At 37.5% G+C, this 115,343-nt stretch carries 109 protein-coding genes, 1 other RNA gene and 4 other annotated features (2 of these 114 cut by a window edge); of the genes, 13 read left to right on the forward strand and 97 right to left on the reverse strand.

Annotated elements, in window-relative coordinates:
* Window positions 1–1,011: the 5' portion of a M3 family oligoendopeptidase gene (locus CKK03_RS07475; RefSeq protein ID WP_099361991.1), read on the reverse strand. Its footprint begins 783 nt before the window's first position; the window shows 1,011 of its 1,794 coding nt (coding positions 1–1,011); its start codon is at window positions 1,009–1,011; its stop codon lies off the left edge, out of view.
* 179 nt (window positions 1,012–1,190) lie between these two features.
* Between CKK03_RS07475 and CKK03_RS07480 the strand changes: the two genes are divergently transcribed.
* The 5 genes from CKK03_RS07480 (at window position 1,191) to sigK (ending at window position 6,146) form a co-directional block, all read left to right on the forward strand.
* On the forward strand, window positions 1,191–2,744 hold the full coding sequence (locus CKK03_RS07480; RefSeq protein ID WP_099361992.1) for a spore germination protein: 1,554 nt from the start codon (window positions 1,191–1,193) through the stop codon (window positions 2,742–2,744).
* Window positions 2,745–2,747: 3 nt separating this feature from the next.
* Window positions 2,748–3,857, forward strand: a complete 1,110-nt coding sequence (locus tag CKK03_RS07485; RefSeq protein WP_099361993.1) for a GerAB/ArcD/ProY family transporter — start codon at window positions 2,748–2,750, stop codon at window positions 3,855–3,857.
* Complete coding sequence (locus CKK03_RS07490) at window positions 3,832–5,088, forward strand: Ger(x)C family spore germination protein (RefSeq protein ID WP_099361994.1); 1,257 nt, start codon at window positions 3,832–3,834, stop codon at window positions 5,086–5,088. Before CKK03_RS07485 ends, CKK03_RS07490 begins: the two co-directional genes overlap by 26 nt.
* Before the next feature lie 3 nt (window positions 5,089–5,091).
* Window positions 5,092–5,250, forward strand: a complete 159-nt coding sequence (locus CKK03_RS23650; protein WP_180271193.1) for a hypothetical protein — start codon at window positions 5,092–5,094, stop codon at window positions 5,248–5,250.
* A gap of 182 nt (window positions 5,251–5,432) precedes the next feature.
* Entirely contained in the window at window positions 5,433–6,146 is a 714-nt protein-coding gene (gene sigK / locus CKK03_RS07495) for an RNA polymerase sporulation sigma factor SigK (protein ID WP_099352185.1), read from the forward strand.
* Window positions 6,147–6,800: 654 nt separating this feature from the next.
* Here the strand turns inward: sigK and CKK03_RS07505 are convergent.
* From CKK03_RS07505 to CKK03_RS07595, 19 genes are all read right to left on the reverse strand, one after another.
* Window positions 6,801–6,941: a YrzI family small protein gene (locus tag CKK03_RS07505; RefSeq protein ID WP_099352184.1), complete on the reverse strand. Its 141-nt coding sequence runs from the start codon at window positions 6,939–6,941 to the stop codon at window positions 6,801–6,803.
* Between the two features lie 368 nt (window positions 6,942–7,309).
* A complete protein-coding gene (locus tag CKK03_RS07510) occupies window positions 7,310–7,540 on the reverse strand; it encodes a YrhC family protein (RefSeq protein WP_245864058.1) in 231 nt (76 codons plus the stop codon).
* A gap of 136 nt (window positions 7,541–7,676) precedes the next feature.
* A complete protein-coding gene (locus CKK03_RS07515) occupies window positions 7,677–8,810 on the reverse strand; it encodes a bifunctional cystathionine gamma-lyase/homocysteine desulfhydrase (protein WP_099361996.1) in 1,134 nt (377 codons plus the stop codon).
* Window positions 8,811–8,812: 2 nt separating this feature from the next.
* Window positions 8,813–9,736: a PLP-dependent cysteine synthase family protein gene (locus CKK03_RS07520; RefSeq protein WP_099361997.1), complete on the reverse strand. Its 924-nt coding sequence runs from the start codon at window positions 9,734–9,736 to the stop codon at window positions 8,813–8,815.
* Between the two features lie 200 nt (window positions 9,737–9,936).
* Entirely contained in the window at window positions 9,937–10,641 is a 705-nt protein-coding gene (gene mtnN, locus CKK03_RS07525; RefSeq protein ID WP_099361998.1) for a 5'-methylthioadenosine/S-adenosylhomocysteine nucleosidase, read from the reverse strand.
* A gap of 22 nt (window positions 10,642–10,663) precedes the next feature.
* Window positions 10,664–11,308, reverse strand: coding sequence for a class I SAM-dependent methyltransferase (locus tag CKK03_RS07530; RefSeq protein ID WP_099361999.1), 645 nt, complete (start codon window positions 11,306–11,308; stop codon window positions 10,664–10,666).
* Between the two features lie 148 nt (window positions 11,309–11,456).
* Window positions 11,457–12,206 carry a YrrS family protein gene (locus CKK03_RS07535; RefSeq protein ID WP_245864060.1) on the reverse strand — a complete coding sequence of 250 codons (750 nt, stop codon included), beginning with the start codon at window positions 12,204–12,206 and terminating at the stop codon, window positions 11,457–11,459.
* 89 nt (window positions 12,207–12,295) lie between these two features.
* Window positions 12,296–14,071, reverse strand: a complete 1,776-nt coding sequence (locus CKK03_RS07540; RefSeq protein WP_099362000.1) for a peptidoglycan D,D-transpeptidase FtsI family protein — start codon at window positions 14,069–14,071, stop codon at window positions 12,296–12,298.
* Window positions 14,072–14,159: 88 nt separating this feature from the next.
* On the reverse strand, window positions 14,160–14,636 hold the full coding sequence (gene greA / locus CKK03_RS07545) for a transcription elongation factor GreA (protein ID WP_099352177.1): 477 nt from the start codon (window positions 14,634–14,636) through the stop codon (window positions 14,160–14,162).
* Between the two features lie 169 nt (window positions 14,637–14,805).
* A complete protein-coding gene (gene udk, locus CKK03_RS07550; RefSeq protein WP_099362001.1) occupies window positions 14,806–15,441 on the reverse strand; it encodes a uridine kinase in 636 nt (211 codons plus the stop codon).
* Between the two features lies 1 nt (window position 15,442).
* Window positions 15,443–16,717, reverse strand: a complete 1,275-nt coding sequence (locus CKK03_RS07555; RefSeq protein WP_099362002.1) for a peptidase U32 family protein — start codon at window positions 16,715–16,717, stop codon at window positions 15,443–15,445.
* A 22-nt stretch (window positions 16,718–16,739) separates the two neighbouring features.
* Window positions 16,740–17,669, reverse strand: a complete 930-nt coding sequence (locus CKK03_RS07560) for a peptidase U32 family protein (RefSeq protein ID WP_099362003.1) — start codon at window positions 17,667–17,669, stop codon at window positions 16,740–16,742.
* Complete coding sequence (locus tag CKK03_RS07565; RefSeq protein WP_099362004.1) at window positions 17,666–18,316, reverse strand: O-methyltransferase; 651 nt, start codon at window positions 18,314–18,316, stop codon at window positions 17,666–17,668. The genes CKK03_RS07560 and CKK03_RS07565 overlap by 4 nt, the downstream gene beginning before the upstream one ends.
* Window positions 18,317–18,452: 136 nt before the next feature.
* Window positions 18,453–19,589, reverse strand: a complete 1,137-nt coding sequence (gene mltG / locus CKK03_RS07570) for an endolytic transglycosylase MltG (protein ID WP_099362005.1) — start codon at window positions 19,587–19,589, stop codon at window positions 18,453–18,455.
* Between the two features lie 184 nt (window positions 19,590–19,773).
* Window positions 19,774–20,061 carry a DUF1292 domain-containing protein gene (locus tag CKK03_RS07575; protein WP_099362006.1) on the reverse strand — a complete coding sequence of 96 codons (288 nt, stop codon included), beginning with the start codon at window positions 20,059–20,061 and terminating at the stop codon, window positions 19,774–19,776.
* Between the two features lie 14 nt (window positions 20,062–20,075).
* Window positions 20,076–20,492, reverse strand: a complete 417-nt coding sequence (gene ruvX / locus CKK03_RS07580; RefSeq protein WP_099362007.1) for a Holliday junction resolvase RuvX — start codon at window positions 20,490–20,492, stop codon at window positions 20,076–20,078.
* A 5-nt stretch (window positions 20,493–20,497) separates the two neighbouring features.
* Window positions 20,498–20,764, reverse strand: coding sequence for an IreB family regulatory phosphoprotein (locus CKK03_RS07585; protein ID WP_010678229.1), 267 nt, complete (start codon window positions 20,762–20,764; stop codon window positions 20,498–20,500).
* 146 nt (window positions 20,765–20,910) lie between these two features.
* Entirely contained in the window at window positions 20,911–23,544 is a 2,634-nt protein-coding gene (gene alaS / locus CKK03_RS07590; protein ID WP_099362008.1) for an alanine--tRNA ligase, read from the reverse strand.
* A gap of 54 nt (window positions 23,545–23,598) precedes the next feature.
* Window positions 23,599–23,814: a binding site (T-box leader), on the reverse strand.
* A 93-nt stretch (window positions 23,815–23,907) separates the two neighbouring features.
* Entirely contained in the window at window positions 23,908–24,981 is a 1,074-nt protein-coding gene (locus CKK03_RS07595) for an AI-2E family transporter (RefSeq protein ID WP_099362009.1), read from the reverse strand.
* Between the two features lie 124 nt (window positions 24,982–25,105).
* Here CKK03_RS07595 and CKK03_RS07600 point away from each other — a divergent pair, with 124 nt between their 5' ends.
* Window positions 25,106–26,032 (forward strand): nuclease-related domain-containing protein, encoded by a 927-nt coding sequence (locus tag CKK03_RS07600; RefSeq protein WP_245864062.1) that lies wholly within the window; start codon window positions 25,106–25,108, stop codon window positions 26,030–26,032.
* 226 nt (window positions 26,033–26,258) lie between these two features.
* Here CKK03_RS07600 and CKK03_RS07605 read toward each other — a convergent pair whose 3' ends face one another.
* The 9 genes from CKK03_RS07605 to CKK03_RS07645 form a co-directional block, all read right to left on the reverse strand.
* A complete protein-coding gene (locus tag CKK03_RS07605) occupies window positions 26,259–26,390 on the reverse strand; it encodes a YrzQ family protein (RefSeq protein WP_099362010.1) in 132 nt (43 codons plus the stop codon).
* A 24-nt stretch (window positions 26,391–26,414) separates the two neighbouring features.
* Window positions 26,415–26,603 (reverse strand): YrzR-like zinc ribbon domain, encoded by a 189-nt coding sequence (locus tag CKK03_RS07610; RefSeq protein WP_099362011.1) that lies wholly within the window; start codon window positions 26,601–26,603, stop codon window positions 26,415–26,417.
* Between the two features lie 26 nt (window positions 26,604–26,629).
* A complete protein-coding gene (locus CKK03_RS07615) occupies window positions 26,630–27,109 on the reverse strand; it encodes a PRC-barrel domain-containing protein (protein ID WP_099362012.1) in 480 nt (159 codons plus the stop codon).
* A 102-nt stretch (window positions 27,110–27,211) separates the two neighbouring features.
* The gene (gene recD2 / locus CKK03_RS07620; protein WP_099362013.1) at window positions 27,212–29,620 is read right to left on the reverse strand and encodes an SF1B family DNA helicase RecD2; all 2,409 of its coding nucleotides are present in this window, start codon (window positions 29,618–29,620) and stop codon (window positions 27,212–27,214) included.
* A gap of 20 nt (window positions 29,621–29,640) precedes the next feature.
* A complete protein-coding gene (locus CKK03_RS07625) occupies window positions 29,641–30,303 on the reverse strand; it encodes a tetratricopeptide repeat protein (RefSeq protein WP_099362014.1) in 663 nt (220 codons plus the stop codon).
* An 85-nt stretch (window positions 30,304–30,388) separates the two neighbouring features.
* On the reverse strand, window positions 30,389–31,501 hold the full coding sequence (gene mnmA, locus CKK03_RS07630; RefSeq protein WP_099362015.1) for a tRNA 2-thiouridine(34) synthase MnmA: 1,113 nt from the start codon (window positions 31,499–31,501) through the stop codon (window positions 30,389–30,391).
* A gap of 11 nt (window positions 31,502–31,512) precedes the next feature.
* Window positions 31,513–32,655 (reverse strand): cysteine desulfurase family protein, encoded by a 1,143-nt coding sequence (locus CKK03_RS07635; RefSeq protein ID WP_099362016.1) that lies wholly within the window; start codon window positions 32,653–32,655, stop codon window positions 31,513–31,515.
* A gap of 51 nt (window positions 32,656–32,706) precedes the next feature.
* Window positions 32,707–33,120, reverse strand: a complete 414-nt coding sequence (cymR, locus tag CKK03_RS07640; protein WP_099362017.1) for a cysteine metabolism transcriptional regulator CymR — start codon at window positions 33,118–33,120, stop codon at window positions 32,707–32,709.
* A 12-nt stretch (window positions 33,121–33,132) separates the two neighbouring features.
* Window positions 33,133–33,804: a YczE/YyaS/YitT family protein gene (locus CKK03_RS07645; protein ID WP_099362018.1), complete on the reverse strand. Its 672-nt coding sequence runs from the start codon at window positions 33,802–33,804 to the stop codon at window positions 33,133–33,135.
* Between the two features lie 192 nt (window positions 33,805–33,996).
* Between CKK03_RS07645 and CKK03_RS07650 the strand changes: the two genes are divergently transcribed.
* Window positions 33,997–35,298, forward strand: coding sequence for a replication-associated recombination protein A (locus CKK03_RS07650; RefSeq protein ID WP_425432848.1), 1,302 nt, complete (start codon window positions 33,997–33,999; stop codon window positions 35,296–35,298).
* A gap of 26 nt (window positions 35,299–35,324) precedes the next feature.
* On the opposite strand, the gene CKK03_RS07655 is transcribed toward CKK03_RS07650, so the two are convergent.
* Both CKK03_RS07655 and CKK03_RS07660 read right to left on the reverse strand, forming a co-directional pair.
* The gene (locus CKK03_RS07655; RefSeq protein ID WP_099362020.1) at window positions 35,325–36,275 is read right to left on the reverse strand and encodes an ABC transporter permease; all 951 of its coding nucleotides are present in this window, start codon (window positions 36,273–36,275) and stop codon (window positions 35,325–35,327) included.
* Complete coding sequence (locus tag CKK03_RS07660; RefSeq protein WP_099362021.1) at window positions 36,268–37,188, reverse strand: ABC transporter ATP-binding protein; 921 nt, start codon at window positions 37,186–37,188, stop codon at window positions 36,268–36,270. The genes CKK03_RS07655 and CKK03_RS07660 overlap by 8 nt, the downstream gene beginning before the upstream one ends.
* Before the next feature lie 284 nt (window positions 37,189–37,472).
* Between CKK03_RS07660 and CKK03_RS07665 the strand changes: the two genes are divergently transcribed.
* Entirely contained in the window at window positions 37,473–38,156 is a 684-nt protein-coding gene (locus CKK03_RS07665) for an RsfA family transcriptional regulator (RefSeq protein WP_099362022.1), read from the forward strand.
* 30 nt (window positions 38,157–38,186) lie between these two features.
* On the opposite strand, the gene CKK03_RS07670 is transcribed toward CKK03_RS07665, so the two are convergent.
* The 5 genes from CKK03_RS07670 to CKK03_RS23655 form a co-directional block, all read right to left on the reverse strand.
* A complete protein-coding gene (locus tag CKK03_RS07670; protein WP_099362023.1) occupies window positions 38,187–38,951 on the reverse strand; it encodes a tRNA threonylcarbamoyladenosine dehydratase in 765 nt (254 codons plus the stop codon).
* A gap of 186 nt (window positions 38,952–39,137) precedes the next feature.
* Window positions 39,138–39,330, reverse strand: a non-coding RNA gene (ssrS, locus tag CKK03_RS07675) — 6S RNA.
* Window positions 39,331–39,396: 66 nt separating this feature from the next.
* A complete protein-coding gene (aspS, locus tag CKK03_RS07680; protein WP_099362024.1) occupies window positions 39,397–41,166 on the reverse strand; it encodes an aspartate--tRNA ligase in 1,770 nt (589 codons plus the stop codon).
* Between the two features lie 11 nt (window positions 41,167–41,177).
* On the reverse strand, window positions 41,178–42,446 hold the full coding sequence (gene hisS, locus CKK03_RS07685) for a histidine--tRNA ligase (RefSeq protein ID WP_099362025.1): 1,269 nt from the start codon (window positions 42,444–42,446) through the stop codon (window positions 41,178–41,180).
* A 91-nt stretch (window positions 42,447–42,537) separates the two neighbouring features.
* Window positions 42,538–42,800, reverse strand: a binding site (T-box leader).
* 103 nt (window positions 42,801–42,903) lie between these two features.
* Window positions 42,904–43,080 carry a hypothetical protein gene (locus CKK03_RS23655; RefSeq protein WP_010678249.1) on the reverse strand — a complete coding sequence of 59 codons (177 nt, stop codon included), beginning with the start codon at window positions 43,078–43,080 and terminating at the stop codon, window positions 42,904–42,906.
* Window positions 43,081–43,215: 135 nt separating this feature from the next.
* On the opposite strand from CKK03_RS23655, the gene CKK03_RS07690 reads away from it, so the two are divergent.
* Window positions 43,216–44,997: an N-acetylmuramoyl-L-alanine amidase family protein gene (locus CKK03_RS07690; protein ID WP_180271194.1), complete on the forward strand. Its 1,782-nt coding sequence runs from the start codon at window positions 43,216–43,218 to the stop codon at window positions 44,995–44,997.
* 47 nt (window positions 44,998–45,044) lie between these two features.
* On the opposite strand, the gene dtd is transcribed toward CKK03_RS07690, so the two are convergent.
* The 7 genes from dtd to CKK03_RS07725 all read right to left on the reverse strand — a co-directional run bounded on the left by dtd (window position 45,045) and on the right by CKK03_RS07725 (window position 54,711).
* A complete protein-coding gene (gene dtd, locus CKK03_RS07695; RefSeq protein WP_099362027.1) occupies window positions 45,045–45,485 on the reverse strand; it encodes a D-aminoacyl-tRNA deacylase in 441 nt (146 codons plus the stop codon).
* A gap of 13 nt (window positions 45,486–45,498) precedes the next feature.
* Window positions 45,499–47,688, reverse strand: a complete 2,190-nt coding sequence (locus tag CKK03_RS07700; protein ID WP_099362028.1) for a RelA/SpoT family protein — start codon at window positions 47,686–47,688, stop codon at window positions 45,499–45,501.
* A gap of 227 nt (window positions 47,689–47,915) precedes the next feature.
* Window positions 47,916–48,428, reverse strand: a complete 513-nt coding sequence (locus CKK03_RS07705; protein WP_099362029.1) for an adenine phosphoribosyltransferase — start codon at window positions 48,426–48,428, stop codon at window positions 47,916–47,918.
* Window positions 48,428–50,782, reverse strand: coding sequence for a single-stranded-DNA-specific exonuclease RecJ (recJ, locus tag CKK03_RS07710; RefSeq protein WP_099362030.1), 2,355 nt, complete (start codon window positions 50,780–50,782; stop codon window positions 48,428–48,430). The genes CKK03_RS07705 and recJ overlap by 1 nt, the downstream gene beginning before the upstream one ends.
* An 86-nt stretch (window positions 50,783–50,868) precedes the next feature.
* A complete protein-coding gene (locus CKK03_RS07715; RefSeq protein ID WP_099362031.1) occupies window positions 50,869–51,765 on the reverse strand; it encodes a cation diffusion facilitator family transporter in 897 nt (298 codons plus the stop codon).
* Between the two features lie 136 nt (window positions 51,766–51,901).
* Complete coding sequence (gene secDF / locus CKK03_RS07720) at window positions 51,902–54,148, reverse strand: protein translocase subunit SecDF (protein WP_099362032.1); 2,247 nt, start codon at window positions 54,146–54,148, stop codon at window positions 51,902–51,904.
* Window positions 54,149–54,429: 281 nt separating this feature from the next.
* Window positions 54,430–54,711 (reverse strand): post-transcriptional regulator, encoded by a 282-nt coding sequence (locus CKK03_RS07725; protein WP_180271203.1) that lies wholly within the window; start codon window positions 54,709–54,711, stop codon window positions 54,430–54,432.
* A gap of 137 nt (window positions 54,712–54,848) precedes the next feature.
* Here CKK03_RS07725 and spoVB point away from each other — a divergent pair, with 137 nt between their 5' ends.
* Window positions 54,849–56,411 (forward strand): stage V sporulation protein B, encoded by a 1,563-nt coding sequence (spoVB, locus tag CKK03_RS07730; protein ID WP_099362034.1) that lies wholly within the window; start codon window positions 54,849–54,851, stop codon window positions 56,409–56,411.
* A gap of 29 nt (window positions 56,412–56,440) precedes the next feature.
* Here the strand turns inward: spoVB and CKK03_RS07735 are convergent, their stop codons facing one another.
* A complete protein-coding gene (locus tag CKK03_RS07735) occupies window positions 56,441–57,106 on the reverse strand; it encodes a DUF421 domain-containing protein (RefSeq protein ID WP_099362035.1) in 666 nt (221 codons plus the stop codon).
* Between the two features lie 207 nt (window positions 57,107–57,313).
* Between CKK03_RS07735 and CKK03_RS07740 the strand changes: the two genes are divergently transcribed.
* A complete protein-coding gene (locus tag CKK03_RS07740) occupies window positions 57,314–57,697 on the forward strand; it encodes a TIGR04086 family membrane protein (protein ID WP_099362036.1) in 384 nt (127 codons plus the stop codon).
* A gap of 48 nt (window positions 57,698–57,745) precedes the next feature.
* On the opposite strand, the gene yajC is transcribed toward CKK03_RS07740, so the two are convergent.
* The 44 genes from yajC to CKK03_RS07960 form a co-directional block, all read right to left on the reverse strand.
* Window positions 57,746–58,006 carry a preprotein translocase subunit YajC gene (yajC, locus tag CKK03_RS07745; RefSeq protein WP_099362037.1) on the reverse strand — a complete coding sequence of 87 codons (261 nt, stop codon included), beginning with the start codon at window positions 58,004–58,006 and terminating at the stop codon, window positions 57,746–57,748.
* Window positions 58,007–58,050: 44 nt separating this feature from the next.
* Window positions 58,051–59,190, reverse strand: coding sequence for a tRNA guanosine(34) transglycosylase Tgt (tgt, locus tag CKK03_RS07750; RefSeq protein WP_099362038.1), 1,140 nt, complete (start codon window positions 59,188–59,190; stop codon window positions 58,051–58,053).
* A 68-nt stretch (window positions 59,191–59,258) separates the two neighbouring features.
* Window positions 59,259–60,284 (reverse strand): tRNA preQ1(34) S-adenosylmethionine ribosyltransferase-isomerase QueA, encoded by a 1,026-nt coding sequence (queA, locus tag CKK03_RS07755; RefSeq protein ID WP_099362039.1) that lies wholly within the window; start codon window positions 60,282–60,284, stop codon window positions 59,259–59,261.
* Between the two features lie 26 nt (window positions 60,285–60,310).
* Window positions 60,311–60,502, reverse strand: coding sequence for a DUF2905 domain-containing protein (locus tag CKK03_RS07760; protein WP_099352136.1), 192 nt, complete (start codon window positions 60,500–60,502; stop codon window positions 60,311–60,313).
* Window positions 60,503–60,508: 6 nt separating this feature from the next.
* A complete protein-coding gene (gene ruvB, locus CKK03_RS07765) occupies window positions 60,509–61,510 on the reverse strand; it encodes a Holliday junction branch migration DNA helicase RuvB (RefSeq protein WP_099362040.1) in 1,002 nt (333 codons plus the stop codon).
* A 13-nt stretch (window positions 61,511–61,523) separates the two neighbouring features.
* On the reverse strand, window positions 61,524–62,126 hold the full coding sequence (gene ruvA, locus CKK03_RS07770) for a Holliday junction branch migration protein RuvA (protein ID WP_099362041.1): 603 nt from the start codon (window positions 62,124–62,126) through the stop codon (window positions 61,524–61,526).
* 111 nt (window positions 62,127–62,237) lie between these two features.
* Window positions 62,238–62,762, reverse strand: coding sequence for an intercompartmental signaling factor BofC (locus CKK03_RS07775; protein ID WP_099362042.1), 525 nt, complete (start codon window positions 62,760–62,762; stop codon window positions 62,238–62,240).
* Between the two features lie 171 nt (window positions 62,763–62,933).
* Window positions 62,934–63,845 (reverse strand): YhcN/YlaJ family sporulation lipoprotein, encoded by a 912-nt coding sequence (locus CKK03_RS07780; RefSeq protein WP_180271195.1) that lies wholly within the window; start codon window positions 63,843–63,845, stop codon window positions 62,934–62,936.
* Window positions 63,846–64,068: 223 nt separating this feature from the next.
* Window positions 64,069–65,547 carry a SafA/ExsA family spore coat assembly protein gene (gene safA, locus CKK03_RS07785; RefSeq protein WP_099362044.1) on the reverse strand — a complete coding sequence of 493 codons (1,479 nt, stop codon included), beginning with the start codon at window positions 65,545–65,547 and terminating at the stop codon, window positions 64,069–64,071.
* A gap of 169 nt (window positions 65,548–65,716) precedes the next feature.
* Entirely contained in the window at window positions 65,717–66,571 is an 855-nt protein-coding gene (gene pheA / locus CKK03_RS07790; RefSeq protein WP_099362045.1) for a prephenate dehydratase, read from the reverse strand.
* Between the two features lie 12 nt (window positions 66,572–66,583).
* Window positions 66,584–67,024 carry a transcriptional regulator ThrR gene (gene thrR, locus CKK03_RS07795; protein ID WP_099362046.1) on the reverse strand — a complete coding sequence of 147 codons (441 nt, stop codon included), beginning with the start codon at window positions 67,022–67,024 and terminating at the stop codon, window positions 66,584–66,586.
* 43 nt (window positions 67,025–67,067) lie between these two features.
* Complete coding sequence (obgE, locus tag CKK03_RS07800; RefSeq protein ID WP_099362047.1) at window positions 67,068–68,354, reverse strand: GTPase ObgE; 1,287 nt, start codon at window positions 68,352–68,354, stop codon at window positions 67,068–67,070.
* 33 nt (window positions 68,355–68,387) lie between these two features.
* Window positions 68,388–68,927 (reverse strand): sporulation initiation phosphotransferase B, encoded by a 540-nt coding sequence (locus tag CKK03_RS07805; protein ID WP_099362048.1) that lies wholly within the window; start codon window positions 68,925–68,927, stop codon window positions 68,388–68,390.
* Between the two features lie 351 nt (window positions 68,928–69,278).
* Window positions 69,279–69,572, reverse strand: a complete 294-nt coding sequence (gene rpmA / locus CKK03_RS07810) for a 50S ribosomal protein L27 (RefSeq protein WP_099352127.1) — start codon at window positions 69,570–69,572, stop codon at window positions 69,279–69,281.
* 30 nt (window positions 69,573–69,602) lie between these two features.
* Complete coding sequence (locus tag CKK03_RS07815; protein WP_099362049.1) at window positions 69,603–69,929, reverse strand: ribosomal-processing cysteine protease Prp; 327 nt, start codon at window positions 69,927–69,929, stop codon at window positions 69,603–69,605.
* Between the two features lie 11 nt (window positions 69,930–69,940).
* On the reverse strand, window positions 69,941–70,249 hold the full coding sequence (rplU, locus tag CKK03_RS07820; RefSeq protein WP_099362050.1) for a 50S ribosomal protein L21: 309 nt from the start codon (window positions 70,247–70,249) through the stop codon (window positions 69,941–69,943).
* A 16-nt stretch (window positions 70,250–70,265) separates the two neighbouring features.
* Window positions 70,266–70,345: a sequence feature (ribosomal protein L21 leader region), on the reverse strand.
* A gap of 64 nt (window positions 70,346–70,409) precedes the next feature.
* On the reverse strand, window positions 70,410–71,879 hold the full coding sequence (locus tag CKK03_RS07825) for an Rne/Rng family ribonuclease (protein WP_099362051.1): 1,470 nt from the start codon (window positions 71,877–71,879) through the stop codon (window positions 70,410–70,412).
* Window positions 71,880–71,935: 56 nt separating this feature from the next.
* The gene (locus CKK03_RS07830; RefSeq protein ID WP_099362052.1) at window positions 71,936–72,802 is read right to left on the reverse strand and encodes a M50 family metallopeptidase; all 867 of its coding nucleotides are present in this window, start codon (window positions 72,800–72,802) and stop codon (window positions 71,936–71,938) included.
* A complete protein-coding gene (locus tag CKK03_RS07835; protein WP_099362053.1) occupies window positions 72,795–73,574 on the reverse strand; it encodes a M23 family metallopeptidase in 780 nt (259 codons plus the stop codon). Before CKK03_RS07835 ends, CKK03_RS07830 begins: the two co-directional genes overlap by 8 nt.
* A gap of 164 nt (window positions 73,575–73,738) precedes the next feature.
* Window positions 73,739–78,142: a S8 family peptidase gene (locus CKK03_RS07840; RefSeq protein WP_099362054.1), complete on the reverse strand. Its 4,404-nt coding sequence runs from the start codon at window positions 78,140–78,142 to the stop codon at window positions 73,739–73,741.
* A 644-nt stretch (window positions 78,143–78,786) separates the two neighbouring features.
* A complete protein-coding gene (minD, locus tag CKK03_RS07845) occupies window positions 78,787–79,587 on the reverse strand; it encodes a septum site-determining protein MinD (protein ID WP_099362055.1) in 801 nt (266 codons plus the stop codon).
* Window positions 79,588–79,589: 2 nt separating this feature from the next.
* Window positions 79,590–80,282 (reverse strand): septum site-determining protein MinC, encoded by a 693-nt coding sequence (minC, locus tag CKK03_RS07850; RefSeq protein ID WP_099362278.1) that lies wholly within the window; start codon window positions 80,280–80,282, stop codon window positions 79,590–79,592.
* A gap of 83 nt (window positions 80,283–80,365) precedes the next feature.
* A complete protein-coding gene (gene mreD / locus CKK03_RS07855) occupies window positions 80,366–80,875 on the reverse strand; it encodes a rod shape-determining protein MreD (RefSeq protein WP_180271196.1) in 510 nt (169 codons plus the stop codon).
* Window positions 80,872–81,735: a rod shape-determining protein MreC gene (gene mreC, locus CKK03_RS07860; RefSeq protein ID WP_099362057.1), complete on the reverse strand. Its 864-nt coding sequence runs from the start codon at window positions 81,733–81,735 to the stop codon at window positions 80,872–80,874. The genes mreD and mreC overlap by 4 nt, the downstream gene beginning before the upstream one ends.
* Before the next feature lie 75 nt (window positions 81,736–81,810).
* Window positions 81,811–82,833, reverse strand: coding sequence for a rod shape-determining protein (locus CKK03_RS07865; RefSeq protein WP_099352118.1), 1,023 nt, complete (start codon window positions 82,831–82,833; stop codon window positions 81,811–81,813).
* A 106-nt stretch (window positions 82,834–82,939) separates the two neighbouring features.
* Entirely contained in the window at window positions 82,940–83,611 is a 672-nt protein-coding gene (radC, locus tag CKK03_RS07870) for a RadC family protein (protein ID WP_180271204.1), read from the reverse strand.
* Between the two features lie 149 nt (window positions 83,612–83,760).
* The gene (locus tag CKK03_RS07875; RefSeq protein ID WP_099362059.1) at window positions 83,761–84,327 is read right to left on the reverse strand and encodes a Maf family protein; all 567 of its coding nucleotides are present in this window, start codon (window positions 84,325–84,327) and stop codon (window positions 83,761–83,763) included.
* Between the two features lie 216 nt (window positions 84,328–84,543).
* Entirely contained in the window at window positions 84,544–85,626 is a 1,083-nt protein-coding gene (locus CKK03_RS07880; protein WP_142354008.1) for a hypothetical protein, read from the reverse strand.
* 180 nt (window positions 85,627–85,806) lie between these two features.
* The gene (locus CKK03_RS07885) at window positions 85,807–86,625 is read right to left on the reverse strand and encodes a PRC-barrel domain-containing protein (protein WP_099362061.1); all 819 of its coding nucleotides are present in this window, start codon (window positions 86,623–86,625) and stop codon (window positions 85,807–85,809) included.
* Window positions 86,626–86,699: 74 nt separating this feature from the next.
* Window positions 86,700–88,067, reverse strand: coding sequence for a hypothetical protein (locus CKK03_RS07890; protein ID WP_142354009.1), 1,368 nt, complete (start codon window positions 88,065–88,067; stop codon window positions 86,700–86,702).
* Between the two features lie 182 nt (window positions 88,068–88,249).
* Window positions 88,250–89,035, reverse strand: a complete 786-nt coding sequence (locus CKK03_RS07895) for a hypothetical protein (protein WP_099362063.1) — start codon at window positions 89,033–89,035, stop codon at window positions 88,250–88,252.
* Window positions 89,036–89,037: 2 nt separating this feature from the next.
* Window positions 89,038–89,703, reverse strand: a complete 666-nt coding sequence (locus CKK03_RS07900) for a PilN domain-containing protein (RefSeq protein WP_099362064.1) — start codon at window positions 89,701–89,703, stop codon at window positions 89,038–89,040.
* A gap of 2 nt (window positions 89,704–89,705) precedes the next feature.
* The gene (pilM, locus tag CKK03_RS07905; protein ID WP_099362065.1) at window positions 89,706–90,677 is read right to left on the reverse strand and encodes a type IV pilus biogenesis protein PilM; all 972 of its coding nucleotides are present in this window, start codon (window positions 90,675–90,677) and stop codon (window positions 89,706–89,708) included.
* A gap of 17 nt (window positions 90,678–90,694) precedes the next feature.
* Window positions 90,695–91,453 carry a prepilin peptidase gene (locus tag CKK03_RS07910; protein WP_099362066.1) on the reverse strand — a complete coding sequence of 253 codons (759 nt, stop codon included), beginning with the start codon at window positions 91,451–91,453 and terminating at the stop codon, window positions 90,695–90,697.
* Between the two features lie 58 nt (window positions 91,454–91,511).
* The gene (locus CKK03_RS07915; RefSeq protein WP_099362067.1) at window positions 91,512–91,904 is read right to left on the reverse strand and encodes a type II secretion system protein; all 393 of its coding nucleotides are present in this window, start codon (window positions 91,902–91,904) and stop codon (window positions 91,512–91,514) included.
* Window positions 91,905–92,045: 141 nt separating this feature from the next.
* On the reverse strand, window positions 92,046–93,251 hold the full coding sequence (locus CKK03_RS07920; RefSeq protein ID WP_099362068.1) for a type II secretion system F family protein: 1,206 nt from the start codon (window positions 93,249–93,251) through the stop codon (window positions 92,046–92,048).
* A complete protein-coding gene (locus CKK03_RS07925; RefSeq protein WP_099362069.1) occupies window positions 93,244–94,290 on the reverse strand; it encodes a type IV pilus twitching motility protein PilT in 1,047 nt (348 codons plus the stop codon). Before CKK03_RS07925 ends, CKK03_RS07920 begins: the two co-directional genes overlap by 8 nt.
* 11 nt (window positions 94,291–94,301) lie before the next feature.
* Window positions 94,302–95,957 (reverse strand): GspE/PulE family protein, encoded by a 1,656-nt coding sequence (locus CKK03_RS07930; protein ID WP_099362070.1) that lies wholly within the window; start codon window positions 95,955–95,957, stop codon window positions 94,302–94,304.
* Between the two features lie 14 nt (window positions 95,958–95,971).
* Window positions 95,972–97,312 (reverse strand): G5 domain-containing protein, encoded by a 1,341-nt coding sequence (locus CKK03_RS07935; RefSeq protein ID WP_099362071.1) that lies wholly within the window; start codon window positions 97,310–97,312, stop codon window positions 95,972–95,974.
* 254 nt (window positions 97,313–97,566) lie between these two features.
* A complete protein-coding gene (locus CKK03_RS07940) occupies window positions 97,567–99,021 on the reverse strand; it encodes a pilus assembly PilX N-terminal domain-containing protein (protein ID WP_099362072.1) in 1,455 nt (484 codons plus the stop codon).
* A gap of 10 nt (window positions 99,022–99,031) precedes the next feature.
* On the reverse strand, window positions 99,032–99,424 hold the full coding sequence (locus tag CKK03_RS07945) for a prepilin-type N-terminal cleavage/methylation domain-containing protein (RefSeq protein ID WP_099362073.1): 393 nt from the start codon (window positions 99,422–99,424) through the stop codon (window positions 99,032–99,034).
* Window positions 99,425–99,437: 13 nt separating this feature from the next.
* Window positions 99,438–99,863, reverse strand: coding sequence for a type IV pilus modification PilV family protein (locus CKK03_RS07950; protein WP_180271197.1), 426 nt, complete (start codon window positions 99,861–99,863; stop codon window positions 99,438–99,440).
* Between the two features lie 167 nt (window positions 99,864–100,030).
* On the reverse strand, window positions 100,031–101,335 hold the full coding sequence (locus CKK03_RS07955; protein ID WP_099362075.1) for a bifunctional folylpolyglutamate synthase/dihydrofolate synthase: 1,305 nt from the start codon (window positions 101,333–101,335) through the stop codon (window positions 100,031–100,033).
* A 79-nt stretch (window positions 101,336–101,414) separates the two neighbouring features.
* Window positions 101,415–104,057, reverse strand: coding sequence for a valine--tRNA ligase (locus CKK03_RS07960; RefSeq protein ID WP_099362076.1), 2,643 nt, complete (start codon window positions 104,055–104,057; stop codon window positions 101,415–101,417).
* Between the two features lie 58 nt (window positions 104,058–104,115).
* Window positions 104,116–104,343: a binding site (T-box leader), on the reverse strand.
* 214 nt (window positions 104,344–104,557) lie between these two features.
* Here CKK03_RS07960 and CKK03_RS07965 point away from each other — a divergent pair.
* Window positions 104,558–104,752, forward strand: coding sequence for a YszA family small membrane protein (locus tag CKK03_RS07965; protein ID WP_099352098.1), 195 nt, complete (start codon window positions 104,558–104,560; stop codon window positions 104,750–104,752).
* 13 nt (window positions 104,753–104,765) lie between these two features.
* Here CKK03_RS07965 and ysxE read toward each other — a convergent pair whose 3' ends face one another.
* The 8 genes from ysxE to hemA form a co-directional block, all read right to left on the reverse strand.
* Entirely contained in the window at window positions 104,766–105,806 is a 1,041-nt protein-coding gene (ysxE, locus tag CKK03_RS07970) for a spore coat protein YsxE (RefSeq protein WP_142354010.1), read from the reverse strand.
* Window positions 105,807–105,893: 87 nt separating this feature from the next.
* A complete protein-coding gene (spoVID, locus tag CKK03_RS07975; protein ID WP_180271198.1) occupies window positions 105,894–107,129 on the reverse strand; it encodes a stage VI sporulation protein D in 1,236 nt (411 codons plus the stop codon).
* Between the two features lie 141 nt (window positions 107,130–107,270).
* The gene (gene hemL, locus CKK03_RS07980; RefSeq protein ID WP_099362079.1) at window positions 107,271–108,560 is read right to left on the reverse strand and encodes a glutamate-1-semialdehyde 2,1-aminomutase; all 1,290 of its coding nucleotides are present in this window, start codon (window positions 108,558–108,560) and stop codon (window positions 107,271–107,273) included.
* 117 nt (window positions 108,561–108,677) lie between these two features.
* Complete coding sequence (hemB, locus tag CKK03_RS07985) at window positions 108,678–109,664, reverse strand: porphobilinogen synthase (protein WP_099362080.1); 987 nt, start codon at window positions 109,662–109,664, stop codon at window positions 108,678–108,680.
* Window positions 109,665–110,468: a uroporphyrinogen-III synthase gene (locus CKK03_RS07990; protein WP_099362081.1), complete on the reverse strand. Its 804-nt coding sequence runs from the start codon at window positions 110,466–110,468 to the stop codon at window positions 109,665–109,667. It abuts the gene before it with no gap.
* Window positions 110,468–111,400, reverse strand: coding sequence for a hydroxymethylbilane synthase (hemC, locus tag CKK03_RS07995; protein ID WP_099362082.1), 933 nt, complete (start codon window positions 111,398–111,400; stop codon window positions 110,468–110,470). The genes CKK03_RS07990 and hemC overlap by 1 nt, the downstream gene beginning before the upstream one ends.
* 15 nt (window positions 111,401–111,415) lie before the next feature.
* Window positions 111,416–112,249 (reverse strand): cytochrome C assembly family protein, encoded by an 834-nt coding sequence (locus CKK03_RS08000; RefSeq protein WP_099362083.1) that lies wholly within the window; start codon window positions 112,247–112,249, stop codon window positions 111,416–111,418.
* Between the two features lie 16 nt (window positions 112,250–112,265).
* Entirely contained in the window at window positions 112,266–113,618 is a 1,353-nt protein-coding gene (gene hemA, locus CKK03_RS08005) for a glutamyl-tRNA reductase (RefSeq protein ID WP_099362084.1), read from the reverse strand.
* Between the two features lie 432 nt (window positions 113,619–114,050).
* On the opposite strand from hemA, the gene CKK03_RS08015 reads away from it, so the two are divergent.
* The gene (locus CKK03_RS08015; RefSeq protein WP_099362086.1) at window positions 114,051–114,536 is read left to right on the forward strand and encodes a LiaI-LiaF-like domain-containing protein; all 486 of its coding nucleotides are present in this window, start codon (window positions 114,051–114,053) and stop codon (window positions 114,534–114,536) included.
* A gap of 103 nt (window positions 114,537–114,639) precedes the next feature.
* Here CKK03_RS08015 and CKK03_RS08020 read toward each other — a convergent pair whose 3' ends face one another.
* Window positions 114,640–115,343 carry the 3' portion of an amino acid ABC transporter ATP-binding protein gene (locus CKK03_RS08020; protein WP_180271205.1) on the reverse strand. 19 nt of this gene lie beyond the right edge of the window, so only the last 704 of its 723 coding nucleotides appear in the window; its start codon lies off the right edge, out of view; it ends in the stop codon at window positions 114,640–114,642.

The following is a 115,343-nucleotide window of genomic DNA, read 5'->3' on the forward strand; positions in this document are numbered from 1 at the left end:
AAATTCAGTAAGCTCAGTACCAAACTTACTAAATTGTTCTAAAATAAATTCCGCACCTTCTTGATAGGAAACCTTTGTTTCAGATTGTCCAACAGGTGCATCCAGGTCATACCAACTAAGTTTATTTAGACCTAATACCTTTGCTTTACGGTTCAAATACTCAACAAATGGAGCCTTGGATTCCGTAATGACAGACCACATGGTTTCAAGCGTTTCTTTAGACATTCTGTTTATATCCAGCGGTTCTTGGAGCACATTGTCCCAACCACGTGCTTTATATACATTTAAACGGAACCCGCCAAGATGATTCAGCGACTCACCAATATAATCTGAATGTTCAGCCCAAGCTTTTTCCCATTGCTCAAACATTGTCTTGCGAACATTACGGTCAGAGCTAGAAAATTTGTTGAATGCTTGTCCAACAGAAAGCTGTTTTTCTTCCCCATTTTCCTCAAATGGAACTTTGATGTTTCCAACTACCATATTATAAAGCTGTCCCCATGCATGATAGCCATCAACCCCTAAAGCATTAATAAGGTTTTCTTGCTCGAGAGTTAGCTTTTCTTTTGCTCTCGTTCTTCTTTCCTCTAATACATACGATAGCTCATTTAATGGCTCCTCTGATAAAAGATTATTCCAAACAGACTCCTCTATTGCAACCAGCTTTTGATCGAAAGCAGTAAGAACGGATTGAAGTTGTGCACTTAACTGTGTTGTTTTTCCTTGTAAAAGAGTAGCACCACGATCTGTTGTATCCTGGGCTGTCAAACAGCTAACAAAGGCACCTGCTTGACGAAGCTTTTTGAAAGATGATTGGAATGCATTTAGTATGTTTAACAATTCGTCTTTATCTTTCTCATTTGTTGGTACTTGAAAAGCATCAACTAAAGCATTGAATTCTGAAAGTTCATTATGTAGCGCTTCCAAGAAGGAGTGAAATGCAGGTGAACTGCTACCTCCTTCGAAAAATACATCTAAATCCCATTTTTGTTCATATGTACTCGTGCTCAAAATTATTTCCCCCTTCTAATTATTTAGTCTCCCTAAATAATTTATATGATTCATTATAAATGGATTTTTAAAAAATTTCTATCTTTTCGTTAGGATTTTGACTTTCTCACTCTTTTACACTCTTTGAATTAAATTTTACCTTTGGTGGCAAACTTAGGAAAAACCCGGAGTTGTTTGTAATGAAGAAGAATATAATTCAAAGCTATCTAGAAAAGTTTAATAACGCAAAACTAGACCCTGAACAATATCCGGAAGAATCCGCTGCAGAAGATATTCATATTAAAAAGCAGGAAATCAATCGCGAACTTCAGATCAATATTTCAACATTAAAGAAGATATATTCAATACCCGAAAACAATGATGTAAAAATCCATAATTTTACGATCGGTGGATTAAATAAAAAAGCAGCTATATTGTTTATTTCAACCATTACTGATATAGACATGATTAGTGAACATATACTTGAGCCTTTGCTAAAAAATGAAGATTCATCAAAGGAAATTCAAAACCTTCTTGAAGTCCAATCTTTTACAAAGGCACAACAAATACAGGATATTGTTACGGGTGCAAATCAAGGAAATGCAATATTACTAATTGACGGTGAGCAAGTGGCATTTGTCTTCGGAACTTCTAATTTTCAAAGCAGATCCGTTGAAAAAGCCGAAAATGAAGTTGTCATTAAAGGCCCAAAGGAAGCATTTAACGAACACGTAGATACAAATATATCACTAATACGGAAAAAGATTAGAAGTGAAAACTTAATTGTAGAGCAATCTACTATATCTAAACGATCTCATAACGAACTGTATATTCTATATATCAAGGATCTTGCCAACGACAAAATGATCAAAAATATAAAAGAGAGAGTAAATGCATTAGATGTCGATGCCATCCAAAACCTCTCTCTATTAGAACAATATATCGAAGAAAGGCCGAAATCTATTTTCCCTAGTATGTTATATACGGAAAGACCTGATCGTACTTCTTCTTTTTTAGAAGACGGATATATAGTCTTATTAATGAATAACTCTCCAGCGGCATTAATACTACCGGCAACATTTTGGTCTTTTATTCATAACCCTGAAGATCATTATTTACGATTTATTTATGGAAATTTCATCCGGGTATTACGTGTATGTGCATTGTTTATTACTCTTTTCGCATCAGCTATTTATGTATCAGTAACGAATTACCATTCAGAAATGGTCCCCACTGATCTTTTATTAGCTATATCTGCAACTCGTGAAAAAGTTCCTTTCCCTTCACTTGTAGAAATATTAATGATGGAAATAGCTTTCGAACTTATACGAGAAGCAGGACTTCGAGTCCCTAATCCTATCGGACCGACAATTGGGATTGTTGGGGCCCTTATTTTAGGTCAGGCAGCTGTACAGGCAAACATTGTCAGTCCGATTGTAGTTATTGTTGTAGCATTAAGTGGTCTTTGTTCATTTACACTAAGTGATGTAAGCATGAATTTTGCGATAAGAATCATACGTTTCATTATTATTCTTTCTGCTGGCCTATTTGGTATTTTTGGTATGACTGCTTTGTTTACTGTTGGGATGTTTTATATGGTTTCCATAAAATCTTTTGGTGTTCCATTCTTATCCCCAATGTCACCAAAATACCTTTCATCTAAGGATACAATCATCAGACAGATTTTAAAGAGTGAAAGAATTCGTCCTGGTTATCTAAAGCCAAAAGACGTCATAAAAAAAGCTGAGGACTAAAAAATGGAGCAATCGAAAGGAAAAATTGGAATAAGAGAATATGTTGCTATGGTAATCTTGGTTGTTGGTGTGAAGCTTTCTGATGATACCCCTGCCATTTTCGTAGACTACCTTAGTAACGCATTATGGATGGCTCCCATTATAATTGGGTTGCTTTCAATTATCCCAATTTATCTAACTTTAAAAGTTATAACAGCTTACAAAAATAAAAATTTACATGATGTCATCCTACATTTATTTGGAAGATATATAGGAACTTTTCTGTCCTGTATTCTAGTCCTTTCTGGTTTTATTGGTCTCACTTTTGACTCCGCCATTTATGTTGACATTATTGGAACAATGTATTTTACAGAAACGCCAACATTAATTATCTATTCCGTGTTAATGATTGTTTGTTCTTATGGCGCAAAAAAAGGCATTGAACATATTGGAACCGTTTCATGGCTGGTACTTTTCTATATAAAATTTTCATTATTAATTTCCTTAATTTTAGGATTAAAAGAAAGTAGTTCAACCTTTATTTTTCCACTTTTAGGTCCAGGAATTGTAGAAGTAGTAAAAAGGAGTACAACCCATGTATCTATTTTTGTAGAATTCTTTTTTTTGGGATTAATTGCTCCCTACATTGTATCAGCAAAAGCCTATAAAAAAGGAACCTGGATTGCATTTTCTATTGTGATTATTGAGATTACTATTTCATTTATTATCTATTTACTTGTCTTCGATTATGAGGGATTAAAAATGATTGATTATCCTTATCAAGAATTAATACGCTTAATTAGGGTAGGATTTTTAACAAATATTGAAACCTTTTTCTTTCCATTTTGGATAATAGCCTCATTTATTCGTTTTACAGTCTATTTATATTTAATTGCCATATTTATCGGAGGAATATGTAATATTAAAAAATTTGAATATCTAACGCCAATTATTGCGACAATTGTTGTTATTTTCGGGATTGCACCAGAGGCGCCTACGTTCACAGTCTTTAAGATAAGAGAAGTTCTACTTAATATTCTCAGCCCTTTGTTTCTTTTATTTCCTTGTGTCATGTGGTTATTCGCAAAACTTAAAGGAGATTTGAAACATGAAAAAACAAGCCAAAATAATTAGGCACTTCTTTATACTTTTTCCCTTATTGATGTTAGTCGGCTGCTGGGATATGGAGGAGATTGATCAAAGAGCTTATGTACTTGGAATTGGTCTAGACAAATCAGATGTTAAAGGCTTTATAAAAATAACTTATCTAATCTCTAATCCAGAAGCTGGTTCAACACAACAAGGAGGAGGCACAAGTGAGCCAACACATGAAACAATCACATTCAATGCCTCAAGTTTTATTCACTCACAAAATATCGCTAACGCTGTAATAGCTAAGGCTATTACATACGACATTCTAGATTTCTTTATTGTTTCAGAGGAGCTCGCAAAAGATAAGGATTTTGTTCGCTGGATGTATGATGCAACCAAGGACCGTGAAATTAGGCGAGATTCGAAAATCATAGTTACGAAGGAAAATGCAGTGACTTTTATTGATCGAAACAAACCAAAACTTGAAACAAGAAGGCATGAATATTTTGAAACAATGTTCGATCATGCAACTGAAATTGGATATGTTCCAGATTCTAAAATACACAATTTTTTTAGAATCACTGAGGCAGATGCAGACCTATTTATTTCTGCCTATGCTACGACTAAACAAGACGAAGTTACTGCGAGAAAAAACGTTGATGAAAATTTCATCGCTGGAAACTTAAATATAACTGGCGATACCAACCCTGCTCAATTTCTTGGTTCTGCAGTCTTTAAAGAGGGACAAATGATTGGAAAATTATCGGTGCAAGAGACTCGATTAACTCTATTGCTAAACAAAGAGGCAATTAACCCTAGTTTTTTAGTTGCTTTCCCGGATCCCTTTAAAAAAAATTATTATATTACAGCACGCTTTACTCAAGTAACCTCTCCAAAAATAACGGTTGATGTATCAAAGCCAGTACCAATTATCAAGGTCAATCTTCCTATCCAAGCAAAAATTTTAACAGACCATAGTATGGTAAGTTATGCTGATGATGAAAAAAAAAGAGCCGAATTAAAGAATCACATTAAGAAAGGCTTTGAACAAAGAATAAATGACTTAATCAAACGTTCACAGGAGGAATTCAAAGCTGACCTCTTTGGTTTTTCTCTAGTCGCTAGAAAACATTTCTTAACCATCCCACAATGGGAAAACTATGATTGGATGAGATCCTATCCTGAAGCAGATTTTAGCATAAATATGGATATCACTTTTACTGAATTTGGGCGACAGTCGGAATTACCAAGTTATGAAAGGATTAGAGATTAAGGTATGGATGCATTTATTTATTTGATGATGACAATTGCCATTCTTTATACAGTTGGCTTTTCCATCACCCTCTGGAAAGATAAAAACAAACCCGGTTCCATCGTTGTTTTTGGATTCGCTTTAATAATAGCAATTGCACCATTTTATACAATTATAAAGTAAACTTATTCGAAATTTATGGCTGATGGAGTATAAAAGTTCTTCTTTTGTACTATCCTCAGCTTTTTTACATTGGACAGACACATGGAAGCAACTTCCTACATAACATTAAGTAATGGGCAAACGCCTAGTAGTGGTGTAATGGATATGCATACATACACTACGATATATGTGGAGGTGAGCGAATGTCTGGACTTTTAGCAGCATTAGGCTATTTTGTAAAAGAATTATTATTTTTAGTATCCTATGTAAAAAATAATGCTTTTCCTCAACCGTTATCATCTTCTGATGAAAAGAAATACTTACAATTGTTAGCCGAGGGAAATGAACATGCTCGGAATGTGTTAATTGAACATAATTTAAGGTTAGTTGCTCATATAGTAAAAAAATTCGAAAACACAGGCGAGGACACAGAGGATCTCATTTCAATTGGGACGATCGGTTTGATAAAGGCTATCGAAAGCTATTCACAAGGAAAAGGTACTAAACTGGCTACGTATGCTGCTCGTTGTATCGAAAATGAAATTTTAATGCATTTGCGAGCTCTAAAAAAGACAAAAAAGGATGTTTCTCTTCATGATCCAATCGGCCAGGATAAAGAAGGAAATGAAATTAGTCTAATTGATGTGTTGAAATCTGAAACGGAAGATGTGATTGAAACCATCCAATTAAATATGGAGCTCGAGAAGATTAAAGAATACATCGATGTACTCGACGACCGGGAAAAAGAAGTAATTGTGGGCAGGTTCGGACTTGATTTAAAGAAGGAAAAAACACAGCGTGAAATTGCAAAAGAGCTTGGTATCTCAAGAAGTTATGTCTCGCGGATTGAAAAGCGTGCATTAATGAAAATGTTCCATGAATTTTATCGGGCAGAAAAAGAAAAAAGAAGGACATAAAGTAAGGGTGGACTGCTGGTTATGCAGTCCACCCTTTTCTTATCTTACTATCCTATAATTCTACACTTACCTCTGTTCCAATAATAATGGCAATAACAGCTGTAATGACAAGCCCCATAACGATCATAAACATATCCATCATCCTCCATAAAGAGATGTACTTCTTACTTTTACTTTATCACTTACGAACTATGTAAACGTTATCCACTTTTGAACATTGTGTTAAAGAAATTTGACAAAATTAAGGCGAGAAAAAGGAGCGCCTAGCATTGGCGCTCCTTTCAATTTATTGTTTATTTTTCTTTGAAAATAAAATGGTAAAAATCAGTACATGTACCGAAATCATTCGAAACTCCTCCTATGATTTTAGTACGTTAGGTGGAATCCTTCTCCACAGATAACCAAGCTATAATCGGACAATTTCTCATTAACATTTTCATCATTCCCCTTTCCTATTTTTAGTTTTGTTGTATCAAATGCGCCTTGGCGTATTTGTAAGCCCGATTTTTTTCGAGTTTGCTCGAAAAATTTCCATTGAAAAATCGTGGCATCCGCCGGAGGCTTTAACTTTATCAGTCGTAGTATGAACTCCACAAAATTTTTATCATCATATTGTATTTTTCACATCACTATTTAAAATATATACTGATAAAGTTAAAATAAGCGCATCATTGAATATTGGCGTTCCTTCATTTCTTCCATATGTTTATTGACTTTTTCTTCATGTACATATTCTTCAATAGACTTTTGACGTTTTGAAATTGAGATCGTTAAGAAAAATAGATTGATGGTCATTATTTACTCACCTCCTTTGTTCGTTAGCTATACATTTTGATAATTGTGTAGGAAAAATTGACACAAAAAGGCCACAGGCATACGAGTCCTGTGGCGTTAAAGGCATAATAAAGCCACAGGCGTACTATTCCACCTGTGGCATGATTAACGTATCAAATAAAATTAAAAATTAATCACCGGTTTGGTCGAATAGATTGTTTCATATGAAGTTGTCATATTTGTAGCAATAGCATTTAATTTAATCATTTTACTCGACCTCCTTTTGTCATTAATTTTTTCCTACTGTGGTAATTATAACCAATTCAGGTACACATGTAAACACTTTTTTGCAAAAAAATTCCTTCACCAAAAATTTAGGTGAAGGACTATTATTCTTCGAGTTGTTTTTTATATTTAATCACTAAAATAAAAAATGTAAATGACAAGCTTAAGAGAATGAGTGTAGAACCCATCATTGTATATAATTGAAACGGAGAACGTCCCTCCGGAATGATAACACCGATATATAAAAATACACTTAAAACAAGAAGGATGTATCCGAAGTTTGTGTAGTCTGTGACTTTAGTACGCAGGTTTTTCATTTGTTTATTTTGCTCCATCATGTCTTCACCTACCAAATTATTAAACTTCTACCCTATAATATCATAGCTTGATAGGTTGTTAAGAATGTAAATTTTAGCAGTTTAATTCCCTCAAAGAAACCTCTAACCCTTAAATGGGCCAGAGGTTTACTTCTTATTGTAAGCCTTGTTCGAGGTCTTCGATTAAGTCTTCATTATCTTCTAATCCCACAGAGATACGTACTAGCCCATCTCCAATGCCTAATTCTGCACGGCGATCTGCTGGAATGGAGGCGTGGGTCATTTTAGCTGGCACAGAAATTAAGCTTTCGACTGCCCCTAAACTTTCCGCTAAAGTAAAGTATTTAACTTTACTTAAGAGCTTATCTGCATTTTCTTCACTGCCAACATCAAAGGATACCATACCACCAAATCCTTTTGCTTGTTCCTTAGCAATGGCGTGATTTGGATGGGATTCAATCCCAGGATAGTATACCTTTTTAACTGCTGGATGGTTTTGAAGAAACTCGACAATTTTCTTCGTATTTTCCTCATGCTCTTCCATCCGTACACCAAGTGTACGAATCCCACGAATTAATAACCAGGAATCCTGAGGACCAAGTACACCACCAGTTGAGTTTTGAACGAAATGCAATTCTTCACCTAGCTTAGCAGAGTTAACAACCGCAAGACCAGCCACTACATCACTATGACCACCAATATATTTGGTAGCACTGTGTAAAACAATATCAGCACCAAGAGCAATTGGTGTTTGCCAATATGGTGTGCTAAAGGTGTTATCTACGATAGTTAGGAGGTTATGTTTCATTGCAATTTCTGAAGCCCCTTTAATATCGGTAATTTTTAATAAAGGATTTGTCGGAGATTCGATGTAAATTGCTTTTGTATTTTCACGAATTTCACCTTCAATATTGTCTAGATTGCTTGTATCAACAAAGGTTGAATCAATACCTAGGCGATTAAGAACCTTTGTCATTATGCGATATGTTCCACCGTACACATCGTCTGTTAAAATGACATGGTCTCCGCTGTTAAATAGCATCATTACAGCTGTGATTGCAGCCATACCTGAGCCAAATGCAAATCCTCTTTCTCCACCTTCAATATCCTTGATTAATTCTTCTAGTGCATGTCTGGTTGGATTTCCAGTTCTTGAATATTCAAAGCCTTTATGGCCTCCGATTCCTTCTTGTTTATAGGTGCTAACCTGGTAGATAGGCGTATTGACCGCGCCAGTCTGTGGATCCTCGCCAACTCCCCCATGAATAAGCATCGTTTTACGTTTCATTCTTAAATCCCACCTTGATATATTTTTTTACTTAAATAGCGTTCACTACTGTCAGGAAAAATGACTAGAATATGTGATCCGGGTTGTGCTTTTTCTGACTCTAAAAGAGCGGCATGAAGGGCTGCCCCTGAAGAACTGCCGACAAGAAGCCCCTCCGTACGTGCTATTTCTTTCACTCGACGGAACGCGTCCTCATCAGATACAGTATGAATCGAGTCGAAATAGGATGTATCCATATATCCTGGAAGAAATTCCATTCCAATGCCTTCTGTTTTATGTGGACCTGATTCACCGCCATTTAGGATTGATCCTTCTGGTTCAACGATAACGGTCTTTATGGACTTTTTCTTTTCCTTTAAATACTTAGCAGTTCCCATAAAAGTACCACCAGTACCTGCTCCCGCTACGAAAATATCTAATTGTCCTTCAAGCTGTTGCCAAATCTCGGGTCCAATTGTTTTATAGTAGGTTTCAGGGTTCGCTGGGTTTGCAAATTGTTGTGGACAATAGGAATTTGGAATTTCATTAAGAAGCTCTTTTGCCTTTTCAATCGCACCCGTCATACCTGCCTCTGTTGGAGTATTGACGATCGTCGCTCCTAACGCCTTCATCAATTCTTGTTTTTCAACTGAGAACTTTTCAGGAACACAAAGAATCACATTTACATTTCGGTTGATTGCAGCAAGTGCAAGTCCAATCCCAGTATTGCCGGCAGTAGGCTCAATGATCGTTCCTCCTTCAGTTAACTGACCTGTAGCAAAAGCTTCTTGAAGAAGTTCAACTCCTAAACGATCTTTTATGCTTCCGCCTGGATTAAAGAATTCGAGCTTTGCAAAGAGACGAACACCATTAGATAATGGAAACTTCGTAATCTCAACGATCGGGGTATTGCCAATAAGCCCGTGAACATTTTGATACACTTGCATGTTAATTCACCTCTAATCAAATTCGCCTTGGCGAATTTACGCCCAGATTTTTTTCGAGCTTACTCGAAAATTTTCCATTGAAAATCTGTGGCATCCGCCGGAGGCGTAACTTTATTCAGCCTGTTACTAACCCTACTCAATATTGTAAAAATCATTATGGACTTAATACCTTCCAAAGGTCTAAATTATCCTGAATAAAGTTACAAAGACTTGTTAATTTGTGCTACCATTTTTTCAACTACATCTGATGAATGGGCTGCTGCAGTTTGTAGGAACTGTTCAAACGATACATCAGATTCTTTTCCTGCGATATCTGATAAGGCACGGATAACGACAAATGGTACTTTAAATTGATGACAAACTTGCGCTACAGCCGCTGCTTCCATCTCTACAGCATATAAATCACCGAACTTTTGACTTACAAATGATACTCGCTCTGGATCATTCATGAAGGAGTCACCTGTTGCGATCAATCCAGTCACAACCTGTATATCTGTGATTCCTTCAGCACTTTTTTCAGCTAACTCTATTAGCTTTTCATCCGCTTTAAATGCAGCTGGCAATCCAGGAACTTGCCCATATTCATAGTTAAAAGCAGTTACATCCACATCATGATGTCTTACTTCTGAAGAAATGACAATATCGCCTACATTAAGCGTTTTTAAATGACCACCTGCTGAGCCTGTATTTACAACATAATCTGGTTTAAATTGCTGTAATAAAATAGTTGTAGATATCGCTGCATTCACTTTTCCAATTCCTGATTTTAATAAAATAACATCATACCCATTTAGCGTCCCGGTATAAAAAACACTTTCGGCAACTGTGGTTTCCTGTCTATTTTCAATTTTCTCTCTTAAAATTGCTACTTCTTCATCCATTGCTCCAATAATTGCTATCTTCATTAGTACGTATCACCTTTCGTTTTTACTGTTTCGTTGCCTCCATGACCCAAACAAAATGATTAAAACGTGTGAATTCAACAGTAAAGCCATTTTGCTTTGCAATTTCACGTAATACAGGAATGGTTGTGTAATATTCCGTTTCTAGATCTTTTGCAAGGTTATGAAAGCCATTTTGTTTTGCGGAATGAATCGTCATTGTATATTCTTGTTTATTCTCAAACATTGTATCCGCAAACACTATTTTACCACCTTTTTCAAGCAAGTTGCTATATTGTAAAATAGCTTGGTTTTTCTCGGTGTCCGTTAAGTGGTGAAATGCATACGTACTTACAATGGTATCAATCTGGGCTGTTGGCTTATTGAAAACGATAAAGTCTCCATCTTCTATTGTAAAATCAAAGTTATGAAGCTTTTCTAAGGCGATTTCCCGCATCGGCTTTGATGGTTCCACTCCATACACTTTCTTATTATTGTTAAGTAATTTTTGAGTGAGATTTCCTGTACCCACACCAAACTCCAAAACAGTGAGACCAGATTTTTGTACAACATCATTTAAGATGTCATCATATCGTGAAAACACTTCTTTATATTCCACATCATGACCGGTTACAGTTGAATCATAAGAATCCGCCCAACCTTCAAAAACATCTAAAAATTCTCGCCCCATTTTTCTCACTCTCCACATTATATATTATTCCTATAAGTATACTATGAATTAAGCAATGAATTGTTCTAAATTTAACATATTATACTGCTATTATCAATTATTAGATAAGAAAACGCACAAAAAAACGCAGGAATATCCTGCGCTAAAATTAATCTTCATCCTCATCTGGTTCGTTTTCGTCTTCATCAGGTTCTGAAGTTTTATAGTTTTTATATGTTTCGCTGTCATTTTCTTTTAATTCTTCAATTTTTGTTGGTTTCCAGCCTTCGTTAGGAACCCAATTTAAATACACTTTAAGTACTTGTTTTGTTGTTTTCGATGAAACAGTAGCAGTGATCGAATTTCCACCGTTTCTGCCTAGCCACCACACAACCATATCTGAGCGGTCAAAACCGGTGGCATAACTTGTAGCCATTTCCATTTCATTGCGGTCAACTGAATCGGTTTCGAAATTCGTTGTATGTGGTTCTGCTTGCTCAGTACCGACTGGCTTCCATGCCTGATTGACGATTGTTTTCACAATATTTGATTCAGGATCACCTTCTGTAATCACTTCAGTTTCATCCGTTTCTATTGCTTTTTCCTCTTCAGGCGTTTCTTTTTTTGTATCTTCCTTCGTTTGTTCATTCGTTTCGCCAGAAGTTTCTTCTGCTTCATTCTCTTTGTTATCTGAAGGGTCCGAAGCAGCTTTTCCATTATCATTTGCCGGTTGATTTGTCTGTTTGGAAGCTACAGAATCATCTACATTTTTGTCACCGAAAATTAACTTTCCACCAAAAAAGACAATCATAACAACCACAAGGACGATTAAAATATTTAAAATTCGATTTACCTTTTTTCTTTTCGCTCTTCTTCCAGATCGAGGCCCTTCATTCATTTTGTCTAACTCATACCCCATATTATAGTACCTCCTAAAAACGACTATTAATCAGTAAACTATCTTCTTATTCTAGCATGTGATAAAGAAAGGTTGAAGACATTTATTTATCAGTCGCTTTGTTTGGTACCTTTTTCCTGTTCCATTTGATATATACCTTGTACGATTTCATAAAAAACAGTATTCGCTACAGACTTTGCTCCTGGCTGTTCTAAATCGACGACGACAAGCGCGTACTTTGGTTTTTCAAATGGAAAATAACCCGCAAACCATTTGTTTACAAGGACTGCATCTCCTTGTTTTTTTCCTGTCTCAGCAGTACCTGATTTTCCGGCCACTGTATATGGAAGTTGTGCGAACCTTTGTCCCGTTCCAGATGTAACAACACCCCTTAATAATTCCTGAAGCCTACTTGCCGTGTATGGAGCTATCTTCGGTCCGTCCATATCCTGTTTGGAGAATGAGAATAGGGTTGTCCCGTTTTTATATAATACATCACTAACAGTACGAACCTCCTTTTTGGAACCGCCACGAGCAATAGTTGCCATCATATTTGCAATCCCCAATGGAGTTACCCTAACATCTTTTTGTCCAATGGCTGTTTGTGCAACTGCTTTGGCTACTTTTTTATCACGTTCATCTGTCCAAATTCGGCCATTGTATTCATTTGGCAGCTGCTTAAAATCTTGAAAACGAAATACATCCCCATTCCATCCAACTGGGCCAAGTAAACCAAGCATTTCAGAATATTGTTCAATCACGTTTTGGTCTTTTTGTATTAATTCTTGGGCCAGCTTAGCAAAGGTAAAATTACAGCTTTTTGCAAAGCTATCATGAAAATTCAGCATACCATGTGGATATTCGGCTTGCCCCCCCCCATACAAATCTTGGTCACAATTGAACATACGATCGTTTGAGATTTGTTGATTTTCGATTGTAGCTGCGGCAATAACCGTCTTAAACACAGAACCAGGGAATTGTGGCATAATCATTTGATTTTCAGCAGAGCCATCCCTGAAAGGGTTTGATGAATTTATATCTGGTTTACTCACCATAGCAAGTAAATCATTAGACTCAACATCAAGAAGAACAATTCCACCTTTTTTCAAATCATGCTTATCAAGTATCTTTTCTGTCAACATCTGGAGGTCTCGATCAAGTGTTGTTTGAATAGCAACTGGATAATATGGATTTGCAGGTGCAGTGTACTTTACATCAATGCCGAATAATGGTCCTCCATCACCTGCTACGTGATATAAAAGCTTCGCCTCTCCTTCTGGTAATAGGAATTCATCAAACGTAGATTGTAAACCAGTGATACCTAACTTTGTATTTTTCGGTAAATAGTTTTTCTCTGGATAACGATTTTCGAACAACTCTCTGTTTTCCCGGATTAAGCCGATTAAGTGCTCGGCGATTTCACTATCGAGTTCATATTGACGATGGACCGCAAATACACCAGGAATTTGGAGATGATTGATTTTATTCATTTGCGTTTCCGTTAATTCTATGGGTCTATCTCCACCTACAATAACAGGCTTTTTCGCTTCCAGAATTTCATCTTTTAGTTTTGAAGCGGGAATATTTACGATATCCGCTACTTCTTCAACTGGCCATTCAACGTTTTTTAAAAAAGGAAACAACACCAGTGTTGGATAATATTCATGAGTTAGCGCCTTTTTATTACGGTCAATAAATCTACCACGACCCTGGTCAATAACAAGTTCTTGGGTTCGTTGCGATACACTCGCTTCAATTAAATTCACATCTCTATCCGTAAATGATTCTGTACTTACTAGCTGTAATTGTATAAGCCTACCGAGTAATCCAGCTAAGCCTAACAGAATTAGTACCAGAATTAGTAATGCTCGTCTTTTAATAACCATAGAAAAACACCTCGTCTACAGTTTCGACGAGGTGTCACACTATTTATACATATTAAAATGTTATAAAAAGGCCTAGTGCATTGTCGTATTAGTCAATCTTAGTGATTTCTACAAGCATTTCTCCACCTGGAGTTTGAACAGTTACCTTATCACCAACATGTTTGCCTAAAAGGCTTTTTGCAATTGGAGAGTCGTTAGAGATTTTTCCTTCAAATGGGTCTGCTTCTGCACTTCCTACAATTGTATATGTTTCTTCTTCACCATCTGGAAGTTCAATAAACGTAACTGATTTTCCTAGTGAAACTCGACCAGCACTGTCAGCGTCTTCTTCAATAATCTTTGCATTACGAATCATATTTTCAATTGTTGTAATACGTCCTTCAACAAATGCTTGTTCATCTTTCGCAGAGTCATACTCTGAGTTTTCTGAAAGATCCCCAAAGCTTCTTGCAATTTTAATGCGCTCAACTACTTCTTTGCGCTTAACTGTCTTTAAATGCTCTAACTCCTGCTCTAATTTTTGCTTTCCTTCTAATGTCATAGGAAATACTTTCTCTACCATAATCCCTTCACTCCTTGTAGTCGTTACAATCCCCCTGTGATTGCTTTTAAGATAAAATATGTAGTACGAATTTTTTTCTTTACTGTATGTAGGGAAAGGAATGGTAGAAAATTACCACCATTCCTTTCCTTATTGATTGTACTATCATAACACCTTTTTCTCTGTTATGTTATTACAAAATGACACTTTGTTCAAGAATTGTTTGAATTTTTGTTACCATTAAGTCTATTGCAACGTGATTTTGTCCACCTTCGGGGATAATAATGTCTGCATATCGCTTCGTTGGTTCAACGAATTGATTATGCATCGGACGAACCACTGTTTCATACTGTTCGATAACAGATTCTAACGTACGGCCACGATCTTTTATGTCACGTAGCATTCTTCGGATGATACGGATATCGGCGTCCGTGTCAACATATAGTTTAATATCCATCAAATCGCGTAATCTTTCATCCTCAAGAACAAGAATTCCTTCTAAAATAATGACATCTTTAGGTTCAACATTGATCACTTCAGAAGACCTTGTATGAAATTTATAGTCATAAACTGGTTTTCTTATACCTTTATATTCAAGAAGATTTTTAATATGTTCAATGAGTAAATCATTATCAAAAGCCAGTGGATGATCATAATTTGTATTTAATCTATCTTCAAAAGGTATATCACTTTGATCTTTATAATAGGAATCCTGCTCAATCATCATGATTGAATGGCCTCTAAAATGCTCATAAATGGCTTTTGAAACACTTGTTTTACCAGATCCTGAGCCCCCAGCAATGCCAATGACAATTGGCTTTCTGCTCATCTTACTTCCCCTTTCGCATCATGTTGTTTGGATAAACAGGCTTGTCCACTTTAAACGAAACAATTTGCAATGGATGTTTCGCAGCTTCTATTCCGTTTCCGTCCTCATCCCAAATCGTCTCAACTGTTTGTGTGAAGTTGTCAATTTCAGGGCCGAAAAATTCAACCTGGTCTCCCTTTTTAAAGTAATTGCGTTGTTGTAACGTTACAATTCCTGATTCCTTTTCATAGTCTAACACGAGACCTGCAAAATCATAAGTTGTTTTTTTACTATGTGTACCATACATTTGCTCTGAAACTCCAGGAACCCCTTCAAAGAAGGCAGGAGCAGTCTCACGATTTGCACACTTATCGAGCTCTTTAAGCCACTCTTCATCTATGACGAAATTATCTGGATCTGCACTATACGCATCGATCACTTTACGGTAAACACTTACTACTGTTGCAATATAGTGAATTGACTTCATTCGTCCTTCAATTTTCAAGCTATCAATTCCTAATTCAATCATGCGTGGAATCGATTCGATAAGCTTTAGGTCTTTTGGACTCATTGCAAATGGAGCATCATTGTCACCAAATAGGGCTACTTCATTTTCATTTTCGTCCAATTTGAATAATTCGTAATCCCATCGACATGATTGGCAACAACCACCACGATTCGAATCACGAGCTGTCATATGATTACTTAATGTACAACGTCCAGAATAAGCAATACACATCGCACCATGAACAAAAGTTTCGATTTCAATATCGACCTTTTCCTTCATTTCTTCAATTTCTTCTGCACTTGTTTCACGCGCTAAAACAACACGTTCTAAACCTTCTTCTTTCCAGAATTGAACAGCCTTCCAGTTAGAAAGTGATTGCTGCGTACTTAAGTGTACTTCCATTTTTGGAGCCACTCGCTTGCATGTTTCAATAATAAGGGGATCTGCAACGATAATTCCAGATACTCCAGCATTTTCTAATCCGGCCAAGTATTCATCTAATCCATCTATATTTTCATTATGAGCAAATATATTTGTCGTAACATAGATTTTCGCACCATATTTTTTCGCAAATTCCACACCTTCAGCGATTTCTTCTAATGTGAAATTATCAGCATTTGAACGCAATCCATATTCTTGACCACCTATAAAAACAGCATCTGCGCCATAATGAACAGCAATTTTTAGTTTTTCAAGGTTACCTGCTGGAGCAAGCAACTCAGGCTTTTTAACAATTACACGTTTGCCGTCTACTATCTTTGAAATAGGCTCTTTCACAACTGCTGTCATACAATTTCCTCCTTTTCTCTTGCTAGTAAACCGTTTCTTTAAAATAAAAACCTGTATCTAGTGGGCGATTTATTGGTTGAAGTTCTTCAAGTTGTGATAATAGGTCATCCTTGATATCTTCATACTCATCACGATTTTCGACACATAAGTCGATTGCTTTTCGATAGATTTTTGTAACCTCAATCAGATACTCTGTTGATTTTAAAATCCCCTCGATTTTAAAGCTATCTACACCAGCATCAATCATTTCTTCCAATTCATCGACAATACACACATCATTTGGGCTCATGATATGAGTGCCATTTTCGTCTTCAAAAATAGGATATTTATTGCCACGCTCTTCATCGAATAGAAACATATCTTTTTCTTTTTTACGATTTTCAACTTCCATAACATTACCTTGATATTCGAAATAGTTTCCGACTAATGAACGCTTCGATTGGAACATGCACATCATTCCATGTACTTGAACTTCAATTTCAACTTCTGCATTTTCCTTTATTTCAACAATTGCATCCATGTTTAACTCACGAGCAAGAACCCCACGCTTTGCGCCTTTTCTGCCCCAGTAATTACATGTATACCAATTTGTCGCTGTTGTTTCAGTATTCCAGTGAAGTTTCATTTCTGGTGCTACCTCTTTTACAGTCATCAGTACAGCAGGGTCACCAAAAACAATCGCATCCACATTGCTATCACGTAGAAACGCGACATAGTCTCCTAACTCAGGGACCTTTTCATTATGGAAAAGGGCATTCATTGCAACGTATATTTTCGCGTCATGTGCATGAGCAACCTCAACCGCTTTTACAATTTCCTCACGGTTAAATTCACCAGCAAGACGCAAACCGTATCGTTGTTCACCTATAATAAAAGCTGTAGCACCAGCATTAATCAATGGTTCAATATCTTCTACACATGTAGGAGTCACCAGTAACTCTGGTTTCTTCATTCCGTTACACCTCTTCTTTTACTTAATGCAACCCCATCCCCAACAGGTAAGATAGTAGTCAGATAATCTGGGTGTGCGAGGAGCCATTCATTGTACGATTTAATTTTTGTTACGAGATTTCTTATTCTTTTACTCTCAATTTGTTCCTCTGCAACAAGCCCTTTAAATAGTACATTATCCGTAACAATTAAACCATCCTTTGAAAGGCATTTTTCATAGATGTCAAAAAAATGTCGATATTGCCCTTTAGCAGCATCGATAAAAATGCAATCAAATTCCCCATGTTTCTTTACTTCCTCAGCTGCTTCAAGAGCATCACCGAATATCACTTCAATTTGTAAACCTGTCCCTGTTCGTTCAATATTTTCAAGGGCTTTTTCGTATCTTTCTTGATCTCTTTCAATTGTGACAATTTTCGTATTTGGAAGTGCCTGAGCCATCCGAATAGCAGAATAGCCAATTGCCGTTCCAATTTCTAAAATTTGCTTTGGCTCAGAAATACGCAATATTTGAAGCATTGTTTCAATGCCTACTAGTTCCATAATTGGTACATTGTTTTCTTTTGCATAATGTTCAATTTCTTCAATGATTTCGTCTCTTTTTGGAAATAGACCTTCTAGATAATTGGTTATTTTGCTTGATAACAAGAAAAAAACCTCCATTTCAGTATGGTGGTATTGGTTAAAAGTGCAGTAATTTTGCTTTTTTATTTTTGTATGATAATAATTTCAACTTATTTTACCATAAAGAAAAAGGGAACGCCATATTGGGTTCCCTAGTAAGTTATTGTTGATTGGTTATATACTGTGCTTTTTTAGCATTATGCTCGTCCAATGTCTTGGAGTAATACACTTCACCTGTTGGAGCTGCTAAGAAGTATAGGTAATCCGTCTCTGCAGGGTTTAACGCCGCTGATAGGGATGATTCACCTGCATTTGCAATGGGTCCAGGTGTTAAACCTTGGTTTTTATATGTGTTGTATGGTGAGTTCACTTCAAGATGATCATATAGAACACGTTTTTTATGTTCTCCTAATGCATAAAGAACAGTAGGATCGGTTTGAAGTGGCATTCCATCATCCAGACGATTATAAAACACGCTAGAAATTTGCTCACGGTCTGTTTGTGCCGTTGCTTCTTCTTCTATTAACGACGCCATGGTTAATAGTTTATGAGTAGAATCGATATAGCTGTTCCCTTCCATTAGCCCAACGTATTTTACTAGGATCTTATCTGTTTGCTCTAGCATTGTTTCGACAATGGATTCAATTGAAGGCTTTTTCTCATAAAATGGATAGGTTGCTGGGAATAAATAACCTTCAAGCGGATGTTTAATATCTTTATTTAAAATTTCTTCCGATAATGTATTTGGAAACCTGCTAATCAAGTCTTTAACATAGGTAGGGTCGTCTACCTTTTCCATGATTTCTTCCTTGGTATAACCGGTTTGCTCCGCAATAATTGTTGCTATTTCTTCAAGTTGTTTTCCTTCTGGTATCACTAGTTTAAAAGCTGGTTCTCCCATAAGGATTCCTGATTTCAGACTTTCAATGATTTGATCAAAGTTCATAGATTGATTAAATGTATATTCACCAGCCTGAAAACCTGATTCATTTTTAAATTTTGTGTAGTAACGAAAAACTTTTGCATGTTTCACAATATCATTTTCTTCAAGAATTCTTGCAATCGCTGTTGGCGACGAACCAATTGGTATAGTTACTTCGATTGGTTCTTTATTTGTAGGGTCAACAGGCTCAAGTGCTGATTTTATATATAAATAGCCTCCGCCAATTATTCCAGATAAAACTACTAATATAACGATAAATACGATAAACACAATTTTACGGATTGTTTTGGCTTCTCTATGCCGTTCTTGCAAATTCTTTTTATATAAATCCTTTTTCGATTCGTTATCAGACATATATCGAAAATCCTCCCCTCACTCGAATTATTATACTACATTTTTTTATCTAATTCGTCAATTTTAGGGAGAATTCACTATATTTTTGCAGTTTTTTCTAAAAATTTCGTTCTTTTTTTAGGTATCTTTTGAATTTTTTAAGCCATAAGTTGGAGAAAAAGAAAAAAACAGCTCGCGGCTGTTTTTATTCTTCTCCTTCTTCATCAAGGAACGTATTTAGCATTTCTTCGACAAGGTCCCATTCTTCTTCAGTTTCAATTGGTTTAAGTTCACCATCTTCACCGTCTTCAGAAGGGCTAAAGCTTGATGCATGAATTTCGATATCTTCATCATCTTCATTTTCATCACTTACAGGATAGTAAAGGACGTATGACTTTCCAAATTCATCTGATTCGAATGTAAATAGTACCTCACAAAGAATTTCATTTCCTTGCTCGTCAATTACTGTTATTTGCTTTTCACCATGTTCCATGTTAATCCACCTCATTAATTTTTACTATCTAGATACCCCTGGAGGATCATGACTGCAGCCATTTTATCGATGACTTGCTTTCGCTTTTTTCGACTTACATCCGCTGATAATAGGACACGTTCAGCTGCTACTGTTGAGAGACGCTCGTCCCATAATACAACAGGCAAACCAAATTTCTCTTGTACCATATCAGCATAATATTGACTGGCTTCACCACGTGGTCCAATAGTTCCATTCATATTCTTAGGTAAACCAATTACGACAGACTCTACTTCATATTCCTTGATAATTTCACCAAGTCTTTCCAATCCAAACTGCTGTCGTTCTTCATTTATCTTGATTGTTTCAATGCCTTGAGCAGTCCAGCCCATTTCATCACTGACGGCGACACCGACTGTTTTTGAGCCGACGTCCAAACCGAGAATCCTCATTCGTTTTACCCCTCACGATGGATCTTTAAATACGACTTCACTAACTCCTCGATTATTTCATCTCGTTCAAGCTTTCGGATGATATTCCTTGCGTCATTATGACGTGGAATGTATGCAGGATCTCCGGATAACAAGTACCCTACAATTTGATTGATTGGATTGTATCCCTTTTCTTGAAGAGCATCATAAACATTGAATAATACTTCATTTACATTGGTTTCAACTGGTTCCTCTGGAAAGTTGAATTTCATCGTTTTATCAAATGAGCTCAAGTTTTGCACCTCACTCTTTAGATTCTGGTGTCCGCATCCGTACATGTAAATCTTACCACTCATTGTACACTAATCACAACTAAATAGAAACAAGAAGTGACAATTTGTATCATTCCTTTAGACAGAATGATACAAATTCACATCTTTTAGATATTTTTTACCCATTCTTCTACAAATTGTAATGCAGATTCAAGTTGTTCTGGATTTTTACCACCCGCTTGCGCCATATCAGGTCGGCCACCACCGCCGCCGCCACAACGAGTTGCTACTTCCTTAATTAATTTTCCGGCATGGAAGCCTTTATCAATCAAGTCTTTAGTTACACCAGCTGTTAAGTTTACCTTGTCTTCGTTAACAGAACCTAGGACAATTACAGCTGAGCCAAGCTTTTGCTTTAAGTCATCGACCATTGCACGGAGATTATTCATATCTTGGGCATTTACCTTACTATATAAAACAGTTGCTCCATTAATTTCTTTCGCACTTTCAACAAGGCTACCAGCTTCTATATTGCCAAGTTTCGCAGAAAGTGATTCATTTTCACGATGTAAATTACGAATATCATGTTGTAATGCTTCAATGCGACTTGGAACTTCTGCCGGCTTTGTTTTTAAAAGGTTAGCAACTTCCTGTAGCATTTTTACTTGATCGTTGATAACATGGTATGCTGCTTCACCAGTTACAGCTTCAATACGACGTGTACCTGCGCCTATTCCGGACTCAGAAACTATTTTGAATAACCCAATAGTTGAAGTGTTTGGTACATGACATCCACCACAAAGCTCTAAACTATAGTCACCAACTTGAACAACACGAACGATGTTGCCATATTTTTCACCAAATAGGGCCATTGCTCCCATCGCTTTTGCCTCAGCTAGCGATTTATAGTCAATATTAACCGGGATGCTGCTCCAAACTTTTTCATTCACAATCGCTTCAATTTGCTCAATCTCTTCTTGCTTAATTTGACCAAAATGAGAGAAGTCAAAACGTAAACGATTTGATGTTACAAGTGAACCCGCTTGGTTTACGTGTGCACCGAGCACAGCTTTTAATGCTTGATGTAAAAGGTGAGTCGCCGTGTGGTTTTTAATAACCCCAGCACGATTCTCTTGATCAACCTTCGCATGGAGCTTGTCACCTTTTGTTAAACTTCCTTTTTCAATAACTACTCGATGAAGGTTTTGTCCATTAGGGGCTTTTTGAACGTCTTTTACCACTAATTTTGTATTTTCGTTTTCAATTGTACCTTCATCAGCGATTTGTCCACCACTCTCAGCGTAAAAAGGCGTTTGGTCTAAAATAAGTTGAATTTCGTCACCTTTATTTGCTTTCTCAACCATTTCTCCATCTTTTACGATGACAAGAATGGTTGACTCGGCTTCAAGTTCATCATACCCAACAAATGTGCTCTCGACTTTAATTTCACCAAGAACCCCACTTTGGACCTGCATGGAATCAACATCTTGACGAGCAGATCTTGCTCTTTCACGTTGACTTTCCATCTCACGCTCAAAGCCATCATGGTCGACTTTCATACCTTCTTCTTTTGCGTATTCCTCTGTTAGTTCAACAGGGAAACCATACGTATCATATAAACGGAAGACATCTGCACCTGGAATCGTGTCACTGCCTTTTGCTTTTTCCTTTTGAATAACAGTTGATAGGATAGCTAGTCCATCATGTAACGTTTCGTGGAAGCGTTCCTCTTCTGTTTTCACGACTTTCTGAATAAACTCAGTCTTCTCTTTTACTTCCGGATAAAAATCAACCATGATCTCCCCTACAACTGGAACGAGTTCATACATGAACGGACGGTTGATGGATATTTGTTTTGCATAACGTACAGCACGTCTTAATAGTCGTCTGATTACATAGCCACGACCTTCGTTGGAAGGAAGGGCCCCATCTCCTACTGCAAATGTAACTGTACGGATGTGGTCAGCAATAACCTTAAATGCCTCATCCTTTTCTTTTGATTGACGATATTTTTCACCTGAAATGGATTCAGTTGCCTCAATAATCGGCATAAAAAGATCTGTGTCAAAGTTTGTAGGCACGTTTTGAATAACAGAGCACATTCTTTCAAGACCCATTCCTGTATCAATATTCTTTTTAGGAAGTGGTGTATAAGAACCATCTGGGTTATGGTTAAATTGAGAGAACACAAGGTTCCATATTTCTAGATAACGTTCATTTTCTCCACCTGGATATAATTCTGGATCATTCGGGTCATTTCCAAATTCCTCGCCTCGGTCAAAGAAGATTTCTGTATTTGGACCACTTGGACCTTCACCGATATCCCAGAAGTTTCCTTCAAGACGAATGATTCGTTCCTCAGGAATTCCAATCTTTTTATTCCAAAGTTCAAATGCTTCATCATCCTCAGGATGAATCGTAACAGAAAGCTTCTCTGGGTCAAAACCAATCCAATCTTTGCTTGTTAAGAATTCCCATGCCCATTCAATTGATTCTTCTTTGAAATAATCACCAATGGAGAAATTCCCTAGCATTTCAAAGAAAGTATGGTGGCGTGCTGTTTTTCCAACATTTTCAATATCGTTTGTACGAATTGATTTCTGTGCATTACAAATTCTTGGATTTTGAGGGATTACACGTCCATCAAAATATTTTTTTAAAGTAGCTACACCACTATTGATCCATAGTAAGGATGGATCTTCATGTGGAACTAAGGAAGCACTTGGTTCTACTGCGTGTCCCTTTGATTGGAAAAAATCCAAAAACATTTGGCGAACTTGAGCTGATGTTAACTGTTTCATTTCACTACCTCCAATTACATTTTAGACATAAAAAAATACTCTAATCCCCTAAAAAACAGGGACGAGAGTATGCTCGCGGTACCACCCTGATTATGGACACAAAGAAATAGTGCCCATCACCTTCGTATATTGATAACGGTATTCACCGGTAGGTTTACCTACACTCAGGAGTAGCTTTCTGTTACCCTTCATCCGAAATTCCTCTCAGCCTTGGAAATTTCTCTCTGGTTTGATGGTACTGTAACGTACTGATTCCTTCATAGTTTTCACTAATCGTGATTAAATTGTCACATTATGTATTACCTAGTTTCTTGTCAATTATATTCAAGTCAAAAATGTTTGTCAACGTCAGCGTTCAATGTGTTATTGTTCCTTTCGAGCAACTGTAAAATGTTGTTTCGCGTGAACGATAAACACCTTTAATATGGCCACAACCGGAACAGCAACAATAAGGCCCACCACTCCTCCCACTTTTCCTCCTACTAATAACGCAGCAATAATTACAATCGGATGTAAGCGTAAGCTTTTTCCGACAATAATTGGTGAAAGCAGGTTTCCTTCGATAAACTGAAGGCCAAACACAACTAGAACAACAATGATTAGCACCTTTATTGAAATTGTTGCAGCAATAATGGCGGCTGGTATTGCACCAATAATTGGACCGAAGTATGGGATGATATTCGTTATGCCCACTATGCTTCCAAATAATAAGGGATATTTCATACCGGAGATCCAAAATGCGACAGAGGCTGTTGTTCCAACAAGCAAACAAACAATCAACTGCCCTCTAATATAATTCCCCAATGACTCATCAACATCTCGAAAAAAAAGCTGACCTGCTTTTCTAAGTTTTCGAGGCGTAATATACCAAAGTGCTTTCATCATTTGGTCGTGGTCCTTTAACAAATAAAAAACGATGAATGGAATAATGGCTATGATAAAAATGGAATTTAGCAATGCTTTTAAAAATTCAATTGTCCTTGAAAGCAGATAATCCACATAATTTTCTAGCGAATTAAGCAAATCATCAAGCTGTGCGTGAACAAAGGCAGGAAGCTGTGAACTACCTGATTCAATTTCTTTTAACCAGACTCTATAGGTCTTACTGAATTCTGGGAAGCTCTCAGCAAGGTCCTTGAGCTGTGCAAGAATTACCGGAATTCCTTTGTATATACCAAAACCAACCCCACCGAAAAAAAACAAATAGATCAGTAAGATCGCTAGTGATCTCGGTACTCCACGATTGCTGATTTTTTCAATAATGGGATGCAGCAAGTAAGCGATAAAAATAGAAATAACAAAAGGAACGAGAAATGTTTTTAAGAGTAACACAATCGGGAGCCAGACTGGAGCCAATTTCAAAAAAACATAAATAGTCAAAAACGCTAGTAATAATAGTGATATTCTGAAAATCCATTTTATTCTTTTTTCACTCATCTCATTCACTCCCTTGTTAGTAGTTTTTGGAGTATATGCGGTTTTATACGGGGAGTGAATGCAACAGAAAATATTGTAAAAAGACAGATTGTTTTGTAAAATGTAGCTGAAAGGATGTGGTAGTTTGGTTATAGTTATTAAACCACGTGGTGAAAACATTGAACTAGAGTTACTACGCTCTTTACGAGTCCACAAGAAACTAGCGGAAGAAGACGAAAACAATTTTGTATCCCTCGAAAAAGGCTGGCTAGGTGAAAAACAGTTTGACGAATTCCTTTTACGCCTCACAAATGATAACCTCCTATTAAACGACCTTCTCCTGAAAGTGAACAACACCCTATTCCAAATTGATTCCCTGCTTATCACACAAAAGAAAATATTCATCTTTGAAGTCAAAAACTACGAAGGAGACTATTACATCGAAGATGGCCGCTTGCACATAATGAATGGAAAAGAAATCAAAAACCCCCTCAACCAAACTTCCCGTAGTGAATCATTATTTCGGCAACTCCTCCAAGAATTGAGGTTTAATATACCAGTTGAATCTCATGTAATATTCATCAATCCAGAGTTTTATTTATATGAGGCACCGGTTAATGGACCCTATGTATTCCATGCGCAACTTGGTCGATTTTTGAAAAAACTAGATGCAGGTGCGACTTCTGGGGTTTCCGGGGATCATATAGAATTAGCTAATCAATTGGCTTCTTTGCATATAACGACGAATCCTTATTCGCGGCTGCCAGATTATACGTTTGAGGAGTTGGAGAAGGGGATTGTTTGTAAGTGTGGGTGTTTGGAATATGAAGATACAAATAGACAAACTTTGGTTTGTAAAAAATGTGGCTTTGTGGAGGACAAAGAATCAGCTGTACTTAGGAGCGTAGAGGAGTTTAGGTTCCTTTTTCCTGAAAAAAGAATAACTGTGTATGTTATTTATAATTGGTGTAAGGTTATAAGGTCTAAAAAGACAATACAAAAAATACTATCCAAGAATTTCGATTTGATATCATTTGGTAGAGGCTCATATTATGTGGATAAAAGGAAGTAAAGGTGGTCCGTGACAGTTTTTGGTTGGTATTTATTGAATGGGTTTATTAAAACCTTATAGCTGGTATGGCGATTCATAGTTTTATCCAGGTGCGGTCCTCTTTCTATACTTTTTTGGTTCGATAACTCCTAATTTTATCCAGGTCTTTCTTTAGTCTTGATGGACACTACTCCAAACAGATACCAAAAAACCCCACATCCGTGGGGTTTTTCCATTTCATTAACGATTAAAACATTTTCGTAATGCGTTTGCGCATTTTTTTCATGTTGCGGGCAGACATAACATCTGTTCTTTGCATCATTCCGTATGCCGCAGCACCTAGACCCATAGTGATTAGAGAAGTCATTGTTTTATTCATTTCCTCTTCACTCCTTGTTTAGGATTACATACTGATCCTTCTGTCGTCGTCAGCAAACAGATCATCCAACGAACTGAGTGTGCCATCTTCCTCTACCTGATGTGTGAATATTTGTCCTTTGTTAACAGATAGTTCGATAAAACATCCCCAGCAGTAATATTGGTTGACACCAATTTTACCGATATCTTTACTTTTACAGTTTGGGCACTTCACAGGGTACACCTCACATCATGGAATTCCTAATCTATAGATACGACGATGACATCTTCACCGATTTTTAAAGGCTCGTTGGTTTTGATTACCTTTTTTCCTTCTGTTATATCAGCAAAAAAGCCATCCGTTACTTCATACCCTATAATAGTGCCCACTTCTTCTGTAAAATATACATCTTCAAGTAAGCCTAATTTTTGACCTTCTGAGGACAAAAGTGGCTTTCGGAATAATCCATGATGGGTGTGCAAAAAATAGGTGGGTGTATCGGCTTCATTGTCAAGAAGCTCCAATAGCGTTCTGTCCGAAACCATGACACCATCATCTCCAATCGAGGAGATGCTTTCGATCGGGACTACTCGATCTCGTTCAAATAGTCCTTTTCCTTTCATAATCAGGGCATTCACCTTGCCATCTGATGTGAGACAAAGGTCTGAAACTCGGCCGAGCTCTTCGGCAGACTTTTCATCATAGACCGGTAAATCCTTGAGTAGTGAGAACGTCCGCAAAGATAATCGCCACCTCTCCGAACATTACTTATCATTCACTTTCAGGTAAGGTGTCATACTGTACAAGAGTTACCAAAAGAAAAAAGCTGGGATCCCCAGCTTTTATTCAACTTCCATATAATCGTATGGAGTAATTCCCTCCATGCCAATATTTGGGTCGGTTTGGAAAATAACCTCTTGATAGCATTTTGCCTCTTCAGGCACTGTTTCAGGAACAGAAGCATCCCCTATTGCGCCAAAGGTAGTTTTCAATTTTTCGCATAAGGTTGTTTGTCGGTTTGTATCGTTTGCACGTTGAACACCTTGCCTTAATGCGTCTTCCTCGCCACATAGGATCAAGAAGTTTTTAGCTCTTGTTATGGCTGTGTAAATTAAATTACGACGTAGCATGCGATAATAACCTTTAACAATCGGTAAAATGACGATTGGGAATTCGCTACCCTGTGATTTGTGAATGGAACAGCAATAGGCGTGTGTGATTTGGTTTAAGTCCTGTTTTGTATATGTGACTTCATTGCCCTCAAAATTAATAACAACCATGTCCTGTTTTTCTGTGTTTTCTTTTGCATAAAAAATGGACTCAATTTCACCAATATCGCCATTAAACACATTATTCTCAGGCTGATTGACGAGTTGAAGCACCTTGTCACCACGCCGGTAAACAATATCTCCATATTTTAATTCTCGCTTGCCGTGTACGGGCGGGTTAAAAAGCTCCTGCAGCATCACATTTAAACTGTCAATCCCAGCAGGACCGCGATACATTGGTGCTAAAACCTGAATATCCTTAACGGAAAAGCCCTTCTTTTTTGCATTATCCGAAACCTGCTTAACCACTTCAAGTACCTGGTTCTGGTAACACTTTAAAAAAGAGCGATCCTTTTTAGGTGAGGAAATATCAGGTGGTAGAGCGCCCTTTTTAATATCATGTGCCAATTCAATAATTGACGAACCTTCTGATTGTCGATAAATATCAGTTAAACGTACGGTAGGTACTACTTCAGATGCCAATAAATCCTTTAATACCTGGCCAGGACCAACAGAAGGCAACTGGTCTTCATCCCCTACTAGCACTACTTGGATATGCTCCGGTAGTGATTTAAACAACTGATGTGCGATCCAAATATCGACCATTGAAACTTCATCAACGATTAACAGCTTGCCGTTTATCGGATTATCCTCATCATGACTAAATCCCTCGACTCCATTCCATCCTAGAAGTCGATGAATCGTAACGGCTGGAAGACCTGTTGATTCGGTCATTCTTTTTGCCGCGCGCCCTGTTGGTGCCACTAATAAAACTGGGAAAGGATTTTCGGAATTATAATCTTTTGGGTCTAAGGAGCAGCCGTGCAGTTCTCCGTATAATTCAACAATCCCCTTAATAACGGTTGTTTTCCCCGTACCTGGACCACCTGTTAAAAGGAGCATTGGAGACATGAGCGCTTTTTGGATCGCATCTTTTTGCGAAGGTGCGTATTGGACATTAATTCTTTCCTCTAACTCACCAAGTGCTAGCAAAAATTCAGACTCTGGGAAAAGATTTTCGTATTCTGTCTGTTCCATGACTCGTTTTATATTTGTAATTAATCCTTTTTCAGAATAATAAAGGGTAGGTAGGTAAACCCTGTCCTCTTCAATAACAAGCTTACTCTCTTCGGTTAAACTTATTATTTCCTTAGAAATATCTGTAGCAATGATTTCTTCACGGCTACTTTGTCCTAATAATTGCTGAACACGAATGATTAAATCCTCAACAAATAGGTAAACGTGTCCGTCCTGTAAAGAATCTTGTTCAAGTATGTATAAGCAACCAGCCTTAATTCGGTCTGGGTGATTTCCAGAAATCCCAAGTTGGCGTCCCAATTCGTCTGCTCTACCGAAACCAATACCTTCAATATCTTCGACTAACTTATACGGACTATGTTGAAGAATTTCAAGTGTCTGCTCTTTATAGACTTGATAAATCCGCATGGAAAGCTGAGGACCAAATCCATATTGAGAGAGGCCAATCATGATTTGTTCAAGACCTTGGTGTTCTTGTAGTGTTTCATAAATCTCTTTGGCCTTGTCTGCTGGAAGTTTATCAACCTCCTGCAAAACATCAGGGTTTGCGATGATTTTTGAAATGGCTCCTTCACCAAGTTTTTCTACAATTTTTTCTGCTGTCTTTTTCCCAATCCCTTTGAAAAGATCACTTGAAAGGTATTGGACGATTCCTTGTTTAGTATGTGGAATTTCTTTTTGAAATTGTTCAACATGGAATTGGATGCCAAACCGTGGATGCTCCTTTAAGCGACCAAAAAAGATGTATGTTTCATTTTCATGAATTCGAGGGAAATACCCTGTTACAACTGCTTCTTTTTCATTATAGTCTTCATTTGTTTCTTGAAGTCTAATGCGAACGACAGAATATAAATTTTGCTCATTATGAAAGATCGTCACTAAGTGAGTTCCCTTCATAAATTTTCGTTGTTCATCAAATAAATCTAAAGACTCCTGTTGTTCCATTAAGTATTCCCTCCCCTCATTTATTCATTTAATGCTTCACTTACTATCTTTTTCCCGTTTGCTGCAAGCATATGGTCAGGTTGAATTTCTAATGCTTTTTCAAACATTTCGAGTGCTTTTTCATAATCATTCTTAAAACCAGCATAGGCTACACCTAGATTGTAATAGGCGTCTGAGTGATTAGGTTCTAATTCAATTACAGTATGGAACGTTTTGATTGCTTCGTCAATTACTGATTCACCCGCAAGGCAGAGGCCATATTGAAATAATGCATCCACATCATTTTCGTTTAATTCCACTGCGCGCTTCATATATGGCAGTGCTAATTTTGGCTGGCCTAGCTGAATCAATGTCATGCCTAACATAAAATATGTATCGCTATTTTCCAAGCCTGCTTTTAGAGCTTTTTCAAACATATCCTTTGCTTTTAAGAAATCTTCTTGGTTATAAAGAAGGTTACCGATTCCGTAATAAGCAGTTCCCGCTCCTTCGTCAAGCTCAAGAGCTTTCGTAAAAAAAGCAACTGCTCTTTCTGGATCGCCAACAGCCGCTAGAAGATTGCCAAAGTTAATATAGTAAACCGGCTCTTTCGGGTTGTCTTCAATAGCTTGTGAAAAACATTTCGCTGCTTCTTCGTACTTTCCTTCTTGCATATATTCAATGCCTTGTTTATTTAAATCCACTGATATTCAACTCCAGAATCAACTTTTTTGCACTCATATTATAACACAGGAAAACCCCAACCCTAAATATAGAGTTGAGGTTTCTTCATCCAACATATGTTAGACGTTCTCCATTTTTAAAGACTTTATCAATAGTTGCACCACCGAGACATTCGTCCCCATTATAGAAAACGACTGCTTGTCCTGGTGTTACCGCACGAATTGGCTCATCAAAAATGACTTTAACTGTATTGTCGTCCACCTTTTTAACCGTTACTGCATTATCCGGTTGACGATAACGGAATTTAGCTGTGCACTTTACTTCCTCTTCAGGTTCCATATCCGATACCCAGCTAACATTTGTAGCTAAAATGGAATCTGAATATAGAAACTCATTGTGGAAACCTTGATCCACATAAAGTATATTTTTCTTAAGGTCTTTTCCAACCGCAAACCATGGTTCTCCGCTTCCGCCAATACCAAGGCCATGACGTTGACCAATTGTATAATACATTAAGCCATCATGCTTCCCTTTTACTTCACCTGAAAAAGTCACCATATCTCCTTTTTGGGCAGGTAAATAATTGCTTAAGAACTCTTTAAAATTACGTTCTCCGATAAAACAAATCCCAGTGCTATCTTTCTTAGTAGCAGTTGCAAGGTTTGCTTCTTTTGCAAGCTCCCGCACCTTTGACTTTTCAATATTTCCGATTGGGAACATAACCTTTGAAAGCTGCTCCTGTGTAAGTTGATTTAAGAAATAAGTTTGGTCCTTATTTTCATCTACCCCACGGAGCATCTTGTATTCACCGTCTCTGTATTCAACACGAGCGTAGTGGCCAGTCGCGAGATAATCCGCACCAAGTGTTAAAGCATGCTCTAAAAAGGCTTTAAATTTGATTTCTTTATTACACATCACATCTGGATTTGGTGTTCTACCTGCTTTATACTCGTCCAAAAAGTAGGTGAACACTTTGTCCCAATATTGCTTTTCGAAATTGACCGCGTAGTAAGGAATGCCAATCTGGTTACAGACACGAATTACGTCCTCATAATCCTCAGTGGCAGTACATACGCCATTCTCATCGGTATCATCCCAGTTTTTCATAAATATCCCGATTACATCATAGCCTTGCTCTTTTAGTAAAAGGGCTGCAACTGATGAGTCTACTCCACCAGACATTCCTACTACAACTCGGGTATCTTTAGGATCTTTCATATTTCCACCTCCTATTTTATTAATCGTGAAACGATTTTTGCTGTTTCTAATGCGGCTGTTTTTATATCTTCGATTGTATTCCCGATACCGAAGCTAAAACGGATAGAAGAAGCGATTCGATCCGAATCCTTCCCAAACATCGCAACTAGCACATGTGAAGGGTCAATGGACCCAGCGGTACATGCTGACCCACTTGAAGCTGCTATTCCTGCTAAATCTAAGTTAACAAGCATAGACTCGACATTTGTACCAGGAAAATAGATATTTAACACATGTGGTAAAGACTTCGTTAGTTCACCATTCACTTCAAACAAGATATCTTGTTCTTTTAAAACTGAAACAAAAGCCTGTTTGAAATCTTGGTATAGAGCATTTTTTTCGCTCATTGTTTTCTTCGCCAACTGTGCTGCAGTTTGCAATCCAACAATTCCGGCTACGTTTTCCGTTCCTGCACGACGTTTCTTTTCTTGTTCTCCTCCAAATAGAAGAGGAGCTAACTTTCTTCCCTCTCTCATAAATAAAAAACCTGTTCCCTTAGGGCCATTTATTTTATGAGCTGAAACGGAAAGTAGGTCAATTTTATATTGATTCACATCTATATCAACCAGTCCATATGCTTGGACCGCGTCTGTGTGAAATACTGCCTGATGATCCTGAAGTAGTTCTCCAATTTCCTTAATCGGTTGTATGGCCCCTACCTCATTATTGCCAAACATGATTGTCACAAGGATCGTTTCCGGAGTCAGTGCCGCTTCAACGTCTTTGACAGAAACGAGTCCAGCCTCATTAACTGGTAAATACGTAACTGTAAACCCTTGTTTCTCCAGATGTTCACAAGTATGAAGTACGGCATGATGTTCGATAGCAGACGTAATAATGTGTTTGCCTTTTCCTTGCATCTTCATAGCAGTTCCAATTATTGCGAAATTGTCTGCCTCAGTACCACCACTTGTAAAGACAATCTCATTTGGTTTTGCATTGATTGAACCGGCAATGGTTTGTCTTGCTTCATCAACTGCATGACGACTTTTTCGTCCAAAAAAATGAATGCTAGACGGATTGCCGAAAGCCTCTGTCATAAAGGGAAGCATGCTCTCCACAACATCAGGGTGCATGGGCGATGTAGCTGCATGATCTAAATAAATATGCTGCATCAAATCAGCCCTCCTTTTTTAAAAAAGTAACGTTATTATGACATGTTTTTCTTAAATGTAAAACATATATGCATCATTTCCATCGCTATGGTTTGCGAGGTCTTCGAGTGTAGTACTGTCTAATACTTCTTTTACAGCATCTCGAATTCGTATCCATAATTCCCGTTTTGCTGGCTCTTCATCCTCTAAAACTTCTACAGGGCTAATGGGTCCCTCAAGAACGAGAATGACATCTCCTGCTGTAATTTTTGTAGGTTCATCCCCTAATACATAGCCACCATAGGCTCCACGAATACTTTTCACCAATCCTGCATTGCGTAAAGGTGAGATTAATTGTTCAAGATAATGTTCAGAAAGCTCGTGTTTTGCTGCAATTGATTTTAGGGAGAGCGGTCCTTTTCCATGATTTTTTGCAAGTTCAATCATGATTGTGAGACCATATCTTCCTTTTGTTGATATTTTCATTCACTTTCACCCCTAATTACTAAAATGATTCACTTCAACTATCGGTGTCTTCGCCAATTTCTGTTTTAATGCATCATGCATTCGTTGACATTGTGGCAACGCAAACCCTGCGATATAGCCTATACCTACACAATATATTAAAGTTCCGATAAAAACAGGTCCTCCTAACAACCAACCAATCGTTAGTACAATAATTTCCATTCCTGTACGAATATATTGCACTTTCCAATTAGAAAGTTGGGTTAGTGCTAACATCAGACTGTCTCTTGGACCTGCACCAACACTCGCTGATATATAAATTCCCATTCCATATCCGTTAATAAGTAGTCCCATCAACAGCATGATTAATTTCCCAATAAAAGTTTCTGGTATTACAAGGAACGGAGCCATCATGAACATATCAATGAAAATACCTACTGATATCATATTTAAAAAAGCACCAATTTGAGGCAGTCGCTTTAATAATAATGAGGATAGGAACAAAACAAAAAAGCCGACAATAATCGACCATGAGCCAATAGTAAGACCAATTTGTTTAAATAGTCCGATATGCAAAACATCCCAGGGTGACGCCCCAAGTTCTGCTTTGATTATCATGACTACCCCCAATGACATAATTAACATCCCAATAAAAAAAGTAGACCACTTCAAAATGTGGCGGCTAAAGCTAATCTGTGCTCGCATTTTCCTCACTCCATCTCTTGTGTCTCCCACTGTTGCATAACTTTCTCTATTTGCTATTTCATTTCGTCTAAACTCACGACATTATATCATAAATTGCATTGTATTTGTATTTTATCGGGTCGAAACGTATGATAAAGTTGATGTACAGACATTAAAACTATTAGGATTTTGTTGGATAAGGGGATGAATGTTTTGCTTTTTGAATCACTTATCGAAGCACCTTTATCGTACCGAATGCGCCCCAAGCATATTGAAGAAATTCTTGGGCAAAAGCATATTATTGGTAAAGATACAGCTTTATATAAAATGATTATGAATGGACATGTTCCTTCCATCTTACTTTATGGGGAACCTGGAATTGGTAAAACTTCCATTGCAACTGCGATTGCAGGTACGGTTGATATGCCCTTTATCTCCATTAATGCAACAACGGCTGGGAAAAAGGATATAGAGGATGCGGTTTCAACCGCAAAAGCGGAAGGGAAATTAATTCTTTTCATTGATGAAGTCCATCGTTTTAACAAAGCGCAGCAAGATTATTTACTTCCACATGTTGAAAGAGGCTTGATATCGTTAATCGGGGCAACAACGGAAAACCCGTTCCATGATGTAAACCCTGCGATTCGGAGCAGATGTGGACAGATTAAAGAGCTTCGGCCATTAACAAAAGAAAATATTAAAGAATTAATACTACGTGCATTAGCTGATTCAGAACGTGGACTTGGCGATTTGCAAATTTCGATTTCAGAAGAAGCAATTGATCTCATTTCATCATCCACAAAAGGAGATGCACGTTCTGCTATGAATGTGTTAGAGGATGTTGTCATGGCCTCAAAAGCGAGAGATATTAAAGTGATTGAAGTTGACATAGAGCTTGTTAAGGAATGCGTTGAAAATAAGGGCTTCTCTCATGATAAAGACGGGGATCTACACTATTCATTGCTCTCATGCCTTCAAAAAAGTATTCGCGGTAGTGATGTAAATGCGGCTTTACATTATTTAGCTAGACTAATTGAAGGAGGAGATTTAGTTTCGATTTGCAGACGGCTTACCGTAATTGCCTATGAAGATATTTCAATCGCTGCACCTGAGGTTGGGGCTCATACGATTGCTGCTTGCCAGGCTGTAGAACGTTTAGGACTACCTGAGGCACGCATTCCACTAGCAAATGTCGTGATTGAACAGTGTCTATCACCCAAAACCAATAGTGCTTATAAATCATTGGATAAAGCAATTGAGGATATTCGAAAGGGTAATATCGGAGAGATTCCAGATCACCTTCGAGATGCCCATTACAGCGGTGCAAAAGAATTAGGTCATGGAATAGGCTATAAATATCCACATGACTATCCTAATGGATGGGTTAAGCAGCAATACTTACCAGACCTATTAAAGAACAGAAAATACTTTAAGCCAAAACAAAATGGACAAGAAAAATATTATGCAAAAGTATATGATCGGCTTGAACAATTACAAAAAGAGGGGGAGAAATAGACTAGACTATTTCTTCCCCCATTTTTTTAAGCAGCAACGTCACGTTTCGTAAAGACAAACCACGTGAGTGCATTAAATATGACAAAATAAATAATTAACATGATAACTGAAAATGTCATCGTCATTCCTTCGACTAAAACATATCCAGTAAGATATTGAGATAGATCTGTATTCGCAAATAGAATGTATTTTGCCCAATCAAACTTTGTTGCCAGAAGAGCTGTAACATTTACCCCTGCAAACATTAAAAAGATTGCTAAACCAATTGCTAGACCACTATTTCTAAAAATAGTAGAAATCATAAATGCAAATGTTGACATCATGATTAAATTAATTGATTTTAATCCGAAAATCCCGAGAATATGTGAAACCATATGAACCTCATGTACTACACCATCTCTATAAACGAGGTGTGGTGTGGAGCCTCCGATCCCAAAGAATATACTTCCTACTAAAAATGAAACTACAAATAGTAAGACTAAAGAAAATAACGCAAATAAAATGGTAGCTAAATATTTTGACAGAAGAATCTTCGCTCTTGATACAGGTCGTATTAATAATAATTTAATGGTTCCCCACGTAAATTCAGAAGCCACACTGCTAGCACCAACGACTATGGTAAACAATGTAATTAATGATACAATTTCTGCAGCAACCGTCATAAAATTCCATGTAGACCTAGTTTCCATCGGAGCAATATCATGTTCGAGGCGATATTCATTAATCGCTAATTCTCTTTCTGAAATATCCTTTACCATGTCAGGTAAGTCTTCATTCGCTAAATCTGTCTTATACACTTCATTTTGTTGTTGTAAGTTTTGTTTCCATTGTTCATCAACAGAATCTGATGCTGTGGAATTCATTACAACTCCCACGACTATGGCTACAGCTATCAGTATTACAAGCATAATCCAAGTAGAAATGCGACGGTAAATTTTCATATTTTCATTTTGTATCAGTTTCACGATATTAGCCAATTCTGCTACCTCCTGTTACTTCTAAGAATCGGTCCTCTAGTGATTTAGAAAGTTGTGTGATTCCAAACACCTGAATCTCATTTTTTACAAGACTAGTATTTATTTGCGGAATCATCTCATGTTCAATATTGAGTTCAATTCCTTTTTCGGTTTGAATCATTTCAAGTGCCGGATATTCAGTTGATAGAATTAATCGTGTTTTTTCTATATCACCTACTTGAAAATGGACTCTAATGCTCGTTTCTTCATTCATAAATTCAGTGACTTTTTGTACACCCACTAATCTACCATCTTGAATAATTCCAATTCGATCACACATCATTTCCATTTCAGAGAGCAAGTGACTGGAAACAATTACGGCTAATCCTTCTTCCCTAGCAAGCTTTCGAATATAATCACGAACTTCACGAATTCCAGCAGGATCTAGACCATTTGTAGGTTCGTCTAAAATTAAAATCGAAGGGCTGTGCAATAATGCTTGTGCAATACCTAAGCGCTGTCGCATTCCTAAGGAATAGGTTTTAACCTTCTCATTGATTCTTTTTTCAAGACCTACTAGCTTTGTTACTTCAAGAATTCGTTCTTTTGATACACCGTTCACCATCCGTGCATAGTGAACCAGATTTTGATATCCCGTTAAAAACTTATACATTTCCGGGTTTTCAACAATGCCGCCAATATGTCTGACAGCTTGTTCAAAATTCTTGGCAACATTTGTTCCTTTTATCATGACTTCACCATCAGTGATGGACATAAGCCCTACAAGCATTCGAATCGTAGTCGTTTTACCAGCACCGTTTGGCCCTAAAAAGCCGAACACTTCACCTGGATATACATCAAAGGAAATTCCCTTAATGATTTCTTTTTTACCAATTGTCTTTTTTACATTTTTTAATTGTAAAACTGGTTGCACATTGTTTCCCCCTATCAGTTTGTGAGATTCACTCGTATAGAATCTCGTTCGCCGTTTTCCGGATTATGCGACAATACTACTTACGTATTATAGATGAAAAAGTTCCCATTTTTTTAGGTTATGAGAGAAATTAACAATACTTTTACATTGCAAATGCAGTCCCTATACTCCATATGTTGTATTTTCTTTTTTGATAAAACTACTAATGTATAAAACAAATACAACGTGGTCATGCTAGATATAAAGAAAAAATCTATTATTTTAAGTAATTGGGAGTTGGTTAAATGAAAGTAAGACAAGACGCATGGTCACATGAAGATGATCTATTATTAGCTGAAACAGTATTACGCTACATACGTGAGGGCGGAACTCAATTGGCTGCTTTTGACGAAGTAGGCGATAAATTAAACCGTACTTCAGCGGCATGTGGGTTTAGATGGAATGCGGAAGTTCGTAATAATTATGAACAAGCAATTGCTATTGCAAAAAAGCAACGTAAAGAAAGAAAACGAGCATTAGAAAGAATGAACAAGGATAAAGGAACAACTCTAGAAAAAACAGTAAATCAGGATTCATTTGTAGAAGAAACACCTGTGCCTGTTTATATCGAAGAGGTTTCTGCAGAATTAATCCCTTCATCAAATTCAATTACTAATTCAATCAAGCTTGAAGATTGTATTTCATTCTTATCTTCATTACGTCATAATGATCTTCTTTCGAATCAGTTGGAGATGGAGAATAATCGTTTACGTCGTGAAAATGAAACATTGAAGCAGCAAACTAAAGAGCTTGAGAAGAGACTTGATAAGTTATCTGACCAACAGACTATCATTCAAGAAGACTACCAAGCACTTGTACAAATTATGGACCGTGCAAGACGCTTAGTGATGTTTGAAGATACAGAGGACCGTAACTCCCCGACATTTCGAATGGATAAGAACGGGAATCTTGAGCAATTAGCAAAATAAATAAAACGTGGCCAACGAGGCCACGTTTTTTTATTGGTCCTTAACTCTAGTTATTTTGATGTCCTTTAGCAATTCACGAACAACATAGCTTGCCATTATTAGTCCACACGCGGATGGTACAAACGCATTTGAGGATGGAGGCATTTTTGCTTTACGGATTTTAGCATTCTCATCGGTGATTTCCTTACGAACATCTTCACGAATAACGATTGGGCTTTCATCTGAGAATACAACAGGAATCCCTTTGCGAATTCCTTCTTTTCTTAGTTTTGTACGAATAACCTTCGCAATTGGATCGGTATGAGTTTTTGAAATATCTGCAATCATAAAACGAGTTGGATCCATCTTATTTGCTGCACCCATGCTTGAGATGATTGGAATATTACGTTGCAAACATTCCTTCATAAGATGAATTTTATACATAATCGTATCTGATGCATCAACAACAAAGTCTAGGTTATAGCTAAAAAACTCTTCATACGTTTCTTCTGTATAAAACATTTTAAGCGCGATTACTTCACATTCAGGATTAATATCTGCAATACGTTCCTTCATTACGTCAACTTTTGACTGACCAATTGTAGAAAGTAAAGCAGGTAACTGACGGTTAATATTTGTAATATCCACATTGTCCTTATCAACGAGGATTAAACGTCCAACACCAGAGCGTGCTAGCGCCTCTACTGAGAAAGAACCAACGCCACCCACTCCTAGGACAGCTACTGTACTGTCTTTAAGGATATCTACCCCGCGCTTGCCTACTGCTAGTTCATTACGTGAAAATTGGTGTAACATATCTTCAACTCCATTGGGTATCAAATTCAAAGTCATATTTTTTTATTTTTACCAGAACTAGAATATAACATACTTTCGACACATTTCAAGTATTTCTATGTGAATTTATGTATTTAAAACATAAAAACATTAAAAAACCCCTGTTTACACAATGTAAACAGGGAGTTGTCTTGTATAAGTATCCTTAGAAGTCCCAATCGTGTCGTCGATGCCTTAGTTTTGAACCCGCTCACCGCAGGTGGGCACCCTGTTTCTACTTTTGTAAGTCCTCTTTTCAAGTAAAGATGAGGCATTTACGCAAGTACGAAAACTCCGGGCTCCCGTATAATCTATTGTTCGGTCAAAACAATAGGTTATACGACAAACACATCAGGACTTCTAACTTTATGAACATATTAACACACGAAATTCGTCTTTACAAGTTGACCAAAAAGGGTTTTGTTCGCTATTTTCGAACATTTAACGACAAATACAAGTCATTTAATTGCGCTTTGCTAACTTCACCAGGAGCGTCTGTTAAAAGATCACTTGCACTTGCAGTTTTAGGGAATGCAATGGTATCACGTAAGTTTGTTCTACCTGCTAGAAGCATCACTAGTCGGTCTAAACCTAGTGCAATACCACCATGTGGTGGTGTACCATATTCAAATGCTTCTAAAAGGAACCCGAACTGTTCTCTTGCTTCCTCATCTGTAAATCCTAAAACATTGAACATTTTTTCTTGGATATCACGTTCGAAAATACGGAGTGAACCTCCACCTAATTCATACCCATTTAATACAAGGTCATATGCCTGTGCCTTGACTTCCCATGGCTTGCTTTCTAGAAGCTCAATATCCTCTCTAGCTGGCATCGTAAATGGATGGTGAGCTGCATAATAACGACCATCTTCCTCATCATATTCTAAAAGTGGCCAGTCTGTTACCCAAAGGAAATTAAACTTAGATGCATCGATTAAATCAAGCTCTTTTCCAAGTTTTAAGCGTAGTGCTCCAAGTGCATCTGCAACTACATTTGGTTTATCTGCTACAAAGAATAGCAAGTCTCCCGCTGTAGCCTCTAATACTGCTCTTAATGCTTTTTGCTCTTCTGCATCAAAGAACTTTGCGATTGGACCTTTTAACTCATCTTCTTCAACCTTTAACCATGCAAGCCCTTTTGCACCGTAACGATTTACATATTCAGTAAGCCCGTCAATGTCTTTACGAGTATATTTATCTGCAGCACCTTTTGCATTGATTGCTTTTACCTGCCCACCAGTCGCTACTGCATTGCTGAACACTTTAAATCCGCTATCCTTCACAACTTCAGAAAGATTAATTAATTCCATTTCAAAGCGCGTATCAGGTTTGTCTGAGCCGTAACGGTTCATTGCATCTTCATACGTTAATCGTGGCAATGGAAGTTCAATGTCCATTCCTTTTACGTCCTTCATTAATTTCTTCATCATTTGCTCTGTCATAGCAATGATGTCCTCTTGACTCATGAAAGAAGTTTCAATATCGATTTGTGTAAATTCCGGCTGTCTGTCTGCACGTAAGTCTTCGTCTCTAAAACAACGTGCAATCTGGTAATAACGATCAAATCCACCCACCATCAATAGTTGTTTAAAAATTTGTGGTGATTGTGGAAGTGCGTAAAACTCACCTGGGTGGACACGGCTTGGTACAAGATAATCACGGGCACCCTCTGGTGTACTTTTTGTTAAAATAGGTGTTTCGATATCTAAGAATCCCTCGCCATCTAGATACTCGCGAATGGATTTTGTAACATTGTGACGCATTTGGAACGTTTCAAACATAGCCGGTCTACGAAGGTCCAAATAACGATATTTCAAACGTAAATCTTCTGAAACCTCTGTACGATCTTCAATCATAAATGGAGGTGTTTTTGCTTCATTTATGATATTAATATCAGAAACCTTGATTTCGATTTTTCCAGTTGTGATATTGTTGTTTATTGTTGCTTCATCACGAGCTACAACGATACCTTCTACACTTAGTACATATTCATTTCTAACCGTTTCAGCAATTTCTAATGCATCCTTAGATTCTTCAGGGTTGAATACGATTTGAACAATTCCACTTCTGTCTCTTAGGTCAATAAAAATAAGTCCACCTAGGTCTCTGCGTCTTTGCACCCAGCCCTTTAGTGTTACTTTTTCGCCAATTGCTTGTTCGGTTATTTCACCACAATAATACGTTCTTCCAGACATGTTTCCCACTCCTAATGACTTTTTTCAAGTATATATGATATAAATTGCTCAAGTTGGATTTCTTCTTGATGACCAGACTCCATGTTCTTCACGTTAATAACTTTTCTTTCCAATTCTTCATCGCCTAAAATAGCGACAAATTTAGCTTGTAATCTGTCAGCTGCTTTGAATTGGCCTTTTACTTTTTTATTTAAATAGTCCTTTTCTGCAACTAATCCAGCTTTTCTAAGTTCATTAACGAGGAACACAGATTTAGCTGACGCTGCCTCACCGATTGCAGCAACATAGCAATCAACTCTCTCTTCAACTGGTAGTTCAATACCTTCTGCATTCAGAGCGGCCAAAAGTCTTTCAATACTTAAAGCAAAACCGATACCCGGCGTTTCTGGCCCACCGAGGCTTTCCACTAAACCATTGTAGCGTCCTCCACCACAAAGTGTCGTAATGGCTCCAAATCCCTCTGCATCACTCATGATCTCAAATGCAGTGTGGTTATAGTAATCCAACCCTCTTACAAGTCCGGAATCAACTTCGAAATCAATTTCTAAATCGGTTAAGTAGGACTTTACCTTATTGAAATATTCACTTGATTCGTCATTCAAATATTCCAAAATCGATGGTGCCGTGTGCATTAATTCATGGTCCCTGTCCTTTTTACAATCTAGGATACGCATTGGATTTTTCTCAAGTCTAGAATTACAGTCTGAGCAAAACTCTTCAATTCTAGGTGAAAAATGTGCGATTAGGGCATCGCGGTGTGCACTTCTACTAGATTTATCACCAAGGCTATTAATGACTAGTTTTAGCTTTTTCAATCCCAATGATTTGTAGATTTCCATCGCAAGGGCGATCACTTCTGCATCGATACTTGCATCATTGCTTCCTAATGCCTCAACTCCAAATTGGACAAACTGACGGAACCGACCTGCTTGTGGTCGTTCATAACGGAACATAGGGCCGCAGTAATAAAGCTTAGTTGGTTGTGATGGGTTACCAAACATTTTGTTTTCTACATATGAGCGAACAACAGCTGCAGTGCCTTCAGGTCGAAGGGTTAGACTTCGTTCCCCACGATCTTCAAAGGTGTACATTTCTTTTGTCACGATGTCAGTGGTTTCCCCTACACTTCGTAAGAAAAGTTCTGTATGTTCAAATATTGGTGTCCGTATTTCCTTATAATTAAATCTTTTGCATATATCTCGAGCCATCTCCTCGATATATTGCCATTTTTCCACATTACCTGGAAGGATGTCTTGCGTTCCTCTAGGGATATTAACCATTTATTTACTCCTCCTTACTCAAAGAAAAGATATGTATTTACACATCTGGGATAACAAACAAAACAAAAAAGCTCCCATCCCTACAATTTCTTGTAGGGACGAGAGCTTATAGTTCCCGTGGTGCCACCCTAGTTAAAACTTCGATAAACTCAACAATAGTTGGTCGTTTAGAAGTTTTCACTCGATCAGTTAACGCCTGAAACGTTCAACTCCTAATAGAGCAAATTGCTTTTTCAGAGAGAAACCTAAGAGGTGTTCGTTCAATAAGTCATCATGTAGGAATGCTTGCAGCCTATGACATTCCCTCTCTATTCATGTGTAGTCTTATTTACTTTTCCCCATCACTGGTTCAGATTATCATATTTTTTGTAGAATTTTATATTATCATACGTATGAACTCGGTTCATGTCAAGTTTATGAATCGATTTTTTTATTTTTTTTAGAACAAAAAGGTTATTTAGGAACGATGTAATTGCTTTTTTAAGTTCCGTACGTCTTTAACTGAAACACCAAATTCACTTGCTAATTCCACATAGGTTGATGATTGTTCCTTCTGAATAAAATCGTGGAAATCAACCCCGAAAAGATTTCCTCCAGTATTTTGAACATTGTTACTCTTTTCGCTAAATCTCATCCTTTTCGCCCCTTTTTCGTGGTAAGATATTACGTATCATTCCCTTTTTTAAGAATTTATTTCTTTTAAACAGGAATTTTTTTATTTTTAGCGAATCTTTATAAAGCTATGCTTTTTACTCAAGGAGGCTTTTACGTGTTACACAAGATTTTAAAAATAGGACTAGCGTTCCTACTCGCGATTATTTTTTCAGTTACAACCAACCCGGGAAATCTTACAAAAGCTGAACAAATCGCAATTATTGACACCACTGTACTTAACGTGAGAGATGGCCCTGGACTCTCCTATTCAAGGACTGCACAGGTCAAACAAGGAGAGAAATTCACAATAATCGAAAGAAAAAATGATTGGGTTAAGCTACAGCTTTCTGCTGGAAAAACAGGATGGGTTGCTTCTTGGCTTATTAAAGAAACACAGACTAATCCTACCCAAACCGGTACTTCGTCCACCGTTGTTTCAACTGTAGATGGGCTTAGATTTCGCAGCGGTCCAGGAACAGGCTTCCAAGTAATCGGGTCGTTAAACAAGGGAAATGAAGCTGGGTTTATTGAAGCAAATGATAATTGGTCAAAAATATCGTATAAAGGAAATATTGGCTGGGTTTCCTCACAATTTTTAACAACGAAGCAAACATCTGGTCCTACAAATTCAACACCAAATTCAAATTCTGGCACATCTAAGAAAACAGCAACTGTTACTGCTTCAATCTTAAATGTACGCGATAAACCTAATTTGCAAGGAAGAATTGTAGGAAAGTTAAAACAAAATGCTACTGTTACGATTACAAATGAAAGAGAAAGTTGGTTAGAAATTAAATTCGGCAGTAGCTCTGGTTGGATACATAGAGATTTTGTAGCAGGCATTTCTTCAACAGAAGAAAAACCATCTCAACCTGCTGCACCACCGCAAAGTCCGACAAATCAAGGAAAAATCGGTAAAGTTACCGCTTCTAGCTTAAATGTACGAGATAGTGGCTCCCTTTCTGGGAGAGTTATTGGCAGTTTGAAGCAGGGAAATAAAGTCACTATTCAAGAAGAAGTAAATAATTGGAGCCATATTACCTTGCCAAATGGTAGTAAAGGATGGGTTGCTAGTTGGTATCTTGACGTTCAGATGGATACACCAAGTGAAACCCCAAACAAAGCAGAATCAACTGTAAAGATCCTTTACAACGGGACAAATATTCGTTCTGGCTCGTCTACTTCAACTTCAGTAGTTGCGCGAGCGAATGAAGGCGATTCGTTTGCAATGGTAGCAAAGGAAGGTGACTGGTATAAAATCAACCTTTCGGGGAATAAAATTGGATATGTTGCCGGTTGGCTTGTTTCTGTTAGTGGAACAGATCAAATTGTAGAACGACCTGGTGTTAATCAATATTTAAAGGGAAAAACCATTGTGATTGATCCTGGTCATGGCGGGAATGATAGTGGAGCTATAGGAGTAAGTGGTACTTATGAGAAAACTCTAAATTTACGTACAGCAAGACTAGTCTTTGATAAATTAAGTGCATCAGGTGCAAATGTAGTTCTGACACGCAATAGCGATAATTATGTCAGTCTTCGCTCTAGAGTGAGTATTTCACATTATCGAAGTGCCGATGCTTTTGTAAGTATCCATTATGATAGCATTTATGACCGAAATGTTCGTGGTGTTACATCCTATTATTATAAAAATATTGATGTTGGACTCGCTTCTAACATTCAAACAGAGCTAGTCAAGAATACTGGTTTTAAAAACAGAGAACACCGCCTAGGTAATTATCAAGTGTTACGTGAAAACCGTAACCCTTCTGTTCTATTGGAATTAGGATTTCTTAGTAATCCGACTGAAGAATATACGGTTAACACAAATACGTTCCAGGAAAATGTTTCCAATGGAGTCTATTATGGACTTGCTCAATATTTTAAGGGAAAATAAAATCCTAACAAAAATGCCTCAAAAGCAAATCGCTTTTGAGGCATTAATTATTTACTCTCAATAATTAATGTAACTGGTCCAACATTTGTGAATTGAACATCCATCATTGCTCCAAATGAACCTGTTTCAACATGTACTCCTTTTTCGCGGATTTCCGCATTAAAAAGGTCATACATGTGTTCCGCAAATTCGGGTTTAGCAGCGTCCATAAAGTTTGGACGCCTTCCTTTTCGGCAATCCCCGTATAACGTAAATTGAGATACTGAAAGAATATCTCCATTAACATCAAGCAGTGATTGATTCATTTTCCCTTCATCATCTTCAAAAATACGAAGGTTCACAATCTTGTCTGCCACATATTTAATATCTTCCAATGTATCGGAATGTGTAATTCCGACTAAAAGCATTAAACCATTTTTGATGGCTCCGACTTCTTCATTTTGAACAATAACACGCACGTCTTTTGCACGTTGTACGACAACTTTCATGACAACTTATCTCCTAACTCATGACACGTCGAACTGAATAAATATCACGAATTTGCTTAATCCGTTCTACAACTTTATGAAGATGACTTACATTTTGTATTGAAATCGACATATTGATTGTAGCTACTTTATTTCGGTCGGATCTTCCAGAAACAGATGAGATGTTCGTCTTTGTTTCATTTACAGCTTGAAGAACCTCATTTAATAATCCACGACGATCAAATCCGTTAATCTCAATTTCAACATTAAATTCTTTACGATCATTTAGATTACTTTCCCATTCAACCTCTATTAGTCGCTGCTGCGCATCCTCGGTATGAACATTCTGGCAGTCTGCGCGATGTACGGATACACCTCTACCTTTTGTTATGAATCCAACAATTTCATCCCCTGGTACTGGATTACAGCATTTTGACAGGCGGATTAGTAAATTATCAATTCCCTGAACCTGTACTCCCGAATCACGTCTTTTCGAACGAGATGATACTTGTTTGACCTCTGATACCGTTTCGATAACTTGTTCTAGGTCTCGCTGCTTTCTTAGTTTATCAGTCAAACGATTTGCAATTTGGGCTGCCGTAATGCCGTTATACCCAATCGCTGCATACATATCATCTTCATTTGAAAAATTAAATTTCTCTGCAACTCTTTTAATATTATCAGGGGTTAAAATATCCTTTACTTCAAATTCTAGATTGCGAATTTCTTTTTCAACAAGCTCTTTCCCTTTTTCAATATTTTCTTCACGGCGCTGCTTTTTGAAGAACTGACGAATTTTATTTTTCGCTTGGGATGTTTGAGCGAGCTTAATCCAGTCCTGGCTTGGCCCATAGGAATGCTTCGAGGTTAGTATCTCAATGATATCCCCTGTTTTCAATTGATAATCCAAGGTCACCATTTTTCCATTTATTTTGGCACCGATCGTTTTATTACCAATTTCCGAGTGAATGCGATATGCAAAATCAATTGGAACAGAACCAGTTGGTAATTCTATAACATCGCCTTTTGGTGTAAAAACGAAAACCATGTCAGAAAATAGATCAATTTTTAAGGATTCCATAAATTCTTCGGCATTTGACGCATCATTTTGCCACTCTAAAATTTCACGGAACCATGTTAATTTTTCCTCAAACGACGATTGTGTGTTAACCTGTTTACCTTCTTTATATGCCCAATGCGCTGCAATCCCGAATTCGGCAATTTGGTGCATCTCAACTGTTCGAATTTGGACCTCAAGTGGGTCACCCTTCGGACCAATCACTGTAGTGTGTAAGGATTGATACATATTTGGCTTAGGCATTGCAATATAATCTTTGAATCTTCCTGGCATTGGCTTCCAACAAGTATGGATGATTCCTAAGACTGCATAACAATCTTTAATGCTATTTACGACGATTCGAACGGCAAGTAGATCATAAATTTCATTAAATTGTTTATTTTGAAGAACCATTTTCCGATAAATGCTATAAATATGTTTTGGTCGACCAGAAATATCAGCTTTGATCGAAACCTCATCAACATGTTCTTTTACATCATTAATGACTTCCTCAAGATACTCCTCACGTTCCGCTCGTTTCTTTTTCATCAGGTTGACAATCCGATAGTATTGCTGTGGATTTAAATATCGTAAGGCTGTATCTTCAAGCTCCCATTTAATTTTGGATATCCCAAGACGATGGGCTAATGGAGCAAAAATTTCAAGCGTCTCATTGGAAATTCTACGCTGTTTTTCTGGTGGGAGATGCTTTAACGTACGCATGTTGTGCAAACGGTCTGCTAGCTTGATTAAAATAACACGAATGTCCTGAGCCATTGCAACAAACATTTTACGATGATTTTCCGCCTGTTGTTCTTCCTGAGATTTGTATTTAATTTTCCCTAACTTTGTGACTCCATCGACAAGCATTGCTACTTCTGGAGTAAATGCATCACTAATTTCTTGAAGCGTTACATTCGTGTCTTCCACTACATCATGTAGAAAACCACCCGCGATTGTTGAAGGATCCATCTCAAGATCAACTAAAATACCTGCCACTTGAACGGGGTGGATGATGTACGGTTCACCAGATTTGCGAAACTGCTCCCGATGAGCTACCTCTGCAAATTTATAAGCTTGTTCAATAAACTCGAGATCGTTATTATTCAAATATTTTTTTGCCTTTTCTATCACTTGCTCAGGAGTTAAGACCTGTTCGTTTGCCATGGATTTTATCACCTTTTTATAAATTGAAGATTCAAGATATCCTCTTGAATCATTTTTAAAATATAGAATTAAAAAGATTATTGTTTCTATTATCTTGAAAATCTTGAAAGATGTAAAGGGAAATAACATAAATATCGCCTATTAAGTCTAAAAATTCTTTACCTAAGGGTTATAGAAAGGAATCTATTAAAAAAAGCACTCACAACTGAGCGCTTTTCATCTATATCTTAATACTGCATAAGTGTTAATACATCATAACCTTCAAGCTTGTCACGACCATCTAGGTAAGTGAGTTCGATAAGGAATGCAATTCCTGCAACAATACCACCAAGCTGTTCTACAAGATTAATTGTAGCTTCAATTGTTCCACCAGTAGCTAGTAAGTCATCTGTGATTAATACACGTTGGCCTGGTTTAATTGCATCTTTATGGATGGTTAATACATCTTTACCGTACTCAAGACCATAATCCACCTTAATCACATCTCTTGGTAGTTTTCCTTCTTTTCTAACAGGAGCAAAGCCTACACCATGTGAGTATGCGACTGGACAACCGATAATAAAGCCACGAGCCTCTGGTCCAACAACAAGGTCAATTTCTTTTTCCCTAGCATATTTCACAATTTGGTCTGTAGCATATTTATACGCTTCACCGTCATTCATTAAAGGAGTAATATCCTTAAATTTAATGCCTGGCTTTGGATAATCGTCAACTATTTCAATATACTTTTTTAAATCCATTACTTAATTGCCTCCTCAAGCGAATGCGAACCTTGATTTATTGCATCAAACCATTGCTTTAATTGTTGATATGATGAATACAATAATTGCTTTTCCAATTCAATTCGTTTTGCTTTTAATTGGTATGTTTTCGATTCAGTCAAATCCCTTTTCTTAGCTTGATTTGATAATGAAATAAATCCATTGTCTATTTTAACAAAATCTAATTCAAAAAACACCTGTGACATAAAATCAATTGTTTCCGTCGACCATCCTCTATATTTTGCTAACTCATGCGCATAGCGATTCATATCAAACGGACCCTTTTTTGCCAGAAATGCATAAAACCATTTAAAATGCTCTCGAGTCGGGATTGTGCTGAAAAAATGATCCTGTTCATGAAAAAATAATGTGTAAATCCGATTTGGAAAACTAGTATCAAATAGTACTTTGATCATTTCATCTTCTTCTGGCAAGTCAAGAAGCACAACATGCTTTGATTCGAGTTGTAACTCTGTCGCCTCTTCAAACGAAGAAATTACCGTTACGTCGTGATTAGTTAGACGAAGTTTTTGAACAGTTTCCTGAGCAAATGAAACTAATTTGAGTTTATCATCTTTGATTTTTTCAAGGTAGGATAAGAAATCACGCATTCCACGAATATCAAATAATTGCCACTCATGTACAGCTATATCCTGTAACATCATTTGTGGCTTTCTGTTATTATTCCATTCATTAATAGATAATTCTCCGATAACGGAAACCTTCGATAAAGGTGAGATTCCGTCAACAGTATGTCCTAATCCAAAGCCAACTCCATCTAGAGCTATTTGGTCTTCCTGAAGAACAATTTTCAAATGACTTTGATCAGACCCAATTCTTCGAAGCGAATTGATTTCAACATCATTGATTTGCACAGTGGGTTTTGGGTTACCCATTCCAAATGGTGCTAATTTGTTCAACTCTAGAATTGTTTCAATGGAAACATCCTGTATACTGCAAACAGCATCTACAGTTGTGATAGGTTGAAAGTCTTCTGGGGTTAATACCTCATTTGCAATTGTATTAAGGCGATTTCTTAAGTCTGCCACATCTTCCACTTTTAGTGTCATTCCGGCTGCCATTGGATGTCCACCAAAATGCGGTAAAATATCACGACATGTTGATAGACTTTCATATAGATTAAAGCCTTCAATACTTCTTGCTGAGCCTTTTGCCAGACCTTTTTGAGAATCAATGCTTAAGACAATTGTTGGCCGATAGAAGCGGTCAACTAATCTAGAAGCAACAATCCCAATCACACCTGGGTTCCAGCCTTCCCTTGCAATGACTAATACTGAATTCGAAGAAGGTGGAAAATTCCCTTCTACCTCTTGAATGGCTTCTTGAGTCATTTGATTAACTAATTGCTGCCTTTCTTTGTTCAGTTCATCGATTTCATCGGCAATATATGCTGCTTCTTCTAAATCGTTTGTCAATAATAAATCAACTGCAGGATCTGCAGATTGCAATCGACCTACTGCATTTATTCGTGGACCGATTGCAAATCCAACTGTTTCTTCAGATATATCATTGGATTCGATCTTTGCTTTTTTTAATAATGCTCTTAAACCTGGCCGCTTTGTATTTTGTAACGCCCTTATTCCCTTTTTTGCAAGGAGTCGATTTTCCCCAGTTAAAGGAACTAAATCGGCAATTGTTCCAATAACAGCTACATCTAATAAATCCGTAGGGACTTCTCCTCGTAAAGCATGAGCTACTTTAAAAGCAACCCCAACTCCTGCCAATTCCTTAAACGGATACTGGCTATTCGGCTTTCTCGGATGGATAATCGCTGTTGCAACGGGTAACTCGGGACCGACCTCGTGGTGATCCGTAATGATTAAGTCAATGCCTAATTCTTTTGCAACCTCTGCTTCATGAAGCGCAGAAATACCTGTATCTACAGTAATAATAAGTGAGATTCCTTCGGATTTTGCCCAACGAAAAGCTGTTTCATTTGGGCCATAACCTTCCGTAAATCGATTTGGAATATAAAATTCAACATTTGCACCTTTTTCTTTTAAAGCAGTAACCATTACGGTCGTACTGCTCACACCGTCCGCATCATAGTCACCAAAAACTAAAATCTGTTCCTCATTTTTAATGGCCGTATTAATTCGGTCAATAGCCGTATCCATTTGGTCCAGTAAAAATGGATCGTGGAACTCAAGTAAATCTGGTTCTAAAAATTCACGTGCTTCCTGGACAGTTGTAAGTCCTCTATTCACTAGTAGGGATGCTACTAGAGGTGTAACTTGAAGTTCTTTAACTAGTAGATTTGCGTTTGTCTGGTTGTAGTCATTTACTTTCCAACGAGTTTTAGATTGTAACAAAAGTTTCACCCCTTAACCATACTATTATATCGAAGCTTTGGGCCTGTTACAACGATTGACATTTTTTATATAATAGGTTCTAATTTTCAGTCATCATCAGAGTATGGATTGATATGGATAAAAACGTTATGTACCTCTGCATATTCCATCAGTTTTGCCTTTACCTTCTTCCCAACCTTGTGTCCATCCTCAACAGTCATGTAGGGGTCGACAGAAATTTTCAAATCTACAATAACATAATGTCCATGCTCACGGGCATGAAGTTCCGTAATTTTTTTTACCTCCGGAACGGACAGAACCAATTCTCTAAATTCAGTTGTATCTTCATCATGTAACACATGATCTAATGTATTGTGTATTGCTTCCGTACCAAATTCCCAGGCCATTTTTACAATCAAAACAGCAACAACTAACCCCGCAACCGGGTCGGCATAAACAAGCCAATCAATTCCTAAATAGCCACCAAGAATAGCCCCGACTATCCCCACAAGCGTAGCAATGGAAGCAAAGACATCAGAACGGTCATCATATGCATTAATGATTAGTGCATCGCTCTTAATTTTTTTTCCGAGAAGATATTTATATCGAAACATGATTTCTTTAATGATGATTGAGAATAGAACAGCATAAATAGCCATCGTCTTTGGAACAGCGATAGGTTTAAAGAATGCCTCAATTGATGCTTTTCCGATTTCAAATCCGACTAGTGCTAGTAATACAGCAACAATGATGGCCGAAACAGACTCGGCTTTACCATGACCATATGGATGATCTTCATCTGGTGGTCTTTTTGCTGCGCGGACTCCAACGAAAACTGCGACAGACCCTGCCACATCTGAAGCCGAATGGACCGCGTCTGCAATAAGCGCACGACTATTGGATTGTACCCCAATCACCCATTTAATAATAGCTAAAATGATATTCCCCACTACACCTATAATAATGGCTTTTTCCGCTTGTTTGAAACGATCGTTCTCCTTCAAAAAATCCTCATCCTCCCCATGTAAGTTTGAGAACAAAATGCGCTTTTTTCTTTTGCGCATACGCATGCTTTTTAGTGTATCCAAATTCATAGAGAAAATAAAAAGTCGTGAAAAATCACGACTTTTTACTGTTATATTATACCTGCGGTTCTGATTCTGACTGTGCTGGACGTTTTTTTGTAATTTGCTTTGTCTTCCATATTAACCATAGCTGTGCTGCAATGAAGATAGATGAATACATACCAGCAACTAAACCAATTGTTAAGGCGAAAGAGAAATTGGTAATAGCCTGTCCACCTAATAATAATAATGCAACACTTGTGAAGATAACGGTTATAGCCGTATTAACGGAACGCCCTAATGTTTGCCTTAAACCATTATTTACAATACTTGCAAGATCTTCATATGTTTTAACACGCTTTTTCTTTTTATAAAGTTCACGAATTCTATCGAACGTAACAATTGTATCATTAATAGAGTAACCAATAATGGTTAATATAGCAGCGATAAATGTTACATCTACTTCAAGTCGTGTAACACTAAAGATAACAATCATAAAGAGAGCATCGTGGAAAAGCGCAACAATTGCAGCAAGCCCCATTAACCACTCAAAGCGGAATGCAACATAGATAATAATACCAGCCATCGCAATTAAGCTTGCGATAAAAGCATTTCTAGCTAATTCTTTTCCAACTGTTGGAGAGACTGTGCTAACGTTAGGGTCTGCCCCGTACAGGTCATGGAAATGAGCTTTTACTTCGTTTACTTTATCCTTTGATAGCTCATCGGCAAAACGAGCAACACCAATATCACTATTATCTCCTGATATCACGATTTCCTTGGCCTCTAGATCAAGCTTACTAAGTTCTTCTGTGAATTCTTCTTGAGAGATTGGATGGTCAGCGAGTACCTCCATACGGGTACCAGCAACAAAATCAATACCAAGATTAAGCCTAAAGATTGCCAATATTGCGATTCCCAAGATAACCATTATACCAGATGCGATAAAGAATTTATTTTTATGTTTCGCAAAATCAAAACGATCAAATCGAGTTGGATAATTCCCTTCCTCATCTGCATCGGCTAAGTTTCGAATGTCACTTTGTTTAACACCAAACCAGCTTGGTTTCTTATTTAAAAATTTGCTATTTACCCAAAGTCCAAGTAATAATCTGCTTCCATATACAGCAGTTAGAAAGCTTAGCAAGATACTCACGATTAACATGGTTGCAAAGCCTTTTACAGCACTTGTTCCAAAAATAAATAGGACAACACCTGCTAAAAGAGTTGTAATATTTGCATCAAATATTGTTAGGAAGGAGTTTTTACTTCCTGTACGATACGCGGACAAAATAGATTTTCCGGACTTAATTTCTTCCTTAATTCTCTCGTAGGTGATAATATTCGCATCAACGGCCATACCTACCCCAAGGATTAAGGCTGCAATACCTGGTAAAGTTAGTACCGCATTCATCCAGTCAAATACAAGTATGTTTAAATAAACAAATATACTTAACGTAATTGCAGCAATTAGTCCAGGGAATCGGTAAAATATAAGCATAAATAATAGCACTAAGAAAATACCAATTGTCCCTGCGAATACGGTTTTCTCTAAAGCTTGTTCACCAAATTTTGCTCCAACAGATGTGGAATAAATTTCTTCTAAATCAACAGGAAGTGCGCCTGCATTTAACAATGAAGAAAGTTCCTTAGCTGATTCAACCGTAAAGCTGCCTCCTTCTATTGAGACCGACTTTCTGTTGAATACTTCATTAACGGTTGCTGCAGAAAGGTACTTTGGATTTGGCTTCTTACTTTCAGCCTCAAAGGAATCCACACCTTCTTCAAAATCCAACCAAATCACCATTAAATTGTTTGGAGCTTGGTCAAGAACTTTTTGTGTAGCGTTTTTTAGGTCATCTGAATTTTTAACTGTTAGAGAAACGGCTGGTTTTCCCATCTGATCGAATGACTGACTAGCACCATTTTGCGCTAATTGGGAGCCGTCAAGTAAAACGTTATCGTTTACATCTCTGAAGGTTAGTTTAGCTTGTGTAGATAGGATGTCACGAACCTTTTGTTGGTCTTCAACACCCGCTAATTGCACACGAATGCGATCCTTACCTTCAATTTGAATATTTGGTTCATTTACCCCTAGTACGTTTACACGGTTATTTAAGGCATTTACCGTACTTACTAAGGCTTCCCTATCAATTACATCGCCTTTCTTAGCAGGTTGTACCTCATAAAGGATTTCAAAACCACCTTGAAGATCGAGTCCTAATTTAATATTTTTTGCGGTATCTGTACCGGTTACTCCGATTAAGGCACCAAAGAGAAGTACCAATACAAAAAACACCACGATGCGGCCTTTTTTAACCATAAGTATGTATATCCTCCTTTATATAAGAAAAGCGAAAGGTGCACCTGCCGAGCGGTGACAAATATAAGTCGAGCGCCGACAGAAGGCGCACTTTGCCTTCAAAAGCGATTGGCTTATGTCCTCGAGCCGATGGGGCCAAGAGCTAGACAATTCTATTCTAGTAAAAAACTAGCCTGTCCTTTAAGCCCTCCATCACAATTATGAAACAATGCGATTTTGATGTCAATTACAGCTTTAGTGAATGTTACGCCACATCTAAAAAAAATTTATGGTTCTACGAATTATAGTAATTTTTCCAAAGCCTCTTTTCCTTCACCTTCAAACCAATTCGGCGCTTTAAAAGCTTCTACCGTTGCATAATTCATATAATCTCCAACTTTTATTCCGAGAATATCACTGACAATTTGGTGTAGCTGCTTTTCTTCTTTTTCTTTTCTCCATGTTTTATTTTTCATGAACTCCCACAGTTCTTCCTCTTTAACGCTGTCATATCCATACAGTCCGAATTCTTCCAGCTTACTCTTTAAAAATGGACGAACTGTTTCACGATACTTGTCATACATGTGACTCTCTGATTGACCCACTCATCATCTCTCCCATTTTTCAACTAACTTACAATACTTGTCATGCTTGGCCACCTACTAAGCATATAGTTAATTGTAAATGATATCACCTTTTTTGAGAAGGTAGGGAAAATGAATTGTCAAAGCAAACATTCCTTAAAGGTACGTTAATTTTAATTATTGCAGGGCTCATTACAAGAATATTGGGATTTATTAATAGAATTGTTGTCGCACGGCTTATTGGTGAAGAAGGTGTGGGGCTCTATATGATGGCCATCCCTACGTTTGTCCTCACCATCACATTAACTCAGATGGGACTCCCAGTGGCAATATCGAAATTAGTAGCTGAGGCAGAGGCACAGGGTGATAAGAGAAAAATCAAAAAAATCTTGGTTGTTTCTTTATCCATTACTGGGATATTAAGTATTATCTTTACACCTATGATGATCTTTCTTGCGCCATTATTATCCGAGACGCTTCTTACGGATGAAAGAACGTATTATCCTTTATTAGCGATATCACCGATTGTCCCTATTGTGGCGATTTCATCTGTTCTCCGTGGCTATTTCCAAGGTCGTCAAAATATGAAGCCACCTGCCTATTCACAGGTTATTGAACAAGTCGTCAGAATTACCTTAGTGTATGTGTTTACGAAGGCCTTTTTACCAATGGGGATTGAATACGCTGCAGCAGGTGCAATGCTTTCGGCCGTTGTGGGAGAATTAATGTCACTCATTTATTTATTCTTTATGTTCAAGCTAAAAAAACGGATTCGAATCCGGCAGAACTTTTTTAAATCGGCTAAGCACGGAAAAGAAACATTCAATGATTTGACACGAATTGCGGTTCCAACATTAGGCAGTAGAATGATTGGGTCGATTTCTTGGTTTTTTGAACCGATTGTCGTTGCCCAAAGTTTAGCAATTGCCGGTGTCGTTACGCATCTCGCGACAAGACAATACGGGGAGTTAACAGGTTTTGCATTACCACTACTTATGCTTCCATCGTTCATTACGATTTCACTTTCAACAGCACTTGTGCCTTCCATAAGTGAAGCAGCAGCAAAAAAGCAAACATTATTAATTGAATATCGCCTCAAACAGGCGTTACGATTATCACTTGTTTCAGGTGGGTTAGCAATCGTTGTTTTATATGTGTTTGCTTCCCCAGTAATGGAGCTGATGTATGGGAATAGTAATTCAGCCATTTATATAAAAGTAATGGCTCCGTTTTTTATCTTTTATTACTTCCAAGGTCCACTTCAAGCAACCTTGCAGGCTCTTGATTTAGCAAAAGCCGCCATGGTCAATAGCTTTATCGGAAATTTTATAAAAACTGGCGCGATTTTCATTCTTGCAACTAGACCTTCCCTTGGGATTATGGGTGCAGCTCTTGCTATTGTCATTGGAATGATGCTTGTTACCTTGCTACATTTTTCGACGATTGTAAAAGTGATATCTTATAGTTTTTATGTTAAGGATTATATAAAGAGCGGCATAACTATGGTTCTATCAGGCATAGGTGGTCATTACTTTTATCAATTCTGCTTAACCGATGGTTCTCTAGCTATAAGAACACTGGCAGCGATTGGTGTTACATCATTCATTTATGTTGTTCTATTATTTGTTTTTAAGCTTTTGACAAAAGAGGAAGTAGCGAGGATTCCTTTTATTGGACCAAAGCTAGCAACACTTTTGTAATGACTAAACCAAAAGGTAACCGACCACGGTTACCTTTTTTCATCCTTTATATCTATATGTAGTTTTCCGTGATGATAATTACAGATTGAAATTTTCTTAATATCACTATAACCTAACTTCTTCAACTCAGATCGGAGCCAAAATTCGGTCTTATTAATTTGTTTTAAATGATCGACTTGAATTTCTCCATCAAGAACGACTGGTAAATCAATTGTATAATCTGAGAAATCGGAAGGTTCATTTTTACTTTTTTCCAACACAGACAAATCTCCTGATGATTCAAGTATAGCAAATTCCACATCAGCTAAATTTTTTATGTTTTTTTCACGAAGTTGCATCATAAGATCATCATGATTATAACGTTGCTGCCTCATTGCATGTTCATCAATTTTACCCCTATTCACAATGACTGTTGGACGGCCATCGATAAGTTCTCTAAGTTTTTTACTTTTTAACGACAGCAGGGCGAGTAAGTATTGAATCCCCATCAGCAAAACCATCGGTATGAGTGAATGGAGAATTGGGTCCTTTGTACTCTCGATACCGATAACTGCCATCTCTGCAATCATCATAAAAACTACTAAATCGATAAGACTAAGTTCTCCAATTTCTCGTTTACCCATCAACCGAAAAATCGTTAACAGGATAATATAAAGAAAAATAGTCCTCCCCACAAGGATGAGGTATTCTTCCAACGAAAGCCCCCCTCTCTAATGGAATCTAATATTAGAAATACATACTGCAACTTAGTGTGCACAAATTCTCTTAAAACATAATTCGAATTTTTTCTATTGAGTTTTAATGGACAAGAAAAGTTTGTACTTTTTATTCTAATTCATTGTGATCGTGAATATGCTCGTACTAAGGGTTATTCGTATATATTTGAGGGGGAGAGAATCGATATGAGGAAAATGGGAGTTGCAATGGCTTATGGTGTGGTAGCAATTTTTTTAATTGTTATTGTATCTAGTTTACTTATCTCACTATTACTTCGGTTTACTTCACTTCAGGAATCTTCAATGTCCTGGGTGATTTTAGGTGCTTCCTTCCTTGCTCTTTTCATCGGTGGATTTGTTTCAGGTGGAAAAGGAAAGGAAAAAGGTTGGCTAATTGGTGGAGGCACAGGTATTTTATATTCTATCATTGTATTTATAGTTCAATTTTTAGGGTATGATTCTACTTTCACAGCGGAGCAAACAATGTATCATGTTGGGTTTTTAGCGGCTGCTGTAATTGGTGGAATTTTCGGGGTGAATATGACCACTCCATCAAGAAGAGATGCTTAATAGATAAACAAAAAAAGAGCGCCCGAGACGCTCTTTTTTTATGAAAAATTAGTCCTTGATGACATCACGTACTGCTTGTCTGTCATATGTAAGATTTGCATTTCCAGATTTAATAATAATCTTGTTCTCATCGATTGCATCAACTGTTCCGTGTAAACCGCCTACAGTTACAACTTTATCCCCTTTTTGAAGGTTAGATTGCATACTTTGAGTAGCTTTTTGACGCTTTTGTTGTGGACGAATTAACAAGAAATAGAAAATCGCAAACATTAGAATCAACGGACCAACTGTTCCTAAAATACCTTCCATTCATTTCACCTCCCGACTCTATCTTTTTTTCATTTTTTCTTTAGTTAGAAGTTTTTCGCGTTCGGCTTATTGAAACCATATCGCTCAAAAAATTCTTCGCGGAAGTCTCCAAGACGATCATCAAGAATCGCTTGACGGACTTGCTCCATTAATTTTAACAGAAAATGAAGATTATGATAAGTAGTAAGTCTTATTCCGAATGTTTCACTTGTTTTTATTAAGTGTCTAATATAGGCACGGCTATAATTTTTACATGTATAACAATCACAATTTTCGTCCAACGGTCCAAAATCACGTGCATACTCCGCGTTTTTAACTACTAATCTTCCTTCGCTTGTCATAAGCGTTCCATTTCGAGCAATTCGAGTAGGGAGTACACAGTCAAACATATCAATGCCACGTATCGCTCCATCAATCAAGGAATCCGGCGAACCAACCCCCATTAAATATCTAGGCTTGTTCGTTGGTAAAAGTGGTGTTGTAAACTCGAGTACTCTGTTCATAACATCTTTGGGCTCACCAACAGATAAACCACCTACAGCATAGCCAGGGAAGTCTAGGGATACTAAGTCTCTTGCACTTAGTTTACGAAGTTCCTCATATTCTCCTCCCTGAACAATACCAAATAGTCCCTGGTCTTGTGGACGACTATGTGCCTGTATGCATCTTTCAGCCCAACGACTAGTACGTTCAACAGATTTCTTCATATATTCAAAGCTAGCTGGATATGGTGGACACTCATCAAATGCCATCATAATATCTGAGCCAAGTGCATTTTGTATCTCCATTGCTTTTTCAGGAGACAAAAATAACTTATCTCCATTTAAGTGATTACGGAAATGAACGCCTTCTTCCTTTATTTCTCTAAATTCACTTAAACTAAATACCTGAAATCCTCCTGAATCAGTGAGAATTGCTCGATCCCAGTTCATGAATTTATGTAGGCCACCCGCTTCTTTGATGATTTCATGGCCTGGTCTTAACCATAGATGGTAGGTATTACTTAGAATTATACCAGCACCCATCTCCTTAAGGTCTTCTGGTGACATTGTCTTTACGGTAGCAAGTGTTCCCACTGGCATGAATGCAGGTGTTTCAAAAGAACCGTGCGGGGTATGTACAATTCCTAGTCTAGCACCTGTTTGCTTACAAGTCTTAATATGTTCGTATCTGATTGCTGTCACTTATATGTCTCCTTTATCGTGGATGATGAAAAAACTCACCACCCGAAATATCTCATTTGCACTATGTTTTATTTAATTAGCATTGCGTCCCCAAAGCTAAAGAATCGATACCTCTCTTTTACTGCTTCGTGATACGCATGGAGGATATTCTCGCGTCCAGCCAGTGCACTTACAAGCATGATCAGTGTTGATTTTGGAAGATGGAAGTTTGTTATAAGACCATCAATTGCCTCATACTGATATCCAGGGTATATAAATATATTCGTCCAACCGCTTGACTCTACGAATTTACCATTATTTTTCACAATCGTTTCAAGGGTTCTAGTTGAGGTAGTTCCTACAGAAATGATTTTCCCACCATTTGCTTTTACCTCATTTAGTAAATTAGCAGTTTCCTCTGTCATTTGATAAAATTCAGAATGCATATCATGATCTTCAATTGTGTCTGAGCTGACGGGACGAAATGTTCCTAACCCAACATGCAGGGTAATAAAGGCAGTATGTACTCCCTGGTCACGGATTTGCTGTAAAAGCTCTTCTGTAAAATGCAGGCCAGCTGTAGGCGCTGCTGCTGAACCACGATGCTTTGCGTATACAGTTTGATATCGTTCTTTGTCATCCAATTGCTCATGAATATAAGGGGGCAATGGCATCTCACCTAAGGCTTCTAAAACTTCATAAAAAATACCTTCATAATGAAAGTTCAACATTCTTCCACCGTGATCACCGATTGCCGTACACGTTGCTTTTAAACGTCCGTCACCAAAGGTTAATACAGTAGCTTCTTTCACACGTTTTGCAGGCTTAACAAGGGTTTCCCAACTATCACCGTCTTTTTGTTTTAAAAGTAGTACTTCTACTTTTGCACCTGTGTCCTCTTTTACTCCATACAGTCTTGCTGGCAAGACGCGTGTATCGTTTAAGACTAGGCAATCTCCTTTATTTAGATAAGATAGGATTGAACGAAAATGAGTATGGGTAATGGCCCCTGTCTCTTTGTCTACTACCATTAAGCGCGAAGCCTCACGATTTTCTAACGGAGTTTGAGCGATTAATTCCTCTGGTAATTCAAAATCAAATAATTCTACTTTCATATTTCCACCTAATTTCTACTGACTTTCTAACGAAACTTACCAAATACGTAAAAAATTAATGATAATACAATACTAATTACAATAGATGTAACGATTGGAAAATAAAATGTGGTATTCCCTTTTTTCACGACTATATCCCCAGGGAGTTTTCCTATAAAATGCATAATAAACCCGACAACTAATAGTAGAATCCCCATTATCATTAGCATTTTACCCATGATTCATTACTCCTTTGGAACCTCAATTTGAAAATGTCGATATACCAGTTCAGTTACAATTCGACCACGTGGGGTTCGTTGCAAGAAACCAATTTGGAGAAGGTAAGGCTCATAAACATCTTCAATTGTATGTGCCTCCTCACCGATCGTTGCAGCAATCGTCTCAAGACCAACCGGACCACCCCGAAACTTTTCAATAATTCCTCTAAGTAATTTATGGTCAATATGATCAAGTCCTAAACGGTCAACCTGTAGCAATTCTAGGGCTTTATCTGCCATTTGTGTTGTTATTGTACCATTACCGCGTACCTGTGCGAAGTCTCTTACTCGCCTTAGTAAACGGTTCGCAATCCTTGGGGTCCCTCTTGAACGACGCGCTATTTCGTGTGCCGCTTGTTCATCAATTTCTACATCCAACAATTCAGCTGTTCTTGTTACAATATCAGCTAATTGATTTTCAGTGTAATATTCTAGTCGACTAAGTACCCCAAATCGATCCCTAAGTGGTGCAGATAATGAGCCAGCACGTGTTGTCGCTCCAACTAAAGTAAAGGGTGGTAAGTCGAGTCGTACAGAACGTGCTCCCGCTCCCTTCCCAATCACGATATCCAAACAGAAATCCTCCATCGCAGGATATAATACCTCCTCGATGGACCTTTGGAGACGATGAATTTCATCAATAAAAAGGACATCTCCTGGTTCAAGTGCTGTCAATATAGCCGCTAGATCCCCTGGTCTTTCAATTGCTGGCCCTGAGGTTGTCCGAATATTTACGCCCATTTCATTTGCAATAATTGTAGCTAGCGTTGTTTTCCCAAGTCCTGGAGGCCCATATAATAATACATGGTCCAAGGTTTCTTGTCTCATTTTAGCTGCTTCAATAAAAATGGATAAATTTGATTTTACCTTTTCTTGACCAATATATTGAGCTAAGGTTTGTGGTCTGAGGCTTTGCTCGATTGCTGACTCTTCGTAATTGGTACTACCTGAAACGATTCTGTCCTCCATTCAAGCATCCTCCTTATTTTAATAGCTTTTGTAAAGCCTTTTTAATATATTGATCCGTTGAGAGCTTTTCTTTTCTTAGCTCTGGCAACACTTTATTGATCTCTCTTTCCGCATAGCCTAACACTTTAAGAGCTTCAACTGCTTCCTCAATTTCGGTGTGACTCGTATTGTCCACAAATTCATGATCGTCACTAAACAAATCAGGATGGAGTGTTGGCATAAGGTCATGGAGCTTTCCTTTAAGATCCAGTATAATTTGTCGAGCTGTCTTTTTCCCTACACCTGGAAACTTAACGAGGAATTTCTCATCCTCGTTTTCAATTGCACGAATGACTTGTTCTGGTTCCCCCGAAGCCAAAATCGCGAGTCCGCCCTTTGGACCAATCCCTGTAACATTTAAGAGTTTCAAAAATAAAGCACGCTCCTCACGTGTCTTAAAGCCATAAAGTGCTAATATATCTTCTCTTACATGCTGATATGTATAAACAATTTCCTTATTCTCTCTTTTAAAAATAAACGGATTTGGTGTAAGGATTTGGTAGCCTACCCCATTATTTTCGATAACGATATATTCCGGATTTATGTAGTCAACCGTCCCTTTAATAAATTCAATCAAACTTATTCTCTCCCCTACTTTGCTGTACCCCATTTTATCATATTCGTCAAAAAAAGACTAAAAATAAAAGAGAGACTAGAAGGGGTCTAGTCTCTTTGAAAAATGTATATATTAAGGGGAGGATGTATAGGTTTTATAGGTTTCAATTACATTAATGTACTCATCTTTGGTTCCTATTTTGATTCCTTTTTTCAGTAAATCATGTTGGTAGCTTTCAAGCTTCTCAACGTCGATCTGAAAGAATGATTGAATAACCTTTTCTGATTCATCTGGTTTTCCATTAAAAATAGATAAAATTCCATCTTCCGTTAAACCAAAATAGCCATTCGTTTTAAGCAAAGGTGAAATATCGTCTATTCGTTGTTGAAAAACAACCTGAGTATCATCTTGATGGACTAGGTTCCAGTCTTCATACTGTGCCCAAAAATCTTCCATAGATAGGATTGTTTCTTTTATGATTTCTTCACTTACCTCGCCGTCTACATAAACACGTTCAAGAATGACAGTGACTTCTAATGGACCGGTTACCTCTTGAACAGAATCATTGTTTTCTTCTAACTCCGCACCAATTCCTGAAAAGCTAGGCAATATAAAAACAACCGCTAGACAAACGATTACTTTTACAATCTTTCTCATTTTGGCATCACCTCTTACAATTAGTTGCCAACTATTTTTTATACTTGTATATGACCGTCCTACACATATTAGTTTGACCATTATTAACAAGAATATCCAATGTTTTTTGAAAAAATTTTCCATAAAAAAAAGGATGTCCCAAAGGACACCCAATTTATTATGCAGTTTACATTAACCCCTATTATGGTTTGTGAATGGCTTACTAATAGCATCACCAATGTTGTCAAAAAGATCTTTTATGTCAGCATCAATTGTTTCACGTCTATTCCCGTTACGAATATCATTATCGATATCACGAACTCGTGAAAAAGTACCTTCATCTGTCACAACATTGATATTTCGGTTACCAGCTAATGGCTGTACCGCTCTTTCTACAGCGTCTTGGACATTATTACGATTGGTATTATCGTTCGTATCAACAGCAACTAAGACGTTATCGTCTGTTACGATGACACGAGCCTCATCTACATTTTTAACCTTTGAAGCACGTTCGGAAATTTTTCGAACTAAGTTCCCATTGTCATTATAATATCCATATGATTGAACTCTATGGTTATTGTCATTCAGATGGCTGTGATAGTTTGTATCGGCATGGCCATGGCCATTTTCATACATTGTATTTGGGTTACCATCATTAAAGGGGTTCATTGTTCGACCGTTACGGTTATTCATGATACCATTTCGACGTTGTTCCTCGCGATAGTTCATGATCCCGGGACGATTTTTTCTTGTTTTATCATTGTTATTTACCATACCGGTATTGTTGTTGTCATTTCTGTTGTTCATAATGCCAGTGCGATTATTATTGTCATTTCTATTTCTATTGTTCATGATGCCGGTACGGTCATTCCTGTTATTCCCAGTGCGATCCATAATTTCTGTTAATGGACCATCATTATCACGAAGACGGTTTCCATTTCCATCTTCATTATTTCGATTATTTTCATTCGAGTAATAACCGATTGGCCTAGCATTATCATTATAATCCTTATTTGGACCTGCCCCTTGATTATCGGTATTACACGCCGTTAGACCACCAAGTAATAATGCTGCAGTCGAAACTGTATAGAGTATTTTCCTCAATACAATAACCCCCTTTGACCTATTGAACATATCTACATGTTCATCATTAGGTTGGCTTATTCAAAGGGGGATTATTTCTGTTAGTTTTTTGCAGGTTGTTTAAATCTTGGACAGACAAGTCCATTTTAAATTTTTATATTTTTAGAACTTACTTTATTGACAATTACTAAAAAAATACAAGGACGAATGTATGATTTATTCGCCCTTCATTAATTGTTTATTATTAATCGTCTAAGTCATCGTCAACATCCGGCATGTTAAACATTGGGTTAAACGGCATTTGCTGATTTGGATTCATTCCAAACGGTACACCCTGATATCCTGGGAATCCACCACCTTGGAACTGTGGTTGAAATGGTGGTTGGAATTGTCCTTGAAATCCTGGTTGCCCCATTGGGTAGCCTTGTTGCGGGAAATGTCCTGCAAATGGAGGCTTCGGTCCACCACAGCCACAATCTTTTTTATTATAAAATTGTGATGGCATCATTTGTGGATTCATTGGGCCCGCAAAACCTGGTCCTGGATTGTTAGCCATCGCTGGACTTACAGCTTGTGGTGCAGCTTGCATTGGCATATTAGGTCCGAATCCAGCAGGTCCTGGGAAACCTCCATTAAATCCATAACCCGGCATTACTGGAGTAACTGGTACACACGGCCCCATCGGAAACGGTGGTGCCTGCATTGGTGCCATTTGTGGCATTTGTGGCATTTGTGGCATTTCAGGTAATTCTTCAAATTCATCTTCTACGCCTGCGACCATTTGAGGCATTTGTGGCATTTGTGCTTGCATAATATTATAATTGTTAATATCGATTTCAAATGGATATTGCGGTGGCATTTGAACAGGTGGCATTGGTAGTGGCGCCATTTGAACTGGAGCCATTTCTTCTTTTACTTCCTCTTTTACCCCTTCTGTTCGAGGGAATCCTCCCATCGGATTAAATGGCCCTTGTTGTGGCGGGAATCCTCCCATCGGATTAAATGGCCCTTGTTGTGGTGGAAAGCCTCCCTGAAACCCTGGTACATAATTAAAGCCGTACCCAGGCATAACTGGCGTAATTGGTACACAATTATTAAACATAGCTGGCTGTTGTAACGGCATTTGTGGCATTTGTGGCATTACTCCTTCAAAATCTTCTTCTGGTTCAAACTCCTCTTCTTCCGGTGCCATCATCCCAGGTAAAATATTGGTTGGTGGTGTTGGAATTTGCGGCATTCCCATCCCCATCAGATTAAAGTTATTGATATCAATTTCTAGTGGCTGATATTGTGGTGTTTGCGGCATTGCTGGCATTTGTGGCGGTGCAACTGGCATCTGCGGCATTACTATCATTTGCGGCATTTGCGGCATTTGCGGAATATATGGTCCTGTCTCAACACCCTTTACTTCCTCCTCAACCTCTGGTACCTCCTCTTCAAAATCGATTACAGGAAATGGTTGAGGTGCAATTTCCGCAAACGGATGCTGAATTTGTTCCTCTTTCGGCGCTACATTAATTTGAGCTTCTTTTTTAGCTCCACCAATTTGAGCTTCTTTTTTTACATGAACAGTTCCGGTTGGCACTTTAATTTTCATACCAGGCATAATCATATCAGGATTACTTAACTGAGTATTGACAGCTTTTAGTTCTTGGAAGTCGACCCCATATTTTTTTGCAATTTCCCATAAGGTGTCGCCTTTTTGAACGATATGGATCTTCACGCGATTTTCCCCTCCTATACATAAGTCAATACATACTATGTCAAAATAGGCAAATTGCCACTATTTCTCATCACAACTTATGCATAGGCTTCACAAATTATGTACAGCATGAGGGCTGGTCAAGCATAAAAAGTATATAAAAAAAAGAGACTCGACTAATATGCCGAGTCTAAATATGATAATATGGATAACTACCTAATACAGTCACTCCGCTCCCTAAAGCTTCTAATTCTGCAATCGCACTTGGGATTAGTATTTCATCCATTCTTTGTTCAATATCAATTAAAAATAAATAATTACCAAGACCCGTTTTCATTGGTCTTGATTCGATTTTAGACAAATTTAACTTTCTCCAGGCAAAAACGGACAATACCTGATGTAATGCCCCGGCCTGGTCCGAAGGCAATGTAACCATCAAGGTTGTTTTATCTCCTGTATTTTCCCTAACTAAATCTAAATCTAACATCTCTCTATGTAAGACAACAAAGCGCGTATGATTATTATCAAAATCATGTATATCATGTTTTACAATCGTTAAACCATATTCCTTTGCCGCAAATGAGTTTGCAATAGCGGCATTATTCTGCTCTGGATGCTCACTTACAAATTTAGCGGCTGCACCTGTAGAACTTGTTTCAATCGGTTGTATATTTGGAAAATGATTATATAAAAATTTATGGCATTGCGCGATTGCATGTGGGTGTGAATAGATGCCTTGTACATCTTCCCAATTGTTTGTATTGTTGGGATGCACCATTAAATGCTGTTTGATTGGGATAATCACTTCACCAATAATTTTAAGTTGTTTTACATGAATTAGATAATCAATTGTTAAATTAACCGTTCCTTCAATCGTATTTTCAATTGGAACGACAGCCACATCCACTTCCCCGTTTTCTACTGCATCAATACATGCAGGGATTGTTCGATAAGGTTTGTTTTCCTTACCGGGAAACAATGCTTCAACCGCTTGTGCTGTGAATGTAGCATTCGGTCCTAAAAACCCTACATTAGTAATGTTCATCGTTCTTTCCCCCTATGCTCCTGTTCCAAGAATCTCAACTTTATCTACAAATTCAAGTTTACGAAGTCTAGCTAGGAGGTCAGTTACTTCACCATGCATGCCTGATGTGTTTAATGAGAGTGTTACATTCGCTTTTCCCCTAAGCGGAATTGTTTGGTGGATTGTTAACACATTACAACCAGTATCTGCTACAGTTCTTAATAATTGAGAAAGGGTACCAGACCGGTCCTCCAGATGAAAAAACAATGAAATAATTTTTTCCTTAACAGTCGTATGAAAAGGGAAGACAGTGTCTTTATATTTGTAATAAGCACTCCTACTTAAGTCCACTTTCTGTGTTGCTTCTGCAATAGATTGTGCTTCTCCACTGTCTAATAGTTCCTTTGCATCCAATGTTTTACGAACTGCTTCTGGAAGTACATCCTCACGAACAAGATAGAATTTGCCATCCATGTAAGCTACTCCCCCCTACTTACCTTCTTTTAAACACGTTATTTTATTCTATAAATTCAAATTCATATTCAAGTAACTTTACGATATCCCCATGTTTTGCACCTTTTTCACGCAATGCGTCGTCGATTCCCATACCACGCAATTGGCGTGCAAATCGTTTTACAGACTCATCTCTTGTAAAATCAGTCATCTTAAAGAGTTTTTCGACTCGTTCTCCAGAAATCACAAATGAGCCGTCACTTTCACGCGAAATTACAAAATCCACTTCTTCTTTTTCGTGACGATACATCACGCGGTGATTGCTCGTATCTTCCTCGACCTCAAGAGGAAATTCTGGGGTCGTTTCAAGTAGATCTGCAATCGTGAATAACAAGTCGCGGAGACCTTGTCTTGTTATCGCGGAAATCGGGAAAATTTTCACATCGTCTTGGAGCTTCTCTTTAAATGTTTTTAAATTTTCTTCAGCTTCAGGTATATCCATTTTATTTGCGACCACCACTTGTGGACGTTCCGTCAAACGAAGATTGTATTCCTTTAACTCTTGATTAATCGTGAGATAATCCTCGTAAGGATCGCGTCCTTCCATTGCTGACATATCAATTACATGAACAATGACTCTTGTTCGTTCAATATGTCTTAAAAATTGATGTCCAAGTCCGACGCCTTGGTGTGCCCCTTCAATTAAACCCGGAAGGTCAGCCATCACAAAGCTGCGTCCATCCTCTGTTTCAACAACGCCCAGATTGGGTACTATCGTTGTAAAATGGTACTCTGCAATTTTTGGTTTTGCAGCAGAAACAACGGATAATAGTGTAGACTTTCCGACACTTGGAAAACCAACAAGACCCACATCGGCTAAAACCTTAAGTTCAAGTCTTATATAACGCTCCTGTCCTGGTTCACCATTTTCAGCGATTTCTGGTGCCGGATTGGCAGGTGTTGCAAATCGAGAGTTTCCTCTTCCACCACGACCACCTTTAGCGATGACTGCTCTTTGGCCATGCTGTGTTAAATCTGCAACAACCACACCTGTATCATCATCTGTTACGACTGTGCCAGGGGGGACCTTAACAACCATCGGCTCTGCGTTTTTCCCGTGCTGATTCTTTGACATTCCGTGTTCCCCACGTTTTGCCTTAAAATGGCGTTGGTATCGGAAGTCCATCAAGGTTCTTAGACCTTCTTCGACCTCAAAAATGACGTCCGCACCTTTTCCACCATCTCCACCAGCAGGACCGCCCATTGGAACATATTTCTCACGACGATAAGCAACCATCCCGTTACCACCGTCTCCACCTTTTACATACACTTTGACTTGATCTACAAACATCTCTTACCTCCGGTTATTTATGCACCTGAATTTTCATGCAATATGTATTGTTATACTTACTTCTTCATTATGTACTTTATATTCTGTTATTTGCGGGAATTGATCTGATTGGCTTATCGTAGTTAGCCAATTTGTTAGGTATTCCCTTTTCTTTAGTATTCCACTAAAATCAAAAAAGAATCGAGTTTCCTCTAATGAACAGTCGATAGTAAGGGATAAATGATTTTCTCCCATTTCATCTACCGCATCTTCCAGTATGGCAAAAAATTGTGTGCACCATTCTGTTAGTTTTGTATCGTAGTTTGATAAATTTCGAATATCACCGACAACATCATAGTCCAATTGATATTTATGAGGCTCCCAATTTAAGGTCATGATAAGTGCAGCAAAAGTTGGTATTTGTAAATTTGTGAGATGTGTTTCATTTTGAGCATCTATAACAATCTCTTCAATTATCGATTTAACACGATCCATTTTATTTAGTGAGATGTTCCCTTTGATTAGCTGTATTTTATTTAACCAATCGTGACGTGTATGTGTTAAAACTTCAATCGTACTCCAATTTTTATTCATGTCATTTCCCCTAAAATTCAATGTGTCAAAAGACAACATTTAGATTTCGAATCTTGTCTAAAAATTATATCAAACCTTGGAAAATAACACTACATTCTACAATCAGGATTCTTTAATAAATAAAAAAAGGAGGTTGAAAAGGACCACGTCGACAAAAACGCCACGTCCTGTGGCATTGTCGACACTAGCACATCCTGTGCGTCGAAATTTCAAGGCGGCGCAGCTTTGAGGACCGGAGCGTATGCAGTTAATACGTGAGGACCGGAGAAGCAAGCCAACACAGAAGTTCGATGTGTCATTTTCATCCTCCAAAAAATAAAACTCTAACCTTAAGGTTAGAGTTTTATACGATTACGCTTCTTGCGCAGCTGGGTATACACTTACTTGTTTGCGGTCACGGCCTACACGCTCAAATTTAACAACTCCGTCAACTTTTGCGAATAGAGTGTCGTCACCACCACGGCCAACGTTTACTCCTGGATAAATTTTAGTACCACGTTGACGGTATAAAATTGATCCACCAGTTACGAATTGACCGTCAGCACGTTTTGCACCAAGACGTTTCGAGATTGAATCACGACCGTTTTTAGTACTACCTACCCCTTTTTTAGAAGCGAAGAATTGAAGGTCTAATCTTACGAACATTATTGTCCACCTCCTATTAATGAAATTTTTTTATGATTGAATTTTCATATATTGTCCATAATCAAGTTCAATCGTTTGTAAGGATACAAGCATTCCCTCTAGAAGAAGCTGTACCTTTTCCTGGGTTGTCTCATCCTCGAGTTGAGGAATTTGACAGCGGAGGAATCCATTTTTTTCTTGCTCCAATATCGGCTCTACTTTACATAGAGCATATATGGAATTAATGGCACCAAAAGCAACGGCTGAGGCACCTGCACAAACGATATCCTTTCCAGGAACATCATATTCGGCATGTCCACTCATTGTAAACGAGTCGATTCTACCAGAACTATTACGGTTAATAGTTATTTTTATCATGATAGAAAGCCTTATGCGTTGATTTTTTCGATTGTAACTTTAGTGTAAGGTTGACGATGACCTTGTTTTTTACGGTAGTTCTTTTTAGCCTTGTATTTGAAAACAACGATCTTCTTAGCGCGACCTTGCTTTTCAACTTTAGCTGTAACAGTTGCACCTTCAACAGTTGGGCTACCAACTTTTACGTTTTCGCCACCTACGAATAAAACCTTGTCAAAAGTAATTGTTCCACCTTGTTCTACGTCAAGCTTTTCAACATAGATTTCTTGGCCTTCTTGAACTTTGATTTGCTTACCGCCAGTTTCAATAATTGCGTACATATTTGCACCTCCTAATAGTATGACTAAGACTCGCCAATACACAGGCGCTCCATTAATGGAAACTTAACTACCTGGAATGAGCGGTTGTAGCAGTGGGTGCTACAAACAATAACATGAAAATATTATCACAAAGACAAGTTTGAGTCAATCATTTCTTATATTAGGATCGATTATTTAGCCTTTCTTTCATTTCATCAATGGTTCCAGTATGTCTAATGAAATATTCATGTCGAGGAGAAACTATTTCGGTTACATAAATACGAAAAGACAAGGCTTCTTCCAAACGTTTCTTATGATTGGTGTTTTCTCCGAGTAGGACTTGTTTTACTTCTTCTGTTGTTTCAATCCAAATCGCGTCGTAATCCATGCCTTGATATTCCCATAATTCACGTTCAAGTTTGAAAGCAATCGTTTCTGCAGAGTCTACCCGTCCTGTACCTGAACAAGTTGGACAACTCGTCTGCAATATACCAGAAAGATCTTGACGAGTTTTCTTACGGGTTAGTTCAAGAATACCTAGAGACGTAAAGCCATGAATAGTCATTCGATTTCGATCTTCCTTCGCTACAGAGCGTAAGGCTTGGATGACTTTTTGGCGTTCATCATTATGCTTCATATCAATAAAATCAACCAAAACAATACCACTAATATCTCGAAGCCTTAGTTGGAAAGCAATTTCTTTTGCTGCTGCGATATTTGTTTTAAACACCGTATCTCGCAAATTTTCTTTTCCTTGAAACTTTCCAGTATTCACATCGATTATCGTTAAAGCCTCTGTCTGCTCAATTAATAAGTACGCCCCATTATCTAGCCATATAATATGCTTAAGTGCTTTTTCAATTTCCCGCTCTATACCGTAAGAGGAAAAAATGTTTTCCTTTCCACGAAAAAAAGAGACTTTTTCTTCGCCTAATAGGTCCTTTATCTGTTTATATTCTTGCGCTTCATCAATTACAATTTCCTTAATATCCTCAAACTGATGCTCTAATAAAATTTTATCAACAAGATTATTGGCATCAAATAAAAGAGTTGGGGGCTTAAGTAGTTTTTGCTTTTCAATTAATGAATTGAAGCGGCTTCTTTGAATCTCAAGCTCCTTTAGAATGATTGATTCATCCTGATTTTCACAAGCAGTCCGGATAATAAGACCTTCTGATTTTTCAAGATATGTTTTTCCAAAATTACGCCATCTGTCCCTTTCTCCTTCCTCTTTCATTTTCCTCGAGACTGCTACATAATTCCCAAATGGCGAATAGACAAGGGAAGTTCCAGGAAACTCAATTAGTCCAGTTAGTTTGGGACCTTTCCGCTCTGTCCCTTCTTTCGTAACTTGAACAATGATTTCCTCACCTTGTCTAACAAAATGAGCTATACTTTTATCTTTTTCACTTTGGGAAGAAAGATGGTAGGAAGCAAGCTGCTCTCGCCCGATATAGCCGTTTCTGCCTATACCAATATCAACAAAGGCCGCCTGCATCCCCGGTAGGACGTCAATCACTCGCCCCTTATATAAATTCCCAACGATTTCTTTATGTTTGGGTTGCTGGATATTCAACTCTAGAACTTTATGATCCTCTACTACAGCTACTCGTTTTTCACTTGTTTTAACATTTATAATAATTGTCTTCAAACTCTTGTCCTCGCTTTAACAATACACTTTCCTTTACTGTACCTCATTTGGAAATGTCAAAACAAGTAGAGAAGCTCACCGACGGGTTGGGTAATCTTTTTATCATTAAAATAGGCATATAATAGTTCATTTTCATCAAGCGGCTGTTGGTTTTCTCCGTCCTTTCTAATGACAATGGGGTGCTTACAACCTCGTTGGAACATCGAAAGAACGGAATAAACCATTTCTGTTTCGTCCACTACGAGTGGCTTCAATTTCGTAAAGGTGTCCTGCTTACCGTAGTAGCGTTCCAGTAAGAATCTCATAAAGACGTAATGCCTCTTTCTCCATTCCATAATTATCGAAAAGAATAGAAAGGATAAAATTACCCATAGATTTAGATTGTTCGGGCTATAGAGTATCATTCCAATTAAAATGAGCCCAGCTATCAAGCAGGATACAAAAAGCATCCGTTTATGTGCCTCAAAAAAAGAATGCTTATAAGAAAAAAACAAATAAAGCAGTTTCCCTCCATCTAACGGCCAAATCGGAAGGAGGTTAAAGATAAGAATGACTAAGTTATGATATAGAAAAAGATCAAATGTTTTTGGGGAGATGACTGAACCCAAAAACAAGCAATACGCAACACCCACTAACCAAATATGTTGTAGTGGCCCTGCTACTATTACGAGGAGTTCTTCCTTCAAGGGACGATTTCCGTGTTCATCCATCTCTGCCACTCCACCAAATGGCAGGAGCTGAATCTTCTTAATTCTCCATGAAAAAAAATGGGCACATGCAGCATGTCCCATTTCGTGGACAAATATGATTAAAAACAGCATCAATAGCTCTCTAAAATGTGCAGTAACAACTGCAATTGCGACGATAAGCCAGAGTAGTGGATGTATTTCTATTTTTCTTAGAAGTTTTACGTAATTATTCAAATTTTATCACCTGTATCGGATCAATAAATGTTTCACCTTGCTTAATTGCAAAATAATACGTACCTTTGTTCTCGCCTTCTGGGTCTTGAACCTGTCCTACCTCTTGTCCTGTTTCTACATAATCATATAGTTTTACATTTACTGACCCTAGATTTCCATACCAAGTTTCAGTGCCATCACTATGCTGGATCACAACTGTCTTGCCTAAATCACCTTTAACTGCAACTTCCGTCACATTTCCCGCATTCATTGCTTCTACTACTTTGCTGTCCGTTTCAACAATAATACCTTGACCATTTGCTTCAAAGGTCTCGGTCACAGTTCCAGCTGCAGGAAGGGCATATTTACCAGGTTCAGGTGTATTAACCTGCTCTTTGTTTTGATTAATAGGAATTAAAGCAAGTGGACTGCCAAATGTATCTTTATACCATTCCGTTACTGCTGCAAATTGAAATTCCGTTTCCATTGTACTGGATACAAAATGCCGGACTTTTTCAAAATTCGGTGACTGATTTTTAAAGATAATACCAATTGACAACACAAGAATGGCTGAAAGAAGTACCTTAGATAAAAAAACTTCTTTTCGGAAGAGTGGATGGCCTCCATCTCCAGATCCACTCCCATCGAAAGAGGCGTATGTACTACCTCCAAATCGCTCCTCATCATTTGCTAAAAAGGGTGGAACTGTCTTATGTGGATTAGTGGGGCTCGGGTATCTGGAACGCTTTCTCTTCGCAATCCGCCTTCTGATTTCATTCGCTCGATTACTCATATATTCACATCATCCCTTGTCCATATTATTTGTACAAGTTTATGATTGAAGAACGTCAGTTATGACAATTTGAAACACTTGTAATCAAATGATCTTTCTTTCATTTGATTATCATCGAAAAAGAAGGATGCGATTTCTCTGCATCCTCCTCTCCCTTCAAAAAACTATTTATTTTTTCCTGGTTTGTCAGGTTTTCCTGGCTTTCCTGGTTTGCCTTTTCCTGGCTTTCCATCATCTTCTTGTACATTGATAAACAGCTTACCAGTTGCTACTTGTCGTGCCTCGTTTCCAAATTCATCCCTTACAATAACCTCAATTTCAGCACCTTCGGCTACAACGCTTGAAACAGCTGTCCAATATCCTTCGTATACACCGGGTGATACTTCTTGTATTGGAAGTTCTGTAGCATTGCTAAGATCAGCTTTAGCGTTCGTTAAAGGTAAGCGAATCGCATAGGTTGCATTTAATCCAGGTTCAGTTGTGAATTCAATCTTCACACTTTCACCTGATTTCAAATGTACATCCTCAGTAGGTTTAAGGTCAGCTATTGTTATTTCACCGAATTTAGCAGTTACAGTAACTTGATTAGTTGTTGTATTACCTGCTTTATCAGTAGCAACGACCTCGATATTATTTTCTCCATTTTCAATTAAGATGCGTTTTGAGAAACTACCTTCTGTAATAGTTGCATTCTCTCCATTTACTGTCACAGTTTCAATATTCTCATCCTGTACAGTACCTGTTACAGTTACTGTTTCTTTATTTGTCTTTGCACCATCTTCTGGGCTTGTAATTGCGAGTTCCGGAGATGTTTGGTCAAGCACAACAACTACAGGTTCTGATGCATCGGTAATACCCGTGTCAGTTGATGCCTTAGCAGTTAATGAATTCTCACCATCTTGCAATTCAACATCCACAGAAAAAGTACCTGCATCAGTTGTGTCCGTTGTCGCTACTTCTTCCCCATTGTTAAAGATATGAACAGTTGTTGTAGGGGCCGCCTTTCCTTCAACAGTAACAGTTGATTCATTCGTGTAAGCTCCTGTTATTGGAGAAGTAATGGTTGGAGCCGTTACCTCATAATTAACTGTTGCACGAATCATGTAATTTCCTTCAGCTTCTGGAGCTAATGACCAGGCTCCTCCAACAAACTGCCAGCTACGACCTGAATACTCTCCATCTTCATCGGTTCCAAGTCCTGGTGCATTTGGATTTGGATCTGCTTGAATGTATACCATATAGAAGTCTCCTTCTACGATGATTCCTTCAGCCGCAAGGTCCACATTTGTCCATTCACCAGTTCGTAGAGCGGTTGCGTCAATCGGCCCAGCAAGTTTTTTACCTGGTGCTCCATCTATTCCAGTTGCATCCCATACTTCTACTTTGAAATCCGTTCCTCCTGGGTTTGGCCATGTTGTATCCCAGAAACGGAATTGTCCTCCTGTAACAAGCGCAGCATTTTGACCTTCATTTAATGACATCTTCACTGCCCAGCCGTTACCAGCATCATAGAAAGCACGTGCATTTTCTGCAGTTCCATCGTCATAACCAATTTCACCAGGATATCCAATGAATGGTCTTAATTCTACGTTTTGTGCCACTTCACCATTTCCTTCGAGAACAACTTCAAATGATTCACTATAATATGAAGGTGCCATTACACGAACTGTATACGTACCTTCATATGCAGTAAGTGAATACTGACCATTTTCATCTGTCTCAACAGGAGTAACATTTGCATCTTCTACGAGTAATAGAGTTGCACCTGAAACAGGTTCACCTGTTGCCGCATTTGTAATTGTGCCTGATACTGTTCCTTGTGCTTTCTCCTCTAAAACAAAGTTTGCTACTGCTTCACCATCTGCCTCGACTGTTACAGTTTGTTGAGCTGCATGGTACCCATAGCTTTCAGCAACTACTGTAAAATCACCTGTGCCATGAATTAATTCATAAGCTCCAGTGGCAGGATTAGTTGAAACAGATCGGCCCGATTCTAATACGCTCACTTGAGCATTTAAAGGCAAAGCTTGTGGGCTAGTTTCATTAACATCTACTTCCTTGAAGTCGATGTGAGAACCTTTTGGCTGAATTTTAGCAGGATCAACTTTTTCTCCTTCTTTAAGAGCAACTGAGCCAGCACCGCTCTCAACGCTGTCACCTTTTGTAGGTTGTACTCCTAATTTGGCTTTACTTTGACCTGGCTGTTGCTCATTCGAAAGACGTACATCATCAATGTACCAGCCATCACGTGTAACACTTCCATCAGTTGTTACATTGAAGCCAATATATACACGCTGTCCTGCATACTCTGATAAATCAATTTCTGCAGATTGCCATCCAGAAGATGTATCTGTAATACGTAGTAATTGTGTCCAGTTTTCCATATCTGTAGAAACAAATACATGACCATAATCCCAGTTACGTTCAAGATTAAACCAGTTCATATATTGTAGATATGACGGACCTTCAGCTGGCAGGTCAACTGGTGGCATAACAAGAGTCATATTCGCTCGACTGCTATATTGTCCAGCTAGATTGGTAGCATATACTTTTTCTCCGGAATGCGCACTATTTGGCCCACTTGTCGGAGCACCCCATTGCCAAGTATCCTCCGCACCATAAGAGAACCAACCTACAGGAGTAGATTCAAAGTCTTGGAAATAACCGACTGAAATACCTGGCTGTACAGTAACTTCATATTCATCGGTCGTTACGTCATTTTGACCAAAATCAACCACCTGCCATCGATATGAAACAGAAGGCTCTGCAATGTCTTCCCCTGGAATCACTGCTTCGAATGTTCCTTCATTGTACGTTCCTGATGTTTGAGTAGCTGTAACATTCACCCATTCACCATCTTGATTTTCATATTGAAGCACAACTGTTGTAATACTTACATTGTCTTGTACTGAAATAGAAAGTGGTAAGTCCATACCTGCATAGGTTTCAGAAGGAGCTGCATGTTCAAACGTTGGAGCCTCTTCATCCACACCATCCTTTGCAACTTGACCTTTAATTTTCCCTAGTCCAGAAGCAACTGAGGAGACAGCAAGATAGGCATTAGCCAAACCATAACCGTAACCAAAGTTAGGTGATTCTGGAAAAGTACCGTCAGTTAAAGGCGTTGCAGTTGAAGTAATGATCTCTTCGATTTGTTCAATCGTTAATGATGCATTTGCTTGTTTTAATAAAGCTACAATAGCAGAAATATGCGGACCCGCCATTGATGTTCCATTCCATCCACCTTCATATCCACTACCAGGAACGGAGGAACGAATATTCACACCTGGAGCTGAAATATCAGGTTTGATATCCCCTTCATATGGTGAAGGACCTTGTAGCGAGAAGCCTGCCAATCGATCATTAATATCCGTTGCTCCTGTTGCAAACGATTCAGGATAGTTTGCTGGTGTAGCAATTGATCCTGGGCCACCTGGATTAAATAATGTTGTATTACCTGCAGAAAACTCTGGGAAAATATCTGCTGCTCTCCAGTTTTGGACCATTGGGCGATACCATTCATCTAAACCAGGTCCCCCACCCCATGAATTGTTAACAACATCAGGAGCCATATCCGGGTTACCACCAGGTGCGATAATCCATTCCCCTGCTTCTAATAAGTCAATATCGGACCCTCCAGCATCTGTAAATGCCTTAACTGCGATCCACTTTGCACCTGGAGCAACACCAATCTGATTTGCACCATTTGGCTCTGCACCAACCATTGTACCTGTAACATGTGTTCCATGACCAATATCGTCATATGGAGTAGATTGACCAGCAGTGGCATCAAACCAGCTAAACTGGTGGTTCGGATTGTTTGGATTAGCTGGGTCATAGCCACGATACTGCTCCATTAATGCTGGGTGATTCCATTGAACACCCGTATCAATGCTAGCAACAACCGTACCAGCTCCATCGATTCCCATCTCCCAAACCTGCGGAGCTCCAACACGATCAATATTCCACTCAATGTTTTGAGGAGTTGCTTTTGATTCAACTGCTACTGAAGACTTTTCCGTTACTGGAACATGCAATGTTCGTGTTTCATTGGGTAACACTTTTTCAACCTCAGGGAACGATGCGATTTTCTCCATAACATCTTTTGTTGCCGTAACCGCCATTCCGTTTACAATAAAGAAGGATTTAATATCCTTTGCATTACCCGAAGCCTCTTCTTTTTGAAGATATGTCTTCACATCACCTTGTGTTTCAATCGCTGTTGTACGAAGTTCTGAAACAATTGCATTTCGTTTTATTGATTTTGTTTTAGCTACTGTAGATTTTTGGATACTAGCTTTTTTAGCTGCTTCATTTGCTATTTTGTTAGAATCAACTTGTTCCTTGAACTTAACAAGAAAAGTAACCATCTTCTCATCGGCGAATTTGTCTTGTAAGCTTTTAGAAATTTTACTAGAAGCCACATCCTTATTATTTCCTAGATAAGATGTTGAAGGTTCCTTTGCCTGAGCAAATGTTTGCGAAGCCATTACACTCGGTGCTAGTAATAACGCACACATTATGATACTTGCAACCTTTGTTAACCTACGTTTCCCTTTTTTCCTCATCTGGTTTCCTCCCTCTATTTTTTTACGTTCAGGATATGTCCTCCTTTCGTTAGATTCCTATACTCCAATTCATTGGGGTCTCTTCGGTATTTCTCTATGATAGATACCGCGTATTTCCATTCGGAAATAACATTATGTAGAAGTACAGGTATGAATTAACCTTAGCTAAAAAAATATGAAAAAAGTGTCGAAAAACGACCTATTTGTTTGAAGATTCAGAATTTGGTTAATTTGTATTATATGGAAAAAGACAAATAAGGAGTTTAGTACGAAGTAATATATATTCGTTTCGCTATGTGTTTTTTGGGGGTTTTTCAAGAAAATAGGGACTTTGCTTTACCTTTCATAATAAAAGATTACTAATTTATTTGTTAGGTAGAACGTCTTACTTGTAAGGAATTTCCAAACCGTTCTCTAAAAATGATTATATTCTCCTTCTTATTTTTTTGGAATTGTTCAGGTTGAATGAAAGTTGGTAATTTATTCCTCTGTATCTCACTATTACGATAGGTACAGTCTCCTAATTCAGATTCTTAAGGATGACGGGGAAGGACTAAATTCTCATATCTTTAGTAAAATTTATAGTGGCTCACTTTAAGAAGGCTTTTACAATAATAAAAAACCACCTCATTTTGTAAGGTGGTTTAACGTACTCCAAAGAATTTCTTAATCTTTGAGAACATCCCTTTAGGGTCGTTTTCAAGTGATTGAAGTGGAATCGACTCCCCTAAAATTCTTCGCGCTATATTTCGATAAGCAATTCCTGTTTTACTGCTTGAATTTAAGGCAATTGGCTCACCACTGTTTGACGCTTTAATGACTTCATCATCATCTGAGACAATTCCGATTAAGTCGATTGAGAGATGTGTCACAATTTCATCAATATCAAGCATCTCACCTGATTTCATCATATGATTCCGTATCCGGTTTACGATGAGACGTGGCGGCTCGACATCCTCTTTTTCAAGTAATCCAATTATGCGGTCGGCGTCTCGAACGGCAGAAGTTTCTGGTGTTGTTACAACAATCGCTTTGTCCGCCCCAGCAATTGCATTTTGAAAGCCTTGTTCAATTCCGGCAGGACAGTCGATGATTATATAATCAAAATCCTGTTTTAACTCCTCTACCAAATTTTTCATTTGGCTAGGTTCTACTGCAGTTTTATCACTTGTTTGGGCAGCTGGCAGTAAATATAGATGGTCTTCGAATCTTTTATCCTTAACTAAGGCTTGTTTAAGCTTACAACGGCCCTGAATAACGTCAACTAAATCATAAATGATGCGATTTTCAAGACCCATAACAACATCTAGATTACGCAGGCCAATATCTGTATCTATTAAACATACTCGTTTCCCCAGCACAGCCAAGGAAGTGCCTACGTTAGCAGACGTGGTCGTCTTTCCGACTCCACCTTTTCCTGATGTTATAACTATAGCCTCTCCCACAGCTAGATTCCCCCTTCTAACCTTGTTAAATTAGGTCTTAAATGAGTTAACTGTTGCAATCTATCTACTACAATTGTCTCATTATCGTCCACATAGGCACATTCCATTAGATTGTTTTCTGTTTGAACAGCGTCTGGTGCTCTATTCATGATGTCACCAATCCGAAGCTGCGTAGGTTTCATAACTGCTGCAGTGATGATCGCATCTCGTCTCCCATTGAAACCGGCATGTGCAATTCCACGTAAAGTGCCTAAAATAAAAATATTTCCTCCAGCGATCACAGTAGCTCCAGGGTTCACGTCACCAACTAGCATAAGATCTCCTTCGACCTTTAGAACTTGTCCAGAACGAATCACCTTAGCGACTGAAACGATTTCATGTTTCTTTCTCATCTCTTCTGCTTCTTGTTTTGTAACAACGTTACTATCAATTAAATCTACGACCAAATGTTTTTTATTTCGAATAATCGACCTGATTTCTTCTTCTTGATCTTGTGATAAAAAACGATTACCAATCTTTACTTTAACAGGAACAAACGGAACATCATCATTCCGCTTCTGATTCAAGGAAAGCTTAATCTCTAAGTCTTCGATTAGCTCTTTAAATGAACAAGAATCATCGAGATGCAACGTTAGTCCGTCTTTTGTCCCTTTTATTGTAACATACTGTTGTTTTTGTCCTTTCACGACGTTCACCTCAACGATAATATACTTCAACAAGAGACTCCATTTTTCCTGTTAATTATCAAATTTTTTTAAGAGATTCTATCAAATTCTACTTATTCTTCAATATGCAGCTTTCCTAGTAATTTCTTAAAGGGAAATGCAAACACTAGTATAAATATACTATTTAGTAGTAACGTCGGTAAAATTCGGATTTGAAGGAATCGTTCTATTGAAATAGTAGTAGAACCGATTACCAAATTTACACCATACACACAAAATTCCAAAACAAAGATTCCAATGAGACTTAGAAAAGAGATGACAAAGATATTTGTTTGTAAAATTCGACTTGCCCAGGAAATAAGATAGACCACAAGTGTGAATAAAAACAAATAAACTCCTAAAACTTCCGTGTAAACAATATCATAAAGTAAACCAAAGATAGCCCCATATAAAAGCCCAATTGGTTTATTAAAATAAACTGTAATAAAAGCAATCAATAAAAATAAAAAACGAGGTACAAAGACATTCTCTTTGTGAAAAATATCTGCTGGCACTAAATCAACAAAGCTGCTTTCCAGTAGAAAAACAAAGAACAAAATAAGGGGAAGAACGAAACGCTTCACGATTCTTCCTCCTCTTCTTCCGGTACAATCATCGTTCTCTCGACAATGATTACATGATCGATTTCATAAAAATCAGCAGCTGGTCTGATATAAGCTGTTTTTGTTAATCCATAATCGTCAGGTACAATATCCATAACCTCACCAATATACAGTTCACTTGGGAAAATTCCACCTAGCCCGGAAGTAAGTACTTTTTGATCTTTTTCAATCTTAGAATCTGGCGTATTGATTTTAAATAGTAGAGCTTCTTTTTCTTCGTCATACCCCTCAATTAACCCCATAATCTTTGATTCCCCTTGAATGTAAGCAGAGATTCGATTAATTCGATTAGGAGAACTCAAAAGCTGGATGGTAGAAGTAAATGTGTTAGCATGCTTTACCTTTCCAATTAATCCTTTTGAGGTAATCACCGCCATGTCAACTTCCACGCCATGCCGAGTCCCACGATTAACTGTAATGATTTCATGCCATTGGTCAGGGTTACGTCCTATAACAGTGGCCTGTATTTTATTAAAATGATCAAGAGATTCCGTTTTTTCCAGGACGTCGCGTAATTTTCCATTTTCTTTTTCTAACTCCTGTACTTTTGCTTCTAATTGACCATAGGAATCAAGCTTTTCCTTTAAGAGTTTATTCTCTTCATATGTATTTTCTATATGATTTATATTATCAAAAAATCCCGCAATCGCTTGTGAGGGCTGATGAAAAACACTTTGAACCCAACCAACTGAGTCTTTTATAAATTGCTCCGGCCATGATAATTTGTTACGCTCTTGTAAGGAAAATCCAATCAATGCCACTAGAACGATGATACAAACAAGTAAGATGATTAGTCGCTTATTGAGAAAAAATTGTGGCATGTGTTACACCCTCTAACTTTAACTTGATTTCAACACATATAGTGGGGAAGTTAAATTCCCCACTATATGTGTCCCCTATCGTAAATCCTTTGATTTCCCTTTAAATAAATGGATATGGTCGAGCGCTTTCCCTGTTCCGATTGCGACACAATCTAATGGGTTTTCGGCGATTAGAACAGGCATACTTGTCTCTTCACTAATAACCTTATCCAAATTGCGTAAAAGAGCTCCCCCACCAGCTAGCACAATTCCACGGTCCATAATATCTGCTGCTAATTCAGGTGGCGTCTTTTCAAGCGTATTTTTCACAGCATCGACTATCGCATACACTGTATCATGAAGTGCACCCGAAATTTCTTCTGCTGTAATTTCAATTGTTTTTGGTAAACCAGTTAATAAGTCTCTTCCGCGGATTTCCATGTTTTCTACACCTTCTGGAGCACCCGCTGATCCAATCTCAACCTTGATTGCTTCCGCCGTCCGATCTCCAATCATAAGGTTGTAGGTCTTTCGGATATATTGAATAATGGCATCATCCATTTCATCACCTGCAATACGGATGGACTGACTTGTAACGATACCACCTAAAGAAATAATCGCTACTTCTGTTGTACCGCCACCAATATCAACGATCATACTACCAGTTGGCTCCCATACAGGAAGGTTAGCGCCAATTGCCGCTGCGAATGGCTCCTCGATTGGATAAGCATCTCTTGCACCAGCCTGACGAGTTGCGTCGATTACCGCGCGTTGTTCAACTGCTGTAATTCCGGATGGCACACAAACCATAATATATGGCTTTCTAGAAAAAAAGTTCTTTGTTTTAACCGCTTGGTTTATGTAATACTTCATCATTGTCGCGGTTGTTTCGTAGTCAGCGATGACACCGTCCTTCATCGGACGAAGCGCAACAACATTCCCAGGTGTACGCCCAATCATGTTTTTAGCATCATTTCCGACTGCCACAATCTGCTTTGTATCTGTTTGCATGGCAACGACCGATGGCTCTCTCACTGCGATTCCTTTACCTTTAATGAAAACAAGTGTATTAGCCGTCCCTAAATCTATACCAAGGTCTCTTGTACCTATTCCAAACATATATGTATCTTCCTTTCTGATACGCGAATAAAGAGTAGTAATTTATTGTTAATCATGCGAAAAACTCATAACCAATATTATATCGTACAAAATTAAAAATTAATAGTCACACATAACCTTTTTCTTTCAGACTGACATATTTATGTTCACCGATGATTAAATGGTCCAATAGCTCTATGCCAATTATCCTACCACATTCAACAAGCCGCTTCGTTACCTCAATATCCTCTCGGCTTGGAGCAGGGTCACCAGACGGATGATTATGAATGCAAATAATCGAAGCCGCTGACCTGCGAAAGGCCTCCTTATACACCTCACGAGGATGAACAATCGAGGCATTTAAACTTCCGATAAAAATCGTTTGGCGATGTATCACCTGATTTTTCGTATTTAAGTACAGACAAACAAAATGTTCCTGCGTTAAAAAGCGCATGTCCTCCATCACATATTTTGCGCCATCTTCTGGAGACCTAATGACATAGCGATCTTCATATTGTAATTTGCCAATTCTTCGACCTAGTTCAATTGCCGCCATAATTTGTACGGCTTTTGCTTGCCCGATCCCTTTAATTGAGGTGATTTCTTCAACAGATGCGTCCTGTAATAACCGTAGTCCTTCGAAATGATGTAATAAGCGGTTTGAAAGTTGGATAACGGATTCTTCCTTCGAACCTGTACGTAATAGAATGGCTAAAAGCTCATGGTTTGAAAGACTGTCGGGTCCATCAGAAACCAAACGTTCTCGAGGCCTTTCCGCTTGAGGGTAATCCCGAATCATAAGTGCAGATGTTTTCAAATAGGTTCCTCCTACCTTTACAAATAGATACTCGGACCCCACCCTCTTTATTAAACTGCAGACTACATGTGTAATTAACGTACCATGAAAAGCAACGAATAAGAGTTTTCTTTACGCAAACTTTACAAATTTTAGCAGCGAAATCCTAGATCTCTTAATTCACGAAGGGTTCTTGATACAGGCAATCCTACTACAGTAAAATAGTCCCCTTTAATATGTTTTACGAGTGCAGATCCAAGTCCTTGAATTCCATATGAACCTGCTTTATCCTTTGGTTCGCCTGAAGCAACATATGTTTGTATTTCCTCATCCGTTAGGTCCCAAAACGTTACTTCTGTTCTTTCGAAGAACGTTTTTTGTGTGTCCTTAAAAAGGATCGCAACTCCTGTTACTACTTCATGAGTTTGATTTGAAAGTGTTTTTAAAACATTAATTGATTCCTGTTCGTTTTTAGGTTTACCTAAAAATTGGTTTTGAAACACAACAGCTGTATCTGCTGCAAGTATATAGGAATCAGGAAATTGCTCTAGGACCGCCTTTGCTTTTTTTAAGGCAATAGTCATTGCTTTTTCTTCAGGAGTGAGTGTTTCGTCAATGGATTCATCAATATTACTGACGGAAACATCGAAGGAAAGTTTCACATTTCTAAGAAGTTCTTTTCGTCGTGGAGAACCAGAGGCTAAAACGAGGTGTTGCATGATTTATTCACCCTTTATCTTTATATTTCAGAATGGAAGATACCTGTTTATCGTAACAAACAATCCCTGACTCTACAATTATGAAAAATTGAATTTTGTCGATATTTTATCGTTTGTAAAAAATTATCTATTTATGTAAACCCATAGAAATTCAATCCATAAAGAAGGAAAGGAGTTCATTCTCCTTTCCCAGTCCATTGTAAAATTTAATTTTGACTAACTTAGCTCAGAAATCCAAACGGTGTAGGCTTGGTATGCATTTAATAATGATTGCTGAGATTGCCATAATGATTTCTCATCGCCATCATTTTTAAAGGATTGTAGCTGAGTAAAGGAAGACTCGATAAACGCATTAAATTCTTTAAGCTGTGCATGTAAGTTGTCTTTTTTGATTTCCTTTACTGCCGTTATTTGTTTTGATAGATTCTCTAATTGTCCGTTATCAATCGCACCTGTACCGAAGGCTTGAGAAGATAGAGTTAATAATTCCTTATATACTGGTAGACTTACCTTGATTGCCTCTGAGTCCATTTTTCCTGCATTTGAATAAGACCCACCCGGCACCTCAAATGTTTTCGTAAAAAACTCTGGGAATGCTTCTTCGTATTTGGCCTTAATACCCCCAACTGAGCCCTGTTCAGAGCCGATACCCGCTATAACGTAAAAAGCACCATCCATTTCAACAGTAGTTGCAGCAAAACCTTTACCTTTAATATCACTCACTGTTGTATTTGCAGATTCAGCCGTTGAAAACTTACCACCTTGAACGATCCCAGTTGATAGAGTCTCTAAATCAATTGCAACCTGACTACTTGCAGGAGGGTCTTCTTGTTTCCCAGTTGGAGCAGGATTGCCGTTAGTAACTTGTGTTGGATTGTCATTTTCTGCTGGCCCAGCATTCACATCTTCTACGACTTTTAAAATCATAAATCCAAATCCTGTGCCAAGAACAATGGCTAAAGCAATTGAAATAACAAATTGTTTTAAGGAAAATACTTGTATTCCTTTACTCTTTTTCGGTAAATAACGAATTTTACTAGGACCATTGTTTTGACGTAAATCTTCAATCGGAATCACAGGAATCTCTTTTTCTTTTGTCTTTTGATTTCTCAAGTTTTCATCTGGTAGAACCCAGCTAAAATTATCCTCTTCTTCCTCTTGTGCAGCTGCAACCTCCTCATTTTCAACAATAATAAGAGGTTTTTCCTTTTCGACAAATTCTGTTTTCTCTTTCTTTTCCTTCTGAACCTTTGGCTCCTTGCCATTAATTTTAATCGAAATCCGATTCTGCTTGTCCATTTTTTCACCACCCATTTAAGGAAACGCCTACTTTTTTTTCAATGCTACCATACCTATAAAAAAAAAGAACAAGACATTTGTCGTCTTGTTACTAGAGGTTTTCGTCAAATTGTTACAATTGATAACAATTGGTGGGTTTAATAAGTCCTTATAAAGTAAAAAACCCACTAAATCGTGGGTTTATTGTTCAACGTTCATTGATAATTCTACAAAAACACTAGGACCTAGGTCTTGAGCCTTTATAATATCATCTACTGATAAATGAGTTCCAGCTGGTATTAAGACATTTCCTTCATTGTCCAAAATGTCTTTTTTGACTACTTTACCATATAGAAGATCAACCTGTTTTAGGCGCAGTGCTTTTGCTTCAGCTTCTTCATGCTGGTCAATTGATGCATTAATTTCATCAAATGGACTTTGTTCTTCTGTTGATGATGCTGGTAAAATCTTTTCAATTAATTCTTCAGTTGATTCATCTTGTGTCGATTCCTGTATTGGGTTTTCTAAATACTCTACTGAATCAAGGAACTTGGAAGACGCGTCTTCCTCTACAATGATAATGTCTTTTCCATATGTAAGAACAGAATCTGATGCGAGGGCCACTTCACTTCCAGAAACATTTAATAATGTACCTAATAGATTTCCTGTCTCATCATCAACATAATATTCAAGGACTTCCCCTAATAACTGTCCTTTTCTTGTCATGACTTTTGTATTCGTAATTTTAATTTTCTTATTTACAAGTGAATTCGCGATTGGTATCTCATTCAAATCGATAACAGATCCTTCACTTTCAATAGTAACGGCGTACTCACCAATTCCGACTACCCTTTTAAATGGAATAGCTTTCACACTTACTTGCCAATCTTCATGTTCGATAGTAAGAAAGTCCACTGAACCTTTTTCAGGGTTTATCACTAAGGATTTTACTTTTCCTATTTCGATTCCATCTATAATACTAATAATTGGTAGCCCAACAATTTCAACACTCTTCTTCATACTATTCACCACACCTAGTTATTTTTTCATGCGTCTTTTTTCATTCATTTTACCATGTTCTTCGCTATTTTTCGTCATATTTTGCAATATTCATCTACAATAAAGTTAATTTCTTGTAAAATCACAGGATATTTCTCAAATCTGACTCTATTTTGTGATAGTAAAGATGATAGTTCTTCAATTTGTCCTGTATGTATATAATGTTCTATTAATAAGCTAACAAAAGTATAATAATCATGATCAGAAAGTTGAGGATGGAGATGGTCCAGAATAATCTTTTCATAATGAGAATTTGAGATTTTATTACGCGAAAGTTTAATTTGAGAGATCATGGTAGCAAAGAGCTGCTGTCTTAGAGCTTGATTATTGTCTTGATTTTCTTGGGTATCGTCCTCTACTTCTGCAGCTTCCACAATTTCAGTACTAGGATCATCTTCCTTTACTTCATCGTCTTGCTCATTTTCTACTGTTATTATTTCGTTTTCTTCTAGTTCTTGGGCTTCATCAATCTGATTCTGTGATGCTTCCACTTGTTCTTCCTGTATGGAATTCTCGTTTTTAACGGGAATTGTCAGAATGACATCTTCTTCGATTGAATCTACCTCAATTTCTTCAAGCTTATTTTCGGCTGGTTCAATAAGTGGGATTTCCTCTATACTACTTTCTTCATTCGGTTGTTCATCAATATTTACTGGTAAACTATCAATTTGAATTTCTTCAAGGGTTGAAGGTGCAGTAATTAGAAGGTCATCGTCCTCTTCATCTATATCGATTGGTTCTATTTCTATCGTTTCTTCAGATGCTTCAATCATTTCATCCGTTTTTTGTACTTCATAATTATGATTTAGTTCCAATTCGATTTCTTTCAGTAACTCATCAAAATCAAGATTAGCGTTCATCTCGTTCTTGTGTATCTCATCTTGAACTGCTTCATTTTCAACATGTATATTTTCAACTACAAAATCATCATTTTTTTGATTGTCAATTGGTTCAATTTCTTCTACAAGTTCCTCATCCACTGCTTGTGTTAGAGGAGAGACTATTTTTTGCTCACCAGGGAGCGCCTTGTCTTTTTCAGGGCTTGCCTGACTTCGTATTTCTTCTTCAATATCATCTTCAATTTCGAACTTAATTACTTTATCTTCGAATTCTGCACTATTTTCGTCATAAATAAATAATTGATTCCCATATCTTTTTCCAATTAAATAGGAAGCTCCTATTGCTAGCAGTATTAACACTAAGCCAGTTTGCCATACACTCAATACTGTCTTCAAAGCGATGCCAATACTAAATACGATAAATGCACAAAAAAGAATTAGTAATTTTCCCTTCTTAGTAAAACCAATAGGTAAAAAATAAATAATAGGTAGTATGATTAAAAGAGAAATAATTGCAATTACAAGAGATTCCAAGCTGCTATCACATCTTTCTATAAAGATCATCAAAGTTCCTTATAACAGTTGCAAAAAATCTTTTTAGGAAAAATTTTTTCCTACATAGCCAATTTTTGCACTTTGTTATTTTATACTAATGTTTTGATTTTATAAACATTTATTATGCCGCGATAACAGCTAATAAAAAACGAGACATTTTTGCTTTGCCTCGTCCTTTACTAGGTTATCAGCTACTCATTTTCTTCACTTTTCTTTTCTAAACCTGTTGCTAAAGGATTATCCTTATTGCTAGGAGGGGGAACCGTAAGTTTTGGTGCCTCTTCAGCAAGTTCAGTATATTTAGGCATATAAAAAGTTGAAATGGTCACATCATACACGAGTGGTTGTGCAATTTGATCCACAGATGTCAGCTCCGGAGTACCTGAAAAGCTTAATGATTCCACCCTTGTTATTCTCGTTTGGTGTTCGATTACAGATAAGAACTTCTCCAAATCAGGATAAGTGGGGGACTGGACTTGTAAGGTTACGGTTATCTGGTTTAGGCCATCAATTAGTTGAGGGTCAACATCCTCCACTTCGACAGTATGTTCGGCTTCATCTGATCCATTATCAGCTGAAACTTGATCCTTTTCTTCTGGATTCATTTCAACCTGATCCTCTACAGGTTGAGTTTCATCTAGTAATAAAAATTCACTTTCACTATAGGACATGCTAATAACTCGACTCTCAGATAAGGTTTCTGCACGTTCTAGATCCAAGACGATTTGCTCAACTAAAGGAACTACGGGAATTCTTTTTTGAATTTCAGTAGAACTTATAATTGGCGTATCATTTGTACGTTTGTCCGAGATTACCTCCAATAGTCTTTCTTCTGTTTTTACGCTATTCTCTAATTGAGCTATTTTCAACTTCACCGGTTTTACTAGTAGGAAATAGGTTAAGTAAATAACACCCACTAAAATGACAATTGCCATAACCAAGTAGATAATTTGTTTACGCGAAAAATGGAGAGTCATACCTAATTTCCCTCCTGTAATGAACGGATGGTACTCTTCTCAAAAATAATTTCATACTGAGCAAAATACCTTGGCAGAATGTCACTATTTTCGTCTGTTTCAACTGCATGAGATGGAGCATTCTCAGCCTCATTACCATTATTGTTCAGTTGATCATTATTATTGGCCTTATCCCCATTCTCTTCTGTAATTGGGGTAGTAGAAACAGTTAATAGTCGTGCTGAATCAATAAATGGAGACTCAGTAAGTAAAGCCAAATAATGAGCATTTTCTGTGTTCGTATCAAACTGAACTTCTAAAGAAACAATTCCATCCTCTGTATATGAAAATTTTTGAACAAAACCTCGTTCAGGCAATAACTTAGTTAAATGATTTATAATCGGTACGGTCTCTACAAAATAGCCATCTGCCCAATCCACAGTTCTTTCTAAATTGATTACATTATTCGAATGATCAGCGGATGCATATTTTTGTTCCTCTGCTGCTCGTTTTTCTTGGAGTGTTACAATTTGGTTCTCAAGATTTTCTTCAAGAGAAGTTGCTTTTTTATATTGCAAAAAGATAAACAAAAATCCAATGATTGCAACACACAATATAATAAGAAGGAATAGTAATTTCGCTCGATTTTTAAACTCTTTTCTTGGTAGTAAATTAATATTCACAAGCATAATTACACCTCTTTTAGTGCCAATCCTAATGGTAGAAAATATTGACTAGGCAGTTTCTCAAATGTATCAATTGTACATACTGGAATTTCATATCGCTCTATAAGCGTTGAAGTGATGTCTCGAAGATTTGGATGATCCCCACTAACGAGAACATTTGTAATTCTTTCTTTCCCCTGTGACATGTTAAAACTATAAAAGTTCATTACATGCTCAATCTCTTTATTTATTTCATCTATAAGAACTTCTAACTTACTACGATGACTGTTCCATCTAATGTCTGCTAAGGTTTTGGAAGAGTTTTGTTGGATATCCCAATCATCAATAGATGTCTCCAAAGTAATATGCCTCATAAACAAAGGAATGTCGCGATGAAAAATACTTAAATTGGCAGATTGAAGATCAAATTGCAGCAACAATGAGTGTTCTTCTGCGTTTGTTTTCTTACAAAGGTGAAACAGTCGATACATACAGAGCGGTGAAATATCGGCCGCAATGGGCTTTAACGAAATATCTTCTAATAAGGAAGAGTATTCGATAGCAACATCCTCAGGTGCTGCGAAAATTAAAACCTCTTTTTTCTTTTCATCTGCAGAAAGGATTTTATAATCTAGAACAGGGTCTTCAAAAGGTAAATGAATGGTTGCACCGAGTTCTAGATAAATATATCCTAAAATCTCATCATCCTTCACTTCATTTGGAATCGAAATCTTTCGAATGACTACAAATGAGTCTGGAATAATAAATTGGACTTGATTATTTTTAATACCCCAATCTGTCACACATTCTTCTAGAATTAAATGAAGTGTGTCACGTTCAATGATTCTGCCTTCTTGAATCAAGCCAGGGGGTAAATATTTTTCACGAAATTTTTGTACTGTGATAGGGTTAGAGCGTTTCACACCCACATAACGAATGACATGATCTTTTATAATGATATTTGCAATTTTACTTGGTGAAAAAAGTGTAAAAGCCATTATGTATCCCCTTACTATCAAAATCCTATTAGGTCAATATACTTAGCTATTAGGTTGTGCCCCCAAAAATATGCTATAAGTGTACCGATGACAATAGCTGGACCAAACGGCATGGGTTTTCCTTTTCTTACTTTGCCAACTACAATCCCAATTAATCCGAGAATCGTACCAATAAGAGTAGCGAGGAAAAAGGAAAGAAGGACAAGTTTCCAACCTAATGCCAATCCGATGACTGCATAAAGTTTAACATCGCCTCCACCCATCCCACCTTTGCTAATGACAGCAATAAGATAGAGTAACAGAAAACCAACAATACTTCCTGCGATCATATCCCACCATGGATCAAGTGGCACAAAGATACGTTCAATGATGAATAATGGGGCAAAAAAGAGTAAGACCTTATCTGGAATGATCATGTATGTGATGTCTGAGACGAAAACTATGACTAATAAGGATATTAAAGTCCAAGCAATGATCAATTCTTTTGACCATCCCACCACCAATGGTGAAATCGTGAAAAGAATTGCTGTAGCGAGTTCAATTGAAGCATATATAGGTGATATGTGGGTTTTACAATTCCGGCACTTGCCCCTTTGAACTATGTATGAAAAAACCGGGATTAATTCTATCGCTGAAAGCTGGTGCTTACAAGTTGGACATGCAGAACGTGGTCTAACAATTGATTGGCCAGCCGGGATACGCAGGCCGACTACGTTGAAGAAGGAGCCAAGAATTAGTGAAAGTATAAAAAAATATACATAATAAAAATAATTCATTTTTCAACTTTTCCCTTACTAAAGTAATTTTTGAGCCCTCTTTAAAGAGGGCTTTTATTTAATCTAACTCAGCTATTAACTCAGATTCCAATATTTCACCCGTTGTAGCATCTTTTCCTAATACTTTATTTGCATCAGTGTGTCCTACTATCGAATACACCCCATTAGTAAATTTTACACTTGTGAATGTTCCTGCCTTCTCAACATAGTCAGTTAGGTTCGCGGAAGTAATAGTAGCTGTACCACTTGAAATACCTTCACTTGCAACATATAATTTAGCCCCTTCTATTATTTGTTGAGCATCTGCCAAGGCAGCATTATCCCTACTGTTGTTGATCACATTCCCAATCGCTGGTACCGCGATCGCAGCAATGATTCCTAAAATTACAATTACAGCTAGTAATTCAATTAACGTTAATCCTTTTTGATTTTTTAAATGTTTCTTAAACATGATTCCCTCTCCTTTTTACGAACTAGTCCATTTATACTATTTATTATAATAGCAAATGCTGTTGAAAACACTAGAAATTTGTTTAAAATAACATAGTTTTAATCATTCTTTCACAAATGCGTGTCTTTTCACACAATAAGATCATTGAATTTGATTAAATATGTCGAACATCGGTACTAAAATCGCAGTGACTATAGTCCCGACTATTCCACTCAAAAATACAATCATTAATGGTTCAATTAATGATTTTAATTGATCTGTTGTATTCTCCACTTCATCCTCATAAAAATCTGCTACTTTCCCTAGCATCTCATCTAACGAACCTGTACTTTCGCCAATTGCAATCATATGGATGATAAGGGGTGGGAACGCCCAGTGCTTTTTCATCGGCTCTGTCATCGATTTACCTTGTTCCAACGCTTTTCTTGACTGCTTTACAACGTCCGCTATTACTTCATTCTCAACAATCGTTTCAACAACAACTAACGCCTGTAAAATAGGTACTGAACTATTCAGCATGGAACTTAGTGTTCTCGTTAAGCGGGCAAGAACAGCCTTCTGAATTAGCTTCCCAAATATCGGCATTCTTATTTTGGCATAATCTAAGTAATATCTTGTTTCTTGTCTTTGCTTAAGAAGAGTAAAAATTAAATATATAAAAATTCCTAAAAGTAATACAAGCCACCAAAACTTTTGCATAAACACACTTGCGTTTAACACAAATTTTGTAATAGCAGGCAGTTCAGCTCCAAAGTCAGCGAACATGTCAACAAAGGTCGGTACAACAGAAACTAATAAAAAGATGACAACTGCTAATGCAACAATTCCAATTACGATTGGATAAGCCATCGCTGACTTTACCTTTTGTATCGTTTTATTTTGTTTCTCATAATACACAGCAAGGTTTTCAAGCGTTTCATCCAAACTTCCGCCAACCTCACCGACACGTACCATATTTGTGAATAAGTTTGTAAAAATTCGCTTATGCTTTGCAGTAGCAGTTGATAAGGAAATCCCTTCTCTAAGGTCCAGCTCTACTTCTAAGAGAGCATTCTTAAGTGGTTTACTATCCGTTTGGTGTGCCAAAATATTCATTGAATCCACAATGGTTACCCCGGCTTTAATAAGGGTTGAAAACTGTCTTAAAAAAATGACAAAATCCCGTAGTTTTACAGGATTGCCAATGGCTATATCTTTCGTTAAAAAGGGTTCAGGTACTTCATTAATGCTAATGACCCTAATTCCTTTATCACGAAGAGATGAGACTGCATCGTTCTTAGAAGTTCCTGAAATTGTGCCGGACTTTTTTCCGAATTTATCTCTTCCCTCATATTTAAATCTAGGCATTTGTATTTAACTCCTGTATAAACGGTTGAGCAATTTCCCTAGAAATAACCCCGGCACGGATTAAGTCTAAAATATTGCTTTCCAACGTATGCATACCTTCTGCACGGCTTGTTTGCATCACATTTTTAATCTGGTGATTTTTATCGTTCCGTATTAAATTTGCAACTGCTGAATTATTAAGCAAGATTTCTGTAGCTGCTTTCCTTCCTTTTCTATCAATGGTTGGGAATAATCTTTGTGAGATTACACTTACTAGAACGTTTGCAAGCTGAATCTTGATTTGAGGTTGCTGTGAATAAGGAAACATATCAATAATCCGGTCTATTGTTGAAGGTGCACTTACAGTATGTAAGGTTCCTAACACAAGGTGGCCAGTTTCCGCAGCTGTAATAGCCGTTTGTGTTGTTTCTAAATCTCGCATTTCACCTACAAGAATAACATCAGGGTCTTGTCTTAGTGCTGCACGAAGACCATTTGCAAAATTATGAGTGTCACTTCCAACCTCGCGTTGCTCAATAATACTCATTCCGTGTTTATGCAAGTATTCTATCGGATCTTCTAACGTAACTACATGCTTACTCATTGTTTGGTTAATATACTGAATCATTGCAGCAAGTGTTGTTGACTTCCCGCTCCCTGTCGGACCTGTTACTAGTATCAAACCTTGAGGTTTCTGACAAATCTTTTTAAGTACCTGTGGCAATGCGAGATCTTCAATCGTCGGAATCGACGTGGGAATCACACGAAATGCAATTGCAGGACAGCTTCTTTGCATATAAATGTTAACGCGAAAACGTGAAACTCCAGCTATTCCATAGGAAAAGTCAAGCTCACCTTTCGCTTTGAATTGGTCCCACATTTCCTCAGGGACGATTGCTTTGGATATTTCCTCTATTACAGGCTGTTTTAAGATTTCTTTTCCGTATCTCTTTAATTCACCGTTAATACGAAAAATTGGAGGTACACCAGCAGTAATATGAATATCCGAAGCCTTATGTTCATTTGCTGAATGTAAAATTCGATTTATTTCTTCTCTCATTTAGTTCCCACCTATTCAGCAGTTGTCACTCTTAATATTTCTTCAGTTGTTGTTAGTCCTTGTTGAACTTTTAATAATCCATCATCAATTAGAAAGATGGTTTCATTTTTAATAGCTAATTCGCGAAGTGTCGTGTAGGATTCCCGATTCATAATCGCCCTTTTCATATCATCATTAATTACTAATAATTCATGAATAGCAACTCTGCCTTTGTAACCCGTCATATTACACGTCCCACAGCCTTTTCCTCTGTTCACCTTATCAACTGAAATGCCACGTTTTGCGAAGATTTCGAGCTCACGTACGGTAGGTTCCTGCAGTTGGCCACAATCGCGGCATACACGACGAACCAAGCGCTGGGCCACTACACCTGATAGTGAAGAAGCAACAAGAAATGGTTCAACCCCCATATCGATAAGACGAGTTATTGTTCCTAGAGAATCGTTTGTATGAAGGGTACTTAAAACTAAGTGACCCGTTAAAGATGCTCTAACTGCTACATCTGCTGTTTCTCGATCACGTATTTCCCCTACCATGATGATATTAGGATCTTGTCTTAAAATCGCTCTTAGCCCTTTTGCAAACGTCATTCCGACATTTGAATTTACTTGAATTTGATTAATACCTTCGAGTTGATATTCAACAGGGTCTTCAATGGTAATAATATTTACCTGTTCTGAATTAAGATGGTTTAAAGCAGCATAAAGGGTTGAAGACTTACCTGACCCCGTTGGGCCTGTGATCAATACAATCCCCGTAGGTTTTTTAATTAAGTTCTTAAATTTATTGAAGTTAACTCGATTAAATCCTAATTGTGAAAGATTATTTAGTGAGTTTCCTAAATCTAAGACCCTCATTACGATTTTTTCACCATAAACGGTTGGCAAGGTAGAAACACGTAAATCAATATGGTGTGCTTCAAGATTAACTTTTATACGACCATCCTGTGGGATTCGACTTTCTGTAATGTCGAGGTTTGCCATAATTTTGATTCTTGCGGTTAAGACTCCTTGCATGCTTTTAGGTAAAGCTCGTTCTGTACGAAGCACTCCATCCACTCGGTAACGAAGCAAAACCTTCGTTTCATGTGGGTCTACATGGATATCACTTGCACGCTGTTGGACCGCATTTTGCAAGATCTGGTTCACTAATTTAACAACGGGAGAATCTTCATTTGTAATTTTCTCTTCTTGGATTTCCGTTTGTGCTTCATTAAAAAGCTCCTTTACTCCTTCATCCAGATCATAGAACTTATTAATTGCACGTAAGATTTCATCCTTTGAAGCGATGACGGGTTCAATATGAAATCCGGTCAATAGACGTAAATCATCAATTGCGTAGAAGTCCATTGGGTCCGCCATGGCTACAAATAGCTTGTCCCCATCTTTCCGAAGAGCAATTAAATAATGCCTTCTCGCCATTTCTTTTGGAATCAAGTTTGTTAATGACGTATCTATTGGATATCGGAATAAACTAACATGTGGTATTCCCAATTGAAATTCTAGTACTTCAATTAATTGTTGCTCGGTTATGAACCCTTTTTGAAGAAGAATATCCCCAAGTTTTTGAGACTCTGTTTTGTCCTCAAGCGCTTGTTTTAATTGATTCTCTGTTATCAGACCTGACTCAACTAGTAAGTCACCTAATCGCTTACGATGTTTTCGCATGGAATTTCCCCTTCCTAAGATTTTAATAAATGCATTGGGTCAGGATCTTCCCATAAATCTGTATTTTCTTGTTCGTTTTCTTCCTGAGATTCACTTCCCGATTCATTGTTAATTTCTTCTCTCTCTGTTCCATTATTAGTTCCAGGAGGATTTGATTCTAAATTAGATCCATTGTCTTCTGGATCTGTATCATTTAGGCTTGGTGGTGGTTCCGGCACGATAATACTATGGGCTTCAATTGTATGGACTGGTGGATAATAATCCTCAGCTATCTTCACTCTTTGATCTACTTGGCCACTCTCACTCATTATTCGATAAATTTTTGCCACCCTACCAGGACTACCTTTTTGCTTGACAACCATTTTCCCTTTAGGAAGGGTACTATCATATTGATTAATAATTTTTGGTTTAAAGGTTTCTTCATCCTCTATGGAGACCTTGATTGTTTGTGGGAACTCAGCACCGACGAGTTGGACTTCTAACCCTTCGTCCGTTAATGAAAAAACTAGTTTATAATCGTAAGGATTTTCATTGTAGATAATTAAATCCTTTTTCTTGTTTTCAATCTTAGCCTCATAGCCAAAATCAGCATAAGGGGGAAGCACATCACTAATATGTCTTTCAATAATTTTGAAATTTGACGGTAGTACAGAAGAATATATTCCTGTAGCGATTACACTTAATGCTTGGTCTGAATAGTGATTTGTTGTGCCACTTTCAGATAATAAGGTAAGTAATGAAAATGACTTGTTTGCAGGTACATTCACATTTCCAAACTCTTTAACCCATTTTTCTACTTCACTCTCATCGTCAAAATTATCAATAACCGATCGTGATATTACATTGGTATCATCAACAATTACAAATGGATCAAGGTTAATTTCTATTTCACCAGGATGTAAATTTGAGGCAGGAGATAATATCCCAGATTTAAGTTCTTCAGCCTTAAAATCCTGTAATTCCATCAAAGTTAATTCTGTAAGTACCGTTTCAATATGATCACCCTTTAGTTCCGTAAGAAGGGGGTTTTGGATGCCATCAACCGCTGAATCAATACTCTCAAGAATATGAAAGCTATATACTTCACGTTTGTTCAACTTCATTTTTTTATCACCAGATACAAGTGAAAGTTCACCTATCTCATACCAGTTTTCAATCTCTGATAATAAGATGCCTTTTGCATCTTCCTCACTTAAGCCTGAAACATCCACGGGGCCAATCATTGTTCCTTCTTTGAATACATCCTCGGCAAAGAATGCATGATAGGTTCTTGCTCCAACAGTCGAAAAAAGAGATAAAAGTAAAACACAAATAAGTAGCAGGCTGAATATCTTTACTGAAAATAATTTTTGCATGTTGTCCCCCCTTCAACTGTTTATGTAGCTTTTTACTTCGAACAAAAATGTATGTTTAGTTTTTAGTGTCCCCAGATTCAATCGCATGTTTTTATAGTAAAAAATACCTATTCTCCAACTATCATTTTATATGAAAATAAGAAAATACTAAAGAAGAATTACGCGATATTTGTAATAAATTCATACATTTTGTCACTTTTTCAAACTGGATACTAAAGCATAAAAAATAGGGCAGTTCGCCCCAATTACTATACTTATTTTTCTCTAGTTGGTTCTGTTGAGAGAATATCCTTTGATGTAATGGCATCAGCCCCTCCTAAATATGGAGGAAGTTCATCTTTTTTATAATTATATAATGTTATATCTCCACCGTTTGATGAAAATGACTTTGAGATGAGTGACCCTCTAATAGAACCAATTTTCAACTCCACATTCGCGTTTGGTGCGTAAACCAAGAGATTTAATTCATCTTTATTTTCTCCATTGATGGTTATTGTTTTGCCACCTGATATGAGATGTCCTTGGATACCAGATTGTCCAACTGTTTCTATGTCGGCATACTCTACAAATACTGAACCATAAATTTTTTGCTGACTCTCGAACTTTAAGCTTGGACCCTTATAGAAAATCTCGAGTTTTTTTACTTGATCCATGATTTCTTGCTGATTTGTAATTTCATTTCCATTTTTATCTGATGCATTTATCATAGCTTTTGACTTAATTGTAATATTATCTTTTATATAGAGAGTTAACTTACCTGTCCCAATAATGTTTATACTCCCACCGTTAATATTTAAGGAGTTCATGACAATATATCGGTTACTGTTACCCACATTGATATTTAACGTATATTTATCAACATCGACCACATTTAATTGCACATCCTGATTTAAATTTAATATATAGTCATTGCTTATACGCATTGACCCATTAGTTATAACATCCTTTTCATCTGCTGGAAATGGATTATTAGGGAAATCAGGAAATGTAGGTAGATCAAATACATTAATATAAGGTAATTCTTCTACTCTAATTTTATTATCATTTATGACATCAGCCCCAGAACCTGGGCCAACATATACTATCCCAGAAATGCTTGCGCTCCCGCTAATGTTTACAGATTGACTGGCTGAAGAGTTTGTTCCAATGTCCCCATTTATTTCTGCATTTCCCCCTAAAACAATATTTTCTTTAACAAAAATAGCTGTATCAGGAATCTCCACATTATTTTTTGCAACCCATTTGATGCGGATTTGTTTCTCCACCGTTCGTGACCGATTATCGATTGTTCCGATCGATATGATTTTATAATCTTGGTGGCTTGCGTTCGCATTTTGATTTCCAATCTTTTCGATCGAAATTTTTGCTTCTGGTTGATGTCCAAAAGCATCTTCAAAGTTTGTATAAGGTAGTTCATTGTTCATATCCGTGATCATGCTATCAATTTTCGAGAAAAAAGTGGTTTTATTTGTTGAGTTGTTATAAATATGTACGATGTTCTTATTCACTTTATCCAACGTATATGTAACGCCTGATTCAGCAATATAATAAGTAGATTGGTAGGTTCTTTCACTGAAGCTCATTTTCATATTGTTCAATGTAAGTCCCATTAGAGCTAGACCCAAAATAGTAACGACTGTAAGGATTAACAGCACCATTACTAGGGCAACGCCTTTTTCATTATTTAAGAATGAATTCTTTTTTTTCAAAATATCACGCCTATTCTCGTATATAAATAGTGGTTTCTGGCAGGTTCCCAATTTTTAAACTAACTTGATTTCCATTCTTCGAAACAGAAAAACCGTTTATCTTTGTCATAAACTCTTCATTGTTTTTCAGAATTGTCGTTCCTTCTAATTTGTAAGTATCTGCATCATTAACGGTTAACTGATTAGGGTTTTTCACCTCGACAGTTTTTGCTTTTCTAATTTCTTTTGTGATAAGATTTGCCGCTAGCCTTTCCTGTGATTGTTTTTGTACCTCATCCGATTGTGAATTCATTTGTTTTTGTCCAAATAAATGAACAGAACTAGCTAGAAGTAGAACGATTGAAAGAAGTGAGATGGCGGCTAATAGTTCAACTAAAGTAACACCTCTTTCGGACTTAATCATTTTTTAACACCCACTATTTTTTCCAAGATATAATCATCTCCATTTGGGATTCAAGCTCTTTTTTAGATGTATCTCTATAGATTTTCATTACAATTTTTCCGAGGTCAGTTGAAAGATCGTTGATTTGTACAAATACATAGCGATCTTCTTTAGAAATCCCATAACAATTCGTGCATGAAGGATCATTTCTGTACCCTTTATTTTGTATTTTATTTGATAGATCATTTAATGATGGAGTATTAGAATTTGTATTTAAATTTATGATTTCTTCCATCTCAGATTCTGCAAGATAAGTCGACTCTGTTATATTTTTTGACAGATGATTAGCCCTAGATGATTGTATGAACATTGGTGTGATTGACATAATGATAATTGACAGAATGACGATGGAGGCGAGAATTTCAATTAAGGTGATCCCATTTTGATTCTTTATCTTCAACCTCCATTCCCCCTTCTCTATTAGTTCTTTAGCACCATTATATTGTTATTAAATTATATTGGAAAGAAAAAAACATAAAGTAGCGTCAGAATTTGTATTTTCATGTAAAAAAAATAGACAAGAAAAGTCTTTTCTTATCTATTTTCATCTATCTTGCCTCTATTCAGTTATTTTGATAATAAAAATCCCCTAACCTCTGATATAAAATAAAGTGAACCCGTTATAACTAGGACTGCATTCTTTTCCGCTGATACTTTGTCTAATCCCTTATTCACAGCATCCTTCCAGTTATCAACCGTTGCAATATTTTCACCTTTAGAAGAATTTTCATATAGTTCGTTGGAGCTTGCTGCTCTCGGAAAGTCAAAGGTTGTAAATGTTAGGTTATGAGCGACTGCTTCAAGTTGACCAATCATCGTATCAAGTTTTTTATCATGTAATGCGCTAAAAATAATGTGGATTTCTTTCTCTTTTAGGTGAGCCTGAATTGTATCAACAAGGCTTTTAATTCCTTCTGGATTATGCGCTCCGTCTAGAATAACAAGGGGCTCTTTCGAAATCTCTTCAAAGCGACCAATCCATTTTGTTTTTTCCAGTCCAGTAGCAAGCTCATGATCTCCTATTTGTACTATCCCACTATTTTTTAAAATACTTATCGCCATTACTGCAAGACTAGCGTTTCTTACCTGATGAGTCCCCTTCATGGAAATGTTAAGATTATTAAAGGTTTTATTATCTGCTTTTAGAGTAAATGATTCTCCCTTATTATGTTGGTGATCTAAAATAAAGAAATCCTGTCCCAATTGATACATTGGGCTATTTTCTTCCTTTGCCTTAGCATTAATAACTTCAATAGCTTCCTGTTGTTCAACTGCTGACACGACCGGGACATTTTGCTTGATGATACCCGCTTTTTCCCCTGTAATTTTTTCAATAGTGTCCCCAAGAATGTTCATATGATCAAATCCAATGCTCGTGATTATAGATATAAGTGGTGTTATCACATTTGTTGAGTCTAGCTTGCCCCCTAATCCAACCTCCATTATCACGAAATCTATATCCGTGTTTTCTCCGAAATAATAGAGAGCCATTGCCGTGATCACTTCAAATTCAGTTGGACCCCCAAGTTCGGTTCCTTCTAATTCATCTGCTAATGGTTTGATCACCTTTAAAAGGGAGACAATTTCTTCATTTGAGATAGGTTTTCCATTTACACTAATTCGTTCATTAAAGGTCTCAATATAGGGAGAAGTAAATGTTCCAACCCTATATCCAGCTTCTTGTAACATATTGCGAAGGTAGCTAACAGTTGAGCCTTTCCCATTTGTTCCTGCTACATGAATCGTTTTTATTTTTTCTTCTGGATGACCGAGCCGTTCCATCATCCATTGCATTCGCGCAAGTCCTGGCTTCATACCAAGTCTTAATCTTCCATGAATCCATGACAAAGCGTCTTCGTACGTATGTATCATATGGGTTCCTCCATATATATTCATTCAACTTTAAAAAGGAAGGAAAGACGAATCTATAGTAGATTCGCCTCTCATTCCTTTAGCCTCTTAATTCTGAAATGCGTTCACGAACTGTTTCGCGTTTTTCAAGATAATCTTTTTCTTTTGCCTGTTCCTCTTCAATTACCTTTTGAGGTGCTTTCTTCACAAAGCCTTCATTGCTTAGTTTCTTCTGAACGCGGTCAACTTCTTTATCAAGTTTATCTAGTTCTTTTTCTAGACGCTTAATTTCTTCATCAATGTTGATTAGTCCTTCAAGTGGAAGGAATAATTCTGCTCCTGTTACTACTGAAGTCATGGCCTTGTCAGGAGAAGTAATTTCAGTTGCAAGTACAAGCTCACTAGGATTACAGAATCTTTCTAAATAAGAACGATTCTTTTCCAATTGTGAAAGAACTGCTTCGTCTTTTGCTTTAATATGAAGCTTGATCTGTTTGCTCATTGGTGTATTAACTTCTGCTCTGATGTTTCGAACAGAGCGAATAATATCGACTAATAGTCGCATTTCCCCGGCTGCTTGATCATCAGATAATTCCTGATTCACTTCCGGCCATTTGGCTACAGTAATGGATTCGCCATAATGCGGCAAGTTTTGCCATATTTCCTCGGTAATAAACGGCATGAACGGGTGCAGCAATCTCATCGTGTTGTCTAAGACATATGCAAGAATCGATCTTGTTGTTTTCTTTGCTTGATCATCTTCACCGTACAATGGTAGTTTTGCCATTTCAATATACCAATCACAGAATTCATCCCAAATGAAGTTATATAAAACTCTTCCAACTTCACCGAATTCATATTTATCAGCAAGCTTTGTTACTGATTCGATTGTTTCATTTAGGCGAGTTAAAATCCATTTATCAGCAACAGATTTTTCTCCACTAAAGTCAATGTCTTCGAACTTCAGGTCACCCATATTCATTAATGCAAAACGTGAAGCATTCCAAATCTTATTGGCGAAGTTCCATGTTGCTTCAACTTTTTCCATGCTAAAGCGTAAATCTTGGCCAGGTGAACTTCCAGTAGATAAGAAGTAACGTAATGAATCGGCACCATATTGGGCGATAACATCCATTGGGTCCACACCATTTCCGAGTGACTTACTCATTTTACGACCTTCTGCATCACGTACCAGACCGTGAATCAGAACATCTTTAAATGGACGTTTTCCTGTAAATTCTAAGCCTTGGAAAATCATTCTTGATACCCAGAAGAAGATGATATCATAGCCTGTTACGAGAGCATCTGTAGGATAGTAGCGTTTAAAATCAGCCGCTTCCTTATCTGGCCAACCCATTGTGGAGAAAGGCCATAACGCAGAACTAAACCAAGTATCTAAAACATCATTGTCCTGTTCCCAATTTTCGATGTCACTTGGTGGCTCATGGTCAACATAAACCTCTCCTGTTTCTTTATGGTACCATGCAGGAATTCGATGACCCCACCATAATTGGCGTGAAATACACCAGTCACGGATGTTTTCCATCCAGTGAAGATATGTTTTTTCGAAACGTTCTGGAACGAAATTAACTTTTTCCTCTTGCGATTGAAGCTTGATTGCCTCATCTGCTAATGGTTGCATCTTTACAAACCATTGTGTGGATAGATATGGCTCAACAACTGAACCGCTTCGCTCACTGTGACCTACTGAATGGAGATGCTCTTCAATTTTAAATAGCACGCCTGCTTCTTGAAGGTCTTTAACAATTTGTTTTCGGCAATCAAAGCGATCCATTCCTTGGTATTTACCAGCGTTTGCGTTCATGCTTCCATCTTCATTCATAACTAAAACACGCTCAAGATTGTGACGATTCCCTACTTCAAAGTCATTCGGGTCATGTGCCGGTGTAATCTTAACAGCACCAGATCCAAATTCCATATCAACATAATCATCAGCAACAATCGGAATTTCTCTTCCAACGATTGGAAGAACAACCGTTTTACCGATTAAGTGCTTGAAGCGCTCATCTTCTGGGTGAACAGCAATTGCAGTATCACCTAGCATTGTTTCTGGTCGAGTCGTTGCAATCTCAATAGACCCACTTCCATCTGCTAATGGATAACGCATATGGTAAAATGCACCCTGAACATCTTTGTAAATAACTTCGATGTCAGAAAGAGCTGTTTTGGTTGCTGGATCCCAGTTGATGATATATTCACCGCGGTAAATTAGACCTTTTTTATATAGGGTAACGAATACCTCACGTACTGCTTTAGAAAGTCCTTCATCAAGGGTGAAACGTTCTCTCGAGTAATCAAGTCCAAGACCTAGTTTTGACCATTGTTCACGAATATGGCTCGCATACTCTTCCTTCCACTTCCATGTCTCTTCTACAAATTTTTCTCGGCCTAAGTCATAGCGAGATTTTCCTTCTTCACGAAGTTTAGCCTCGACCTTTGCTTGGGTTGCGATACCGGCATGGTCCATTCCTGGTAGCCATAAAACATCATAGCCTTGCATTCTTTTTATCCGAGTAAGAATATCCTGTAGAGTTGTATCCCATGCATGACCTAGATGTAACTTCCCTGTTACGTTTGGTGGTGGAATGACAATCGTATAAGGTTTTTTCTCAGCATCATCTTTTGCTTCAAAAAATTTACCTTCTAACCAATATTGATAACGTCCCGCTTCAATGGCTTGCGGATCATACTTAGTTGATAAAGTCTTTTCATTACCTTCCATTTGAGTTCCTCCTTAAACTTGTAAACAAAATCATAATAAAAAACTCCATTCATCCTAATAAAAGGACGAATGGAGTCTATTCGCGGTACCACCTTTTTTCATAGATAAAAAACTAATCTATGCTCTCAAGAAAAGATAACGGCTTTTCACCGGCTTTTACTACTTCATTTCATAAAAGCTACTTAAGGGCGACCTTCCATTGTTAACGTTCCTAAGAAATCTCACAGCTAATGATTTCTCTCTCTGAAGGTGTTCTCAATGTACTCTTCCCTGTCATCGTATGTTCTCATAATGGGTATGTAAGTTAAGTTCTTTAAAGAATTTTACTACTTATTTTGTTGAATTTCAATAGGTATTGTCAATAAGGGTAGCCAAGTTTTTTATACTTTATTCTCTTTGAGTTAATTTGTTACAAAATTTTCAATCTGAATTGACAGGAACTTTTCTGCTTTTCCAAGCATAGTTTAATTATAGGATTTCTTTGAAGGGAGAGATAAAGCATGAGAAGACGCCGTTTTAGAAAATACTCTTATCCTCATTGGCTACGACAATGTAGAGATGTTTGCCACCAATTTATCATCCCCATCACCATCGTTCAAGCGGTTCGAACTATCTTTATACCCACCTCATTTGATGTGCTTTTTTTAGCCATATTAATTTTACTTGCAGTTGCATTTCACCTCGACATGATCTAAAAAATCCCATACTTTACTCCGTATGGGACTCTTCTTCTTCTTGTTCTTTTCTTTTTTGTTCGGCTTCCAAGAGTTTGACTGAAACAAACTCAATATTTTTAGTCAGCCAATAGGCTCGTTGTAGTACTTGGACATGCTCTCGCTCTGATTTCTTCTGTTTATTTTCAATGTAATTTCGAACACATTTATAGATTGGCTCAGGGAAAGTTAAATGGCTTAAAAAGAGATAGAACTCCTCTTCACGTAAAGGAAAACGGCTTTGATACGTTTCAAACCATTCAAGACAATCCGTACACAAAGTCGGATAGGTCTTTAAAATACGAAAATAGAGGCTTACTAAATCATTCGTAGGGTTTGCAATACCAGCCCTTTCAAAATTTGATAGATATCCCCTTCCACTGTCATCATATAATAAATGTGTATCTGAAAAATGATTAAGTGTTAATGCGGTACGGTATGCTTTTTCTTCTTTCATTAACTCATGCCATTTATCGAGCTGTGATCTTGCAAATGAGGCTGCTAGACTTACTTCATAAAAATACGTACAGAATTGAAGCTCAAATGGAGACATATACCATTTTTGTTCGGCAGCTTCAACAAAACCTTCTAGAAATTGATTCCGTTCATCCCATTTTTTAACGATTGATTCATAATGCCCTGTAATCTCAGTTTCATCGTTCATTTGTAGTTTTCTTGCGGTTGTTAAGTGAATCCTTGCAAGTTCTTTAAAAAATGAATGATAATGATCTCCACGGTGTTCAGTGGTCGTGGATTTTAACCAAGGCATTAGGTAATGGAATTTATGGTTATGATAGACAAGGTATTTCCCCTCAATGGTAGAGTAAATGGGTACTGCCCTTGTATAGCCCTGTTGCAATAATTGTTGAAGGAAAGTAGGGAAGGAAGGGTTTATTTTATTTGAGACAGATTTTAAGGCGAAAATTCCTTTGTTGGTTACAATTTTTGTAACTTTCCCGAGTTGTTCAAAAGATAAGGGCTGTAGATTGTATTTTTTTAAGATGGGCCCTATTTCTTTAGCATCGTTATTTTCCATTGGGCCAATCACTCTCTTTCCTAACTGTTTTGATCATTTGTTTCATATAGAAAACAGGGTGAGGTTTTCCTCACCCTATTGATGTTCTTAACTATTTGCTTGAACAGGGATGTATAAAATCTGCCCTTCAGAGACGGAATCTGTGTTTAGTGAATTTACTCGTACTAATTGTTGTACGGAGATATCATACCGCTCTGAAATCTTTTCTAACGAATCTCCGTTTTGAACGATACAAATTTTCATAGTGGTGTGGTCGTCTACTTCATCTCTACCAAAAATTTTGGTTAATAATAAATCATTTTCACTACGTTTTGAAGGCTCATCAGTCTTTTCTTCTCTTTGATCTTTCCCTGCTTCTTTTTCCTGGACGGCAGTAGAGCTTTTCTTATTAGGATTATCAGACCCAAAGGATAATTGATTATCATGTCTTGCTTTCACTTCGATTGAAGGGGTTAACACGGCATGAACCTCTTCTTCTTTAATCGCTTCGACAACATCAACTTCCTCTTCTGCCTCAAGTTCCTCATGTTCTTGATATACTTCTTTTCTAGCCTCTACTTCAAATGGGACAAATAAATCAACGTCCTCTTCCTCATTCTGCTGTTCATTTACAGCAATAACCTCTGCTTGTTCCTCTTCTTGAGCCTGTTCTTGAGCCTCTTGTTGAGGCTCTCTATGTAGCACCACTTCGTCTTTTTCTTGTAGCACTACCTCTACTACTTGCTCTTGTGGCTTTTCTTCTTCAACTTGTTCTGAAACCGCCTGAACTTCTACTTCCCCTTCTTCTTCAGGAGGAATACTTCTTACAAGCTCCAGTTCCTCTTCTGCTTCTTGTTCTGCCACAACAGGGGCTTGCACCTCTTGTTTTTCTGTCTCTTGAACAGCATCCCCCTTAGGCGCCTGAGTAACACCTTGGATACCGCTAATTGCTAAATCGGCAATAATTTGTAAACAGCCACGCTTTGGAATTTCATAGTCAAACGTCTCAATTGAAACATATACATCATCGAGGCTTTGTACACGATCTTGTGGAATTGTAATATCGACTGGGAAACGATGGTTTAGTTCACTAATCCCATCTTCTCTTGTGATCACTTCATTCACAAGGCGAACCGACGCAAAATCGCGTTCTTCCTCCTCGGAATGGTTTTCATCTATACGATATTCACCTGTTAGTTGTAATGCACCGCGAATGGACACATATTGGTCATGCTCTTGAATCACAATATCCGGGTCAAGAGATATTGAGATGAGCTCTGAGACTTCCTGTCCCTTTTGAAACCAGACTGATTCCTCTACTGAAAATCGTAAGTTTTCAGACATAGCTACTCCTCCTTTCAGTCCTCTTCTATACAGATTTACTATGACATTACAATTTTTATGATAAATCATCAGCATTTATGATAATTTCCGTAAATAAAAAGACAGACTCAGTCGTTTACTGAGTCTGTCCTACTATTTTCGTTATCCTTTTAGTTTAGAAAATGCTTTTTCAGCTGCTTGAATGGTTTTTTCGATATCTTCATCAGTGTGTGCTGTAGATAGGAATAGTCCTTCAAATTGTGATGGCGGAAGGAATACTCCTTCATTTGCCATTTCACGATAATAGGATGCAAAATACTCTAAATTAGATGTTTTTGCAACTTCATAGTTTATCACTTTTTCATTAGTGAAGAAGAATCCAATCATTGAACCCGCACGATTGATGCAGTGTGGGATATCGTATTTCTCGGCTGCTTGTGTAAGCCCTTCTTCTAGTCGATCAGCTTTCTTTTTAAATTCAGTGTAGTCTTCTGGTTTCAGCTGTGATAAAGTCTCATAGCCAGCAGCCATTGCTAATGGATTACCAGAAAGGGTTCCTGCTTGATAGATTGGTCCAGCTGGTGCAATATTCTCCATAATTTCTGCGCGACCACCATATGCGCCTACAGGGAGTCCACCACCTATTACTTTACCTAGACATGTGAGATCAGGAGTGACACCAAAATATCCTTGTGCACAATTATAGTCCACACGGAATCCAGTCATTACCTCATCAAAAATGAGCAATGTTCCATTTTGGGTTGTAATCTCACGAAGTGCTTCAAGGAATCCTGGCTGTGGAGGAACAACACCCATATTTCCTGCAACTGGTTCGACAATTACTCCTGCTATGTCTTCTCCAAACTGTTCAAACGCGTATTTTACAGCCTCTAAATCATTATAAGGAACAGTAATGGTATTTTTCGCTATTCCCTCAGGGACTCCTGGGCTGTCAGGTAAACCAAGTGTAGCTACACCTGAACCAGCTTTAATTAATAAAGAATCACCGTGTCCATGGTAACAGCCTTCAAATTTTAAGATCTTACTACGACCTGTATATCCTCTAGCTAATCGTAACGCACTCATCGTTGCCTCTGTACCGGAGTTAACCATCCGAACGATTTCAATTGATGGCACTCTTTCAATGACAAGCTTTGCAAGTTCGTTTTCTGCTAAAGTTGGGGCACCGAAGCTAGTTCCCATTTCTGTTGCTTTTTTAAGTGCTTCAACCACTTGATCATTCGCATGACCGTGAATAAGCGGTCCCCATGATAAAACGTAATCTATGTATTCATTTCCATCGATATCATATATTTTAGATCCTTTCCCACGTTCCATGAAGATTGGATCCATATTTACCGATTTAAAAGCACGAACCGGGCTGTTTACACCACCTGGCATAAGATGCACTGCATCTGCAAATGCCGCTTTTGACTTTTCATAACTTCTCATCTTCGTAACCCCTTTCCTTTTTTAGGGCCTGACCCCCGATGCGTTAATGCGTTAACACGGTGGGGGTCAGGCCCCTTAATTAGACACAATTAAATCTACGCTAGCTCAATAATGCTATTATTTATCTTGTAACCAGCGAGCAACATCTTTTGAATGATACGTAATGATTAAATCTGCACCGGCGCGTTTCATTCCTGTTAGCATTTCCATAACAATTTCTTTTTCATTTATCCAGCCGTTTTGAGCTGCCGCTTTAATCATGGAGTATTCTCCACTCACATTATAAGCTACCACTGGTGCATTAAAATTATTTTTAACGTCACGCACGATATCCAAGTAAGACAATGCTGGTTTTACAATTATGAAATCAGCACCCTCTTCAATATCTGATTCAGCTTCTCTTAATGCCTCTAGACGATTTGCATAATCCATTTGATACGTTTTACGATCACCGAAGGAAGGAGCACTCCCAGCAGCATCCCGGAATGGACCATAAAATGCTGATGAATATTTAACTGCGTAAGACATAATTGGAACATTTTCAAATCCAGCTTCATCTAAGCCGTGTCTAATCGCTGTCACAAAGCCATCCATCATATTAGATGGCGCAATTATATCCGCACCAGCTTTTGCCTGGCTTACAGCCGTTTTTGCTAATAATTCAAGGGAAGGATCATTTAAAATTTGTCCATTTTCTATGACACCACAATGCCCATGTGATGTATATTCACAAAGACATGTATCTGCGATTACGACTAAGTCTGGGTGCTTTTCTTTTGTTAATTGAGTTGCCTTTTGAACAATTCCGTGATCATGATAGGCACCAGTACCCGTTTCATCTTTTTCATTTTCATTTGGCACACCAAATAAAATAACGGATTTAATTCCTAATTCTACGATTTCATCAAGCTCTTGCTCAAGTAAATCCAATGAAATATTATAAACACCAGGCATAGAGGAAACTTCTACTTTTTTATTTTCCCCTTCGACAATAAACAATGGGTAAATTAGGTCATCTGTATGAAGATGAGTTTCACGTACTAATGCTCTAATATTTGCAGTTTGGCGTAATCTTCTATGTCTTGCAAATTGTAATTTTTCCATTTATTTTTCTCCTCCTTGCGGTTTTAAATAATCGATGATCTCCGTTAATAAATGATCAATGGTGTAATTAGTGGGACATATGTGAATTGGTATGTGTAATTGCTTTGCGCACTTTTTTGTTTCCGGTCCAATACAAGCAAATATCACATTTTTTGTCCATTGTTGCCACTCTATTTGTTCAACCATTTTATAAAATTGCTTCACAGTTGAAGGACTTGCAAAGGTTATAATATCAATTTGTTTTTCTTTTAAAAGCTCTATTAAACGCTCTTTTTCACGAGAATCTCCAACTGTCTCATAGACAATTAAATCAGTAGCTTCTGCCCCATACCTTGTCAGTTCGTCAACTAAATAAGAACGGGATAGATTTCCACGAGCAAGTAAAAAGCGAGCACCTTTTTTCACAAAAGGTTTTATACTCTTAAATAAGCCTTCCGCGATAAACTCTTCCGGTACCAGCTCTGGTTCAAATCCCTTAGATAACAAAGCCTTTTCTGTCTTTGTACCAACAACAGCTATTTTGGGTATAGGAAAATGTATTCCCGCTTCTTCCACTACCTGATCATAAAAATCGAAAAAGGAATCTACACCATTCTTGCTCGTAAAAATCAACCAATCATATGACTGCAAATTGCTTATTGTTTTCTTAATAATTGTTGTATTTTTTGGCTTTTGAAACGTTAATAATGGAAGTTCAATTGGCGTTCCGCCAGCTGCTGTAATTTTGCTTGAAAATTCAGCAGCTTGCTTTCTACCTCTAGTATTTAAGATCGTTTTCCCCAAAAGAGGTTGTTCGCCGTCCATTACTGATTTAGCTCCTCTTTTACTTTGTCGATTAATTCTTTTGCACCCAGTTTTGTTAATTTATTTGCTGCTTCATGGCCAACCTCGATTGGAATATTTCCGTAAACCTGTTCTTTGTAAATCGTATTTCCATCAGGAGAGCCCACTAAGGCAGTTAAAGCAATCTCTTTATCATCGGACATTGTGGCATATGCTGCAATTGGAATTTGGCAGCCGCCTTCCATTTTATCGAGGAATGCACGTTCAGCTGCAACCGTTTTTTCCGTATATTCATCATTTAATTTTGACAATGCCACTAAAAGTTCGGCATCGTCTTCACGACATTCTATTGCTAATGCACCTTGACCGACTGCTGGTAAGCATACTTCAGGGTCTACGAATTCGGATACAACATCGTCAGACCACCCCATACGCTTTAAGCCAGCTGCTGCTAATACGATTGCATCGTAATCTTCGTTCTCAAGCTTAGCAAGTCTTGTATCGATATTTCCGCGAATCCATTTTATTTCGATATCGTTTCTTTTTGCTAGTAACTGTGCACTTCTTCTTAAGCTACTTGTACCCACGATAGCCCCACTTTGAAGCTTTTCAAAGGACACATTCCCCTTGGATATGATGACATCACGGTGATCTTCACGTTTTGGCACACAACCAATAACTAGTCCTTCAGGGAGCACTGCAGGCATATCTTTCATACTGTGAACCGCCATATCAATTTCCTTATCAAATAAAGCTTGTTCAATTTCCTTAACAAATAGGCCTTTACCTCCGACCTTAGATAACGTTACATCAAGGATTTTATCTCCTTTTGTGACGATTTCCTTTACCTCAAACTCATATGGAACACCTAGATTCTTAAGCTGCTGAATAACCCAGTTTGTTTGTGTAATAGCTAATTTACTTCTTCGAGACCCAACAATTATTTTTCTCATGAATGTACCTCCTGTCTATGTATACCAAAAATGAAAGCTAGATAAGCTTCCAAATAAAAAGAAATTAACAAGTAAAAGTAAAAATGCTCCAATATTCCAATTGGCGATAGCTTTTCCTTGAAGCTTTTGTACAACCCTTTTATATAGGTACCATGCATAGATAACTAGAACAAAGAACGATCCTAACACCTTTGCATCGTAAAAATAAAAATTATCGACCTTAATATAGGCCCATAGTAAACCTAAAATGAGTGCTAGTAAAAGCATGGGCACTCCAATGAGATTCAATACATAGGACATATGGTCTAGTTTTGATAAATCATCTAATCGAAGGAGTCGTTTCCCCCATTTTTTCTGTTTTAGTAAATTATATTGAATCAAATACAGAATCGAAAAAACAAATGATAACGAAAATGCCCCATATGAAAGAATCGCCATCGAAATATGAATCATAAGTAATTCTGAAATTAGCTGGCTTTCAACTGCACTTGAACCGTGCTGACCTGGAGCAAATGTGTGTAACGCCATTATGAAAAAACCTAATAAATTGGTAAAAAAAACAATGAAATCCACTCTCAAAAATCTGTTTAAAATTAAAGAGAGAGTGATCAGCACCCAGGCATAAAAATAAAGCCCCTCTACCATGGATAAAATCGGTAATCTACCTGTACTTAGCATTCTTGTTAATAGAAAAATCGATTGAATTACCCATACAAATGAAAGTAACCAGAAGGCAAACTTATTCACCCTCCGGTTATTATGAAGAAAGTCTATAAAATAAAGTAGGACACTCAAGGCATAGAGAATTACTGTGAACTCATGTAATCTCATTACATTCATCTCTACCATATCGATTTTCTCCTCATTATGACTGTAGAGAAGGCTGCTGTGTATTTACTGCTACCTTGTTCAAATTACTCTTAGCCATCTGCGTCCCCTGCTCAGAAACAACCGCTTCCTCAATATCAAAGATTTTCATAAATAATGAAAGTGATTCCTCTGCATTTGGTTGTGCAGCAAGTTCCTTCGCTTGTAGTATAGGATCTTTTAATAGCTGATTAATGATACTCTTCGTGTGCTTATTTAATACTTTTCTCTCACGATCGGAAAGATTAGGCATCTTGCGTTCAATACTTTCCATTGTTTCAGCTTGAATGGCTAATGCCTTATTGCGAAGAGCTGATATCACTGGAACTACGCCTAAAGTATTTAACCAATTTTTAAATTCAACGATCTCCGATTCAATCATAATCTCTATTTCTTCAGCCGCTACTTTACGTTCCTGAAGATTGGCTTCTACGATTCCTTCTAAATCATCGATATCATATAAAAAGACACTTTCTAAATCGGCTAGTCCTGGGTCTAAATCCCTTGGTACAGCAATATCGACCATAAATAAAGGACGACCCTTTCTCATGCGCTCGACATCCTGCATCATCTCTTTTGTAATCACATAGCCCTTAGCTCCAGTTGAACTAATCATGATATCAGCTTCAACTAAGGAACATTGAAGTTCCTCTATCGTCTTGGCTTCACCTTGGAATTTCTCGGCTAGGTTTTGTGCTTTTTCGAAAGTCCGATTCATAACTGTTACTTTACCTACGCCTGAACCGTGTAGGTTTTGAACAGCTAACTCACCCATTTTTCCGGCACCTAAGATGAGAACCTTTTTATTCGTAAGGTCTCCAAAGATTTTTTTAGCTAGCTCTACAGCTGCATAACTTACAGAGACAGCGTTTGAGCCAATTTCAGTTTCTGAATGTGCGCGTTTAGCTAATGTAATCGACTGTTTGAATAAATGATTGAAAACAGTTCCTGATGTACCTTTTTCCTGTGCTGATAAAAAGCTTGAACGTACTTGTCCAAGAATTTGTGTTTCACCAACAACCATTGAATTTAATCCACAAGTAACATGAAACAAGTGTTCAACTGCACCCTCATTTTCAAAGATACTTAAATACGGAGTAAATTCTTCTTTGTCGATACCAAACCATTGTGATAGAAAATCTTTAATATAGTAGCGTCCTGTATGCAATTGGTCGACAACAGCATATATTTCTGTCCGATTACAAGTTGAAACTATAATATTTTCAAGAATACTTTTTTTCCCTTTCAATTCCTTCATAGCTTGTGCAATGCTATCCGGATCAAAAGTTAATTTTTCACGTATTTCAACAGGGGCTGTTCTATAATTAAGTCCGACCATTAGTGTATGCATAATATCTCACCCCAACCTTTTATATGATCAAATGCGCCTTGGCGTATTTGCGCCCAGATTTTTTCGAGCATGCTCGAAAAATTTCCTTTGAAAATCTGTGGCATCCGCCGGAGGCTAACTTTATTCAGTCTGGATAATTCACCCATAAATACTATAAGTAGATTGCATTTATCCCACAAAATTACAGAAGTAGGGTACTGAATAAAGTTCATATTGAACCTATTCGTCCAAAAAACTACTACTATTATACCATGTATGATGTTACGGATTGTCGAAAAATGTGTGAATAGTTTTTGACAACCTATGCTAAGATAAATTTATAATAAATAATAATTATAAAGGCATTTATATATATGATTTAATCATCTTGACTTCAATCGTTACATTAACAAAAAAATAGTGTCAAATCAAGTTAATAGCACGGGGGATCATATGAAAAAAAATAATATCTTTTCTGGCATCATCCTTTTAGGGATTGGTTGCTATCTCTTACTGCAACAGCTGGGTATACCAGTATTTACTAACTTCTATTCTTGGCAAACACTCATCATCATTGTCGGAATTGCCTTTCTCGTTCAAGCTTATGTTGAAAACAATCCAGGCAGTATCTTACCTGGAGTAATTTTGGTTGGATTTGGGTTCCATTTTCACAGTCTCAACCAACTCAGCTTTTGGCCAAAACAGCCGGGTACCTTGCTTCTTATTGTTGGACTCGGAATGCTATTTACATATTTTAAAACGAAAAATGGGTTAATCCCTAGTATTGTTCTATTATTTTTTTCATTATTGTTTCTAAACTATAGCCGATTTATGGGCTGGTTAAGCTTTTTTGAGGGTGGCTTTTCATTTATTTTGAACTATTGGCCCCTCCTTGTGATTGGAATCGGCTTCTATTTATTATTCATTAAGAAAAAGTAAATTATACCAAAACGCAAATTGCCCACGAAGAACCTTTTCTCGTGGGTTTTTTATAAAAAAAATAGCATCTCAAAGTTTTTCTTTGAGATACGTAGCTTTCTCGTTAAAGAATAGAGTTTAGAAAGTCCTTCGTTCGCTGTTCTTTCGGATTTTCAAATATATCCTTAGGCTTTCCGACTTCAACAATTTTTCCATCATGCATATAGATCACTCGATCAGCAACCTCTCTAGCAAATCCCATTTCATGTGTAACTACAACCATGGTCATTCCTTCATGTGCTAATTGTTTCATTGTATTTAAAACCTCGCCGACTAATTCTGGGTCAAGGGCAGATGTTGGTTCATCGAATAACATAATCTCTGGTTTCATTGCCAATGCTCGAGCAATGGCAACACGTTGCTTTTGTCCACCTGACAATTTTGACGGATACACATTCATTTTATCCGCCAATCCTACTTTTGCAAGAAGCTCCTTTGCCTGCTCAATGGCCTCTTGTTTTAGCATTCTTTTAACCTGTGTGGGCGCTTCTATCACGTTCTGAAGAACTGTCATATGGGGAAATAGATTAAAATGTTGAAAAACCATACCAACTCTTTGCCGTATTTCATTTAGGTTATGGCTAGTAGACTCTATTTTTTCATCATTTATGATGATTTCTCCACTCTCTTTTATTTCTAAAAAATTCAAACAACGCAGCAATGTACTTTTGCCAGACCCACTTGCTCCAATTAAACAAACAACCTCACTTTCTTGCACGCTCATGTTAATATTTTTTAACACATGTAAATCTCCGAATGATTTATTTA

Source organism: Fredinandcohnia onubensis, assembly GCF_002734215.1.
GTDB lineage: Bacteria > Bacillota > Bacilli > Bacillales > Bacillaceae_L > Ferdinandcohnia > Ferdinandcohnia onubensis.

Bases quoted from the DNA above. Each gene is read 5' to 3' on its own strand.
- CKK03_RS07480 (WP_099361992.1), top strand. From the start codon at position 1,191: ATGAAGAAGAATATAATTCAAAGCTATCTAGAAAAGTTTAATAACGCA.
- CKK03_RS07485 (WP_099361993.1), top strand. From the start codon at position 2,748: ATGGAGCAATCGAAAGGAAAAATTGGAATAAGAGAATATGTTGCTATG.
- CKK03_RS07490 (WP_099361994.1), top strand. From the start codon at position 3,832: ATGAAAAAACAAGCCAAAATAATTAGGCACTTCTTTATACTTTTTCCC.
- CKK03_RS23650 (WP_180271193.1), top strand. From the start codon at position 5,092: ATGGATGCATTTATTTATTTGATGATGACAATTGCCATTCTTTATACA.
- sigK (WP_099352185.1), top strand. From the start codon at position 5,433: ATGTCTGGACTTTTAGCAGCATTAGGCTATTTTGTAAAAGAATTATTA.
- CKK03_RS07505 (WP_099352184.1), bottom strand. From the start codon at position 6,941: ATGACCATCAATCTATTTTTCTTAACGATCTCAATTTCAAAACGTCAA.
- CKK03_RS07510 (WP_245864058.1), bottom strand. From the start codon at position 7,540: ATGGAGCAAAATAAACAAATGAAAAACCTGCGTACTAAAGTCACAGAC.
- CKK03_RS07515 (WP_099361996.1), bottom strand. From the start codon at position 8,810: ATGAAACGTAAAACGATGCTTATTCATGGGGGAGTTGGCGAGGATCCA.
- CKK03_RS07520 (WP_099361997.1), bottom strand. From the start codon at position 9,736: ATGCAAGTGTATCAAAATGTTCACGGGCTTATTGGCAATACCCCGATC.
- mtnN (WP_099361998.1), bottom strand. From the start codon at position 10,641: ATGAAGATAGCAATTATTGGAGCAATGGATGAAGAAGTAGCAATTTTA.
- CKK03_RS07530 (WP_099361999.1), bottom strand. From the start codon at position 11,308: ATGGGGCGAGAATTTTTAGATGTTTTTGAAGGTTGGGCGGATTCTTAT.
- CKK03_RS07535 (WP_245864060.1), bottom strand. From the start codon at position 12,206: ATGGGGTATGAGTTAGACAAAATGAATGAAGGGCCTCGATCTGGAAGA.
- CKK03_RS07540 (WP_099362000.1), bottom strand. From the start codon at position 14,071: ATGGTTATTAAAAGACGAGCATTACTAATTCTGGTACTAATTCTGTTA.
- udk (WP_099362001.1), bottom strand. From the start codon at position 15,441: ATGAGCAGAAAGCCAATTGTCATTGGCATTGCTGGGGGCTCAGGATCT.
- CKK03_RS07555 (WP_099362002.1), bottom strand. From the start codon at position 16,717: ATGACAGCAGTTGTGAAAGAGCCTATTTCAAAGATAGTAGACGGCAAA.
- CKK03_RS07560 (WP_099362003.1), bottom strand. From the start codon at position 17,669: ATGAAGAAACCAGAGTTACTGGTGACTCCTACATGTGTAGAAGATATT.
- mltG (WP_099362005.1), bottom strand. From the start codon at position 19,589: ATGTCTGATAACGAATCGAAAAAGGATTTATATAAAAAGAATTTGCAA.
- CKK03_RS07575 (WP_099362006.1), bottom strand. From the start codon at position 20,061: ATGGAACATGGTGAAAAGCAAATAACAGTAATTGACGAGCAAGGAAAT.
- ruvX (WP_099362007.1), bottom strand. From the start codon at position 20,492: ATGAGGATTCTCGGTTTGGACGTCGGCTCAAAAACAGTCGGTGTCGCC.
- alaS (WP_099362008.1), bottom strand. From the start codon at position 23,544: ATGAAACAGTTAACATCAGCTCAAGTTCGCCAAATGTTTTTGGATTTT.
- CKK03_RS07595 (WP_099362009.1), bottom strand. From the start codon at position 24,981: ATGAGTGAAAAAAGAATAAAATGGATTTTCAGAATATCACTATTATTA.
- CKK03_RS07605 (WP_099362010.1), bottom strand. From the start codon at position 26,390: ATGAATAAAACAATGACTTCTCTAATCACTATGGGTCTAGGTGCTGCG.
- recD2 (WP_099362013.1), bottom strand. From the start codon at position 29,620: ATGGAACAACAGGAGTCTTTAGATTTATTTGATGAACAACGAAAATTT.
- mnmA (WP_099362015.1), bottom strand. From the start codon at position 31,501: ATGAAAGATCCTAAAGATACCCGAGTTGTAGTAGGAATGTCTGGTGGA.
- CKK03_RS07635 (WP_099362016.1), bottom strand. From the start codon at position 32,655: ATGCAGCATATTTATTTAGATCATGCAGCTACATCGCCCATGCACCCT.
- cymR (WP_099362017.1), bottom strand. From the start codon at position 33,120: ATGAAAATATCAACAAAAGGAAGATATGGTCTCACAATCATGATTGAA.
- CKK03_RS07645 (WP_099362018.1), bottom strand. From the start codon at position 33,804: ATGCGAGCACAGATTAGCTTTAGCCGCCACATTTTGAAGTGGTCTACT.
- CKK03_RS07665 (WP_099362022.1), top strand. From the start codon at position 37,473: ATGAAAGTAAGACAAGACGCATGGTCACATGAAGATGATCTATTATTA.
- CKK03_RS07670 (WP_099362023.1), bottom strand. From the start codon at position 38,951: ATGTTACACCAATTTTCACGTAATGAACTAGCAGTAGGCAAGCGCGGG.
- aspS (WP_099362024.1), bottom strand. From the start codon at position 41,166: ATGTCTGGAAGAACGTATTATTGTGGTGAAATAACCGAACAAGCAATT.
- hisS (WP_099362025.1), bottom strand. From the start codon at position 42,446: ATGGTTAATATCCCTAGAGGAACGCAAGACATCCTTCCAGGTAATGTG.
- CKK03_RS23655 (WP_010678249.1), bottom strand. From the start codon at position 43,080: ATGAGATTTAGCGAAAAGAGTAACAATGTTCAAAATACTGGAGGAAAT.
- dtd (WP_099362027.1), bottom strand. From the start codon at position 45,485: ATGAAAGTTGTCGTACAACGTGCAAAAGACGTGCGTGTTATTGTTCAA.
- CKK03_RS07700 (WP_099362028.1), bottom strand. From the start codon at position 47,688: ATGGCAAACGAACAGGTCTTAACTCCTGAGCAAGTGATAGAAAAGGCA.
- CKK03_RS07705 (WP_099362029.1), bottom strand. From the start codon at position 48,428: ATGGATTTAAAAAAGTATATTGAAATAGTTGACGATTATCCAAAGCCA.
- secDF (WP_099362032.1), bottom strand. From the start codon at position 54,148: ATGGTTAAAAAAGGCCGCATCGTGGTGTTTTTTGTATTGGTACTTCTC.
- CKK03_RS07725 (WP_180271203.1), bottom strand. From the start codon at position 54,711: ATGTATGACAAGTATCGTGAAACAGTTCGTCCATTTTTAAAGAGTAAG.
- CKK03_RS07740 (WP_099362036.1), top strand. From the start codon at position 57,314: ATGAGGAAAATGGGAGTTGCAATGGCTTATGGTGTGGTAGCAATTTTT.
- yajC (WP_099362037.1), bottom strand. From the start codon at position 58,006: ATGGAAGGTATTTTAGGAACAGTTGGTCCGTTGATTCTAATGTTTGCG.
- queA (WP_099362039.1), bottom strand. From the start codon at position 60,284: ATGAAAGTAGAATTATTTGATTTTGAATTACCAGAGGAATTAATCGCT.
- CKK03_RS07760 (WP_099352136.1), bottom strand. From the start codon at position 60,502: ATGGGTAAAATGCTAATGATAATGGGGATTCTACTATTAGTTGTCGGG.
- ruvB (WP_099362040.1), bottom strand. From the start codon at position 61,510: ATGGAGGACAGAATCGTTTCAGGTAGTACCAATTACGAAGAGTCAGCA.
- CKK03_RS07775 (WP_099362042.1), bottom strand. From the start codon at position 62,762: ATGAGAAAGATTGTAAAAGTAATCGTTTGTCTAGCGGTTGTTTTTATA.
- pheA (WP_099362045.1), bottom strand. From the start codon at position 66,571: ATGAACATTACTAATGTAGGGTTTTTAGGACCGAATGCTACATTCACA.
- thrR (WP_099362046.1), bottom strand. From the start codon at position 67,024: ATGGATGGCAAATTCTATCTTGTTCGTGAGGATGTACTTCCAGAAGCA.
- obgE (WP_099362047.1), bottom strand. From the start codon at position 68,354: ATGTTTGTAGATCAAGTCAAAGTGTATGTAAAAGGTGGAGACGGTGGT.
- CKK03_RS07805 (WP_099362048.1), bottom strand. From the start codon at position 68,927: ATGAATAAAAATTGGAGTACGATTGAAGTTTTAACACATACACGTCAC.
- rpmA (WP_099352127.1), bottom strand. From the start codon at position 69,572: ATGTTCGTAAGATTAGACCTTCAATTCTTCGCTTCTAAAAAAGGGGTA.
- CKK03_RS07815 (WP_099362049.1), bottom strand. From the start codon at position 69,929: ATGATAAAAATAACTATTAACCGTAATAGTTCTGGTAGAATCGACTCG.
- rplU (WP_099362050.1), bottom strand. From the start codon at position 70,249: ATGTACGCAATTATTGAAACTGGCGGTAAGCAAATCAAAGTTCAAGAA.
- CKK03_RS07835 (WP_099362053.1), bottom strand. From the start codon at position 73,574: ATGAGTAATCGAGCGAATGAAATCAGAAGGCGGATTGCGAAGAGAAAG.
- CKK03_RS07840 (WP_099362054.1), bottom strand. From the start codon at position 78,142: ATGAGGAAAAAAGGGAAACGTAGGTTAACAAAGGTTGCAAGTATCATA.
- mreC (WP_099362057.1), bottom strand. From the start codon at position 81,735: ATGCCACAATTTTTTCTCAATAAGCGACTAATCATCTTACTTGTTTGT.
- CKK03_RS07865 (WP_099352118.1), bottom strand. From the start codon at position 82,833: ATGTTTGGAATAGGTACAAGAGACCTTGGTATAGATTTAGGGACGGCT.
- radC (WP_180271204.1), bottom strand. From the start codon at position 83,611: ATGATTCGGGATTACCCTCAAGCGGAAAGGCCTCGAGAACGTTTGGTT.
- CKK03_RS07875 (WP_099362059.1), bottom strand. From the start codon at position 84,327: ATGCAACACCTCGTTTTAGCCTCTGGTTCTCCACGACGAAAAGAACTT.
- CKK03_RS07880 (WP_142354008.1), bottom strand. From the start codon at position 85,626: ATGGACAAGCAGAATCGGATTTCGATTAAAATTAATGGCAAGGAGCCA.
- CKK03_RS07885 (WP_099362061.1), bottom strand. From the start codon at position 86,625: ATGAAGAAGAGTGTTGAAATTGTTGGGCTACCAATTATTAGTATTATA.
- CKK03_RS07890 (WP_142354009.1), bottom strand. From the start codon at position 88,067: ATGATCTTTATAGAAAGATGTGATAGCAGCTTGGAATCTCTTGTAATT.
- CKK03_RS07895 (WP_099362063.1), bottom strand. From the start codon at position 89,035: ATGACTCTCCATTTTTCGCGTAAACAAATTATCTACTTGGTTATGGCA.
- CKK03_RS07900 (WP_099362064.1), bottom strand. From the start codon at position 89,703: ATGCTTGTGAATATTAATTTACTACCAAGAAAAGAGTTTAAAAATCGA.
- pilM (WP_099362065.1), bottom strand. From the start codon at position 90,677: ATGGCTTTTACACTTTTTTCACCAAGTAAAATTGCAAATATCATTATA.
- CKK03_RS07910 (WP_099362066.1), bottom strand. From the start codon at position 91,453: ATGAATTATTTTTATTATGTATATTTTTTTATACTTTCACTAATTCTT.
- CKK03_RS07915 (WP_099362067.1), bottom strand. From the start codon at position 91,904: ATGTTTAAGAAACATTTAAAAAATCAAAAAGGATTAACGTTAATTGAA.
- CKK03_RS07920 (WP_099362068.1), bottom strand. From the start codon at position 93,251: ATGCCTAGATTTAAATATGAGGGAAGAGATAAATTCGGAAAAAAGTCC.
- CKK03_RS07925 (WP_099362069.1), bottom strand. From the start codon at position 94,290: ATGAGAGAAGAAATAAATCGAATTTTACATTCAGCAAATGAACATAAG.
- CKK03_RS07930 (WP_099362070.1), bottom strand. From the start codon at position 95,957: ATGCGAAAACATCGTAAGCGATTAGGTGACTTACTAGTTGAGTCAGGT.
- CKK03_RS07935 (WP_099362071.1), bottom strand. From the start codon at position 97,312: ATGCAAAAATTATTTTCAGTAAAGATATTCAGCCTGCTACTTATTTGT.
- CKK03_RS07945 (WP_099362073.1), bottom strand. From the start codon at position 99,424: ATGATTAAGTCCGAAAGAGGTGTTACTTTAGTTGAACTATTAGCCGCC.
- CKK03_RS07955 (WP_099362075.1), bottom strand. From the start codon at position 101,335: ATGATACATACGTACGAAGACGCTTTGTCATGGATTCATGGAAGATTA.
- CKK03_RS07960 (WP_099362076.1), bottom strand. From the start codon at position 104,057: ATGGAAGGTAATGAAAAGACTTTATCAACTAAGTATGATCCGCAAGCC.
- CKK03_RS07965 (WP_099352098.1), top strand. From the start codon at position 104,558: ATGAGAAGACGCCGTTTTAGAAAATACTCTTATCCTCATTGGCTACGA.
- ysxE (WP_142354010.1), bottom strand. From the start codon at position 105,806: ATGGAAAATAACGATGCTAAAGAAATAGGGCCCATCTTAAAAAAATAC.
- spoVID (WP_180271198.1), bottom strand. From the start codon at position 107,129: ATGTCTGAAAACTTACGATTTTCAGTAGAGGAATCAGTCTGGTTTCAA.
- hemL (WP_099362079.1), bottom strand. From the start codon at position 108,560: ATGAGAAGTTATGAAAAGTCAAAAGCGGCATTTGCAGATGCAGTGCAT.
- hemB (WP_099362080.1), bottom strand. From the start codon at position 109,664: ATGGAAAAATTACAATTTGCAAGACATAGAAGATTACGCCAAACTGCA.
- CKK03_RS07990 (WP_099362081.1), bottom strand. From the start codon at position 110,468: ATGGACGGCGAACAACCTCTTTTGGGGAAAACGATCTTAAATACTAGA.
- hemC (WP_099362082.1), bottom strand. From the start codon at position 111,400: ATGAGAAAAATAATTGTTGGGTCTCGAAGAAGTAAATTAGCTATTACA.
- CKK03_RS08000 (WP_099362083.1), bottom strand. From the start codon at position 112,249: ATGGTAGAGATGAATGTAATGAGATTACATGAGTTCACAGTAATTCTC.
- hemA (WP_099362084.1), bottom strand. From the start codon at position 113,618: ATGCATACACTAATGGTCGGACTTAATTATAGAACAGCCCCTGTTGAA.
- CKK03_RS08015 (WP_099362086.1), top strand. From the start codon at position 114,051: ATGAAAAAAAATAATATCTTTTCTGGCATCATCCTTTTAGGGATTGGT.